The sequence below is a fragment of the Streptomyces sp. NPDC045956 genome (assembly GCF_056430705.1).
The window spans coordinates 229,698-341,042 of the sequence record NZ_JBWKKZ010000002.1 but is presented as its reverse complement, the minus strand read 5'-3'; the positions used below and the strand labels follow the sequence as shown (position 1 = coordinate 341,042).

The window sequence follows — 111,345 nt, the reverse complement described above, 5'->3', positions numbered from 1 at the left end:
CCGAGGGACCGGTGCTGGACCTGTGCGCGCGGCTGCTGTGCCTGATCGGCGACGCCTGCCGGACGGAGGCCGACCGGCTGCTGGGCGAGGCCGACCGGGTCCGTCCGGAGGAGGCGACGGAGGCGACCATGCGGGAGCTGCACCACCGGTTGCAGGAGGGGCTGCGGGAGCAGGCCGGGCAGGGCGCCGCTCACGCCGCGGTGCTCGGCACGCTGCTGCTCCAGGCCGAGAACCTGTGGGTGGAGATCGTCCCCGAGCCCCAGACGCAGTGACCCACATCACCGCATATCGCGACAGACGGTGGAACACCGGCGGGCCCTTCCCCGTTGAAGAAGGCGTGGGTACGGATGGGACAGTGTCCCCGGGCCTCACCTTCTGCCCACAGGGACGATCGTTCGGCTGAAGCCCTGTGGAGCGTCTCGCCGAGAGGCGACCGCCATCCGTACCCGCCATCGACCGCCCCGATCGTGATTCCCCCGTCGCGATCGGGGCTTCTCCTTGCCTGCCCCCTGCGTGCCCGTCCGGCGGGACGGGTACCCGGTGCACTTCGCGCGGGTACGCGGTGCCCCTTCACGCGGGTACGCGGCAGAGAGGAGCGCAAGGTGAGCAGCACAGCGGGCAGCAGGATCGTGGTCACGGGTGCCACCGGCAACGTGGGCACCAGCGTGGTCCGGCTTCTGTCGGAGGATCCGGAGGTCGGGTCCGTCCTGGGCCTGGCCCGGCGGGTCCCCGGGTGGTCACCGCCGAAGACGGAGTGGGCCGCCGTCGACCTGGCCTCGGACCGTGCCGACCTGGGCGCCCACTTCGCCGGTGCCGACGCCGTGGTGCATCTGGCCTGGGCGTTCCAGCCGACGCACGACCCGGCGACGACCTGGCGCACGAACGTCCTCGGTTCCCTCCGGGTCTTCGACGCGGTGGCCGCGGCCGGGGTGCCGGCGCTGGTGCACGCCTCGTCGGTCGGCGCGTACTCCCCCGGTCCCAAGGACCGCGCCGTGGACGAGTCGTGGCCGACGCACGGCTGGCCGGACGCCGCGTACTGCCGGGAGAAGGCCTATCTGGAGCGGGTGCTGGACACCTTCGAGCGCGACCACCCCGGGGTGCGGGTGGTGCGGATGCGTCCCGCCTTCCTCTTCAAGCGGGAGTCGGCCAGCGAGCAGCGCCGCATCTTCGGCGGCAAGTACCTTCCGGGGCCGCTGGCCCGTCCCGACCTGCTCCCCTTCCTGCCGGACGTCCCCGGTCTGCGGGTGCAGGCCCTGCACACCGACGACGCGGCCAACGCGTACCGGCTGGCGGTCCGGTCCGAGGACGCCCGGGGCCCGTTCAACCTGGCGGCCGAGCCGCCGGTCGACGCGGAGCTGCTCGGCGAGATGGTCGGCAAGCGCCCGGTCCGGCTTCCCCGCACCGCGGCGCGCTCGGCGGTGGCCGCCGCGTGGGGGCTGCGGCTGCTGCCCGCCTCCCCGCACCTGTTCGACGCGGTGCTGCGGCTGCCGCTCATGGACTGCACCCGGGCCCGTGCCGAGCTGGGCTGGCGGCCGGTGCGTACGGCCACCGAGGTGCTGGAGGAGTTCCTGGAGGGCTTCCAGCAGGGCGCGGGAGCCGCCACCGAGCCCCTGCGGGGGCGCAAGGTCGGCTGACCCCGCGCACACGGAGGGGGCCGGTGTCCGCACCGCCGCGGACACCGGCCCCTCACGCCCGGGGCGGGCGGGCGTCAGCCGGAGGACTCGTCGGGCACCGGGTGCTCGGGGTGGACGGTGCCCGCGTGCGGGGCGCCGCGCCGGCCCGTCCCCGCCTCGTCCGTGTCCGGAACGTCGTCGTCGACGTCGTTCGTGTCGTCCGCGTCGTCGGTGTCCTCGTCGGCGCCCTCGGGGCGCTGGCCCTGCTCGAGTTGCTCGCGGGTGGGGGCGGCGGCCTCCCACGGGTCGTCCCCGGGGCCGGCCTGCTGGTCCGGCATGTCCCGCGGGACGGGCTCACCGGTCTCGCCCGGTCCTTCGAGGCGGTGGTCGGTCACGGCGCACTTCCTTTCCGCGGTCCTCCGGGGGGTCCGAGCGGCATCGGGTACCTCCGCGCTGACCGGCGAAACATCAGTGCGGTGCCCGCTCCTCGAGTGCGGTGCGCCAGGCGGGGACCGGGTAGTCGGGGGCCGGTTCGGGGCGCCGGCCACCGCGTGCGAAGAAGTCGGCCAGCGGCAGGATCGCGGCGCCGACGGTCACCGCGTCCGGGCCGAGCCGCCCGAGGTCGATCGTCACCTTCTCGGCGGGGTGGCGCAGCGCGTAGGACACCGCGTGCCTGCGCACCGCGGGCAGGAAGCGGGTGCCGAGCTGGAGTCCGGCCCAGCCGCCGATGAGGATGCGCTCGGGCTGGAAGAGGTTGATCAGGTCGGACAGGCCGGCGCCCAGGTACTCGGCGGTCTCGTCCAGGACGGCGAGCGCTACCGGGTCGGGCTCCTGGTCGCCGGCCGGGTGGGCGGCGGCGAGCAGCGCCGTCAGGGCGGTCTCCTCATCGGTGCCCTCGGGTACCCGGCCGCCCTCCTCCCGCCAGCGGGCCAGCAGCGACTCGGCACCGGCGTACGCCTCCAGGCAGCCGAGCGCACCGCAGCGGCAGCGGCGTCCTCTGACCCGCACCGTCAGGTGGCCCCACTCGACCGCCCGGCCGTGCTCGGCCTCGGGGGTGACCAGGCTGGCGCCGACACCGGAGCCGAAGAGGACCACCACCGCGTTGCGGGCGCCGCGTCCGGCGCCGAACCACATCTCGGCCTGGCCGAGGGTCTTGGCGCCGTTGTCGATGAAGTAGGGGACGGTGTCGGGCAGCGGGGAGCCGGCGCGGAGCAGCGCCTCCAGCGGGACCGCGTCCCAGCCGATGGTCTGGCCGTGGACGACGGCGCCCCGGTCGGACGTGTGCTCGACGATGCCCGGGACGCCGATTCCGGCGCCGAGCAGCCGCTCGGGCGCGAGTCCGGCCGTCGCCAGCACCTCGGCGATGCCGTCGCGGATGTGACCGACGATCACCTCGACGTCGTAGCCCTGCTGGGTCAGCGGGCGCTCGGCGCGGGCCAGTTCGGTGAGGGTCAGGTCGAACAGCTCGACGCGCACCCGGGTCTCCCCGACGTCCACGCCGATCATGTGGCCGCTGCCGGGGGCCACGCGCAGCAGGGTGCGGGGCCTTCCGCCGTCGGAGTCGACGCTGCCGGCCTCCTCCACCAGGCCGTCGGCCACGAGGTCGGCGACGACGTTGCTGACGGAGCCGGAACTCAGTCCCGTCGCCGGACCCAGCTCGAAGCGGCTGAGCGGCCCCTCGAAGTAGAGCCGTTGCAGGACGGCCGTACGGTTGGCCCTTCTGAGGTCGCGCACCGTGCGCCCGTTCCGCCCCGCCATGTGGCGCCTCCCCTGATGTGCCCGGTCTGCAACATACCTCTGAGCGGCTGCGGCACGCGACTTCCCTCCCCACTTAATTCATGCTATGAACTCGCGCCCGCGGAAATGGGGTGGCTCCGCACCACCCTCCCTACGTACGGTAGGCAAGAACCTAGGGGCCCTAGGTTACCGTGCACCGTCGCCCTTCGGAGGGACTCCCGTGAAAGCACTGACCGAGCAGGACATCCGCGGTTCGTTCATCAACTGCACCAAGGGCGAGGCCAAGCGCCTGGCCGTCCCCCGCGATCTCGACGAACGGCCCTGGGACGCTCTCGACTTCCTGGGCTGGCGCGATCCCGGCGCCCCGGACCGCAGTTATCTGGTCACCGAGGACGACGGCCGGCTCACCGGCGTTGCCCTGCGCTTCCAGCAGGCCCGGGCGGGCTTCCTCCAGCGGAGCATGTGCGCCCTGTGCCTGACCACCCATCCCCGGGGCGGCGTGTCGCTGATGACGGCACGCAAGGCGGGCCCGGCCGGCCGGGAGGGCGATTCGGTCGGCCTGTACATGTGCACCGACCTCGCCTGTTCGCTGTACCTGCGCGGCAGGAAGGCCCCGCAGGGCGGCGCCCGCTTCGAGGAGAGCCTCACCCTGGAGGAACAGGTCGCGCGCACCCTCGGCAACCTGTCCGCGTTCCTCGGCAAGGTGGCCGCCTGAAGTTCTCGGACGCCCGGCGGCGCGCGGCGCGTGAGAACCCTCCCGACCCCCTTTGTCCGGTTACCGTCCTGTCCGGATACGTTCGATGCGCCCGGGGAAGGGAACAGCCCGAGGATGCGGGATGTACGTAAGAGTGCCGCGTCGGCTGTGCAGCCGGTGAAGTGGCTCAGGGACCCCTTGGTCGTACAGGCGCTGCGGTCGGCCGCCGCGGCGTCGATCGCCTACGTGATCGCGGTGCGGCTGACACCGGACAAGTCGGCCGCGCCGCTGACGGCGCCCCTGACCGCGCTGCTGGTCGTGCAGGTGACCCTGTACGCCACCCTCAAGATGAGCTTCCGCCGGGTGAACGCCGTCGTGGCCGGTGTCCTGGTCGCCATCGCCTTCAGCCAGCTGGTGGGGCTGAGCTGGTGGAGTCTGGCCCTGCTGATCGTGGCGGCGCTGGGCGTTGGGCACCTGGTGCGGGCGCACGAGTTCGTGGCCGAGGTGGCCATCAGCGCGATGCTCGTGCTCGGGGTGACCTCGCACGGGAGCCTGGCGTGGGCGCGGGTGGTGGAGACGCTGATCGGGGCGATCGTCGGACTGGCCTTCAACCTGGTCCTGGCCCCTCCGGTCTGGGTGGAGCAGGCGGGCGAGTCGATCGAGGGCCTGGCCCGGCGGGTGCGGCAGCTGATGCTGCGCATGGGCGAGGAGGCCGCCGACAGCACGCCCTGGCACGAGGCGGCGGCCCGGCTGCACGAGGCCCGCCGCCTCGACCACGACATCGGCGAGGTGGACGAGGACCTGCGGCAGGCCGAGGACAGCCTGCGGTTCAACCCCCGCGTCCGGGAGGGGCTGCTGCACCGGGTGGTGCTGCGGACGGGGCTGGACACCCTGGAGATCTGCACCGTGGTCATGCGGGTCCTCGCGCGCACCTTCACCGACCTGGCGAAGGTGCGCGAGCCGGAGCCGTTGTTCCCGCCCGAGACCGGCGCGACCATCCAGCAGCTGCTGTCCGAGATCGCCGACGCCGTGGTCAGCTTCGCGGTCCTGGTCACCACCAGCGCCAGCGACGACGCGGAGTCCGCGGAGGAGCGCCTCTCCGCCGAACTGAGGCAGGCCGCGGTCACCCGGGACAAACTGGCCCAGCTGCTCCTGGAGGACGTGCGGCGCGACGCCCGGCAGTGGCAGTTGCAGGGTGCGGTGCTGACCGAGGTCGACCGCATCATCGACGAGATGGACACCGAGCACCGCTCCCGCCGGCTTCTGGAGGAGCTGGACCGCCACACCCGCGAGCAGCGCGAACGCATGCCGCGGCTGACCCGGTTGCGGGACCGGGCACGCTCCCGGCTCCGGAAGCGGAACCGGAAGGCCGCCGGGCGTCGTTCTTGAGTCCTGAGTGAGGAACCGCGCTCGGGCGGGGCACGTGCCCGTGCTTGGGCACGGGACCCTGCTCGTGCTTGGGTGAGCCGGAGAAGGACGGCGGGAGACGGTGGAGACGCCGCGGCCCGCCACGGACGAGGGGGCGGACGGTATGACCGACACGAGCGTGCGGATCGACGGGAACAGGCTGTTGCTGCCGGGCGGTGCGGCGGTGCGATTCATCCGCACCCTGCGACTGCCCGAGACGGGCACCCACCCGCTGCCGCCCGGACTCGGCGAGTTCCCGGTCCGCCGGGTCGCCGACCACGCCGACACCGTGCCGGAGGCGTGGCGGGCGCGCGGCGGCGTGATGCTGCCGGTGTATCTGCGGGAGGCCATGTGGCTGAGCTTCGCCGGTACGAAGGAGCCCGCCGCTCTCCAGGTCGGGGTGGGCAAGGTGTGCGCGGTCTCGGGCAGGCCGTGGAGCGACCGGCTGGCCCGTGACCCGCAGAACTACGTGGTCCTCCCCCGCCAGCCCTGGCTGGACGGCATCAACTCCGGCACGGGCACGGTCCGCCAGTTCGTGGCGGTGCCGCTCGGCATGGGCGCGACCGTCGAGGGCCAGGTCACCGGCGAGGAGGTGTGGGGCGGCGTCCAGTTGCAGTCCTTCCCGCTGGGCGGGGCGGCGCTGGCCCGCTGGCGGGAGGACGAGCGGCGCCGGGCCGAGACCGCGCGCCGGGCGGCCCGTTCCGGCGGGGCGTACGGGGCGGCGATGCCGATGGCCGCTCCGCCGGCCCCGGGCGCGGCGCCGGCCACCTCGGGCGCGGCGCGGCCCCGGTCGGCGCCGGCCATGGGGCTGGGTGTCGGAGGCTCCATGCGGCAGGAGGTCTACCGCGACGAACGGCCCCTGGCGGACTGGGCCGAGCGGCCCGCGGGGCGGGTCTTCGTCCACCTGGTGACGCCGCCCGAGTGGCGGCGGATCACCGGTGAGGCCCCGCCGCCCTCACCCGTGGACCGGGCGGCGTACACACAGGCCGGTCTGCCCTGGTACGACTACTACGACCAGGGCGCCGACGACCTCGCGCCCACCGGCCCGCTCCAGGACGTCAAGCCGGTCGGCGACTGGATCGGGGACGACCACGCACCGTGGCAGGCTCCCTCGGGGCAGCAGGTGCTGCCGTTGAAGGACGCGCCGGGCGCGCCGGTGCAGGACGGCGACTGGTAGCCGCGGGCCAGGACGGGCGCCGGGGGCGGGGCCGGCCCCGGGACCGGTGGGGGCGGGCCCCAAGGCCCGCTCACAGCTCGGGGACGGGCCGCTCCGGCGTCCGGAACGTGCCCCCGGTGGGTCAGCCGTCCCCCTCAGCCGTCGCCGTCCGTGCGCTGTCGCTGCAGGGCCCGTGGGCAGGAGGCGGCGCTCGCCTGCGCCAGCAGCACGTGCACCCGCTCCGTGAGCTGTGCGACGTCGTCGGCGGGGGCGTGGAAGGGCAGTCGTACGTCACCGTGGGCGCGGGCGCGCTCCACGCGCAGCGTCAGCCCGTGCCGGTCGACGGCGAGGGGCCGCACCCGGACCGCCCCGTGCAGGCTGTCGGCGTCGACGAGCCGGGTCAGCCGCTCCACCGCGTCGCCGTGGCAGTCCGCGAGGTGGGTCAGCAGTCGCGCCTCCGCCAGGGCCAGCGGGTCGGGCCGGGCGGCGGCGAACTCGTCGAGGCCGACCACCACCGCACCGGACGGACGGCGCAGCACGACGCGCGTGGGCCGGAAGGCCAGGTGGCCGTCGTCCGGGGCGAACCAGCCCGCCAGCCAGAGCCGAGCCCTGATCCGCCCCCGTACCGGGACGGGCGCCACGTCGGCGAACTCCAGCACGGCGGACGGCTCGCCGCGCGGCGCGCAGATCGCCGCGGCGAGCAGCGCGCTGTCCTCGGGCACGTGCAGCAGCACCCGGCCGTCGTCGGACACGGTGTGCGCGCCCACGAACTCCTCACGGCCGCCCTCCGCGGTCACCGCGCAGGACCAGGCGGCGGCGAGCACGGAGCGGGCCTGCTCCGCCGCGGCGGGCGCGGCCGTCCAGGTGGTGTGGTGGTCACCCATCCCCAACCTCCGTCATCAGATCATCAAGCGTTAGCTCATTAGGTAAGGCTCACCTAACCTATCGGAGTTCGAGGCGTGGGCCAACCAGGACGCGTGATCTTCGCGAGACCTTTTCGGCGCGCCGGGCGGCGCACGTCAGCGATGCGCGGACGCGTCCGGCGGCGCGACGGGAGCGTTCACGGCGCGATGGCGCCCAGCAGGGCCCGCGCGCACAGGTCGCGCACCTGCTCCCTGGCCGGCTCCGACTCCCGCAGCCACTCCAGGCAGACCGCGGTGGTGAACGCCAGCCAGCCGCGCACCGCGAGCCGCACGTCGGCCCGCTCCCCGAGGACCGGGCCGAACTCCGGGTCGGCGGCGAGCGCCGCGAGGATCTGCCGCTCCTGCGCGGCCAGCGCCCTGCGGTAGACCCGGCGCACCGCCTGGTCCCCGGCCGCGTCGGCCCGGTGGAAGGCGCGGTACCCGTGGGCGTGGGCCCGGACGTACTCCAGGTACGCGTCCAGGCCGGCGGTGAGCTGCTCCCGGACGGGCATGCCGGGCACGGCCGCGGTCATCCGCAGCATGCGCTCGCTCTCGCGCTCGACGATCGCCGCGAAGAAGTCCCGCTTGTTCGGGAAGTAGTGGTACAGCAGCCCGCGGGAGACGCCGGCGATCTCGGCGACCTGCTCGATCCACACCTCGTCGTAACGGCTCTCCGAGAACAACCGCGCGCCCACCGACAGCAGCTGCTCCCGGCGCTCCCCCGTGCTGAGCCTGCGGCGGGTGCGCTCGCCCTGGTTCGCGGCCATGCCCGCACCTTACTTGACGCCGGTTCAACAACGGGACGAGACTGGGGCACGTTATTGAATCCATGTACAACACGCTTGCCTCTGCACGTGCAACACGCCGCTTGGTCAAGGGAGATCGCGTCATGGCGAGCACGACGAACGGACTGGCCGCGGACGGGCTGCCGAAGGGGTTCCGCAGCGCCGAGCTGGGCTGGCCCGAGCTGCACCGCATCCCGCGCCCGCCGTACCGGCTCCCCCTGCTCGGGGACGTGGTCGGGGCGAGCAGGCACACCCCGATGCAGGACTCGCTGCGCTACGCCCGGCGGCTGGGTCCCATATTCCGGCGCCGGGCCTTCGGCAACGAGTTCGTCTTCGTGTGGGGCGCTCGGCTCGCCGCCGACCTCGCGGACGAGGAGCGGTTCGCCAAGCACGTGGGTCTCGGTGTGGCCAACCTGCGGCCGGTCGCCGGGGACGGGCTGTTCACGGCGTACAACCACGAGTCCAACTGGCAGCTCGCGCACGACGTGCTGGCGCCCGGTTTCAGCCGGGAGGCCATGGCGGGCTACCACGTGATGATGCTGGACGTGGCGGCACGGCTCACGGACCACTGGGACCGGGCCCGTACGGCCGGCCGGACGGTGGACGTGCCGGGGGACATGACCAAGCTGACCCTGGAGACGATCGCGCGGACCGGGTTCGGGCACGACTTCGGGTCCTTCGAGCGGTCCCGCCCCCATCCCTTCGTCACCGCGATGGTGGGCACCCTCGGCTACGCGCAGCGCCTGAACACCGTGCCCGGCCCGCTGGCCCCCTGGCTGCTGCGCGGCGCGAGCCGCCGCAACACCGCTGACATCGCGTACCTCAACCACACGGTCGACGAGCTGGTCCGCGCCCGGCGCGCGGCGGGCGGGGCGGGCGGGGCGGGCGACCTGCTCGACCGGATGTTGGAGACGGCCCACCCCGGGACGGGCGAGCGGCTGTCACCGGAGAACGTCCGCCGGCAGGTCATCACCTTCCTGGTGGCCGGCCACGAGACCACCTCCGGGGCGCTCTCCTTCGCCCTGCACTACCTCGCCCAGCACCCCGAGGTCGCGGCCCGGGCGCGGGCGGAGGTGGACCGCGTGTGGGGCGACACCGAGGCGCCCGGCTACGAGCAGGTGGCGAAACTGCGGTACGTACGCCGGGTGCTGGACGAGTCGCTGCGGCTGTGGCCGACCGCGCCCGCCTTCGCGCGGGAGGCCCGCGCGGACACGGTCCTGGGCGGTACGCATCCGATGCGGCGCGGCGCCTGGGCGCTGGTGCTGGCGGGGATGCTGCACCGCGATCCGCAGGTGTGGGGGCCGGACGTCGAGGAGTTTGACCCGGACCGCTTCGACGCCAAGGCGGTGCGTGCGCGGGCCCCGCACACCTTCAAGCCGTTCGGGACGGGGGCGCGGGCGTGTATCGGGCGGCAGTTCGCGCTGCACGAGGCGACGCTGGTGCTCGGGCTGCTGCTGCGCCGGTACGAACTCCGGCCCGAGCCGGACTACCGGCTGCGGGTCACCGAGCGGCTGACCCTGATGCCGGAGGGACTGCGCCTGCGCCTGGAGCACCGGTCCGGAAACGGCCGGCCCTCCCCGGACCCGGCCCGCGCGGCCGTCGCCGAGGAGGCCCCCTCAGCGCCCCGCTGTCCCGTGCACCGGGCGGGTGACTGACCCCGGCCGTACGGTGCCGGCACCGCCCCAGGCAACGGTGAGCTGCGGCCCGGAGCGGCGCCTGCGCCTGGAGCACCGGGCCGGGACCGCCCGGGACCGCCGGGACCCGGCCAGCGCGGCCGTCGCGGAGGAGGCCGCCTCAGCGCCCCGCTGTCCCGTGCACCGGGTGGGTGACTGACCCCGCAGTACGGTGCCGGCACCGCCCCAGGCAACGGTGAGCCGCGACCGCGCTACCGCGCGAAGACCTCGAAGGTCACCGCCGGCCGCCCGCCGAACCGCTCACCGGCGGCCTCGGCGTAACCGGTGAGGAACCCGCGCACGTACGTCTCCGGGTCCTCGTCGGTGAGCACCTCGATGTAGGTGCGGTGTTCGAGCAGGGAGCGGACCGCGCGCTCCAGGCCGGGCCCGGCGTCCACGGCGTGCGTGGGCGAGGAGGAGCCGGCGACCGCGACCCAGCGCACGCCGTCCCAGGGTTCGAGGCCCTGCTCGGTCAGCTCCGGGAAGATCCAGCGGTTGCCGGCGTCGCCCGCCGCGTCCAGCGTGGCGCGGCCGACGGCGACGTGGTCCGGGGTGTTCCAGGCGACGCCGCCCCAGGTGTCGCGGTGGTTGAGGGTGATGACCAGCTCGGGGCGGTGCCGGCGGATCGCGGCGGCGATGTCGCGGCGCAGGGCGGTGCCGTACTCGACGACACCGTCCCGGTGGTCGAGGAACTCCACATCGCCCACCCCGACCACGGCCGCGCTCGCCCGCTGCTCCCGCTCCCGCACGGCCGCGCACGCACCGGGCTCCAGGGTGTCGATGCCGGCCTCGCCGCGGGTCGCGAGGACGTAGACGACCTCGCGGCCCTCGTCGGTCCAGGAGGCGATCGCCGCCGAGCAGCCGTACTCCAGGTCGTCGGGGTGGGCGACGACGGCGAGGGCGCGCCGCCAGTCGCCGGGCATGGGCTCCAGTTGCGTGGTCGTCGGCTCCGTCATGCCCGCACAGTAACCCGGGGCACCGGCGGCGCCCACCCGGGATCCGGAGGGCCGGCCGCGGCGCCGGTCAGCCCTCGTCGCGGGCGAGGGCGAGCAGCCGGTCCAGGACCCGGGGTCCGCCGGCCCGCACGCCGTCGTGCTCGAACTCGTCGGTGACCCAGGTGCGCAGGCCGCGGACGGTACGGGCGGTGGTCAGCGCGTGCGCGGTGTCGACGTACATGTCGTCGTGGTAGACGGCCGCCGCGGCCGGTACCTCGTTGACGGAGAGGCGGGCGGGGTCGTAGAGCGGGGTCCAGTCGGTGCGGGCGGCGAGGTGCTCGGCGGTCTCGCGCAGCGGGCGCAGCGCCGGGTCGCAGTCGAACATCCAGGGGTGGACGGACTCGCCGGTGAACAGGAGCGGCTCGTCGCCGGCCAGGGCCTTGGCGGCGTCGAAGCGCGGGAACTCGGCGCGGACCCGCTCGGCCGACCAGTCGGTGGGCCGCGTGTCCTGGCCGTAGATGGCCTCGTGGACGAGGGCGTAGAGCGGGTGGCCCGCGTACGAGAGCAGGTTCTGCGCCTGCTCCTGGAAGGCGTCGGACAGCTCGGGTCCGTTCGGGGTGCGGACGAAGGCGTCCTCCAGGAGGAAGTGCAGGCGGTGGCTGCCGTCGCCGGCACCCAGCATGGCGCCGAGGGACTGGAAGGCCTCGACGGTGAACCGGTAGCCGTTCGGCAGGACGACGTCGCGGGTGAGCAGGTGGTCGGCGATGCGGCGGGCGCGTTCGACGTCCTGCGGGTAGCGGTCGTAGTGCGCGAGGACCTTGCGTTCGATGCGGGGGTAGGCGGCCCGGTAGACGTCGTCGGCGTGGGCGTCCAGGGAGGGCAGGCCGCCGGTGATCAGGGCGGTGCTCAGCCCTTCGGGGGCCAGCGACAGGTACGCCACGGTGCAGAAGCCGCCGAAGCTCTGGCCGAGGACGGCCCACGGGGCGCCTCCGGTGACCCCGGGGCGGATGGCCTCGCAGTCCCGGACGATGGCGTCGGCGCGGAAGTGGGTGAGGTACTCGGCCTGCTCGGCCGGGCCGCCGCGCAGCGGGAGCGTCTGGCGGTTGGCGGGCGTGGAGGCGCCGGTGCCGCGCTGGTCCAGGAGCAGGACGCGGTACTCCTTCAGGGCGCGGCCGAGCCAGGAGGGCCGGCCGACGAAACGGTTCGCCCCGAAGCCGGGGCCGCCCTGGAGGTAGACGAGCCACGGCAGGTCCAGGTGCGCCTTGTCGCTCGCGACGGCCTCGCGGGCGTACAGCTCGATCGTCTCGCCGGCGGGGTCGGCGTGGTCGAGGGGCACGGTGAAACGGCGGTCGGTGAGGACGACGCCGGGCTGGCGGTAGCTGACGCTCAACGGGGCTCCCTGGGCGGACGGATCCGACGGTGAAGATTTCTCGGCCGTGCCCCAGTTCAGCACACGACCCTGCGGCCGCCGACCCCCGGGATCGTGAAATCGTGCTGACCGGCCGGTCAGCGGGCGACGAGGCTGGAGCGCCGCACCACCAGTTCGGGCTGGAGCACGACCCGCCGGTGCGCGTGGGTCCGCTCGGTTCCCTGGAGGTCCGTCTCCTCCAGGAGCAGCTCGGCGGCCAGGGCGCCCATCGTGACGGCGGGCTGGCGCACGGAGGTGAGCGGGACGGCCGCCGCGGCGGCGAACTCGATGTCGTCGTACCCGACGATCGCGAGGTCTTCCGGGACCCGCACGCCCGCCGCGTAGAGGGCCTGGAGGACGCCGAGCGCGAGCAGGTCGTTGGCGCAGAACACCGCGGTCGGCCGGTCGGCGAGCCCGAGCAGACGGGCGCCCGCGTCCCGTCCGGCGGCGACGTCGAGGCGTTCGGTGGGCAGCTCGCGCAGGGCGTCGGGGCCGAGTCCGGCCTCGGCCAGCGCGTGCAGGGCGCCGGTGCGCCGGTCGCGCACCTGGTGCAGGCCGGGCGGGCCGCTCACGTAGGCGACCGAGCGGTGGCCGGCGTCCACCAGGTGCCGTACCGCCAGCGCGCCGCCCGCGACGTCGTCGACGGAGACGGAGCACTCGGTGGTGCCCTCGGCGACCCGGTCGACCAGGACGAAGGGGATGTTGTGGCGCCGGAAGCCCTCGATGTTGCGGCCGGTGGCGTCGGCCGGGGTGAGCAGGACGCCGCGGACCCGCTGTTCGGCGAAGAGCGAGAGGTACTCGGCCTCCTCCCCCGGGTTCTGGGCGCTGTTGCAGACCATCACGCCGAGCCCGGCGTCGCGCGCGGCCCGCTCGGCGCCGCGGGCGACGTCGACGAAGAACGGGTTGCCCATGTCCAGGACGAGCAGCCCCATGATCCGGCTGCGGCCCGCGCGGAGCTGGCGCGCGGACTCGCTGCGGACGTACCCGAGCCGGTCGATGGCGGACAGCACCCGCGCCCGGGTCTCGGTGGCGACGGTGTCGGGGCGGTTGATGACGTTGGAGACCGTGCCCACGGACACTCCGGCGGCTCGGGCGACATCCTTGATACCCACCGAATGGGCCATCGGGCAGGGACCTCCAGGGTCGGGTCGGGGAGCGTGCGCCGGGGACGCGGGGCGGCCGGGAGACGTTCACATTACCCGCGGGGTTCTCCTCCCCCCGTCCCCGTATCCGGACTACCCTGCGTTTCGTCCGGTGATCAAGACGTCCCGTGCGGTCGACGGGACCGACCCCAGGAGCCGCGATGCGTGTCGCCCTGTTTCTGACCTGTGTCAACGACACGCTGTATCCGGACACCGGCCGTGCCGTGGTCGCGCTGCTGACCCGGCTGGGCGTCGAGGTCGACTTCCCGACGGCCCAGACCTGCTGCGGTCAGCCGCAGTACAACACGGGGTACCGGCACGAGGCGGAACCGCTCGCCCGGCGCTTCGCCGAGGTCTTCGGGGCCTACGACGCGATCGTGACGCCCTCCGGTTCGTGCGGGGCGATGGTGCGGGAGCTGTATCCGCGGATGGGCGAGCGGGCGCGGGCCGAGGGGCGCGGGGACACGCTCGCGGCCGCCCTGGCACCGGTGGTGCCGAAGACGTACGAGCTGACGGAGTTCCTCGTCGACGTGCTCGGGGTGACGGACGTGGGCGCGTACTTCCCGCACACCGTCACCTACCACCCCACCTGCCACGGGCTGCGGAGCCTGGGCCTGGCCGACCGGCCGCGGCGGCTGCTGGAGGCGGTCGAGGGGCTGGAGCTGGTCGAGCTGCCGGGGGCGGAGGAGTGCTGCGGCTTCGGCGGCACCTTCGCCGTGAAGAACGCCGACGTGTCGGCGGCGATGGGCGCGGACAAGGTGCGCAACGCCGCGTCGACCGGCGCGGAGGTGCTGTGCGCGGCCGACAACTCCTGTCTGATGCACCTCGGCGGGACCATGGCGCGGTTGCGTACGGACCTGCGCCCGGTGCACCTGGCGGAGATCCTGGCGAGCGTGAAGGAAGGGGCGGCCGTATGAGCGGGACGTATCTGGGGATGCCGTCCTTCCCCGAGGCGGCGCGGGAGGCCGTGCGGGACACGACGCTGCGGGGCAACCTGCGCCACGCCACGCACACCATCCGCGGCAAACGGGCCCGCGCGGTCGCCGAACTCGACGACTGGCCCGCTCTGCGGGAGGCCGGCAAACGCATCAAGGACCACACCCTGCGCCACCTGGACCACTACCTGGAACAGGCCGAGGCAGCCGTCACCGCGGCCGGCGGGACGGTGCACTGGGCCGCCGACGCCGCCGAGGCCAACGCCATCGTCACCCGCCTCGTCCAGGAGACCGGCGAGAGCGAGGTCGTCAAGGTCAAGTCCATGGCCACCCAGGAGACCGGCCTCAACGAAGCCCTGGAAGCCGCCGGCATCCGCGCCTACGAGACCGACCTGGCCGAACTGATCGTCCAGCTCGGCCGGGACCGGCCCTCACACATCCTGGTCCCCGCCATCCACCGCAACCGCGCCGAGATCCGGGACATCTTCCACACCGAGATGAGCGCCTGGGGCCGGCCCGCACCCGCCACCATGACCGACACCCCCGCCGACCTCGCCGAGGCCGCCCGCCTGCACCTGCGCGAGAAGTTCCTGCGGGCCGAGGTCGGCATCTCCGGCGCCAACTTCATGGTCGCCGAGACCGGCACCCTGGTCGTCGTCGAGTCCGAGGGCAACGGCCGGATGTGCCTGACCCTGCCCGAGACCCTCATCTCCGTGGTCGGCATCGAGAAGGTCATCCCCACCTTCCGCGACCTGGAGATCTTCCTCCAGCTCCTGCCCCGCTCCTCGACCGCCGAGCGCATGAACCCCTACACGTCGATGTGGACCGGCACCACCGACGGCGACGGCCCCCGAACCTTCCACCTGGTCCTGCTGGACAACGGCCGCACCGACACCCTCGCCGACGACATCGGCCGCCAGGCCCTGCGCTGTATCCGCTGCTCGGCCTGCCTGAACGTCTGCCCCGTCTACGAACGCGCCGGCGGCCACGCCTACGGCTCCGTCTACCCCGGCCCCATCGGCGCCATCCTCACCCCCCAGCTCCGCGGCACCACCAGCGACATCGACGCCTCCCTGCCCTACGCCTCCTCCCTGTGCGGCGCCTGCTACGAGGTCTGCCCCGTCGCCATCGACATCCCCGAAGTCCTCGTCCACCTCCGGGAGCGGGTGGTGCAGGGCGGTCCGGCCGTCCGGGGCGGCAACCGGGTCGTGCTGAAGCCCGCCAAGGGGCATGCCGCCGAGCGGGCGGCGATGCGCGCGGCGCGGTGGGCGTTCACGCGTCCCGGCGTGCTGCGGACCGGGCAGCGCCTGGCTTCGCGCACCCGCCGGCTGCACCCACGCTCGCTGCCCGGTCCCGGCCGGGCGTGGAGCGGCAGCCGGGATCTCCCGGCGGTGCCGGCGGAGCCGTTCCGGGACTGGTGGTCGCGCACGCACGGTGGAGAGGACGGGGCGAAGTGAGCAGCAGGGAGCGCGTCCTGGGCCGGGTACGGCGGGCGCTGGCGGATGTGCCGGACGACGCGAGGCCCCACGAGGAGTACGAGGAGGTTGTCGCCCGGAGCTGTCTGCGCGAGCACGGGCAGCGGTCCGTCCGGGAGACGGTGGACCTGCTCGCCGAGAACCTGGCGGACTACCGGGCGGTCGTGCACCGCGCGGACGAGGAGGAACTGCCGCTTCTCCTCATGCGGTTGCTCGCCCGGCGTGGCTCCCGGTACGTGCTGGTGCCGCCGGGCCTCCCGCCCGAGTGGATGTCGGCCGCCGATCCGACGCGCGTGCACGACCGGGCGGTGAGCACACCGCACGAGCTGGACCGCGTGGAGAGCGTCGTGACCGGCTGCGCCGTCGCCGTCGCCGAGACCGGCACGATCGTCCTGGACGGCTCCCCCGACCAGGGGCGGCGGCGCATCACCCTGATCCCCGACCACCACATCTGCGTCGTGCGGGTGCCCGAGCAGGTCGTGCCGTCGGTGCCCGAGGCCCTGGAACGCCTCCGCCCGGAGCGGCCGTTGACGTGGATCTCCGGGCCGTCCGCGACCAGCGACATCGAGCTGGACCGCGTCGAGGGGGTGCACGGCCCGCGCACCCTCGAGGTGGTGCTGCTCAGCGGCTCGTAGCGCCGCCGGGGTGTCGCTGAGTACACCCCCGATACGGGTTCTGCACCCAATGTGGTCCGGTCCCACCCTCCGTAGCGTCGTCCACGAGGCACCGCACCGGGCGTGCCACACGGAGGGTGATGACGATGTTCCGCACTGGCGCACGAGGCGACGACCCGGGCCCCGCCGCCCCGGAGGCACTCCGCCTGGTCAAGGTCACCAGGACCTACGGGACCGCCGAGAACGCCGTGACCGCGCTGGACGGGGTGACGCTGACCCTGGGGCGCGGCACGTTCACCGCGGTCATGGGACCGTCGGGCTCGGGCAAGTCCACGCTGCTTCAGTGCGCGGCGGGGCTCGACCGGCCGGACGGCGGCATCGTGTGCGTGGACGGCACGGAACTGACGGGGGGCAGCGAGGCGGAGCTGACCCGGTTCCGGCGCGGCCGGGTCGGCTTCGTGTTCCAGCAGTACAACCTGCTGGAGACGCTGACGGTCGCGCAGAACACGGTGCTGCCGCTCAAGCTCGCCGGCCGACGGGTGGACCGGAGGCGGGCCCGGGAGATCCTGACCACCGTCGGCCTCGGTGACCGGCTCGGCCACCGGCCCGACCAGCTCTCCGGCGGTCAGCGGCAGCGGGTGGCGATCGCCCGCGCGCTGGTCACCGAGCCCCGTGTGGTCTTCGCGGACGAACCCACCGGCGCGCTGGACACGCGCAGCGCGCGGCAGGTGATGCTGCTGCTCCAGCAGGCGGTGCGGGTGCACGGCCGGACCGTGGTGATGGTGACGCACGACCCGGTCGCCGCCTCGTACGCCGACTCGGTGCTCTTCCTCGCCGACGGACGGCTGGCGGGGCGGATGGACGCCCCGACCCCCGACGCGGTCGCGGAGCGGCTCGCGCACCTCGGCGACGACGTGCCGGCGGGGGTGTGACCGATGTTGGTGCTGGCCCTGCGGTCGATCCGGCGACGCCCCGGACGGTTCCTCGCGACGCTGCTGTCCGCCTTCCTGGGCGCGGCGATCGTCATGGCGTTCCAGTCGATGCACGACACGGCCGGTCAGGACGGCGTGGACCCGGTCAGCGCGGACACGCTGGGCACGGCGGCGGGGGTCGTGGGCGGCTACGGGACCCTGCTGGTCTTCTTCGCGGTCGCCTCGACGCTCACCGTCAACGTGCGTCAGCGCGCCGCCGAACTGGAGCTGCTGCGCTGCTCGGGAGCGACCCCGGCGCAGATCAAGCGGCTGGTCGTGGGTGAGGCGGTGGCGGTGGCCCTGGTGGGCGCGGCGGCGGCGACCGGCCCGGCGGTGCTCGGCGGGCGGGCCCTGCTGGGGATGTTCCAGGACGGCGGCCAGGTGGCACGGTCGGTCGAGTACTCCTTCGGCCCCCTCGCGCTGTCCAGCGGCGTGGCCGTCACCCTGCTCGCGTCGGCGGGCGCCGCTTTCCTGGCGGTGCGGCGGGTGACGAGGGGCGGCCGCGAGCGGGCCGGGGCCAAACGGTTCCTGGCCTACGGCGCACTGGTCACCGGTGCCGCGGGGGCGGGCTCCACCCTCCTGTTCTCCGCGACGGACGAGGCGCTGATGGCACCGCCGGCCTACGGGGCGATCCTGCTGTCGGTGGGCTTCGCGCTGCTGTCGCCGCGGCTGCTGAAGGGCGTGCTCGCCCGGCTGCCGCTGAACGGGGCGAGCGGCTGGCTGGCCGTGCGCAACCTGCGGGAGCGGGCCGATCATCTCGCCGGGATCCTGGTGTCGCTGATCATGTTCACGGCGGTGTCGACGGCGACGATCACCATGCAGGCGGTGGAGAGCGACGCGGTGCGGGCGTCCGGCCTGGTCAAGTCCGTCGATGCGAAGAACCTGGAGACGCTCAACCTCACGGTGGTCGGCATCGTCGCGGTCTTCGTCTGCGTGATGCTGGTCAACTCCCTGTACGCGGCGACGACCTACCGCTCCCGTGAGTTCGGGCAGCAGCGGCTGGCAGGGGCGACTCCCGGGCAGGTGCTGGGCGTGGTCGGCGCCGAGGGCGCGATCCTGACGCTGACCGGCGTGTTCTTCGGGACGGTCGCCGCGCTGGCCGGGGTGGTGCCCTTCACGGTGGTCCGGACCGACGCGGTGCTGCCGGATCAGTTCCCGGGCGTCTGGCTCGCGATGGTGGCGGTGTCGGCCGCGGTGACCCTGGGGACCAGCCTGGGGACGGCCCGGCGGACGCTGCGCACACCGGCGGTCGCGGCGGTGGCGTCGGCCGCGTGACGGGGGCGGCGAGGGGGGGGCAGCCACGTGGTGGCCGCCCCCCTCGTCCGCGATCCGGGCCGACGCCCTGGCCTGTCGTCCGGTTCTCGGATCCTCTGCCCGAGGTCACGAATCAGCGACGTGATCTTCACGGCGTCTCCATGCGCCTGGATCATGCACCTCACACCGTGAACCCCCAGGAGCCCCATGAGCCAGCCCGCGCCGCCGCCCCTGCCCGACCTGCCGTCGCCGGCGCAGGTTCCTGGAAAGCCGCGACGGAGGGCACTCGTCATCGGAGCAGCGGTCACCACCGTCGCCGCGGTCATCGCCACCGGTGCTCTCGTCACGCACCGTCCGGGCCACGCCGGTGCGCGGGCCACGACCACCCGGTCGAGCGCCCCGGCCGAGGCTCCCGTCTCCCCCGGCGCGGCGGAGCCGACCCCGAGAACGGTCCACGCCGAGCCCACCATCGACGATTTCCTCATCACGCTGCACACCACGGAGCGGCGGTGCTCCGCACACGCGGGCTGCACCGTGATCGTCGAGCCGGACTTCGCGTACATCGGTGCCGATGACACCGACCCCGTCGCGTCGTACGACGTCACCTACGAGATTCGAGGCGACAGGTCCGGTCCGATCATGGCGACCGCCGAGCTGTACCCGGAGAGCATGTCGTTCTCGCCCACGAGGGTCGAGACCGCCTCCTCGGACACTAAGGTGACCGTGAGGATGACCGACATCGTGCGCGGGGCGTTCTGACCCGCGGCCGCGCACGCGCGGCCCCGCCCCGTTCCGCAAGCGTCTAGTCCGCCTTGGCATACTCCTTCGCCATGGCGCCCGCGAAGTCGAACACCACGCACTGGTCGTCGCCCACGACCCAGGCGTCGTGGCCGGGTGAGCAGACGAAGACGTCCCCGGGCCCGACCTCGCTCTCCTCGCCGTCGTCCATGCGGACGCACATGCGGCCCTCGGACACGTAGCAGTTGTGGTGGATCATGCAGCTGTCGGTGCCCGCGATGGGCGCCACGGACTCCGACCAGCGCCAGCCCGGTTCGAAGGTGGCGACGGCGAAGTCGAGTCCCTCCATGTGCACGGCCTCGATGTGCCCGCGGGGGAAATCGCGCCGCTCGTCCGGCTTGTCGAGCGTCTTTGCCTCGAACATGACGCTCCTCCTTTCGCTGGCCCCACCACCCCATCGTCCGCCTGTCAACTCGGCGCCGCCATCCGGGGGACGCCCGGGGTCAGCGGGTGCCGCCGCAGAGACGGGCGAACCGGCCCGCGTCCACGTTGCCGCCGGACAGGATCACGCCGACCCGGCGGGGCAGGGGGCCCGCCCGGCCGGTGAGGAGGGCTGCCAGCGAGGTGGCGCCGCTCGGTTCGAGGACGGTCTTCAGCCGCTCGAAGGCGAAGCGCATCGCGTCCCGGATCTCGTCGTCGGAGACCAGCACGACCCCGTCGAGCAGCCGGCGGTTGAGGGAGAAGGTCAGCTCGCCCGGCGTGGGCAGGGCCTGGCCGTCGGCGATGGTGCGCGGGACCGGGACGGTGACGCGCCGACCGGCTTCGAGGGAACGCCTGGTGTCGTCACCGGCCTCCGGTTCGACGCCGATCACCCGGGTCCCGGTATGCAGGCCCTTGACGGCGGTGGCGCTCCCGGCGATCAGCCCGCCGCCGCCGACCGGTGCGATCAGCGCGTCCAGCTCCCCCGTCTCCTCGACGAGTTCGAGGGCTGCGGTGCCCTGTCCGGCGATGACGTGCGGGTGTTCGTAGGGCGGGATCAGGCTCAGCCCCCGTTCGGCGGCCAGGGCCTCGGCGACGGCGACGCGGTCGCCGGTGTAGCGGTCGTAGGTGACGATCTCGGCGCCGTAGCCGGCGGTGGCGGCACGCTTGGAGGGCGGCGCGTCCTCGGGCATGACGATGACGGCGGTCGTGCCCAGCTCGCGCGCGGCCAGCGCGACCGCCTGGGCGTGGTTGCCCGAGGAGTAGGCGGCGATGCCCCGGGACAGCTGCTCGGGTGTGAGGCGGGAGGCCGCGTTGTAGGCCCCGCGGAACTTGAAGGCGCCCACACGCTGGAGGTTCTCGCACTTGAGGAAGACCTCGGCGCCGGCCAGGGCGTCCAGGGTGCGCGAGCGCACCACCGGGGTGCGGTGCGCGACGCCGGCCAGGCGCGCGGCGGCGGAACGGACGTCGTCGAGGGTGACCGGCGGGGTCGTGGTCGTCACGCTTGTCCTCCAGCGGGGTCGGCGGCCGGGCCGGCCTCGGCGCGGGCCCGGGCGAGGTAGGTGTAGGCGGAGGCCCGGGAGATGCCGAGCCGGGCGGCGACCTGCTCGACCGAGCGGCGCACGGCGAACACGCCGCGTCCGTCCAGGTCGCGGAAGAGCTCCAGGCGCCGGTCGCGGTCCAGCGCGGCCCAGCTCCGGTCCCGGCGCAGCGGGTGGGCGTCCACGATGGCGTCGACCACCTTGTCGATGTCGTCGCCGAAGGTGGTCGCCGGTGGCTCGGCCAGGGCCCCCGCGGTTCCGGCGAGGGCCCCGAGCAGGGCCTGGGCGCGGTCGACGGCGGTGACGTCCAGGTTGACGCACAGGGCCCCGAAGACGGCGCCCGTGGAGTCGCGCAGGGCGATCGTGGAGGACTTCAGCAGGGTGCCGTCGGTCGTCCGCGTGACGTAGTTCAGCTCGTCCCGCGCCTCGTCGCCGCCGGCGAGCATCCGCATGCCGATCTCGCTCATCGCCCCGCCCACCGACCGCCCGGTCACGGAGCCGGCGACGGCCACGACCGACCGCTCGGGGCGCCGGTAGTCGTGCAGGACCACCTCGCAGACCGGGCCGAACGTGGCCGCGATGCCGTCGACGACGGGGCGCAGCGCGGCGAGGACGGCGTCCTGTTCGGCGCCGCGCACGGCGTCCTGTGCGGCCTCCCGCCCGACGCTCGCGGCGACCGTGCGTTCGGCGTCCCCGTGGGCGTCGTCCTCGACGTTCCGTCCGGTGTTCCGCTCGGCGTCCGGCGCCGGTTCCTTCACGAGGTGCCTCCCAGTCCGTACCTCCACCAGAGGCGAGACTATACGTCCAGGCTCTGGACGGAAAGTCCATGTGACCAGATCGCGTCGTCCGTCCACCGCGAAGACGTCCGGAACCGGCCCCCACCCGTCCGGCCGTGGGCCGAAGGAGTGCACGGCCCGGCGCGGCCATGTCGTCCGCTTCCGTGCGGCCGGTCCGGCCGGAGACTGACGGTCGTTGCCGTGGACCGGCACGGCTCTCCCCGGTGCCCTCCTCACCGCGGGACGCGCCGTCGCCGCGCCCTGCCGCCCTGCCGCCGGGTCCGAGTCCCCGGCACCCTCCTCACCGCCCAGCCCTCACCCGGAGGTCGATCCGCCCGTGCCCGAGGCAGCCGAGTCCCCGAAACTGCGCAGCAACCGCGCCGCGCTCCGCCACAAGGTCGGCTACGCGCTGCGTCACCCCGAGCGCGTCGGGCCGTACCTCCGGCGGGCCGGCCGGGACGCCTGGCTGCGGCTCAGGCAACCGGACCACGTGGGCTACTACCGGGCGGTGATGGCCTCCGACACCCGCCGCGACCCGGAGGCGGCGGTGGGCAGCCGGAACCACGACCGCTGGCTGGCGCTCGGGCGGATGCAGTTCGACTACCTGGTCGAGCACGGCCTGCGCCCCGAGCACCGCATGCTCGACATCGGCTGCGGCAACCTGCGCGGCGGCTGGCGGTTCATCGACCACCTGCACGCCGGCCACTACTACGGCATCGACATCTCGCCGGACATCCTGATCGCGGCGAAGGACACCGTGACCCAGCGAGGCCTCCAGGCGAAGCTGCCCCACCTGACCCTCACCCGGGACCTCCGTCTGGAGTTCCTGCCCGAGGACCACTTCGACGTCGTCCACGCGCACAGCGTCTTCTCGCACTCGCCGCCGGGCGTCATCGACGAATGCCTCGCGCACGTCGGGCGCGTCCTGACCGGTACCGGGTTCTTCGACTTCACCTTCGACCGCACGGAGGGCGCCGAGCACCAGGTGCTCCGGGAGGACTTCTACTACCGCACCGACACGCTGCTCACGCTGGCCGCCCGGCACCGCCTGCACGCCCGCTTCATGGAGGACTGGGAGAAGCGGCCGCACGGCCAGTCCAAGATCCGCGTCAGCCGCTCACCGCTCCCCTCGTAGGCGTTCCCCTCCCGCCGCGCCCGTGCGGTGCCGGGCCCCGGCCCCTACGGGCGCGGATTGACGCGTCGCCAGCCCGGGCGGGCGTCCGCTCCCCGGCGGCCGGCCGCCGCGGCGCAGCGGGGGCAGACCCGGCGGACCTCGTCGGCCGCACCGCCCGACTCGGGCAGCACGTCGGTCCAGGGGACCGCCGCGAAACGGGAGAGCCGCGAACGGTGGAGCGAGAGACCGCACACCGTCTGGTTCATGCCCCGCTCCCAGGCGTGCACCTCGCCGGACGGCAACCAGCGGTTGTCCTCCGGGTCCCACCAGCGGCCGGATGCGGCCACGCCGTAGCTCCGTGTCCTGGCCATCGGCTCCGCCACCCGCCTTCCTCGTACCGTTCCGTGCGCCCTCTCCCCGGACGGCCCGGGCGCCCCGGGCGGGAGGCGCCACACCGGCGTACCTCCTCCTGTGTGATCACTCAGCAAGTCCTGACGGTTTCGGCTGTTTTGTCTGCTTAGAGTGCGGGGTCCGAGCATCGCGGGTCGGCGCCACCGCGCGACGGGACCCCGGCACGGACGGCGCACGACACCGGACCGCCCCGACGGCGAGTACCCCGGGCCGGCGTGCGTCGGGCGACCGCCCGGAGCCACCCGGCTCCCGTGCCGCTCGTCCACGGACCGCCCGCCCCGTACGAGAGGACACCAGATGGCGCCCACGGGCCGTCACAGCCGACTGGCCGAGCACGCCTTCTCCCCGCACGACGCCGTGATGGGCGCCGCCGCACGCCACATCGGCCGCCGGCGCTTCCTCACCGTCACCGCGGCCGCCGCCGCGCTCGCCTTCTCCACCAACCTGCCGGCCCGCGGCGCCGTCGCCGCGCCCCTGCGCAAGGCCCGGATCACCAGCGACCCGTTCACCCTCGGCGTCGCGTCCGGCGACCCGCTGCCCGGCTCGGTGCTGCTGTGGACCCGGCTGGCGCCCGAGCCGTTCCTGGAGGACGGCGGGATGGGCACGGAGCGGGTCACGGTCGAGTGGGAGGTCGCCCTCGACGAGTACTTCGCGGCCGTCCTCTTCCGGGGCACCGCCGAGGCCCACGCCGAGTACGCCCACAGCGTGCACGTCGACGTCCAGGGCCTGACCCCGGGCACGGTGTACTACTACCGGTTCCGCACCGGTGTCTGGCTCAGTCCGACGGGCCGCACCCGCACCGCCCCGGCGGAGAGCAGCGCGGCTTCCTCCATGAAGCTGGCGGCCGTCGCCTGCCAGGCCTACCAGGACGGCTACTACACGGTCTACCGGCATGTCGCCCAGGACGACGTCGACGTCGTCCTCCACCTCGGCGACTACCTCTACGAGTACGCGGTCAACTCGGCGGGCGGGGAGCGCCGCTACACCGACATCGTGCTGCCCGACGTGTTCAACCGCGAGACGATGACCCTGGCGGACTACCGGCTGCGCTACTCGCTGTACAAGAGCGACGAGGACCTCAAGGCCGCCCACGCCATGCATCCCTTCGTGGTCACCTGGGACGACCACGAGACCGAGAACAACTACGCGGGCAGCATCCCGGAGAACGCCATCCCGCCGGAGGAGTTCCTGCTGCGGCGGGCGGCCGCCTACCGCGCCTTCTGGGAGAACCAGCCGCTGCGCGCGGCCCAGCTCCCCCAGGGCCCGGACGCCCAGCTGTACCGCCGGCTGCACTGGGGCACGCTCGCCCAGTTCGACCTCCTGGACACCCGTCAGTACCGCTCCGACCAGGCCTACGACGACCGGCCGCACGCGCCCGGCCCCGAGTCGGACGACCCGGCGCGCACCATCACCGGCGCCGCGCAGGAGCAGTGGCTGCTCAACGGCTGGCAGAGCTCGTCGGCGCTGTGGAACGTGATGCCCCAGCAGGTCTGCTTCTCGCAGCGCAAGTTCGACGTGACCGCCGACGCCGCGCTCTCCATGGACGCCTGGGACGGCTACCGCGCGTCCCGCGCCCGGGTCGTCGCCGGGGCGAAGGCGGCGGGGGTCGAGAACTGGCTGATCCTCACCGGCGACGTGCACGTGGGCTACGCCCTCGACGTCAAGGAGAACTTCGACGACCCGGCCTCCGCCACCGTCGGCACCGAGGTCACCTGCACCTCCGTGGCCAGTGGCCGGGACGGTGTCGAGAAGCCCGCGAACTGGGACCTGTACATGCAGGCCAACCCGCACATGAAGCACTACGACGCCAGACGCGGCTACGTCCGGGCCGAACTCGGGCGGCTGTCGACCCGCCTCGACTTCAGGACCGTCGCCGCCATCAGCACGCCCGGTGCCCCCGTCGCCACGACCGCGTCCTTCGTCACCGAGGCGGGCGCGCCCGGCCTGGAGCCGGCCTGAGCGCGGCCCGGCGCGCGCCCGCGTACTGCACATGGCACCCACCTCGTCCCCCATAGCGCGAAAGACGGCCGGGTCCGACATCCCGGCGCGTCCGCGCGGCAAGGACTGAGACGCCGCCGCAGTCACACCCCGACCGACGGTCCCCCACGATCCCGCTGTCTCGCACAGCCCCTGAAGGAGGCACATCGCATGGTCGCCGGACATGCCGCGCGCAGCCGCCGCGCAGCCCTGACCGCGCTCGGCACCCTGGTCCTGACCGCACTTCCCTCGGTCGCCTCGGCCGCGCCGCCACCTGCCCCGGGGCCGCGGCCCTCCGCCTCCCTGATCCTCGGCGCCGACCGGCCGTCGGCGCAGGTGCTGCACGCGATGGAGCGGGACCTGGAGCTGACGCCGGGCCAGGCGTCGGCCCGGCTGGTCAACGAGGCCGAGGCGGGCACCCGCGCGGGCATGCTGCGCAACACGCTGGGCGACCGCTTCGCCGGCGCCTGGGTGAGCGGCGCGACCTCCGCCGAGCTGACGGTCGCCACCACCGACGCCGCCGACACCGCCGCCATCGAGGCGCAGGGCGCCAAGGCCGCCGTCGTCGCCAGGGGGCTCGGTGAGCTGCGGACGGTCAAGCAGCGACTGGACGACGCCGCCGCGGCCGGTTCGCAGTCCCCCGAGACGCCGGTCTGGTACGTCGACGTGAAGGCCAACCGGGTCACGGTCCAGGCCACCAGCGAGCGGGCCGCGGCGGCCTTCGCCGAGGCCGCCGGAGTCGGGAGGCAGGACATCGGTGTCCGGGTCTCGGCCGACCGGCCCCGGGTGCTGGAGGACCTCGTCGGCGGCGACGCCTACTACATCGACGGACAGGCCCGCTGCTCCATCGGGTTCTCCGTGACCAAGGACCAGCAGCAGGGCTTCGCCACGGCGGGGCACTGCGGCAAGCCGGGCGCGACGACCACCGGCTTCAACGAGGCGGCCCAGGGCACCTTCCAGGCGTCGACGTTCCCGGGCAAGGACATGGCCTGGGTGGGCGTCAACGCGGACTGGACGGCCACTCCGGACGTCAAGGCGCAGGACGGCCAGAAGGTGCAGGTCGCCGGGTCGGTGGAGGCGCTGGTGGGGGCGTCGGTGTGCCGTTCGGGTTCCACCACCGGGTGGCACTGCGGCACGGTCCAGCAGCACGACACGAGCGTCAACTACGCGGAGGGCACCGTCGACGGGCTGACCGAGACGACGGTGTGCGCGGAACCCGGCGACTCGGGCGGCCCGTTCGTCGCGGGCGCCCAGGCGCAGGGCACCACGTCCGGCGGCTCCGGTGACTGCACGAACGGCGGGACCACCTTCTACCAGCCGATCAACCCGCTGCTCAGCGACTTCGGCCTGACCCTGAGGACCACCTCCGCCGAGGCGGGGACGCCCGCGCCGCAGGACAACGCGGCGGCCGACGCGTGGGCCGCGGGCCGGGTCTACGAGACCGGGGCCACGGTGTCCCACTCGGGCGTGCGGTACCGCTGCCTGCAGAACCACCAGGCGCAGGGCGTCTGGTCGCCCGAGAGCACGCCGGCCCTGTGGCAGCGTGTCTGACCGACGGTGAACCGCCGGGCGGCGGTCGGCGCGGGGTCGCTGCTGGACACGGCGGCCCCGCGCCCGCCTGTTCCGGTGGCCCCGTCACCCGTCCATGAGGAACGCGTACGCGGTGGCGATGAACGGGTCGCGGGCGCGGAACCGCCGGCTGCACAGCGCGGCGAGGGCCGTGCCGGTGCCGGGCCGGAAGCCCAGGAACGCCTGCTGGCCCAGGGTGGCTCCGCTGTGGAAGTACATCGGCCCGCCGTCGGCGGGGTGCCGGAACCAGGCCACGGTGTGCACGTGCCGGTGCCCGAGCCCGCGCCGGAGCACCGGCACCCGTACGGCGCGCAGCGCGTCCGCCGACGGTGAGCCCGCCGGGTCGAGGTGGGCCTCCAGGAAGGCGAGCAGGTCGTGCGGGGTGGAGCGGACGGCCCCGGCCGCCTGGAAGCCGCCGGCGTCCAGCGCGGGCACGGGCGTGCGGCCGTCCTTGCGGTGCCCGGTGGCGTCGGTCCCGGGGCCCTCGGCGTGCAGGGCCGTGCCGCTCAGGCCGAGCGGGCGCAGGACGTGCGCGGTGAGCAGGTCCTCCCACGCCGTACCGGTGGCCGCGGCGACTGCGTGGCCGAGGACGGAGACGCCGTAGTTGGAGTAGTGCCAGCGGGTGCCGGGGCGGTGCCTCGGGCGGTGGTATAGGAACGCGTCGGTCAACCGCTCGGCCGGGTAGCGGGCGTAGGGGTTGGTGCGCCAGGCGGGCAGGGCGCGGCGGACGAAGCCGGGGGGCAGCGCGGGCAGTCCCGAGGTGTGGGTGACGAGGTGGGCGAGCGTGACCGGGTCCGGGCCGGGCGGCCGGGTCGCGTCGAGGCAGACGGCCGCCGCTTCGCCCCCGGTGAGCACGCCGCTTCTGATCAGCCGGGCCAGCAGCAGTCCGGTGAACGTCTTGGAGGCCGAGCCGATCTCGTAGCGCAGGTCCTCGCGCGGGACGGCGGGCGGCGGGGCGGTGCCCCCGCTGTGCAGGGTGCGCCGGCCGTGCCGGGAGACGGCGAAGACGACGTCGGGTGCGTCGGCGGCGTCCACGGCCTCGGCCAGGCGCTCGCGCAGCGCCCGTTCGTCGCCGGGTCCCGGGGGGTCCGGGCGACGCACGGACGCTGCTGGTAGGTCCTCGTCGGCGGGGTCGCCGGGCCAGGGTGCGGCACGGCTCGTCATGAGGCGGTGTGCGCCAGCTCGGACAGGGCGCGGGAGGTGGCCAGCACCGAGGCGAAGGCGGCGACCAGCGTCGGGTGGTAGATCATGTCGAACACGCTGTCGCGGTCGCCCTCGGGCATCGTCCGTACGGCGGGCATGGCGCCGTCGGGCTGCTGGGCCGCGGCGAAACCCTGCCAGGCGGGCTCGTCGAGGGTGGGCCGGGGCAGGCAGGCGTCGACGACGAGGAGTTCTCCGAGCAGGTCCCAGCGCTCCAGGTCCAGCCAGTCGTCGATCCACACCGGGAGCCAGGTCGCGAGGTAGTCGGCGACCGGGCCGGACAGGCCCTCGGGGTGCTCGCCCCAGTCGGTGAGGTGGAAGACGGTGTGGGTGATGTCGTAGGCGGTGTGGCCCTCGACGGTCCACGGTTCGGGGGTGCCGGCCAGCCACGTGGTGCCCACCAGTTCGGCCTCGGGCGGCCGGGCCGCCAGGCCGAAGCGGCGCTGGAAGGCGGACAGGCCCAGGCGCCGGGTCGCCGTCACCGGGAACCGTGCCCAGCTGTCCAGCCGGTGGTTGAGCACCGCCGCCCGCTCCACGTCGGGCTGGCTGTACCCCAGTTCCTTGAACGGCAGGTACACCTCGAAGGGGACGGGCGAGAAGGGCTCGATGCGCTGCCCGCGCACCAGCATGCGGCCGCCGTCCAGGGTGTCCCGCCAGACGTGGTCGAGCAGTTGCCGGGCCAGTTGCGCCTGCCGGGACCCGGCGACGCCCTCACGGAAGAGCACCTTGCAGATGAGGGCGAGTTCACCGATCGGCTTGAAGCGTTCCAGGAAGCCGATCTCGGGGTCCACGTCCGGCTCCAGCCGGAAGCCGTCGCGGTGGGCCCAGAGCCACTCCAGGGCGTCGGCTCCGACGCGGTGGATCAGGCGGGTGTCCGTCATCCCGGCACTCCTTGTCCGGCGTGGTCCACGTCCCTGAGCCGTGCGGTGGTGAGGGCGGCCGCGAACACGGCCATCAGGGTGGAGTGGTAGCAGTCGGTGAAGGCGTAGGGGTCCTCGTGGCCGGCCCCGGACCCGGCCGCCGCGGCGTCCTGCGTCGCGCCCTCCTCGGGGAGCGCGCCGGACGCGTGCTGCGCCTCGGCGACGCGCTGCCAGGCGTCCTCCAGCACCGCCGGCCCGGGTGGCCGCGGCAGGCTCGCCGTCACGGCCAGCAGCTCGCAGCTCAGGTCCCACATCCGGGCCTCCAGGCAGGTGTCGAGCCAGGGGGGCAGCCAGTGCAGCAGGTAGTCCGCGAGGTCCGGTGGCATCCCCTGGGGGGTGCGGCCCCACTCGGTGAGGTGGAAGACGACGTGGGTCAGCGCGTAACCGCTCGCGCGTTCGAAGGTCCACGGTTCCGGCAGGCCGCCCAGCCAGGTGCGGCCCAGGGCCTGCGGCACCGCGCCGTGCGGGCGCAGGCCGCTGCGCCGCTCCGCCTCGACGACCCCCAGTCGCCGGGTGGGGTACTGCTCGGTCAGCCGCCAGCCGCGGGTCCGGGCCACCACGGCGGCGGACGCCTCGTAACCGGCGTGCCGGTGACCCGCCGAGGCGAAGGCCGCGTACACCTCCAGCGGGTAGGTGGCGAACGGCTCCAGCGACTGCATCAGCGGGAACAGTTCGCCGCGGCGGGTCTGCTGCCAGGCGAACTCCAGCAGGTCCGAGGCGCGGGCGTGGACCGGGTCCGACGGCACGGTGCACGCGGACACCGAGGCGCAGACCTGGGCCAGTTCGCCCAGCGGCTTCCAGGTGCGGTTGACCTGTCCGTCGGCGGCCAGCGCGTCCTCGCCGAGCACGAACCCGTCGCGGTGCGCGCTGACCCACTCCAGGGCATCCTCCTCCACCCGCCGGACGCTCACAGGAGCACTCCGGCGGGCATCAGCCGAGCCGCCTCGAGCTGAAGGGCCACCCGGGGGTCGCCGCCGCCCATCAGCCGTACGAAGTCAAGTCCGGTCTCCAGGCCGAGGGTGTCGGGCACCCCGTCCAGGAGGGAGAGCCAGCGGCCGGCTCCGGCCGCCTGCCGCCAGTCGCGGCGTCGGACCGCCCGGACGAAGCCGCGGGCGACGTCCACCGGCCGCTCGCGGGCCGCCCGGGTCACCGCGCACTCCTCACCGGGCAGCGCGAGCGGGGCGAGGACGGCGAGCTGATGGGTCAGGACCTGCCAGCTCGCGCCGTCGAGCCAGCGGGCGTCGGGCTCCGCGCCGGGATCGCCGGCGAGGGGGTCGTCCAGGGGCTGTTCGATCCGGCGCAGGGCTCGGGCCATGGCCCAGTGGCTCCACACCACGGCGGGGGCCGCGTCGTCGCGCGGCGGATGGGCCGCCACGGCGTCCTTGAACACGGCCAGTTGCCCCGGGTCGGGCGGAACGCGCAGCAGGGCGGTGGGCAGCAGTGTGTCGGCACCCAGCACGCGCATCGCCGCACGCGCCACGCCGCCACCCGCGCCGCCTGACGCCGAGGTGCCCCCCGCTCGCACGTGGTCTCCGCTCCGAAGAGCGGAGACCACGTCGGAAGCGAGGTCCAGCACCGTGCCCTCTATGAGGGCTGATGTGCTCGACTGCTCCATGTTGTCACTCCCGTCGATCCGTCAGCCCTTCTTCGGGCGCGGGGTCGGCGGCGAGAGCAGCAGGCTGGTTCCTCCGGACTGGAGGGCGAGCGCGGCGCACTCGCGGCTGTCACGGAAGACTCCGTCGGGCTCGGCGGGGTCGAGTGCCGCTTCGATGTCGATGTTCTCGGTGCGGGTCAGTTCCTCGAGCACCTTGTCCTTGGAGGTCATGTCTCCATCTCCCTCTGGTAGCCGAAGGGCCTTCACACCACAGGTGTCCGGTGAGTCACAAAGCATGCCTCTCTTCTCAAAATTCTCAGAAGATAACTTCTTCAACAAAACGGACATCAAGGAGGCGGTGGGGTCAGCCCCCGCCCCCGTCCTCCTCCGGTGCGGCGGTGAGGAGGTCCTCGCGGCCTGCCAGGGCCTCCAGGGACAGCGTGCGATAGCCGGCCCGGTCGAACAGGACGGTGATGCGGTCCCCGTCCTCGCTCAGCACCGTCCCCTCGCCCCACTCGGCGTGCCGCACCTGCGTACCCACCGGAAAGGCGCCGGCGGACGTCTTCGGCGCCTCGGCCTCCTGGGACCCGCTCTCCTGGGACCGGTTCTCCTGAGCCCCGTTCTCCCGTGCCTCGTTCTCCCGCGCCTCGCAGACGTCGCAGGCGCCGCACGGAGGCTCGTACTGCTCACCGAAGTAGCCGAGCAGGAACCGGCGTCTGCATCCGGTGGTCTCGGCGTACGCGCGGGCCATCGCGACCCGGGTCCGGTCGGTCCGGCGATGGGCGTCGGCCGCGTCCTCGGCCAGGTCGGCCGCCGCTTCGGGCGGCGTACCGGGGTCCGGCCGGACCCCGCCGTCGTCGCCGGTGGCCACGGCACCGGACTCCTCCAGCAGGTTCACGGCGGCGGTGACACGGTTGCGGGACATCCCGGTGTCCCGGCGCAGTTCGTCCAGGTCCGCCGGGTCGGGTCCGTGGTCGTGGACGGCGTCGGCGACCTCGGACAGCACGCCGCGGCCGGGGGTGCGGCCGGCGAAGTACGTCTGCATGCCGGTGTCCTCGGGCCGGTAGTGGAGTACGGCCAGTGCCGGATCGCCGTCCCGGCCGCAGCGGCCGATCTCCTGGTAGTACGCGTCCGGCGAACCCGGCAGCGAGGCGTGCAGCACGAACCGTACGTCCTCCTTGTCGATGCCCATCCCGAACGCCGAGGTGGCCACGACCACGTCGGCTTCCCCGGCGAGGAACGCGTCGTGGACACGGGTGCGTTCGGCCGCGCGCAGTCCCGCGTGGTAGGCCTCGGCGGTCAGTCCGAGGGCGGACAGCTCCTCGGCGAAGTACTCGGTGTCCTTGCGGGTGGCCGCGTAGACGATGCCGGGTTTCGGTTCGGCGGCGGCCCGTTCGACGAGCGCGCGGCGCCGGTCGTCCTCGTCGCGGAAGCGTCGGACCTCCAGCCGGATGTTCGGGCGGTCGAAGCTCGTCACCGTCACCCGGGGCCGGTCCATGCCGAGCCGTTCGGTGATCTCCCGGCGCACGGGCGGGGCCGCCGTCGCGGTGAGGGCGAGCACCGGGGGCCGGCCCACGCGCCGGGCGGCCTGACCGAGGCGGAGGTAGTCGGGGCGGAAGTCGTGGCCCCAGGAGGCGACGCACTGGGCCTCGTCCACCACGAAGAGGGCGGGCCGGGCGTCGGCCAGCCGTTCCAGCACCTCGTCCTTGGCCAGTTGCTCCGGCGACAGGTACAGGAACCGGGCCTCGCCCCGCCGCACCGCGTCCCAGGCGGCCTCGGTCCGGGCCGCGGTGAGGTCGGAGTTCACCGCCACGGCACCCGGGGCGCGGGCCCCCTCGGGCAGCCCGGCGATCTGGTCCCGCTGGAGGGCGAGCAGCGGGGAGACGACCACCACCGGTCCGGGCAGCAGGACGCCGGGGACCTGGTAGACCGCCGACTTGCCGGAGCCGGTCGGCATGACGACCAGGGCGTCCCGGCCTCCCAGCACCGCCTCCATGGCCTCCAGTTGCTCGGGCAGGAGGCTGTCCCAGCCGTACACCTCGGCGGCGGTACGGCGCAGGCGCGCCGCCCGCCCTTCGTCCGGCCGACTCTGCTCACCCATGGCCGCTCCCTCGCTCCCCGGTTCCGGTCCGGGCGCGCCGGTGCCGGTCGCGCCCGCGGCCTGGGTACCCGGGGCGGCCTGCGGGAACCGGCCGCGGACAGCGCTGCGCGGGGAGGACGGGGCGGCGGGCTCACACCCTCCGCAGACGCCAGACGTGGTCTTCGCGGTAGCCCTCGACGCCGTCGGGGGAGACGCTCGGCCGGCGGACGGTCTCCCGGGTCTCGACGGTCCACGCGCCGTCCGGCAGGGCGAGTTCGGCGAGGACGCCGTCCAGGGTGGGGAAGACCGCGTCGAAGGGCGGTTCGGTCTGCCAGGAGGGCCAGCCCGCGTGCAGGACCAGCAGCAGGGTGCCGCCGTCGGCCACGGCCCGTGCGGCGTGGCGCAGAACTGTCCGCTGGTCGAGCGGCACCGGGGACTGCAGGTAGTGGGCGCTCACCAGGTCGAAGGACCCGTCGGGGAAGGACCGGCCCAGTTCGTGTCGTTCCCAGGCGACCCGGTCGCCCACCCCGGCGTCGGCGGCGTGGCCGGCGGCGCGCTCCAACGCGGTGCCGGAGATGTCCACACCGGTGACCCGCCAGCCGCGTGCGGCCAGCCACACGGCGTCCGCGCCCTCGCCGCAGCCGAGGTCCAGCGCGGTGCCGGGGGTGAGGCCGCTCGCCTCACGGACCAGCAGGTCGTTGGGGCGGCCGCTCCAGACGCGGTCGGTGTCACGGTAGCGGGCCTCCCAGAACTCGGTGGCGGAAGCCTGCGCGGACGTGTCGGTCATGGTGCCTCCCGGAGACGGACGGAACGGTGCTCGGCGGACACGCGGCGGCCCGCGCGCCCTGCGTGCAGGCTGCCCCCGGCCGGGCCCGGACGACAAAGAACTTTGCCGTTCCGGCAAACCCGGACCCCGGGCCGGTGCACCCGCCCACCTCCACTCGCCGGCCTAGGCGTCGGCCTCCGCCGCGTCACCGCGCATCCACACCGCGCGTGCGAAGGGGATGTCGATGCCGGCCGCGTCGAGGGCGTCCTTGACGCGGCGCCGCAGTTCACGGGTGACGGCCCACTGCTGGAGCGGCACGGTCCGGACCGCGACGCGCACCGTGACCCCGTCGGCGTCCAGCGCCTGCACGCCCCACACCGAGACGTCCTCGAGCAGGAGGTCGGCGAAGTCGGGGTCCTCGCTCAGGGTGCGGCCGGTCTCCTCCAGCACGCGGTAGACCGTGTCCAGGTCGGCGTCGTAGGTCACCGCGACGTCCAGCACCGCGCGCGCCCACTCCTGGCTGTCGTTGCGGACCCGCATGATCTCGCCGTTGCGGATGTGCCACAGCCCTCCGTTGAGGTCGCGCACGTGGGTCAGACGCAGGCCCACCTGTTCGACCTCCCCGACGGCCTCGCCGAGGTCGACCGAGTCACCGACGCCGTACTGGTCCTCGATCATGATGAGCAGGCCGGACAGGTAGTCGGCGACCAGGCTCTGCGCGCCGAAGCCGATCGCCAGACCGACCACACCGGCGCTGGCCAGGAGCGGGCCGAGCGCGATGCCCACCTGGTCGAGCACCATGGCCACGCCGACCATGAACAGCACGATGGTCACGGCACTGCTGAGCACCGATCCGATGGTGCGGGCCCGTTGTTCGCGCCGCTGCCGCGCCCGGGACCGGTCGCGGTGCAGTACGGCGGCGCCGCGGCCGGAGCGCCGGGGGCGGCTGCGTTCGGGTTCGCCCGCCGGGGGTTCCAGCACCCGCTGGACGACCCGGGTGATGGCCCGCTTGGCCAGGGCCCGCACCACCAGCAGGATGACGACGATGAGCGCGATGCGCAGGGGTATCCCGATCAGTGCCGCCGTGTGGTCGCCGAACCAGTGCGACCACGAGGCCGCCGACTGCGCGTTCTCGGTCGTGCCGGTGGACGGTGAGGTGTGCGACATCGACTCAGGTGCTCCGTTCCTCGGGGATGACGTGTCTGCCGTCGGCCCCGCCTACCCAGGGACGGCGCGAGCATGACGCCTGACCATATTCGTCCCGGTCGGTCAGATGACTTCCGCTTTGCCGTTTTTGCGGGTGTTCAGTGCGTTTGCCTGACGGTTGCGGCATCTTCACTCGCGACCGGCCATCACCGGCGCCGGGCCGGGCAGCCGGGAGGAGTCGTCCACCGGAGGGGGCCCCGGCGTGGTTGTCGTCGCCGTCCTGCTGCTGCCCGGCCTGGGGCTGCTGCTGTACACCATGACCTGCCTGGAGGACCGGCTCTTCGGCGGTCCGGACTCGACCGCCCGGCACGCCCGGCGCCGCCATCTGCGACTGCTCCCCGGGGGCGGGGCCGGCGGCCCGGCGGCCCGGCGCTCCGGGTCGGCCGGGCAGCGGGCCGCCACGCACCGTTCAGCCGGACACCGATCGACCGGCCACAGGCCGGCCGGAAACCGGTCGGCCGACCGCGACGCCGCCTGAGCCGGGACCGCCGAGCACCGATCCGGGGACCGGTCGCTCGCGGCGGCGCCCGCGCTCGGGCCGCCAGGTGGCCACCAGTGCCGCTGCCAGCAGGAGTTCGGCGAGGTCGCCCGCGTAGTACATGATCTCCGCGGCCTGCCGCACCTGGTCGACAGGTGCGTGGACGTGGACGAAGAACCCGCCGTACATCGCCTGGGCGATGAGGGCGTGGGCGGCGATCGCGACGCCCAGGTACACCAGTCGGGCCGGTACGCCGGGTCGGCCGGGGGCCGGGTCGGGGCCGGCGACGGCGTGCGCGAAGAGGCAACCGGAGGCCAGGAAGTGGGCGTTCATCAGCCAGTGCCCCGCGGGGTGGCCCATCGCCGCGTCGTACAGCGGGGTGAAGTACAGCAGGCCGAGGGTGCCGGTGCTCAGCGCGAGCGCCACGGCGGGGTGGGCGACCAGGCGTGCGGGGCGGCTGTGCAGCAGTGCGGTGATCCGGCGGGCACCGGCCGGTGAGAGGGCGCGGAGCGCCAGGGTGACCGGGGCGGCGAGCACCAGGGCCGGCGGGGCGTACATGCCGATGAGCATGTGCTGGGCCATGTGCCCGCGGAAGTCGGTGTGTGCGGCCGGCCCCAGCGGGGGCAGCAGGGCGACGGCCACCACCGCCAGCCCGCCGAGGAACGACGCCGTCCGCCAGGCGCTCCAGCCCCGGGCGGGGTTGCGGCGCCGGGCCCGGCGGACGGCCAGCAGGTACCCGGCGGCCGCGATCAGGAGCAGGGTGAGGACGAACACGGTCGGCGCCGCCTCCAGGAGGCCGCCCGCACCGCCCGGGTCGTCGTGGTGCGCGGGGTGCGCGGGGTGCGCGGGGTGGGCGCCGTCGTGCGAGGCGGGGTGCGCGTCCCGGTGCGGGGCGAGGGGCGAGCCGAGGGGTGAGTCGAAGGGCGAGTCGTCCATCAGGCGCGGCCCTCCGTGCGGTGCGGAACCTCGGGGTCGAAGGGCCGTCCGCCGCGCTGGAGCAGATGGCCGCCGGCCACGAGCAGGGCGCCGAGGACCAGGAACCCGGCGTCCCACCATGCCTGGTGGGGGCCGCCGTGGACGTGGTGGATGCCCAGGACGTGGTGGTCCAGCACGCCCTCGACCAGGTTGAAAAGGCCCCATCCGACGAGGATCCAGCCCCACAGGACCCGGGAGGCCCAGACCGCCCGCCGGTGGTGGGTGACCCGGGAGTACAGGAGGGCCAGTCCCAGCAGGACCGAGAGCCAGCACACCGTGTGGAAGACGCCGTCCCACACGGTGTTCATCTCCAGCCCGGAGACGGTGTGCGGGTTGTAGTACTTCACTCCGATGCGGTCGTGGTTGGTGCTGGTGAGCATGTGGTGCCACTGGAGGAGCTGGTGGAGCAGGATGCCGTCGACGAAGCCCCCGAGTCCGACCCCGAGGACGATGCCGGGCAGCCTGATGCTGTTCGGCGCCGTCGCGGCCGCCCGGGTCTCCCCTGTCGTGCTGGCCATCGCCTGTACTCCGTCCCGTCGGCGTGCGTGGATGTCGGGACACGGCTTCCCTCCGGGCGGCCCCCCGTCACGCATCGGCCGGATCCTTCCGCCCTTTCCCGTCAGATGTGCCGGTGGCTCACCCGGCCCTTGCGCGGGCCGGTCACCCCGGCCGCCGGGGGGCGCGCCGCCGGGGCCGCCCCGGTCGCGCACACTGGTCGGGGCCGGCCCCGGCGACACCAGCTCCGGGCGCCGCGGCGCCCCACGTGAGGAGACGCGATGGACACCGAGGAACGGCACGAGGCGGACGCGGAGTTCGTGGAGTTCTGGCAGGAGCGCCGGGTGTGCTTCCTGTCGACGCCGCGTGCCGACGGGAGCCCGCACCTGGTCCCGGTCGGGGTGACGTACGACCACGCCACCCGTACCGCGCGGGTCATCACGAGCCGGGGCACCACGAAGGTCCGCAACGTCGAGCGGGCGGGGCGTCCCGTCGTCGCCGTGGGCCAGGTGGACGGCAGGCGCTGGTCCACGCTGGAGGGCGTCGCCACCGTGCGGGACGACGCCGAGTCGGTCCGCGACGCGGAGGCCCGGTACGCGGACCGCTACCGGCAGCCCCGGGCGAACCCGGAGCGGGTCGTCATCGAGATCGCCGTACGACGCTGCCTCGGCACGGTGCGCCCCCTCGCACCGGCCGGGGCGGACGCCCGACGCGGCTGAGTCCGGGTCAGCCGCCGTCGGCGGGGCGGTCGGCCGGCGTTCCGGGCCGTCCGCCCGGCTCCTCCCGGGAGAGGCGGCCGGGCCACCAGGCGACGGCGCCGATGTCCCGGGCGAGCGCCGGGACCAGCAGCGAACGCACCACCAGCGTGTCCAGCAGGACGCCGAAGGCCACGATGAAGGCGATCTGCACGAGGAACGCCAGCGGGATCACCCCGAGCGCGGCGAAGGTGGCGGCGAGGACGACACCGGCCGAGGTGATCACTCCCCCGGTGGCGGTCAGGCCCCGCAGGATGCCCTCCCGCACGCCGTGCTGGAGCGACTCCTGGCGCACCCGGGACATCAGGAAGATGTTGTAGTCCACGCCGAGGGCGACCAGGAACACGAAGCCGTACAGGGGCACGGAGGCGTCGGTGCCGCTGAAGCCGAACACATGGGTGAAGACGAGTGCCGAGACGCCCAGGGTGGCGAGGAAGTTCAGCGCCACCGTGGCCACCAGCAGCACCGGCATCAGCAGGGAGCGCAGCAGGGCGATCAGGATGACCAGGATGATGGCGAGGACCACGGGCACGATGAGCGTGCGGTCGTGTGCGGCGGTGCGCTGGGTGTCGTACTGCTGGGCGGTGTAGCCGCCGACCAGGGCGTCGGCCCCGGGCACGTCGTGGACGGCGGACCTGAGCCGGGCCACCGTGTCCTTGGCGGCGTCGCTGTCCGCCGGTGCCTGGAGCGTGGCGTCGATCCGCACCCGCCCGTCGACCACCTTGGGGTCGCCTCCGCCGGGCCGGCCGGAGGCGGTCACCGCGTCCGCGGAGGCGACGCCGCGGGTGTCGCGGGCCGCCGCGAGGACGGGATCGAGCCGGTCGGCGTCCGCGATGACGACGGCGGGGTTGCCGGAACCGCCCGGGAAGTGCCGGGCCAGGGTCTGCTGGGCGGCGACGGAGGGCGTGTCGTTGACGAAGATCTCGTCCAGCGGGACGCCCTTGGACGAGAGGCCCGGCGCGAAGGCGGCGCAGGCGATCAGGGCGGCCAGGGAGACGGCCCACACCCGTCGGGGTGCCCGGTCGACCAGGGCGGCGATGCGGTGCCACAGGCGGTGCCCGGCCTTCGGGTCACCGGCCCGGACGGGCTTGGCCGGCCAGTAGGCGGCCCGGCCGAGCAGCACCAGGACGGCGGGGAGGAAGGTGAGGGTGCTCAGCACGGCGCAGACGATGCCGATGGCGCCGACGGGCCCGAGCGCACGGTTGTTGGTCAGGTCGCTGAGCAGCAGCGCCAGCAGACCCAGGGCGACGGTCCCCGCGCTGGCGACGACGGCCCCCCAGGAGGCGCGCAGGGCGGCTCGCACCGCGCTGAAGCGGTCCGGGTGCCGGGCCAGTTCCTCGCGGAAGCGGGCGGTGACCAGCAGCGCGTAGTCGGTGGCGGCGCCGATGACCAGGATGGAGAGGATGCCCTGGACCTGCCCGTCGACGCGTACGACGCCCCGGTCGGCGAGCGCGTAGACGATGGCGCAGGCCAGCCCCAGCGCGAAGACGGCGCCCAGGATGATGACCAGGGGCAGCAGGACACTGCGGTAGACGAGCAGCAGGATCACCAGCACCGTGATCAGCGCGACGCCGAGCAGCAGTCCGTCGATGCCCGAGAAGGCGTCGGAGAGGTCGGCCTGGGAGGCCGCCGGGCCGGCCAGCTGCGCCCGGGTGTCCGGTACCCGGTCGGCGGCCGCGCCGATGCGCTCCAGCACGTCGGGCAGGCGGTCGCCGAGGTCGGGCTCGACCTGGACGACGGCCTGGAGTGCCTCGCCGTCCTCGGACGGCAGGGCGGGTGTCACGGGGCCGGCGACGCCGGGCTCCCCCTCCAGGCCGGCCACCGACCGGGTGGCTTCGGCCCGGTGGGCGGTGACGTCGCCGCCGCCGTCCGCGGTCCACACCACGATCACGGGCAGGGTCTCGTCCTGCTGGAAGGCCTCCTGCTCTTCGATCACCCGGGTGGACTCGGCGCTGCGGGGCAGGAAGGCGGCCTGGTCGTTGGTGGCGACCTCGCCGAGCTTCCCCGCGTACGGTCCGAGCGCACCTCCGATGCCGAGCCAGGCCAGGAGCAGGACGACGGGGACGAGCCAGCGGGCGCGTCGGGAGGGGATGGACATCGGTGTTCAGGTCTCCTGGAGCTCAGGGGCGCGGAAGAGCGACTCGATCGAGCAGCTCGATCAAGTGACTCGATCATAAACAATCTCAATGATTGAATTACTTGGGGTCCTCGTGACACGCCTACTACTGCCCGCGCCCCTCCCCCGGATGCACCACGCGTACGGGAATCAGCGCTCGTCCGTCCGGACGAGCCCCAGCTCCTCGTTCATCGCCGCCATGAAACGGAGCACGACCGCCAGCTCCCCCTCGTCGAAGCGGGTGCAGGCGGCGGCGGCCGCGCCGGCCAGCGGACGGAAGTAGCTCCGGGCCGCCGCGCGCGCCTCGGGCACGTAGTGCAGGTGGACCACGCGGCGGTCGGCGGCCTCCCGGACCCGGCGCACGTGCCCCGCGCGCTCCAGCCGGTCCACGCAGGCCGTCACCGCTCCCGAGGTGAGGCCGAGGTGCTCGCGCAGCCGGCCCGGCGTCATGGGCTCCTCGGCGTCCAGGATCGCCGCAAGCGCCTGCACGTCGGTGGCGTGCAGGCCGTGGGTGCCGGCGAAACCGTGCACGAGGCGGTTGATCTCGCCGTTCATCCGCCGCATCCGCGCGGCGAGCTCCTGGAGGTCACCCGCATCGGGCCCGGTCCGGGTCCCCCGTTCGTGCGCGTGCTCTCCACGCTGGTTCGCTGTCGACACGTGATCAGCGTATAGAAGGCCCGCCGCGTGCGGCCGCGCGTCCACCGCCGGGGCCCGGAGCCCGTCGCCGTCAGGTGAAGGGGGCGTTCGGCCGCCGGGTGCCGAGACTGTCGGGGCGAGCCGTGTGGTCCGGGTGGCCCCGGGTCCGGCGGGCCTCCTTCATCTCCGCCTCGAACAGGTGGTCGCGGCCGTCCGCGAGCCGCTCCACCGCCTCGCGCTCCAGGTCCTTGAACGCCTGGTAGTACGTCCGGTCGTAGGCCTCGACGATCTGGAACGTCCAGTGGCCCGGGATGACGTTGCGCCCCAGGATCTCCCGCTCGACCCGCTCCGCCCACTCCGGGTGGCCCGCCTTGCGCAGCAGTTCCACCGCGCGGTCCAGTTCGAGGTCCGCCGTGCCGGTGAGCTGGTGGAAGGAGAACAGGTGCCCGCGGGCACGCTCGGTCGTCTCCAGGGCCTTGGACAGTGATCCGAGGGCCGCCACCGTGTCGTCGTCGAGACCTTCCGGGCGCCGGTGCGCGTCCTGTTCGTCCATGTGCCGCCGGTTCCTTCCGTCGATGCGCCGGTGCTGTGCGGGGTTGGTTGTGCGGGTTCGGCTGTGCGGGTCGGTGCTGTGCGGGGTCTCGAAGGGGGAGGCGAGGCGCACAGGGGCCCGCCGTCACGCCAGTGGGTCGTGGCCCCAGTTCATGAGCGAGTACCGCCACTTGGTGTCCTGGACGTCGCCGGAGGGCCGCTGGGCCAGGTGCCGACGGATGTAGCCGACGACCTTGCGCATGTGGCGGTAGTCGTCGTCCGTGAGGTCGCCCTTCTTCGTCCGCTGGATCTCCACGATCCGGCGGCCGGACGCGTGACCGGTGGACTCTCCCCCGTCCTGCTGCTGTCCCACGTCCTTGGACCGGTCGGACTCCAGCCACTTCTCCAGGTCGGCCGGCTTCATGTTCACCAGCTCCTGGAAGCCGTCCCAGGTCTCCTTCTGCTCCTCGTCGTCCACGGCCGCCTCACTTCTTCTTCAGCGAGGACGGCTTGTGCACCGCGGACTTCCCGGACTTGTCACTGCGGACCTCGTACTGCGGGTCGTCGGGGGACGCGTCCACCGTGCGGCCCGCGGCCTCGGTCCGCTTGGTGATCTTCTTCTCGACCTCGCCCTCGGTCGTGGTGCCGTGGGTGCTCCAGCTGACCTTGTCGCCCTTCTTCAGGTGGTCGCCCTTGTCGCGGTTCTTCGCCATGTCGTGCTCCTTCGTACGTCGGTCGACCCGGACGAGGAGGGCTCGCCGGTCGTGTCCGGCGAGTGGCTCGCCGGTCGTCGCAGGGACACAGGGCGGGTCACGGCGGTACGCCGTCCCTGCCGGTGTTCGGGTGGAGCGCGTCCGTCGGATGCGGTCGCGCCCACAGGTCCGCCAGGACGTCCCGCGCCGCCCGGCTGCCGGAGGCCAGGGCGCCCTGGACCGAGCCGGTGGCGCGGTGGTCGCCGCAGACGTAGCGGCCCTCGGACCAGCGTGTGGTACGGCTCAACGGCCACGGGGGACGCATGACGGGGAGCGCGCCCTCGACGGTGTACGTGGCGACCGACCGCCAGTCGGCCGTGTCCGTCTCGTACAGCTGTGCCAGCCGCCGCCGGACGCCGTCCTCCCGGCCCGGTGCGTCCGCGCCCAGGACCGACGTGGACACCAGGGCGGTGCCCGGCGGCGCGTAGGTGGGGCTGACCTCGCTCGGCACGCAGGTGTTCAGGACGGCCAGCGTGCTGTCGACCACGAGGATCGGCTCGGCCAGCGGTGAGCGGTCGGTGGCGTGGTAGTAGGTGGTGACGGTCCGGCCGGGCGGTACGTCGAGTCCCGGCAGCAGCCGGGCCGCCGTCGCCGCGTCGGTGGCCACGACCACGGCGCCGGCCCGGAGCTCGGTGCCGTCCTGGAGGACCACGCCCCGGTCGGTGAGGCTCCGCACGGGAGCCTCCCGTCGCACGGTGCCCTCGGGGAGCCGGGCGGCCAGCAGCCGCGGCACGCTGCCGATGCCGCGGGCCGGCAGGCAGAGCGTGCCGCGGGCCGTGCTGCGCCACACGAGGTGGAAGAAGCGGGCCGACGTCTCCAGTTCCGGCTCCAGGAACACCCCGGCCAGGAAGGGGCGCAGCAGGTGGTCCACCGCCGCGCGGGACAGCCCGCTGCGCGCCAGGGCCTCGGCGGTGGTGCGGTCGCGGCCGCGCTTCAGCAGGGCGGCCGGGGCCACCACGTCCCTGGCGGTGAGGCCGGTCAGGGCGGCCAGGTCCCGGGCCCCCAGGGCCCGGCCCGGCAGCAGCCCGCCGGCCTCGCGCGGGCGGCGGGTCGGGTCGGTGAGGCGGACGACGCCGGAGGGCGTGTGGGCCAGCACCCCCGGGGTGAAGGGCCGCAGTCCGAGTCTGCGCAGCGGTAGGCGGCGCCGTACCTGCGGATAGGCGGTGTTGAAGACCTGGAAGCCGCGGTCCAGGAGGAAGCCGTCCCGGCGGTCCGTGCGCATCCGTCCGCCGACCTCGTCGGAGGCCTCGAGGACCGTCACGTGCAGGTTCGCGCGGCTGAGGTCGAAGGCGCAGGCCAGCCCGGCGAGACCGCCCCCGACCACGAGGACGTCCGGTTCCCGGCCGTGCCCGTTGCTCTTCATGCGCGCTCCTTAGGCTGTGCACCAGCGTGGACCCGGTGCCGGGGTTCCACCACTCGGCCACGGACCGCCGGCCGCCGTGCGAGGCCCCGGCGAAGCTCCGGGTCCCCCGTTCGAGGACGTCGATCCCGCCGTCCGCCGCGGATCTGCTCCGCGCGCGGCCCGGTCGCCGGGGTCCCCGTTCCGGGACCAGCCCGTCGAACGTCGGCACAGCGGCCCCGGACAGCCCCTACGAGCGGCTCGACGGGCACCGCTGACGGACCGGGAACGCCGCCCGCGGAGCGATCAGGCGGGGGTGAGGAGCAGACGGCCCCGGACCTCGCCCGCCTCCAGCCTGCGGTGGGCCTCCGCCGTCATCGACAACGGCAGCCGACCGCTGATGCGCGGACGCCACGGCGTGTCCCGCAGGAGGCCCACGACGCCCTGCGCCGCGTCGGCGAGGTCCGCCGTGGTGGCGTTGCTGATGGCGAAGCCCACGATGGCGGCGTCCTTGGTGTAGAGCCGGCCCAGCGGCAGCGCGGCGGCGTCCCCGCCCAGTCCGACCATCGCGACCAGGCGCCCGCCCCGGGCCAGCACGTCCACGGCGTCGGCGAGCACCCCGTGCCCGGACGTGTCCAGGTGCACGTCGTACCCGTCGGGAGCGGCTCGGCGCACCTTTTCGCCCAGGTCGGGCGCCCGGTGGTCGAGGACCTCGGCGGCACCGAGGCCCAGCACCGCCTCGGCGTCCTCGGCGCGGGCGGTGGCGATCACACGGGCCCCGGCGCGGGCCGCCAGCGCCACGGCGGCGCTCCCCACGTTCCCGGCGCCGCCCCCGACGTAGACGGTCTCCCCCGCCCTCAGTCGGCCGTGCCGGAACAGGGCGAGATGGGCCGACGCCGCGGGGTGCGCCGCGGCCACGAGGTCCTCCCCGGCGAGGTCGGACGGCGCCGCGTAGAGCCGTTCGGCGGCGACCGTCGCGTACTGGGCGCAGGCTCCCTGCCGTCCCTCGTGCCCCAGGCTGTTGCACCACACCCGCTGCCCGGGGGCGAAACCCCCGGCGCCGGGTCCCGCCAGGGCGACCTCGCCCACCAGGTCCCGGCCGACGACGAAGGGGAACGGGAGCGGTGTGGCGTACGCGCCGGAGCGCACGAAGGTGTCCACGGGGTTCACCGCCACGGACTCGACGCGCACGAGCACGTCCGTCGGCCCTGTGGGCGGCACGGGAAGCTCTCCGTGACGGATGTGGTCCGGCGGACCGACGGAGTCGATGTACGCCGCCCGCATCACGTCGGGGACGGGGCCGGTCATGACCTCATGCTACGAACCGGTCGTGCACCTCGCAGCGGTGCGGGGCCGGCGTCGGTGGCGCCTCGGTGTCGCTTCGGTGGCGGTTCACCCGCTCCCCTCCGGCCGATTCGGGCGGTGAGTGACCGGTCGGAAAACGGCGCCTTGCCCCTGCATTAACGAGGTCCTGCGTGATTCAGAATTAACGTCTGTTCCGTACGGTCTTCGTCGGACAACCGACAGATTCGTTCCGAGAAGCACGTCGGCGTCACTATGCTGTGATCGCTTCGCCGAGTCGGCGCAGCGGCTGCCCAGGAGCCCGGGGAGGGGCGCCGAAGCAGTTTCGGGGGGTGCGGAGAAATTCGGGGGATCTCGTCGCCGTGGGCTGAATTCATTTCGTGTGCAGTGGCCGTTTCCGTCCCTGCCGCGAAAGCCCCGAGCCGGCGGCCGTGAATCCGTCGTGGGCCTTTTGCCCGCCGCCCCGGTATCCGTTCTGACGAAAGCTGAGGAAATACTGTGAGACGCATGACCTCCGTCCTGCTGTCCCTGAGCGCCGTGCTGGCGACCTCCGCACTGGTGGCTCCCGCGGCCGGGGCGGCCCCGGGAGCCGACCGGCCGGTCGCCGCGCCCGCCGGCTGGGAGGCGGTGGACGCCGTCGGTCTGGCGCGGATCACCGAGGAGACGGCCGCCCGGAAGGCCCCGCTCGCCGGTGAACTCGCCGCGGACGCGGCCGCGGAGCCCGAGCTGCTGGCGATGCAGTCCGTCCGCAACGGCCGGTTCGTGGCCACCGAGGCGAACTACGCGGCCCCGAACACCGGCGTGCTGCGCGCCCGTTCGGCCGAGTTCGGCGGCTCCTGGGAGGGCTTCTCCTTCGAGTGGGACGAGGCCACCCAGACCTACGCCCTGAAGTCCCTGGCGAACGACCGCTACGTGGCGGTGGAGAAGAACTACACCGGCAGCGCGCAGAACGTGCTGCGGGCCCGCTCCACCAGCGTCGGCGGCTGGGAGCGGTTCATCGTGTACTACAACGAGACCCTGGACCGCTGGGCCCTCCAGTCCACGCTGAACGGCCTGTTCGTCACCATGGAGAACGGCTACACCGGCTCGCTCCAGTACGCGCTGCGCGCCCGCTCCGCCGAGCCCACCGGCTCCTGGGAGGAGTTCGTCCTCTACGACATCGGCGCCTGACACCCGCAGGACCGCCCTTCAGCACCGCCCCGCCGGCGCCCTGGCAGAACCGGGCGCCGGCGGGTCCGGTGGCGGTGGCGGCACGCCGGCCCCGCCACCGACGGCCGACGCCGGGCTCGCCACACCGGTGAGCGACCCGGGCGTTTTGCCGTTTTCCTCCTGGTAACCCGGTGCGGGAGCCCACCCCTCATGCGACGAGGTGAGAACCATGCTGGTGCTGGGACTCCTGCTCATGGCGGGCGCCGCCGCTTTCGCGGGACTACTGATCGCGTACAACCTGTCCGGCGGTCCGGACTACACGGTGACGCTGCTGGGGAGCCAGCCGTTCACTGTCAGCACACTCGGGGCCTTCCTCGGCGGCATCGCCCTGACCCTGATCTTCGGCCTGGGCATGTGGATGCTGCTCGCCGGGACGGTGCTGGCGCGCCACCGCGGCAAGAAGCGCCGCCGGGAGAGGGAGACCGCCCGGCGGGCCACCGCCGAGCGCGACGAACTGGCCGGCCGCATGGACGGCGAGGGCGGCTCCCGGACGGGGGACGGTGCTCCGGACCGGAGCGGCCCCGCTCTGCACCGACCGAACTGGCTCCGACCGCACAGCCACTGAGGCGGTCGGGAGCGCCGACTCGGCGAGGGTGCCCCGTACGGTCTGTCGTGGAGCCGGAACCGGCCCCCTCCCCCGCACCCCGCACTCGCCCGCGTGACGGCCGGCGGCGGCGCCGTCCGCGCCCTCTGCCGGTGGCGGTGAAGGACACTCGGCCGGGGCGCCGGACGCCCCGGCCGAGTGCCGTGCCGCCGGTCAGCGGGTCCCGTTCGGCCTGCCGTAGCCCTTCTCCGCCAGAAACTCGGCCTGGCCCATGGGAGTGGCGTTCTCGAAGAGACGGTTGAGGAGTTCTCCCTCCCATTCCACCGACTCCACTTCGCCCACCCCGTACTCCGTCAGGATCCTGCCTATGGCTTGGAGGGCGAGCAGCGAGTATCCGCCGAGTTCGAAGAAGTCACCGCGGTGTACGTCGATCGACTCCACGTCCGCTTCCAGCACCTCCGCCCAGATCCCGCGCACCACCTCCGCCGCCGCTTCCGCGTCACCCGTCAGGTGCCGGTCTGCCTGTCGGTCCGTCAGGGTGGCGGAGACGTGGGTCTTCGCGTTGTCCGCATTGTCCGTCACAGTTCCTCCATGGGTCGCCGTAGGGGGCCGGTCGTCGGGGCAGGGGCTCATCGGTTCCTCATAGCTCGGCCTCGGGCTGCTCGGCCAGCGCGGCGAGCAGCGGGGGGAACGCCGCGGTGAGACGGCCGGCGGTCGCCTCGTCGTAGCGGGCCAGGTCGTACTCGAGGACGCCCGCGAAGCCGCCGTCCGCGTCCTCCTCGAGCATCACGGTGACGTCGAACTTCGCCGAGCCGGTGTCGACCCGCACGGGCTTTGCGACCAGACCGGGGAGCTCGGGAGCGCCCACCGAGAGGCCGCCGTAGGAGAACATCAGCTGGAACAGCGGGCTGCGCTGCCGGTCGCGGGCGGGCCGGAGCTCCCGCACAACGCGGTCGAAGGGGACGTCCTGGTGCTCCAGCGCCCCGTACACCACCTCCCTGGTCCGGCGCAGCAACTGCCGGAACGTGATGCGCGAGGTGAGGCGCACCCGCAGGGCCACCGTGTTGGTGAACAGCCCGATCATCCCCGCGGACTCCGGTCGGCCACGGCCCGACACGAGGGAGCCCACGACCAGGTCACGGGCCCCGCTCTCCCGGTGGACGAACGCCAGGAAGCCGGCGAGCAGCACCGTGTAGGGAGTGGCGCGCTCACTCGCGGCCAGCTCCCGCAGGCGTGCCGCGACGCCGGAGCCGACGGAGAACGGGCAGGCCAGTCCCGCCGAGGGCGGTCCTGCCGCGTCACGTGTGGGCGGCAGGACCGTCCGGGCCGGAGCGCCGTCCAGCACGGCTTTCCAGTAGTCGAGTTGCGAGCCCGTCGCGGCCGGGTCCGGCGCGGCCTGCCGGGACGCGTACGCGGCGTAGGAGACCGGCAGGGACGGCAGCCGCGCCGGCACTCCGGTCAGGGCCTCCCGGTAGAGCTCCGGCAGTTCCCGGAAGAGGACATCGATCGACCAGCCGTCGAAGACGATGTGGTGGAACACCAGCGCCAGGACGTGGTCGGTCGGGCCGGTGCGCAGCAGGTCCGCTCGCACCAGGGGCCCACGGGCCAGGTCGAAGGGCGCGGTGGCACGTTCGGTGAGGATCCGGCCCGCCTCCTGCCCCGGAGCGTCGGACAGGTCGGTGATCCGCAGCGGGAGTACGGCGGCGCCGGGCGGGGCCACGCGCTGCACGGGGTGTCCGTCCTCCGTTTCGATGGTGACGCGCAGCGCCCCGTGCCGCCGGACGACCCGCTGGAGCGCGTGCTCCAGAGCTGACGGCACGAGCTCGCCCGCGAGGCGCAGGACCACCGGCTCGTTGTAGGCGGCGCTCGTCGGCGCCATCCGGTACTGGAGCCACATGCGCAGCTGGGAGGAGGTGAGGGGCACGCTCTCCGGTTCCGTGTCCGCGCCGCCCTCCGCGCCCGGGTCCGCCGTGGCCTCGGCATCGCCCGCGCGACGCAGGTCCGCGGCGACGCGCGCCAGCGCCCGCGCCGTCGGCGCGTCGAACACCGTGCGCTGGCGTACGTCCAGGGCAAGCGCCTCCCGCAGACCGGCCGCGATACGGGTGGCCGTGAGGGAATCGCCGCCGAGGGCGAAGAAGTCGTCGTCGGGGCCGACCAGGGGAAGGCCGAGGGCCATCGCGCACACCCCGGCGACGGCCGCCTCCAGCGCGGTGTGTGGCACGGCGCCGTTCGGCGGCTCCGGTCGCTCGTCGAGGGGGAGGTGCGGCAGGGCGCGGCGGTCGACCTTGCCGTTGGGGTTGAGCGGGAGGTCCGCGACCGCGAAGAGGCGCGCCGGCACCGACGTCCGGGGCAGGACGGCCGCGAGGTGGGCGCGCAGGCCCGCCGGGTCGCCGCCGTCCTCCCAGACCACGCACGCGCACAGCTGGTCCGTGCCGGCCGCCGTCGTGCGCACGAACACGGCGCTCGCGAAGACGCCCGGGTACGTGCCGATCGCCGACTCCACCTCGCCGGGTTCGATGCGCACGCCGTGCAGTTTGATCTGGTGGTCGGCACGTCCGAGGAACTCCAGCACACCGTCGTCCCGGCGGCGTACGAGATCGCCGGTGCGGTACATCCGGGCGCCCGGCCGGTCGGCGTACGGGTCGGGCAGGAAGCGCTGCGCGGTCGCGTCCGGCCGTCCCAGGTATCCGCGCGCCAGGCAGTCACCGGCGAGGTACAGCTCGCCGGTCCGGCCGTCCGGGACCGGGCGCAGACGCTCGTCGAGCAGCCGCACCCGCACGCCGGCCAGCGGGGTGCCGATGGGCAGCCGGGGCCAGTTCCCCACCTGCTCGGCGTCGCAAGGCGCCTCGTACAGGAGCTGGGAGACGGTGGCCTCCGTCGCGCCGTACTCCTGCACCAGGCGCACCCCCGTGGGCAGCCAGTCCGCGACGCGGTGGACGGAGACCTGCTCGCTGCCCACGACGAGCAGCCGCAGCGAGGCGGGTGGGCGTGGCGTGCCGTCGTCGTCGAGTTCCCGCAGCCACTCGTACCAGTACGCGGGAGTGAGCTGCAGGACGGTGATGCCGTACCGCTCCACGGCGGCGGTCAGCCGGGCGCTGTCCGCGAGCGCCTCGTCCGGATCCATCACCAGACAGGCTCCGGCGGCCCAGGTGGCGAGCATCTCCTCGGCGGCCACCGAGAAGCCGATGGAGGCGAACTGCAGGACGCGGTCGCCCGGCCCCAGGTCCAGGCGCAGCGCGATCTGCCGGGCCAGGTTGGCGAGCGGGCCGTGTTCGAGCGCGACGCCCTTGGGCGTCCCGGTCGACCCGGAGGTGTAGGCGATCCACGCCAGGTTCCGGGGATGGGGCACGGTGGTGCCCTCCTGGCCGCTCCGGTCCGCTTCGTCACCCTCCCCCGTACCGTCCAGGCACAGGACGGTGCCCGGGTACGCCGTGGCGTCGAAGGCCGGCCGCCGCTGGGCCAGGACGACCGGGGCGCTGCTGTCCTCCAGGGCGAGCCTCAGCCGCTCGCGCGGATGGGTGGGGTCCAGGAGCAGGCACGCCCCGCCTGCCTTGAGCACGGCGAGTACCGCCACGGCCAGTTCGACGGAACGGGTCAGGTGCAGGCCCACGGGCACGTCGGGGCCGACGCCGAGGCGGCGCAGGCGCGAGGCCAGCCGGGCGGCACGGCGGTCGAGTTCCGCATAGCTGAGCCGCCGGTCGCCGCAGAGCAGGGCGAAGGCGTCCGGTGTGTCGCGGGCGTGCCGCTCCATCTGCTCGTGCGCGCAACGGTCCCGGGAACGGTCCGTGCCCCCGGCCACCCCGGGGACGGTGGTGGAGGTGCTCACGGGATCAGCACCACCTTGCCGACCGCCCCGGAGTCGAACAACCGGAACGCCTCCGGGGCCTCGGCCAGCGGCATCCGGTGCGAGACGACGAAGGTGGGATCGATCCGGCCGCCCCGCACCAGGTTCATCAGCGGCTCACGGTCGCTGATCGGGTCGCCGACGGCGAAGCGCAGCGTGACCTCCTTGGCGAACGCGAGTCGTGTCGGCAGGGGCATGGCGTCGGAGGCGTGGGCACCCACGGCGCACACCACCCCGCGGGGCCGGACCGCGTTCAGCGCGGTCAGCAGCGCGTCGTCCGTGCCGACGGCCTCCAGTACGGCGTCCGCGCCCCGCCCGTCGGTCAGGTCGGTGATCTCCCGGGCGGCGTCGGACCCGCCGGGCACCGGGTGGGCGCCGCGTTCGGCGGCCCGTCCGCGCCGGCTCTCCAGCGGGTCGACGGCGAGCACCCGGGCCGCGCCCAGCGTCCAGGCGGCCTCCAGTGCGAGCAGGCCCACGGGACCGCAGCCCACCACGGCGACCGTGTCCCCCGGCCGCACCCCGGCGCCCACGGCGCACGCGTAGCCGGTGGCGAGGACGTCGCCGATGAACAGCGCGGGTTCGTCACCGACGTCGTCGGGGATCGGGAACAGGACCACGTCGGCGAAGGGCACCCGCACGTACTCGGCGTGCCCTCCGGCGTATGCCCGGGCGCCCACCACGGTGTCGTAGCCGAAGAGGCCGACCCGGTCGCACTGGTAGTGCCAGCCGTCGTGGCAGGACCGGCACCGGCCGCACGCGATGATGTCCGACGCGACGACCCGGTCACCGGTCCGCAGGCCGTGCACCTCGGGTCCCACGGTCTCGATCACGCCGGTGAACTCGTGGCCGGTGACCGTGCCCGGCGTGAAGCCGGCGATCTCGCCGCGGTACGGGTGGAGGTCGGTGCCGCAGATCGCACTGCGAACGACACGGACGACGGCGTCCCTGGGGTCCTCGATCCGGGGCACGGGCAGGTCGTCGGCAACGGCCACCCGCCGGGTGCCGTGCCACTGCAGCGCTCTCATGTGTCCTCCGGTTCGCGGCAGGCGGCGTCGAGCACGTGGATCAGGTCGTCGAGCAGACGTCCGGCGGCGGTGTCGTCGTACTGGTCGGGGTGATGGGTCAGCAGGGCGCGCAGCGTGCCTGCGTCCTCGTAGAAGCCCAAATCCAGGGGGTAGGGCGAGAAGGGATCGTGGTCGACGAGTGTCACGTCGAGCCCTTCCAGCACGGGCGGCACCTCCGGCGTGGTCTGGAAGGAGACGCACACGCTGATCACCGGCCGGAACCCGGGCCGCCACAGCCCCAGGTCGGCGGTGAGCCGCTCGAAGGGCACGTCGCGGTGGGCATACACACCGAGCAGGTTGCGCCGGACCTGGCGCAGCAGGTCCGGGAACGCTCCGTCCTCCGTCACCCTGGTCCGCACGGGCAACATGTTCACGAAGAAGCCGACGGCCTTCTCGAACTCGGCCCGGGTACGGAACCCGCCCCGGGTGGCGACGAGGATGTCGTCCGTGTCCACGTACCGGCGCAGCACCCGGGTGAACGCGGCGAGCAGCAGCATGAACACGGTGGCGCGTTCACGGCGGGCGGTGGCCCGCAGCCGGTCGTACAGGGGCTGCGGGAAGGTCATCCACCTCGTCCGCGGAGGCCGTGGGCCCCCCGACGGCGCGGTACGGGCCAGACTGAGCGGCGGCAAGGGGGTCACGTCCGCCAGCGCCTGTCGCCAGTAGGCGAGGTGCACGGGATAGGCCGGTCCCGTGAGCCAGGCGTGCTGCCGGCGCGCGAAGTCCGCGTACTGGGTGGGCACGGGCGGCAGGGGGGAGGGCTGCCCGGCCACCCGTGCCGCGTAGAGCCGTTCCAGTTCCCTCAGGAGCACCGCCCACCAGGACCAGGCGTCGGAGACCAGATGGTGCAGGGTGATCCGCACGATGTGCTCACGCGGTGCCAGCCTGAGCAGCACCGCCCGCACCAGGGGCCCGTGGGCCAGGTCGAACCCGCAGCGCAGGTCCTCGGCCAAGAACCGGACGGCGGCGTCCTCGCGTTCCGCCGCGGGAAGCGCGGTGAGGTCGGTCAGGGGCAGCGGCACAGGGAGGTCCGGAACCACTGCCTGGACGGGCCTGCCGTCGACGACGGGAAAACACGTGCGCAGCGCCTCGTGGCGGCGGACGAGTTCTTCGATGCTCTCCCGCAGCGCCGTCACGTCCAGTCCGCCGGTGAAGCGGAACGTCATGGGGTCGGCGTACCGGGTCGTGCCGGCGCGCCGCTCCAGGAACCACATGCCCTGCTGGGCGTACGACAGGGGGTGGCCGGCGCCGTCCCGTGACGCGGCGCGCCCGGGCGTCCCGCTCCTGCTTTTCATGCGCACCTCCCCCTCGTCCCGGGTTACTTGACGCCCCATGCGAAGAGCCAGCGGCGGGGCACCTCGGTCAGCTCCAGCCGCTCGAAGGTGGTCCGCAGGCCCTGGACCAGCGCCGCGGAACCGAGGGCCAGATCGTCGATCCCGGTCGCGCCCTCGATGAACACCGAGTACCGGCACAGGGCCTCCCAGTCCTGGAGCGTCCAGGCGTACACGGCCTCCTCCGATTTGACCCGGGAGAATCCCGCGGCGGCGAACAGCTCCTCGTGCTGCTGCGGGGTGAGCGTCTGCATGGCCACCGGTCCGGTCCGGGTGACCACGAGGTCGCTGCCCGCCGCACGCAGGGCCTCCCGCGTGGCACGCAGCCAGTGGGCGTAGAAGGGCCGGGTCCCGGGCAGCACGGCCCCCTCGTAGAACAGGGTGTTCAGGGCGCATCGCCCACCCGGTGCGAGCAGCCGGTGACAGCCCTCGACGACTGCGCCGCGCTCCGCCGCCGGTATCTGGTGCATCACGTTGCTGAGCACGGCGACGTCCACGGGTCCGGTCAGGGACTCGACGTCCTGGGCACGTCCCTGTACGAAGCGCACCTTGGGGTCGCGCAGTCGTGCGCGGGCGATGGCGAGTTCGTGCTCCGAGGGATCGATACCGATGACGGCGCCGACGTGGGCGGCGCGGGCGAGGAACAGTTCGGTGGCGAGGCCGGAGCCGCAGCCGACGTCGGCGACGACGCCATCGGCGGGTGCCTCACAGATGTCGACGAGACGCTGGGTCACGTCGCCGTACAGGGGGCGACGCGACATGGCGTCGAACTCGTAACCGTGGACGAAGGACATCGCACCTCAACTCGTCGGTTCGGTCGGGAGGTCGGATTGGTTCGGCCGGGGGGTGCCGGCGAGCAGTCGCTCGGCCGTGCCGCCCATGAGGGCGTGGTACTCCGGCGGTGAGAGCGGGGCGCTGCCCGGTGGCCACAACCCGTGGTCGTGGGCCAACTGCGCCATCCCGGCCACGGATCCGGTCATGGAGGCGAACGGGAAGTCGGTCCCCCACAGCAGGCGGTCCAGGACGCCGCTGTCACGGGCGTACGCCAGTGCCGAGGCCACGGTCGCGGGCGGCTGGTACGAGCCGAAGATGGACAGGTCCGCGTAGAGGCGGGGACGGCGGGCGAGCAGGTCGACGCACTGCCGGGTCCAGGGGGTGCCGAGGTGGGCGAGGATCACCGTGAGGCCGGGGAAGTCCTTGGCCACCTGCTCCACGAGCAGCGGGGAGAAGTAGCGGGGGTCGGCGTTCCGGGAGGGTGTGTACCCGGTGTGCATCAGGACCGGGATGCCGAGGTCCTGGGCTGTCTCGTAGACGTCGTACCACCGGCGGTCCGCCGGGGACATGCGCAGGTAACAGGGGGCTGTCTTCAGCCCGCTCAGACCCAGGGCGGTCACGGCGTGCCGCAGGCGTGCGGCCGCGCCCGGGGTGCCCGCGTCCACGGAGGCGAAGCCGGTGAACCGGTCGGGGTGGCGGGCGCACAGCTCGGCGACGAACTCGTTGGGTACCGAGAAGCCCTCGACACGCCGCACGTCGAAGGCGAGCAGCACGACCCGGTCGACGCCCGCCGCGTCCATCTCGGCGAGCAGCTTCGCCTCCGGCGCGGACAGCGCCTCGGGCGGCATGCCGGTGGTGGCGGTCATCTGCGCGGCGAACCGGGCCGAGTAGTGGCGGTAGTACTCCCCCGCGTGCACATGCGCGTCGATGATCACGAGCGCCGCTCCTCGGACCGTGCCCGGTCGCCCGGGTGGCCCGGGGCCGGCTCCGTGGCCCCGTCGCGCCAGAACAGCAGGCGGACGCCCTTGGGCTCCAGCCACAGCTGCTCCGTGGCCTGCGGGTCGCCGTCCGCGGAGGGACGCCGCGCGGTCGTCCGCACCGGCTCCGGCGAGTGGTTGATCACCACACCGCAGCGCTCGGCGCCGCGGCCGAGCACGGTCGTCTCGACGACCGGGTCGTCGACGGTCAGCGGCGCGCGTACGCCCGCCGCCTCGGCGAGCGCCGCGTACAGCCGGTGCCAGGACGCCTCCTGAAGGCGATAGGGGGCGTTGAGCTGGGCCTCCAGCGGCGCGTTGAGGTAATGGGCGGTCCCCTCGCCCAGCCGGTGGCGGGTCAGCGCGGGTGAGCCGTCGGCGAACGCGGCGAGCACCTCGGCGCCCACCGCGTCGATCACCGGAACGGGACCGGGCTCCCAGTGCAGCGGGTAGTGCTCGCCCGCCCAGGTGAAGCCGGCGTGGGCGCCTGCGGCCAGGGTGAAGTCGCGGACCCGGATGCCGAACAGCCCCTCGTCGCCAGCGCCGTCCAGCAGGCTGCCGGTGGAGTAGAGCAGTACGCCGCCGGAGGTGACGTACCGCTCCAGTCGGCGGCGGTCGGGCAGCGAGAGCTGCCGGACCGAAGGGCAGATCAGCAGGGCGTGGCGCTCCAGTTCCGCGTCGCGGTGGGTGAATTCGTACGGCAGATGCGCCTGCTGGAGGAGCAGATGGGCGTAGAAGGGGGCGGGGGCGTCGCTGCCCGACGGGGTCAGATAGCCGGCGCCGTCCTCGGGCTCGTGCCCGGGAACGAAGACGCCCACCGGGGCCGGCAGGGGCCGGAATCCGGCCAGCTCGCCCGTGACGCGCCGGGCGAACGCCCGGTACTCGGCCAGGGCGGGCTTCTCGCGGCCGTCCGCGGCCAGCAGGCCGACGCGCCGCTCGTTGGGCCGCAGGGCGTACGGCCTGCGGTCGGTGGTGAAGTCCTGCCAGCACCACACGGCCGTGCCGACGGCTCCGGCCGCGAAGGCGGAGTGGGCCGCGGCCCGCAGGTAGCCCGCGGCCGTCGCCTCGTCGCAGCCGTAGCTGCCCAGCTCGTCGACGTACACGGGCCGGTGGGCGCTGCCGCGCCGCACGAGGTAGGGCACGAACGCCGTGGCCTTGTGGGCGGCGACCGACTCGATGTGGAACGGCGTCCACACCGGGAAGCCGTGCAGTCCCAGCAGGTCCAGCGGCCGGGCGTGCTCCGGGCGGAAGGCGTGGCCGCCGAGGACCGCGGACGCCTCGTTGGCCTGGAGGACCAGGGCGGCGGGGTCGGCGGCGCGGATCGCGTCCGCGAGCTTCCCCCACCACGCACGGACCTCGTCCGCGTCCAGCGCCGCGGACGACGCGGAGTCCGCGTGGATGATCTCGTCCCCGAGGTCGTACGCCAGGACGTTCGGCGCGTCCCGCAGCGCGGTGGCGATGTGGTGGACGAAGGCCCGCTGACGCTCGACCAGGTCCGCGTCACGCCACAGGTCCCGGCCCTCCCGCCACGGCGGGTCGAAGCGCTGGCCGTTCATCCAGATGGTGAGCAGGGAGGGAAGGCAGGACAGGCCGTGCCGGTCGGCGGTCGCGGCCAGTTCCCGCACCCGGTCCGTCATCCCCGGGTCGTAGACGCCCTCCTCGGGCTCGAAGTCGGCCCAGAAGACGAAGAACCGCACGGTGTCGACGCCCACCGCGGCCATGCGGCGGAAGTCGTCGTCGACGCGGGCGCCGTCCCACTCCCGCCAGTAGTCGCATCCGGTGGTCGAGGGGTGGTAGTTGACGCCGACGCTGACGAAGGGCCGCCCGTCGCGGTGCGGGACACCGTCGACGAGGGTGACGCGGCCGCCGCTCACCGGCGCCATGCGGAGCTCACCGCCTCCGCGACCCGCCCGACCCCGGCCTCGCCCAGGTCCGGGTACAGCGGCAGGGAGAGCTGACGGGCCATCACGTCCTCCGTGACCGGCAGCAGACCCGGTCCGAGGCCGTAGCGTTCCCGGTAGGCGGTGAACAGGTGAGTGGGCGGATAGTGCACCCCGCTCTGCACCCGCGCCTCGCGCAGCCGGTCCTGCAGCCCCTCACGGTCGGTGCCGGCGGGCAGCAGCACCGCGAAGAGGTGGTGGGCGCCCTCCTCCACCGGCCGGGCGGCGAACGGCACGGTGAGTCCGGGCAGCCCGGCCAGCTGCTCACGGTATCCGAGGACCGCTTCCCGGCGGCGGGCCTGCGCGGCGGGCAGGGCGTCGAGCTGGACACGTCCGATGGCGCAGGCGATCTCCGTGGACCGGTAGTTGAGGCCGAGGCCGTCGACGTCGTAACCGGAGGGCCCACCGCGGTGGCGCTGCTTGGCGCTGACGGTGAGGGCGTGCGAGCGCAGCCGCCTGATCCGCTCGCGCAGGGCGGGGTCGCGGGCGACCACCATGCCGCCCTCGCCCATGGCCAGGTTCTTGGTGGCGAAGAAGCTGTAGCAGCCGATGTCGCCGACCGTGCCGAGCATGCCGTGGACCGAGTCGGTGACGGGAGCGTGGGCGCAGTCCTCGATCAGGGCCAGTCCATGGGCGCGGGCCAGCCGGGAGAGAGCCGTGAGGTCGGCGGAGTGCCCTCCGTAGTGCATGGCGACGATCGCCCGGGTGCGCGGGGTGATGCGGCCGGCGGCGTCCTCGGGGGCGAGGCACAGGTCGTGCGGGCCCTCGATGTCGGCGAACACGGGGGTCGCACCGGACAGGGCGACGGTCGCGGCGGCCGACACGAAGTTCAGCGAGGGCAGCACCACCTCGTCGCCCGGTCCGATGTCCAGGGCCAGCATCGCCAGGTGCAGGGCGGCGGTGCCACTGCTGACGGCGATCGCGGACTCGACGCCGAGGGCGGCGGCGTACTTGCCCTCGAAATCCTCCGTGACGGGTCCGGCCGACAGCCATCCGGAGCGCAGGACCTCCGTGACCGCCTCGACCTCGGCGGGACCGAACCCGGGGCGGTACAGCGGGATGTCGAAGGCCGTCATCCGGTCACCGCCCTCGAGAACGCGCCGGTGCGCGCGCACGGTTCGGCCACGCCCCGCCGGCCCAGGTAGCGGGCCCGGTCGGCGCGGAAGGCCGCGGTGGCGAGGTCGAGTTGCTCGGGTGTGCCGATGTCGCGCCAGTCGCCGTCGATGACGTAGCCCTCGACGCGCTCGCCCTGTGCGCGGGCACGGTCGAGCAGGGCGGGCATGTCGTGCCGTCCCCGGGGCGGCAGGAAGCGCAACAGGGAGGGTTCGAGGACGTAGATGCCGCCACTGACCAGGAAGTTGAGCCGCGGCTTCTCGCGGAAGTCGGTCACGCGCCGTTCCTCGTCGAGTTCCACCACACCGTGCGCGATGTCGACGTCCTGAGGGCTGAGTGCCATCGTGGCGGCGGCCTGCGACTTCTTGTGGTGGGACCACAGGTCGGCGAAGTCGACGTCGGTGAGCAGGTCCGCGTTCATCACGAGGGTGGACTCCTCGAAGGGCGGCAGCAGGGCGAGCGGACCGGCGGTACCCAGCGGCTCCTCCTCCAGCGAGAATTCCAGTTCCAGTCCGGCCCAGCGGTTCCCGCCGAAACTGGCCCGGATCATGTGGGCCCGGTAGCCGAGGGAGAGCGTGACACGGGTGAAGCCCGCGTTCTTCAGCTGCGTCAGGATGATGTGCAGGATCGGTATGCCGTCGATCGGTATGAGGGGTTTGGGGACGGTCAGGGTGGCGGGCCGCAGTCGGCGTCCTTCGCCTCCGGCCAGTACCACTGCTCTCATCGGGCCTTCTCCGTTTGCTTCCGGGCGGCGATCAGCGTGCGGTAGACGGTGTGGACCCGGTCGGCGACCGCGTCCCAGCCGAGTTCCCGGCGCACCCTGTCGTGGCCGTGCCGCCCCATGGCGCGGCGTTCCGAGGGCCGCGCGAGGAGCCGGCCGACCGCCTCGGCGACGGGCCCGGCGGCGGGCCGGGCGAGCAGGCCGTCCCGTCCGTGGGTGACGACCTCCCCGCTGCCGAGGAAGGTGGAGGCGACGACGGGCTTGCGGCAGGCCCACGCCTCCACGTAGACGAGGGGGAAGAGGTCGACGGTGGAGGGCACGCACACCAGCTCGCAGGCGGCGAGCGCGCTGTGCTTGGCGTCCTCGTCGGCCAGGTCGAGTTCGATGACGCGGGGGTCGGCGTACTCCGCGAACCGCTGAGTGCAGTCGTCGTCCCAACGGGGTCCCATGAACACGAAGGAGGTGTCCGGGTGGTCCTCCCAGATGAGCCGGGTCGCCTCCAGGAGCGTGACATAGCCCTTCGAGCGCATCTTGCGGCCGAGGAAGAGCACCATGGGCCCGTCGATGCCGTGTTCGCGGCGGAACCGGGCGGGGTCGGGGGTGCCGGGCAGGTGCGGTCCCTGGCCGATGATGTGCAGGGCCGAATCGCGGACCCCGGCGTCGCGCAGCGTGTCCCGCTCCGCCGCGGAGAGCGCGAAGACGGCGTCCGCGCGCCGGCACGCGTCGAGTACGGCCGCCCGGTCCGGCCAGACTTCGGGCGCGGAGGCCGGGGTGACGGCGAACGGCACGTCCCAGGCCCGTGCCAGGCGCAGGCCGACCGCGATGTCCTGCGGGTGGTAGGCGTCGAAGGCGTGGACCAGGTCCGCCGGGTCGGCGTCGTCGGGGGTGGCCGGGAACGGCTGGACCTTCACGCCGGTCTCCTGCATGAACCGCGCGGTGTCCTGGTCGACGTGGCCCGAGTACACGCCGGCGTCCCATCCGCGCCGGCTCATCGTCGCGGCGAGGTACTGCGTCATCAGCTCGGCGCCGGCCCGTGCCGGGAAGTAGCCGCGGTGGACGTATCGCACGCGCAAGCCGCTCACGCCCCGGTTCCGCGGGCCGCGATGTCCTGTGCGTACCAGGCGCAGGTGCGGCGCAGTCCTTCGTCCAGACCGACCTTGGAGCGGTGGCCGGTCAGTTCGCGCAGCCGGGCGATGTCGGGCAGGCGCCGGGCCGGTGACAGCGGGGGCGCGGGGTGGACGTCGACGGCCGGGTGACGGTCCAGGGTGTCGAAGACCTTTCGGGCCAGGTCCCTGATGCGGATCTCCTCCTCGTCGTTGCCGACGTTGACGAGCAGGGGTTCTTTGGTCGGCAGGGCGGTCAGCGCGATGATCGCGTCGACGGCGTCGTCGACGTGGCAGAAGGCGCGGGTCTGGTCGGCGCCGTGGATCTCGAAGGGGTCGGCACCACTGAGCAGCCGCTCGACGAACTGCGGGATCACGTGGTCGTAGCCCATGCGCGGGCCGTAGACGTTGTGGAACCGCACCATGCGCAGGGGGAAACCGTGGGCGCGTGCGTAGGTGCGGCACAGCACCTCCCCCGCGATCTTGCTGAAGCCGTAGGACGAGCGGGCCACGGTGGGGTCGGGCAGCATCAGCGGAACGTCCTCGGCGGTGGGCACGGCGGCGAGGCCGGCCTCCACGCTGCCCGCGTACGCCTCGCTGGACGAGGCGAAGCAGAGGGTCGCGCCGGTCAGCCCCGAGAGCCAGTCGAGGAGGTGGACGGTGGTGAGCAGGTTGGTCCGCAGCACCCGTCGGGGGTTGTCGTTGGACTCGGCGACTCCCACCACGGCGGCCAGGTGGTAGACCTCGGTGAAGTCGTCGGCGAGCAGCCCGTCGGGCACGGGGGTGGTCAGATCGTGTTCGACCAGCTCGACGTGGCCGAGCAGATCGGACAGCGCGGTGTCGGACCGGCCCCTGCTGAAGTCGTCGAGCAAGGTGACGTCGCAGGTGGCGGACAGTCGGCGGGCCAGGTGCAGGCCGATGAAGCCGGCCCCTCCGGTGATCAGGGTCTTCTTACGCACGGCCGAGCCTCATCGCCTTCGTCGAGGGCGGGAGCACCCGCCAGGTGTCGTAGACCACGGCCGGCTCCGCCATCCGCGCCACCAGGTCCGCGGCGTCGATGTCGCCGTAGCGGGGGTGGTCGTTGAGGAGGATGGCCGCGTGGGCCCCGGTGAAGCCCTCGGTCAGGTCGACCGCGCGGACGCCCAGCGCCTCGATGCGGGCCGACGGCACCACGAAGTCGTGGCCGACGATCTCCTTGACGTGCTCCCTGAGGAACGGCAGCAGGCGCTCGTAGGGGGCGCCGCGCAGGTCGTCGGTCTCGGGACGGCCCTTGTAGGCGAAACCCGAGAGCAGGATCCGGGCGTCGGCCGGGTCCTGGCCCTGCTCCCGAAGCGCGGCCAGGACGCGTTCACCGACCTTGCGCGGCATGGACTCGTTGAGGCTGCGGGCTGCCGTGATCATCTGCGGCGTGTGGCCGTACGCGGCGACCGAGTGGGCGAGGAGGTAGGGATCCTTGGTCAAGCAGCTGCCGCCGACGAAGCCCGGCTTGTGGAGGGTGGGCCTCGGGTAGCCGAGGTTGGCGGAGTCGATGACCTCCCGCGCGTCCAGACCGAGTTTCTCGGTGAGGAGAGCGACCTCGTTGCCGAAGCCGTAGATCAGGTCGGTGTGGCAGTTGCAGACCAGCTTGACCAGTTCGGCGGCCTCCAGTGAGGAGACGGGCACCACCTGGTCGGTGAGGGTGGCGAAGAACTCCGCCGCCCGCTTGCCGGCCTCGTCGGTCAGACCGCCGACGATCTGCGGCAGCGACAGCACTTCCGCGAGCGCCTGCCCCTGGATGGTGCGCTCGGGACAGTAGGCGAGCAGCGGTTCGGCGGTCCTGCGGCGCAGGACGGGCAGCACCAGGTCACGCGAGGTGCGTACCGGGACGGTGCTGCGCACGATGACCAGGGTGTCGTCGTCGGTGCCCGCCGCGATCGCCTCGGTGGCGGCCCGCAGGTGGCTCAGGTCGGGCGTGGCGCCGCCGGCCTGGATGGGTGTGCCGACGCAGATGATCACGACGGGGGGCAGTCTCCGCTCGCCGAGGTCGCCGGTGACGGCGAAGGCGCCGGACTCGACGCCGTCCCGGACGGCCTCCTCGACGCCCGGCTCGGCCACCTGGAGCCGCCCCTGGGCGAGTTCCTCCGCCACCACCGGATTGTTCTCGTAGCCGAGGACGCTTCTGCCCGTGCTGAGCAGCGCGGCGGCGAGTGTGACGCCGACGTAGCCCAGCCCGACGACGCACACGTCGAATTCCTCGTACGGCCTGTTCGCTGGCATTGACATGACTCCCTGGAAGTGGCGCGTGGGAAGGTGGAGCGGCGGTGGGTCAACCGACGACCCAGTGGGTCTTCTCGGCTCGGCCGCCGAGCTGCCGTTTCTGGTCGTCCAGGCCCTTCACCTCGGAACCGCCCGCGTCGACCTCGCGAATGCCGTGCCGCCACATCTTCTGGAACACGGTCAGCCAGACGTACTGGGGAATGGCGGTGAAGCCGGTGGGGTCCTTCAGGACGCCGGTCAGCCGCTCGGGAAAGCGCATGGTCATCGTGCAGTAGAGCGAGGCCCTGAGCGGGGCGGTGCGCTCGCCCGCGAAGAACAGCACGGGGATCTCCTCGCCGTCCGGCAGGAAGAGGCCGCCGAGATAGGCGAAGTAGTCCCGTTCGTTCTGCCCGCCAGGGCGCTGGGTGATCAGCGCGCGGTAGTCCTCGGGGGTGGAACCGACCAGGGTGCCCTGCTCCCGGCGGGCGTCGAAGTAGCCCTCGACGATGGCGCGGGCCTTGCGCGTCTCCGGCTCGGTGTAGCCGTACGGGCGGACACGGAACTGCAGGTGGTCGTTGCGCCGGAGGAAGTTCTCGAACCGGCGGAAGGCGAGACGGCTCTTGCTCTTGTACCTGCGGTGCTCCTCGCTCGGCAGGTTGCGCACGCGGAGGCTGCCGTCCGGCTGCTCGTCGAAGAGCGTGTCGAGGTAGTAGACGCGGTTGGGGTGGGTCTCGTCCTCCTCGGGCGCCACCGGATGCCACGGGTCCTTGGTCACCGGGGCGAAGCCGGCGTCCAGGAAGGCGGCGTGGTCCTCCGGCGCCAGGTGGCGGACGTAGACCGAGGTCAGGGCGAGCCCGGCCTCGCGGACGGCGGCGATGAAGGACGTGACGGCCGCCACCTTCTCCGGGCCCTTCGGCGCGACGATGTGCAGGTGCTTCGCCGGGCCGTCCTCCTTGCTGAAGTAGCCGACGCCGAAGAGGTTCTCGCCGTCGTGGTACACCAGGCCGTTGGGATGGCGGGTGCTGGTGCCGCGCAGGTTGTAGCCGTTGGTGTACAGCATCAGCCCCAGGTGCCCCATCGCGAACGACCCGTCCTTGAATCGCTGGATGGCGTCGAAGGACTCCTCCACAGGGCGCAGCTTGTCCCCGAAGAGGCTCTCCAGGCGGGCTTCGAACTCATCGCGTTCATGGGGAGGCAGGCGCATGGGTTCTCCTCTGGTCGAAGGCGCGCGGTGCACGAGTACGGTCGTGCTCACGGGGACGCGGCGACGTGCCCGGGGCCGGTGGACGCGGCGGGCCGGCCGGCGGCGTCCCGGGCGGGCTTGCCCAGCAGTTCGACGATGCCGTCGACCAGGTGCCAGAACAGGCGCTCCCCCAGCTCCGCCGAGGCGCCGGTGGCGGAGGACAGCACGCCCTGGTTGGAGATCTCCTCGACGTCGACGGGGTGCCGGTAGACCCCCGCGGGCGGTGGCGAGGCGTGGCTGGGCCGCTCCGCGCGCACGACGTCGGGGCGCAGGTACATCATCAGGCTCGTCTCGGTCAGCCCCGCGTGCTCCGCGTGCCAGCCGGGGAACCGCGGGATGTGCTCGCCGAGCCAGTCCTCGGTGACCAGGCTCCACCAGCTGAAGGCGACCACCTCGGTGTCGGGGAACACGGTGCCCGGCGCACACCCGTCGATCGCCTCGAAGAGCAGACCCTCGTTCTCGTAGTGCCCGTTGATCACGACGAGCCGGCCGAGGCCGAGGCGGGACAGGGCCGTCAGGCAGTCGGTGAGGTACGCGATGAAGGTGGCGCCGCCGAGATGCACGGTGCCGGGGAAGTGGAGCCCGCCACCACTCTGGGGCAGCGACCTCGCCGAGACCGGCTGGCCGGGCAGCAGCAACCCGCCGACCTCCGCGGCCACCTGCCGGGCCAGCGCGTCGGGGATGTCCATGTCGACGGAGAGCGGAAGGTGGGGGCCGTGCTGCTCCAGCCCTCCCACCGGCCACACCAGGGTGGCGCCGCGCATGGCGGTCGGCACCTCCGGACTGGTCAGGTCTCCGTAACGGGGTACGTTCGTGTCGCGTTGCCGCATCGCCCTCACCTCATGACCTCTTGACACTGCGCCCGACCAGGTCCGCCACCGTGCCGCCGTGCGTGCCCAGCCAGTCGTCGAAGCCCTCGCGGATGGCCCGGAGCGTGGCGTGCATGTCCCGGTGCAGTGCGGTGTAGACCTGGACGGCGTCGGCACCCACGCTCAGGTACTCCGCCACGTCCTTGCCGTTCTCCACACCGCCGCTGGCCATCACCGGCACCGTGAGCCCGGCGCGGCGCAGGCCGAAGATCTCGGCGAGCACGAGCGGTTTGATCCCGGGCCCCGAGTAACCGAACGCTCCTCCGAGGCGCACTTCACCCGTGTCCGCGTCGACGGCCAGTCCGGCGAGGGTGTCGCTCAGCGTGATGGCGTCCGCACCGCAGGCCAGGGCCGCCTCGACTCGCTCCCGCAGCCGCTCGCCGGCCGCCAGCTTGACGCTGAACGGCACCGGCGTGCGGCGGCGCACCGCATCGGTGTACGCGGCGACGCGTTCCGGGGTGTCGTCCAGCCCGCCCTCCTCGTTCAGGCAGGAGATGCCCAGTTCCAGGGCGGGGCTGCCCGCCTGTCGCACGCGGTCGGCCAGCTCGGCGAGTTCGTCCGGGGACTCCGCGTGCACGGAGGCGATCACCGGCAGCCCGTCGTCGGCGAACCGGCGGAGCATCGCACACCAGTCGCCGACCGGCCGACGGGAGTACGTGGTGCTGTTCAGCAGGCCGGTGGGCAGGCGCAGCAGACGTTCGTCGCCGGCGGGGCCGGGGTCGGGGTGGATGGTCTTGGTGACCACGGCCGACGCCCCGTCGTCGAAGAGGCGGCGGATGTTGCGCTCCTGGTCGGTGAGCAGCCCGGAGCCCACCACGACGGGGGACGACAGCCGCAGCCCCAGAATCCGCGCGGTGCCGTTCACTCGGACATCACGGCCTCCCGGCCCAGCTTGTCGAGCAGCCGGAGCAGTTCGGCGGGATGGGCACGGGCCTCGGCCAGGTCGAAGACCGTCACGTCGCCGACGGAGGGCAGTCCGCGCAGCAGGTGGCTCGCGTTGGGCGCCATGGGCGTCGGCGTGACCACGACGATGGGCCTGCCGAGCGCGGAGGCCCAGCCGAGTTCGACGTGGGTGCCGTCGGTGCGCATCAGCTCGCCCGCGGCGTCCACCGGGAGCACCGGTACGAAGACGTCGCAGCGGCGCATCCAGTCGTAGTCCCGGACACTGACCTGGTCCGGGGTGAACAGGGCGGTGTCCACGCCGAACTTCTCGGCGACATGGGCGGAGAAGACCGTGCCGTTCGCGGCCGTGACGGCGTCGATGATGTCCCGGATCGCGTGCCGCAGCGGCTGGTGGAAGCCTTCGTCGCGGAGGGCGTGCTGGATGGGCCCGCCGACGAAGACACTGACTCCGGTCATGTCGAGGCCCTCCGTCCTGTCGACGCCGGCCACCGTGGTGTCCCTCATGACATCTCCCGATCTGCTTGGCGAAGCGCGATGTGGTGCACCTTGAGCTGCGTGTACTCGTGAAGGCCCCAGGGGCCGTACTCCACGCCGATCCCCGAGTCCCGATGGCCGCCGAAGGGCACGTCGTGCCGCAGGACGCCGTGGGTGTTGATCCACACCGTGCCGCACCGCGGCCGGTCGGCCAGGGCCCGGGCCCGGTCCTCGTCGCCCCACAGGGAGCACCCCAGCCCGTACGGCGAGGCGTCGGCACGGTCGATCGCCTCCTCCGGGTCGTCGTACGGGACGACCGGGACGACCGGGCCGAACTGCTCCTCCTCCTCGAGGCGGGTGCCCGCCGGGAGGTCGGTGACGACGGTGGGAGGATAGAAGTGGCCGGGCCGGTCGGGGACGAGGCCGCCGGCCAGGACCCGGGCGCCGGAGCGGACGGCCTCGTCCACCATGCCCGCGACGCGGTCCCGCTGGGCGCGGCTGACGAGCGGGCCGTACTCGGTGGCCGGGTCGAGGCCGTCACCCACGACGGCGGCGCTCGCCAGGTCGGCCATGGCCGCGGCGAGACGGTGGTACTGCGTGCGGTGCGCGTAGACGCGTTTGACCGCGGCGCAGAACTGCCCGCTGTTCGTCATGGCCCGGGTGAACAGATCCCCCGCGACGGCGTCGACGTCTGCGCCGGGCAGGACGACGGCGGCGTCGTTGCCGCCGAGTTCCAGCACGATCCGCTTGAGGCCGGCGGCGGCCTGCCGGGCGATGGCGCGTCCGGTGTCGACCGAACCGGTGAAGGACACCAGCCGGACCGCGGGGTGGACGGTGAGCCGGGCACCCGACTCCGTGCCGCCGCCCACGACCGCGAAGGTGCCGGCGGGCAACACCTCCCGGAGGGTGTCGCCCATCATGAGGCTGGACAGCGGCGTGTCCGGGGAGGGCTTGAGGACCACGGTGTTGCCGGCCAGCAGCGCGGGCGCGATCTTGCACACGGCCAGCAGGACGGGGTAGTTGGAGGGCGCGATCGCCACGACGACGCCGTGGGGAACACGCTCCAGATCCACGCGGACGGACGGCTCGTCGACCAACCGTTGCGGGCTCAGGTCCAGCCGGGCGGTATGGGCGAACCAGTCGGCCGCCAGGCGCACTTCGGCCCGGGCGTGCCTCAGGGGTTTGCCCTGTTCCCGGGTGAGCAGGTCCGCCATCGGCTCCACGACGGCCAGGAGGGCGCGGTGGCAGGCCAGAAGGCGCTCGCGACGGACGTCGAGCGGTGTCGCCGCCCAGCCGGGGTGGGCGCGGAGCGCGTCGTCCAGGACCGCGTCGACCTGATGGGGCGTGCACCCCGGGGTGTGGGCGAACACCTCTCCGAGGGCGGGATTCTCGACCGGTGCCGGTCCGTACCGCTCGGCCCCGGCGCCTTCGGCAGGGAGTGTGCGGGTGACCGGCCCGGCGGCGCGGGCGTTCACCCGCAGCACCCCGTTCGCCGCGGCACGCGGTCGAGGCGGAACTGGTTCGATCGGTGGGCGAGTCGGACTTCGAGTACGGGCATATGCTCCCGCCAGGAGGAGGTCGCGTCGGGACGGTGGCCGAGGAGGGGAGGCGGACGGGTACGGGTTGCCGGGGCATCCCGCGAGCCGGTCCGGCCGGCGGTGGAGGGTCAGCGGTGGGCGGCTTCGCCGGGCATGCGCGCAGTGGCCGCCAGGACGGCGGGCCCAGGGCACTGGACGGCGTCCGGTTGCGGGACCGCCGCGCTGTTGCCCGGCCTGCCCTGTTCCGGGTGGCTCGGAGAACAGTCTTGCCAGGGCACGGTGAGGGTGCCACCCCCACTTTGGGCTATGGTCATCCGGCTACGCCGAACGCCCGGCCGGATGCGCCTGGTGGGCGTGGGCGGGTGCGGGGACCATGAGGAACGCGGATGCCCCCCGGCCACGCGCGCCTCAGCCGGCGCGAGGACCCGCGAGGGGGCTCTCCGCTCCCCGGACTCCTCGCGGCCTCCGGAGACGTGCGCCGCACGTGTGCGCCGGAGTTGCCCATCGCTTGTCTTCCGGGGCGGGGCCCTGCGGTGCACCGCCTCAGCGCGAGCCCGGGCGACGGGTTGTTCCGGGCCGGCCGCGCGAGCCACCGCACCGGCACCACGGGCCGCGGCAGGGGGTCGGCGCAAGCGGCGCCCCGGGCGCGATGGCACCGGCAAGGGGCCATGCCGCCGGAGCCCGCGGCCACAGCCCATGCGATGCGGTCCGGTGCCCTGGGCCGTGTCAGCCCGCCCGGGGGCGAGGCCCGTCAGAGCCCGTCCGCCACCGCGTGTTCGGCGTGCTCGACGAGCGCGCGTTCGACGTCGTACAGGAAACCGCGGACCTCGGACGGCGTGAGCGCCCTGGTGTCGGCGTTGAGTACCAGCCGGACCCAGCCCGGTTCCTCGTCGTCGATCACCAGGAAGAAGGTTTCGCCCTCCTCGAACTCGTGGGACGCGACCACAGTGTCCGCCATCGCCGTCCGCAGGGCAGCGCCGGACACCCGGCATGTCCGGTCCCCCGCCGCCTCCGGCAACCCGTGGCCCGCCCTGATGTCGTTGAAGCAATATGACAGGTCGACGGGGACACCCCGCTCACGGGTGGTGGCCTCGAACAGGTCCGACACCTCGTCCGGGTCGTAGAGACCGTTGGCGTAGGCGGCGGTGCAGGCGGCGAAGGCGCGGCGGGCGATGTCCTCGACGCGATCCCCCTCCAGGTCGACCGTCACGGCGACCTCGGCATGCAGGTTGGCGACGGTGCCGCGCAGCTCGGGGTCCGACCGGTTGGCCGTGAGCAGGCGCAGGGTGCACGAGGACGATCCGGCCCGGCGTCCGAGGAACCGGGCGACGACGGTCAGCAGCACCGCGGAGGTGCTCACCCGCCAGTGCCGCGCCAGCACCGGCAGCGCGAGGGCCACCGCCCGGGAGTCCAGAGCGGCGCTGTAGCGCGCGGCCGCCGTGGTCTCGCCGTCGGTGCCGGCCGGCCGCCCTCCGGTCCCGCCGCGCACGGGGAACAAGGTGGTGGGCGCGCCCGCGAGTTGACGGCGCCAGTACGCATGGGCGCGACGCAGCAGGGCCCGGCCGCGCGGGGAGCGCTCGAACCACGCCTGTTCGACGGGCTGCCGGGACGGCACGGCGGGCGGGAAGGGACGCCCGACGGAGGCGGCGTCGAGCAGCCGGGGCGCCTCGTCGGCCAGCAGACGCAGTGACATCAGGTCCGCCGCCAGATGGGACACGCAGAAGCCGGCGAGCACCGGTGCTCCGTCGGCGACGGTGACCATGAACCGGATCAGCGGGGCGCGAGCCGGCTCGAAGGGGGAGTGCCGCATGCGAAGCCGCCAGGCTTGCAGCACGCTCTCCTTGTCCTCACCGTGGCCGATGGTCCACACCTCGGCCTCGAACTGCCCTGATCCGGCGATCCGTTGGACGAGGGCGCCGTCGGGGGCGCGGCTGAAACCGGTACGCAGCGACTCGTGGCGGCCGAGCAGTTCGGCGAAGACCGCGAGCAGGTCCTGTGCGGTGCCGCGACCGGGCAGGTCGACCCAGTGGCACACGTTGTAGAAGGCGGCATCCGGCAGTTGACGCTCCATCAGGTTCCACATGTGCCGCTGGGCGCAGGTGGCCGGCGCGACGGCGGTCCGTCGCCCGCGGAACGGAACACGGTGCGTAACGGGCAGCGCCACGGCTCGCTCCTCTCCGGGGCTGTCACGCCCCGCTCACCGTAGCGACCGCCCGGCGCGGGCGGCACCGGTACATGTGGCCCTGCCCGTTCGGGTACACCGGTCGCGCGCCCGCTTGAGACTTCCCCACGGAACGCCAGTCCCTGGAACATCGCCCCATGAGACGTTGCCCGACGCGCCACGACGCATGGTGGCCCGGTCACCGGGGCGGCGACCGGGCCGACGCCCCGTCCGCCACCCGCGACCGCCGGACGGAACCACCAGCGCCCGGTCACCGAGCCGCGAGACGGACGGCACGGTGACCGGGCGCGTGACGGGGACGCCGCCCGCCGCTGAGGCCTGTCAGCAGCTGATGAGACCGTTCTGTATGGCCGTCACCACGGCGGCGGTCCGATTGGGTGCCCCCAGTTTCAGCAACAGGCTGGCGACGATGCGCTTGACGCCATGGCTGGATATGCCGAGGCGCCGGGCGATCTGCTTGTTGCTCATGCCCTCGGCGAGCAGGAGCAGCACCTCGTTCTCCCGGGTGGTCAAGGAGACCTCGCGCTGCCGGTGGTGTCCCGACTCGCGGAGGCGGTGCAGCAGTCCTCTGGTAACGGAAGTGGGCATGGGCACCTCCCCCGCCAGCGTCCGCCGCAGTGCCTCCTCGACCGCGGAGGCGGTCAACCCGTCCTCCACCAGGAACCCGTCGGGCGCCGGGGGTCCGGCGAGTATCTCCTCGCGCACGTCGTCACTGCTGAGCAACAGCATTAACTTGGGCCGTCGGCGCCGGACTCCGGCGAGCACTCCGCGATCGCGGACGTAATCGTCCTCGTGCAGCAGCAGGACGTCGACTCGACCCGCGCCCAAGGCATCCTCCACTTCCCTCCAGTCACCGCAGTGCCTGACCTCGCCCACGGAAGGGGCGTCCGACAGCACGGCTCGCAGCCCGAACCGCGGGGTTCCGTTGCGCACAAGAGTGGTCACCACGAGCTGGTCTCCTTGACAGGGGGGGTGGCACAGCGTCTGGCTCACTCGTACTCCTCCTCACTGCCGCCCTGCGCCTCTGGCCCCCGGAGAACGCGACTGCCCCGTACCGGCGCGCCGGTACGGCCGAGTTGCCATGAACACGCAATAGCGACTCACGCTCAACAATGACGTTCACGGTACCCAGACGAATGGTTCCGGATCAACCATTCCCATGGTTTCGCGCGAGCGGCCGGCACACCCCCGCAATGCCCACCATGCACGCGATCCGCCCGCTGTTTAATTTTCACCTACTTGCTGCATTTCACACCTCAGAGTCAGGCTTTCGTTTTTCTCGAAAAACAAGTAGCTTCCATGCCGAGGGAAGCCCGCACCCCATGCACCGCCGCGGGAAAACTCGACGACGCAGCCCGAACCTCGATCCACCACACCACAGAAATACCATCTGAGCAGGGACGACATCCGTCCGTCCCGGCGCGCCGCCATCCCGGCCACGCCGCCTCGTCACGCGCCGGACGAACACTCGCCTGCTTCGGCCCGCGGGTGGGCGCCTTGCTCGGATCTCCTGTACGCGGCCCTCCGCGGAACACATCGGAGAGCAGCGACCACTTCCCACGGCGCCCGGCGACGCCCCGGTGCCATTTTTGAGCCAGGCTGGAAAATCCCGCGCGGCCGGGAGCCGCGAAATTCGGGAAGCAATGGCCGAAACCATGGGCCGATCATTTTTTCCGGGACCCGCCGGTTCGCATGTGACCCAGCCACCGACCCCTGAGAAGGAGTGCCGATGACCGCCGAGACCGTCCCCACGGGGAAGGATCCGGCCGACACAGCGGGCCCGGACGGTGCCGCTCACGGTGCCGAGGCGCCGGCCGGCGTGCCCCGCTGGCTGCTGGCGCAGATGCGGCCGTTCCGGCCGTACATCGCCCTCCATCTGCTGGGCAGCCTCGTCTGGCAGTCGTTGAACGCGGCGATCCCCCTGGTCGTCGGCCTGGCCTTCGACGCGGTCCTCGACCACGACGGATCCGCACCCGACTTCGGCGCCTTCCACGCCATCGTCGGCGTTCTGCTGGCGCTCGTGGTCGTCCGGGCGGCGGGCGGCATCGTGGCCACCTACTGCCTGGAGTCCTTCGCCAGCGGGCTGGAGCGCGAGGCGCGCGCCCAGGTCTTCGCCAGTCTGCTCCGCAAGAGCCAGGGCTACTTCAACCGGCGCCGGATCGGCGACCTGTCCGCCCGTGCCACCGGCGACACCGAGTCTCTGAACCTGATGGTGTCGCCCGGCTTCGACATGGCGGTCGACCTGGCCCTCAACGTCCTGATGCCGATCGTCTTCATCGCCCTGGTGGACCCGCGGCTGCTGCTGTCACCGGTCGTCTTCGTCCTGCTGTTCGCGGTGGCCCTCGCCGAGCAGGGGCGGCGTCTGGAGCCCGTGTCGGACCTGGCCCGGGAGCGCTTCGGCGACATGACGGCCCAGGCCACCGAGAGCGTCGCCGGGGTCGAGGTGGTCGAGTCGACGGGCGGCGTCGACCAGGAGCGTGGCCGGTTCGCCGACCTGGCCACGGCCTACCGCGACGCCTCCGTGCGCCAGATCCGCACTCAGGCGCTGTCCCTTCCCCCACTGCTGCTGACCCTGGCCACCGCGGGCGCCCTGGTGCACGCCGTGGTCCTGCTGCGTGGGGGTTCCCTGAGCATCGGCGAACTCGTCGCCGTACTCGGCCTGATGGGCACCCTGCGCGCGCCCACCCAGCTCGCCTCCTTCAGCCTCGGGCTCATCCACCTCGGCATGGCCGGGGCCCAGCGGATCAAAGAGGTCGTCGACGACCCGGACGGCGAGGACGAGCAGGGCGGCCCGCATGCCGCGCCGCTCACCGGTGAGGTCGCCATGGAGCACGTCACCTTCGGTTACGAACCCGGCGAGCCGGTGCTGTCCGACGTGTCGTTCCGGGTGGCTCCCGGCAGCACCGTGGCCGTCGTCGGCGCCACCGGCAGCGGCAAGTCCACGCTGCTGCACCTGCTGAACCGCACCTACTCCCCCGACGCGGGGCGCGTGCTGATGGACGGGGTCGCCACCACGGAATGGGACACCGGGTCGCTGCGCTCGCAGATCGCGGTCGTCGAACAGGACGTGGTGCTGTTCTCCCGGACCATCGCCGAGAACCTCGCGCTCGGCGCGGAGAGCGGCGTCGGCCGCGCCGAACTGGAGGCCGCGGCCCGTACCGCCCAGGCCCACGACTTCATCACGGCGACCGAGCATGGCTACGACACCGTCCTCGGCGAACGCGGGGTCACCCTGTCCGGCGGGCAGCGTCAGCGCCTGGCCATCGCCCGCGCGCTGGTGGCCGATCCCCGCGTCCTCGCCGTGGACGACGCGACCAGCGCCGTCGACGCCGTCACCGAGCACGAGCTGCAACGCGCCATGCGGCAGGCCTCGGCCGGGCGGACCACGTTCCTCGTCACACCCAGACTGTCCCGTATCCGTGCCGCGGACCACATCCTCGTCCTGGACGCCGGCCGGATCGTCAGCCAGGGCAGCCACGAACAGCTCCTGCGGGACTGCCCGTTCTACCGACGGATCTTCGCGCCCTACCTGGACGAGCCGGCTCCCTCCGGCCCGCGCACCGTGGGCGACGGGAAGGAGAGCCACTGATGGCGCACTTGCTGGAGGGCATCGAGCAGGACGGCTACGACCGCCGCTACCGCGACCGCGAGCTGGCCCGCCGTATCGCCCCCTACTTCCGCAACAGGGGCGGCACGGTGGCGTTCGTGGCCATCGCCGTGGTCGTCGCCGCCGCGGCGGGCAGCGCCGTACCCCTGCTGCTGGCCAGAACCGTCGACTCCGCCCTGAGTGACGACCGCGACGGCCGGGTGGCCTGGCTGGTGACGGCCGTCCTCGCCGCGGGCACGATCGCCTGGCTGTTCACCTACCTCCAGGAGCGGATGGCCGGGACCCTGGTCAGCGACGTCGTCCTCAGCCTGCGCCGACGCGTGTTCGAGGCGGCCGTGCGACAGGACATGACGTTCCACGACACCCACGCCACCGGTGTGGTGGTCAGCCGGGTCACCAATGACACACAGGCGTTCGCGACGCTGATCAGCCTCGTACTCAGCCTGCTCGGCCAAGTACTGATGATCGTCATCCTGCTGACCGCGCTGTTCCTGATCAACGTGCCGCTCGCCCTGGTGACGACGCTCGTCGCCGCGGTCGTCGTCGCCGTCAGCCTCGCCTTCCGGCGCGCCGCGCGCAGCGCCTCCCTGCGGCAGCAGGAGGCACTGGCCGAGGTCAACGGCTATGTGCAGGAGACCCTGCGCGGCATCGCCGTGACGCGCAACCACAGCCATCAGCGGACCGCGCAGGCCGGACTCGACGAGGTCAACCACCGCTGGTTCCGGGCGAGCGTGCGGTTGAACCGCATGTTCAGCGGCATCTTCCCGCTGTTGATCTCGCTGACCGGGCTGGGCACGGTCGCCGTGGTCCTGCTGGGCGGCCACGGCGTGGACTCCGGCAGTGTGACGGCGGGTCAGTGGGTGCTGTTCCTGGAGGCCCTGGTCCTGTTCTGGTCGCCGCTCACCAGCATCGCCTCCTTCTGGAGCCAGCTCCAGCAGGGCCTGGCCGCCGGGGAACGGGTCTTCGCGCTCGTCGACCGCGAGCCCGCGGTGCGTCAGCGCGACAGCCTCCCCGTCCCGCGCCTGCGCGGCGAGATCACACTGCGCGACGTCCGCTTCGGCTACGACGCCCGGCACCCCGTCCTCAAGGGCGTGAGCCTGACCGTCCCGGCGGGACGCACCGTGGCGCTCGTCGGACACACCGGGGCCGGCAAGTCCAGTCTGGTGCGGCTGATCACGCGCGCGTACGAGTTCCAGGAGGGAGGCATCGAGGTAGACGGACAGGACGTGCGCACCCTGGACCTCGACCAGTACCGGCGCTGCCTCGGTGTGGTGACGCAGACCCCGTTCCTCTTCTCTGGGACGGTCGCCGACAACATCGCCCGCGGGCGACCGGGCGCCACCCGCGACGACGTCGAGACCGCCGCACGTGCGGTGGCGGACGGCGACTGGCTGGCCCAGCTCCCGCAGGGCCTGGACACCCCCACCGACGAGGGCGGACGCAATCTGTCCACCGGTCAGCGGCAGATCGTCGCCCTCGCCCGGGTCTTCCTCCAGGACGCTCCGGTGTTGATCCTCGACGAGGCCACGGCCAGCATCGACCCCCTGACGGAGGCACAGGTGCAGGAGGGTCTGGACGCCCTCGCCAAGGAGCGCACCACCATCGTCGTCGCCCATCGGCTGCCCACCGTCCGCAAGGCCGACACGATCGTCGTCGTCGACGACGGACGGATCACCGAGGAGGGGGACCACACCTCCCTGCTGGCCCGCGGCGGTGCCTACCACCGCCTGTACGACCGGTACTTCCGCCACCAGCTGCCCGACGACGACCCCGCCGACGACCCGCGACCGCTGTCCGCCGTCGAGAGGAAGGCGTGAGCGATGGCCCCCGAGTCCGGCGCCGGTGAGGCGCTTCCTCCCGCGACCCTCGACGACCTGCTCGACAGCGCTTCCCGGGCCCGTCCGGGCGCCGTCGCGGTGCGCTGCGGGGGCCAGGTCCTCGCGTACGGGGAACTGCACGCGAGGGTGCGGGCCACCGCGCGCCGATGGGACTCCCTCGGCCTCGCTTCGCACGGCACGGCGGCGCTGCTCCTGGAGAACACCCCGGAATGCGTCATCGCCTTCCTCGCCGCCGCGCGCCTCGGGGTGCGTCTGGTCCCCCTCGAACCCGGCACGACCCGGCCCCAACTGGTCGCCCTGCGGGCCGCGACGGGCCCCCTGTTCGTCGCGGCACACGAGGCGAGACTCCGCGCCCTCGGCGGCGGCGAGGCGGAGAATCCGCTCGACGACTGCGTCCTCGTCGCCGTGGACGAGCCGGCCGGCGTCGCGGACGAACCCGGACGGCGAGGCCCCGCCCGTGGCCCCGACGACGAGCCACGGGCCGCCGCGGCCGACGCCCCCTTCCTGTACCAGTACACGTCCGGCTCGACCGGGGAACCCAAGGCCGTCGTCCACACACAGCGCAACCTCGTCAACGGCGGCGAGACCTACGCGCGCGCCTACGACGTCAGCGGGGACGACCGCGTCCTGGTCGCCGTCCCACTGCTGCACTCCTTCGGCATGGTCGCCGGGCTGGTCACCGCTCTGCGGACCGGGGCGCAGCTCGTTCTCCTCGGCCGCTTCACCCCCGCACGGCTCCTGAGTGCCCTGGACGAGCACGCCTGCACGGTGCTGGTCGCCGCCCCCATGGCCTACGACCTGACGACACGTGCGGCCGCCACCTCTCGCCCCCCGCGGCCACCGCGCGCGCTGCGGCTGTGCCTCTCCTCGGGGGCCGCCCTGCCGCCGGCCGTGGCACAGCGGGCCCGGGAGCGGCTCGGCATGGACGTCCAACAGGTCTACGGCTGCACGGAGGCCGGGGTCATCGCCGCGCACCGGCCCGAGGACGGCCCCGGCGCCGGCCGCGGCGTGGGCCGTCCCCTGCCCGGCGTACAGGTCCGTGTCGTCGACGAGCACGGGCAGGAGGTGCCGAGGGGCGAGGAGGGGGCGCTACTGGTCCGCACACCGGCGATGTTCACGCACTACCTCGGCCATCCCGAGGCCACCCGGCGGGCCTTGCGCGACGGCTGGTACGCCACCGGCGACGTGGCCCGCATCGACCCGGAGGGCCACCTGCACCTGGTAGGCCGCAAGGACTCCTTCATCAACGTGGGCGGCAAGAAGGTGAATCCCCTCGAGGTGGAACGGGCCCTCCTCACCCACCCGTCGGTCGCCGAGGCGGTGGTGTGGGGTGAGGAGACGGGCGACACCGGCGAACGCGTCCGGGCCACCGTCGTCGCCCTGACTCCGTTGCCCGCGGCGGAACTGACGTCCCACTGCCGTGCCCGTCTCCTCCCCCACCAGGTGCCCACCGCGGTCGACTTCGTCCCAGCCCTGCCGAAGAACTCCATGGGCAAGGTACGGCGTGCGGCGGTACGCGCCGCCCCGGGCGCCGACGGCAGCGGCGGGTAGGAGCGCCGTGCCGACAAGATCAGTCGATCCGCAGGTCAACGAACCCTTCCCCGCGGCTTGAGCGGCACCGCCGGCAGCCCGGGGGCGGCCAGCCGGGCACCGTCGTATCCCTTGACCTCCCCGAACCGCGTCCCCTCCATCCAGTCCCGGCGGGCCTGGGCGATCTCTTCCTGGGACCGTCCGATCCAGTTCCAGAACATGATCAACTCCTCGTCGAACGGCTCGCCGCCCAGGAGCATCAGGGCCGCGTCGGAGTCGGCGCGCAGGGGGAGTTCGTCGCGGCCGCAGCCGAGGTAGAGCATCGATCCCGGTACCAGCGGCACGCCGTCGACGTGGGCCTCGCCGGTCATGGAGAGGACGGCGTACTCGAAGTCCCGTTCCAGGGGGAGGCGGGCGTCCGCGCCGGCGGCGAGGGTCAGGTCGGCGCCGACGAGCGGGGTGTAGGTCGTCCCCGGGGAGGCGGTGCCGTCGAGGCTGCCGAGGAGCAGGGTGGCGGTGAGGCCGGGCGCCGTGACCCGGGGCAGTTCGGCGTGGAACTCGAAGTGCGGGTCGGTGTGGCGGTGGGCGTCCGGGAGGGCGACCCACAGTTGTGCGCCGTGCAGGTGGCGGGCGTGCGGCCGGGGGCTCTCCTCGGAGTGGCTGATCCCGCGCCCCGAGGTCATCAGGCCCAGCTGGCGCGGGCGGATGGTCTGCAGGCTGCCGGTCGAGTCACGGTGCAGCACCTCGCCCTCGTGCAGCCAGCTGACCGTCTGCAGGCCCATGTGCGGGTGCGGGGGCACCTGCATGCCCGGCTCGTCGGCGATGTCGTCGGGGCCGTAGTGGTCGACGAAGCACCAGGCTCCGACCATGCGCCGGCCCAGGTTGGGCAGCAGCCGGCGGACCTCGGTGGACTCGCCGAGCCGCACCTGCCGGGGGCTGAGGAGTTCGCGCACGGGTTCCGCCACCACGAAGCCGCGGCCGCCGCACAGGGAGGGAACCGCCTCGCGATCGAGATTGCTCATGGCGCCCAACCTAGCTCCGGACGGCCGTCCGCGTCAGACGGTCCCACGGCCGTCCCCACGGTCGGCGGAGCCCTCGAACCGATGGTGGAATGTTCAACGACCTGGCGTGGTTGCAGCACACCGAAGGAGGTCACCAGTGGACACGACGTACTACGACCACGGAACGCCGACGGAGCGCTGGGAGCGCGGACGGATGTTCTTCGACGCCAAGGACTACGCCGCCGCGGCGCGCGTCCTCAGCGGGCTGGTCGAGGAGGTGCCCGAGCAGTCCGGGCCGCGGCTGCTGCTGGCGCGTTCCTACTACCACTCGGCCCAGCTCCGGCGCGCGGAGGCGGAGCTGCGTCACGTCGTCGAGCACGACCCCGTCGAGCAGTACGCCCGGCTGATGCTGGGACGCACCCTCGAACGGCAGGGGCGGCAGGAGGAGGCCGACGCGCAGCTGCGGATCGCCGCGGCCCTCGCGGGCGACTTCACCGACCGCTGAGCGGCGGGCCGGCGGCGGGCCGGGAGTGCGGTTCCGTGCTCCCGGCGCGCCGCCCTTCTCACCGTTTCGCCGTCGTGGCGCCCGCGTACGTCACGTCCGCCGCCCCCGCCGGTGGGCCAGCTCGCCGAGCACCACGTCGACGGCGACGAACGCGGCCAGCGGGATGCCCAGCAGCGGTACGAAGTAGCCGAGGACGGCGACGGCCGCCAGCAGCGGGACGAGGACCGTCGGTGGCACCTGCTGCCAGGCGCCGCGCGGGACCGGACGGCCGAAGACGGAGCCCCGGCCGCGCTGCCACCACATGCGGTAACCGAGGACGATGAGCAGGATCAGACAGACGGCGAGCGCCATCAGGCCGATCTGGTTGGCCAGGCCGAACAGGCTGCCCGTGTGCAGGTCGATGCCCCAGCGGCTGAGCTTGGCCAGGACCGGGTAGTCGGCGAAACGCAGCACGTCCGTGACCTCGCCCGTCGCCGGGTCGACGGCGACGGAGTCCTGCTTCTCGGGCCAGCTGCGCTGCACCTGCTTGACGACGTAGGCCGAGGAGGCGTCGGCGGGCGGGACCACCTCCACGGGGTCCCCGAGGCCTTCGGCCCGCGCGGCGGCCAGGACCTTGTCCAGCCCCACCCCGTGCGCGGCGTCACCGCCGGTGCCCGCCGCCGCGCCGTGGCCCGCGTGCTCGCCGCCGCCGGCGGCCGACGCCGACACGGACGGGGTGGTCTGCCCGAGGGAGACGCGCAGGTCCTCGATGTTCGCTCCGGCGTACGTCGACCAGGTCAGGCCGGTCGCCGACAGGAAGACGAACCCGGCCGCGACCCAGGCGCCGACCGTGCCGTGCAGGCCCAGGGTGCGGCGCCGGCCCCCGGTGCCGCGCAGCCTGCGCCGGGACCGTCGGCGGGAGAACCACAGCACGAGGCCGCCGCCCGCGATCACCCAGAGCCAGCTCGCGGCGAACTCGCTGTACAGCCGGCCGGGTTCGCCGAGGTGAAGGTCCCGGTGGAACTCGTCGATCCAGGTGCGCAGCGGCAGCGCGCCGCTCGACCCGTACTGCTCGAGGGCACCGCGCACCTTCGCGGTGTAAGGGTCGACGAAGACCGCGAGCGTGTGGTTCGGGTCGACGCCCTCGACCCCGGAGAGCAGCACCCTGGTGGTGGCGTCCGCGTCGGGTGAGGGGCGTACGGCCGACACCGTGCCGTCGGGGTGGGCCCGGCGGGCGGCGGCGACCTGCTCGGAGAGGGGCAGCTTGCGCTCACCGGCGTCGGGGACGGTCAGTTCGTGCGCGTAGAGCAGCTTCTCCGCCTGGAACGAGGCGGCGTAGAGGAAGCCGGTGGCCGCCGCGACCAGCAGGAAGGGGGCCACGAACAGCCCCGCGTAGAAGTGCAGGCGCAGAACGAGCGGGCGCAGCGGGGCCCAGGTGCCGGGTCCGGGCGGCGTCGCCCGGCCCGGTGCCTCGTCCGTGGGGGGTGGGGAGGTGGTGGCGGTCATCGGTGTGTGCTCCGGGGACGTCGTGGGGAAGGGGTGGTACCAGTGGTCGGAGCGAGGGCGGGTCCGGTTCCCCGCCGCGGAAGTGGCGTGGGTCACGTTCGCGGGCCGGGTGGGTGCGCGGGCCGTGGCATCCTGAGGGCCATGGGAACTCCGAGTGATCGCGCCCCCCTTGCCGAGCGGGTCGAGGAACTGCTCGCCGGTGACGGGCCGTTGCCGATCGTCGCGGCCGGCGATCCGGTGCTGCGCCGCCCCGCCGAGCCCTTCGACGGGCAGCTGGAACCCGCGCTGCTGGCACGCTTCGTGGAGGCGCTGCGCCTCACCATGCGCGCGGCGCCGGGGGTGGGCCTCGCCGCGCCGCAGGTGGGGGTGGGGCTCAGGATCGCGGTGATCGAGGACCCGGCGCCGGTCCCGGACGAGGTGCGGGTGGCCCGCGGCCGGGTGCCGCAGCCGTTCCGGGTGCTGGTCGATCCGTCGTACGAGCCCGTCGGTCCGGGCCGGGCCGCGTTCTTCGAGGGCTGTCTGAGCGTGCCGGGCTGGCAGGCGGTGGTGGCGCGCCACGCCGAGGTGCGGTTGGTGGCGCACGACGAGCACGGGCGTGCGGTGGACGAGGTGTTCGAAGGCTGGCCGGCCCGGATCGTGCAGCACGAGACGGACCATCTCGACGGCGTGCTGTACCTGGACCGGGCCGAACTGCGGTCGTTGGCGTCGAACGGCGCGATGGCCGAGCGGTGGGCGCAGCCGACGCCGCACCGGGCGGCGGCGGCACTGGGGTTCGAGCTGCCCTGACGAGGCGGGAGGGGCCGGCGCGTGGCGGCAGGGGGGACGGGCGCGTTCCAGGGGAGGGGTGTTCCTCCGGAGACCGCCGTCCCCGCCCGCCGGCCCGGTCAGTTGTCCCGGTACGCCTCCAGCAGCCTCAGCCACACCTCGCTGATCGTCGGGTACGACGGGACCGCGTGCCACAGGCGGCTGACCGGCACCCGCCCGGCGACGGCGACGGTCGCGGAGTGGATCAGTTCGCCCACGCCGGGGCCGACGAAGGTGACCCCGCGGACGATCTCCTCCTCCAGGTCGACGACCATGCGGGCGCGGCCCTTGTAGCCGTCGCCGTACAGGCTCGAACCCGCCACCGCGATGTCGACGTCGACGGCGCGGACGCGGTGGCCGGCCTGCTCGGCCTCGGCCAGGGTGAGGCCGGCGGACGCGGCCTCGGGGTCGGTGAACACCACCTGGGGCACGGCGTCGTGGTCGGCGGTCGCGGCGTGCGCGCCCCAGGGGCCGGAGTCCACGTCCGAACTCCCGGAGGCGCGGGCGGCGATGGCGGCTCCCGCGATGCGCGCCTGGTACTTGCCCTGGTGGGTGAGGAGGGCACGGTGGTTGACGTCACCGACGGCGTACAGCCAGTCGTGCCCCTCGACACGCAGGCTCTCGTCGACGGGGAGCCACGAGCCGGGTTCCAGTCCGACGGTCTCCAGGCCGATGTCTCCGGTGCGGGGCACGCGGCCGGTCGCGAACAGGATCTCGTCGGCCTCGAGACGGTCACCGGCGTCGGTGACCGCGACGACGGTGCCGTCCTCCCGGGTGACGGACGCGACGGAGGTGCCCGTGCGGATGTCGACGCCGGCCTCGGTGAGCGCCTCGGCGACCAGTTCCCCGGCGAACGGTTCCATCCGGCCGAGCAGGCCCTCGGTGCCGCGCACCAGGAGGGTGACCCGGGAGCCCAGTGCCTGCCAGGCGGTGGCCATCTCCACGGCGACGACCCCGCCGCCGACCACGATCAGCCTGCCGGGCGCCGCCTGGGCGCTGGTGGCCTCACGGCTGGTCCAGGGGCGCACGTCGGCCAGTCCGGGCAGGGCGGGCAGGGCGGCGGCGCTGCCGGTGCAGACGGCGACCGCGTGGCGGGCGGTCAGGACCCGCCGGGTGCCGTCGGGCGCGGTCACCTCCACCGTGCGCGGTCCCGCCAGCCGGCCCAGGCCGCGGTACAGGTCGGCCCCGATGCCCTCCACCCATTGGACCTGGCCGTCGTCCTTCCAGTGGGAGGTGAACTCGTCGCGGCGGGCGAGCACCGCGGCGGCGTCGAGGGGTTCTCGCACCGACCGGCTGAGACCGGGCAGGCGGCGGGCGTCCGCGCGGGCGAGGACGGGGCGCAGCAGGGCCTTGCTGGGCATGCACGCCCAGTAGGAGCATTCGCCGCCGACCAGTTCGCTCTCCACGATCGCGGTCGCCAGGCCGGCCGCACGGGTGCGGTCGGCCACGTTCTCGCCCACGGGGCCCGCGCCGATCACGACGACGTCGTAAGCGATGGAATCCGATTGCTTCATGGGGCCAGTCTGGTAGGTGGTGTGCCACGTGGCCACATGGGTACGTGCGCGGAATACGCACCAGGTCGGCAGTGTTGTGCCGACGGCTTTGCCCCGAACCCAGGAAGAGGGTCACACCATGAGCAGCACCGTGGAGCTCACCAAGGAGAACTTCGACCAGACGGTCACGGACAACGGGTTCGTCCTGATCGACTTCTGGGCGTCGTGGTGCGGTCCGTGCCGTCAGTTCGCCCCGGTCTACGAGAAGGCGGCCGAGGCCAATCCCGACCTGGTGTTCGGCAAGGTGGACACCGAGGCACAGCCGGAGCTGGCCCAGGCCTTCGGTATCCAGTCGATCCCGACGCTGATGATCGTCCGGGACCAGGTGGCCGTGTTCGCCCAGCCCGGCGCGCTGCCCGAGGAGGCGCTCACCGACGTCATCGGTCAGGCCCGGAATCTGGACATGGACGAGGTCCGCAAGGCGGTCGCCGAGCAGCAGGCGCAGGCCGAGGGCCAGGCCGGGCAGGACGGCCGGTAGCCGGACCCCGCGGACCCCGCCCGAGGTCAGGTCGACTCGCGGTGCACGACCGCCGCGCCCAGCACCTCGTGCCGCTCGGGCGCGGCGCCCGGGTCGTGCACCGCACGGTCGACCAGTGCGGCCAGGTCGCGGCCGGAGGGCAGTTCCAGGTGGACGGTGCTCAGCCGGGGCCTCAGCAGCCGTCCCAGCATCAGGTCGTCGGAGCCGATCACGGCGGTGTCCGCGGGCACGTCGAGGCCCGCGTCCTGAAGGGCGCGCATCAGCAGCATCGCGTACTCGTCGTTGTAGGCGAACACGGCGTCCAGACCGAGCGATCCCCAGCGGGCGGCCAGCCGTGCCGCGTCCCGCTCCTCGTAGGCGAGCGGCAGCGCGGTGACGGTGGCGTCGGTACCGCGGACGGCGCGCCGGGCACCCTCCAGACGCGGCGCCGAGAAGAGCTCCAGGCCGTCCTCCTCGGGGACGACCACGCCGATCGCGCGCCGGCCCCGGTCGTGCAGGTGCCGGGCCGCGCGGTGGCCGACGATCTCGTGGTCCATGAGCAGCGCGTGCGCCCCCTCGACGGTCTCCGGGCCCAGGGTGACGACCGCGCGGGCGCCTGAGCGCTTGAGGATCTCCACGCCCTGCGGGCCGAGGCCCGAGCCGGGTACGAGGACCGCGACCGGGCGCAGTTCGGCCCAGGCGCGGGCGGCCTCGTCGCCGTGCGTGCCCGCGGTGCCGTACTGGACGACGGTGTAGTCCAGGCGGCCGAGGGCCCCCTGTAATTCGGTGAGGAAGCGGCTGAAGAGGGGTCCGGCGGGGAAGGACGGCGCGGGCATCAGGACCGTACGGCTGCGCCCGGCGCGCAGCGAGCGGGCCGCGGCGTGCGGGACGTACCCGAGCTCCCTGGCGGCCTCGCGGACACGGCGGCGGGTGGGTTCGCTGATGCGGACGGCGTCGGCGTTGTTGAGGACGTAGGAGACGGTCGCGCGCGAGACGCCGGCCAGACGGGCCACGTCGGCGCTCGTGGGGACGGAACCCGGTGCGAGGGGCTCGTCGGCGGGGGGGTTCGGTATCTGCACCATGAGGTACGGCATCTTGGCAGAGCCCGGGGACCGCGCGGCGGCCGGGGCGGCGCGTCCCGGACGCACGGGGCGGCCTGTCCGCCGGCGCCGCGGCCCGCGTGGCGGACGTGGCGGCGGTGCGGCGGGCGCGGTGAACCGCACCGCGGGTGCGGTGACCCCGCCCGACGGGGCGCGGCGACGGCCCGGCCGGGGCGTGCTGACTGCCCGGCGGGACATCGAGATCCGCCCGGCAGGACACAGCACCTCTCCCGGCAGGACACACAGATTCGCCCGGCCGGACGCAGGAGTCCGTCAGCCCGGGCGCCGTGATCGCGTGCTCGGGTCGGGTCAGGCCGGGGGGTCGGTACGGGTCACGCGCGCGACCAGGTCGACCCAGCCCTTCTCCAGCCGCGCCGGAGGCATCCCGCACTGCTCGGTGAGGTGGTGCACCAGCGCGGGGTCCAGGGACGCCATCAGCGTGTGCGAGAGCAGCTCGCTGTCCGCCTCCGGGACCGCCTGGCGCAGCAGCAGGGCGACGTGTCCGCGCAGGAAGCGGCGCGGCGCGGAGGTGTAGCGGCGTTCGGCGCTGGGCTCGGCGGCCAGTTGCAGTTCCAGCTCGTCGACGCAGCGGCGCAGCGTCGCGAGGCCGAAGGCGCGCAGCCGCTCGACGGGCGGGGCCCCGGGCCCCAGCGGCGGGGGGCCGCTGAGCAGCGCGGCCTGGAAGTTCTTCTCGGAGTGGTCCAGCAGCGCCGCGAGCAGACCGGTGCGGTCACCGAAGCGCCGGAAGACCGTGCCCTTGCCGACGGAGGCCGCGGCGGCGACCGCCTCCATCGTCAGACCCGCCGCGCCGTGCTCGGCGACCAGCCGGGCGGCGGCCTCCAGCAGCCGGGCCCGGTTGCGGGCGGCGTCGGCGCGCAGGCAGGGCTCGTCCGCCTCGGTCCACGGCCCGAGCTGTAGCAGCTCGGACGGACCGGCGGTCTTCTCGGGCTCCGGGAAGGGCGGCAGGGCGGCGGGCATGTCGCCAGCGTAAAGCATCGGGAAGAAAACTGGACCGCGGTCCGGTTAAGGTGTTACAAATCAAACGGACCCCGGTCCGGATCGTAACGGCAGTGTTTCAGCGGCGTCTGTCCCCCAGCGTCCGCGTCATCAGTGGGAGTACTCATGTCTGTCCGCATCCTTGCGCTCGTCGGCAGCCTTCGCGCCGGTTCGCACAACCGCCAGCTCGCCGAGGCGGCCGCCCGGTTCGCCCCGGAGGGCGCCGAGGTGCAGCTGTTCGAGGGGCTCGCCGACATCCCCTTCTACAACGAGGACATCGACGTCGAGGGCAGCGTCCCGGCCGCCGCCGCGAAGCTGCGTGAGGCCGCCCAGGCGTCCGACGCCTTCCTGCTCTTCTCGCCGGAGTACAACGGCACCATCCCGGCCGTCCTGAAGAACGCCATCGACTGGCTGTCCCGTCCGTTCGGCGCGGGCGCCTTCGCCGGCAAGCCCGCCGCCGTGGTCGGCACCGCCTTCGGCCAGTACGGCGGCGTGTGGGCGCAGGACGACACCCGCAAGGCCGTGGGCATCGCCGGCGGCAAGGTGATCGAGGACATCAAGCTCTCCATCCCCGGTTCGGTGACCCGCTTCGCCGAGGTGCACCCGGCCGACGACGCCGAGGTCGCCGCCCAGCTGACCGAGGTCGTCGCCCGGCTGCACGGCCACGCCGACGAGGTCATCGCCGCCTGACCCGCCGCACGACGCCGCACGGGACCGACAGCTCGCCGAGCTGCCGGTCCCGTGGTGTGTCCCGGGGGCGGGTGCGCCGGACCCTGACATGTGCGAGGTACCGGCACGAGCCGTCTTCTCCTTGACTGGTCCCGCAAGCGAAACGCGCGACCTCATGGGGGTACACATGAACCGCAGGAAGAACGTCGTCGCCGCCGGGCTGGCCGCCACCGTCTCGGCCCTGGCGCTCACGCTGGCCGGTTCCGCCGTTCCGGCGCAGGCCGCCCCGTCCGCGGCGGCGGCCGGCGTGGACTGCGACGGCTGGGTGCACAACAACAACCCGGACCACGGCATCGCCGGTTGCAGCAACAACACGGACCGCACCGTCACCTTCCGCGCCGAGATCGTCTGCGGCTGGGCGCCGGACGTGTCGGGACAGTGGGTGACGCTGGCGCCCGGCCAGTACGGCGAGTCCTCGGGCGTCTGCGCGATCTACAGCTCCGGCGTCGGCAGCGTGGGCTGGACCATCCAGTAGGCCCTCGTCAGGCGCCCGGTCCCGGCGGCCGCTCCTCCTCCCGCCCCCGGTCCCGGACCCCGTCCCGCTCCCGGTCCTGCTTCCTCGCGGCCCACAGGCTCGTCGCCGTGGTGACCGCGAGGACCAGCACGATGAAGGCGAGCGAGAAGGGGATGCCGATCTCGGGGACGTGCACCCCGGACTCGTGCAGGGCGTGCAGGACCAGCTTGACGCCGATGAAGCCCAGGATGACCGACAGGCCGTACGAGAGGTGCACGAGTCTCTTCAGCAGGCCGCCGATGAGGAAGTACAGCTGGCGCAGGCCCATCAGGGCGAACGCGTTGGCCGTGAACACGATGTACGGGTCCTGGGTCAGGCCGTAGATGGCGGGGATCGAGTCCAGGGCGAACAGGACGTCGGTCATGCCGATCGCGAGCATCACCACCAGCATCGGGGTCATCACCCGCCGGCCGTTCTCCTCGATCCACAGCTTGGTGCCGTGGTATCGGTCGGCGACGCCGAAGCGGCGCTCGATCGACTTCAGCAGCTTGTTCTCCTCGTACTCCTCGTCGTGCCCTCCCTTGCGGGCGTCCTGGATGAGCTTCCAGGCCGTCCAGATCAGGAAGGCTCCGAAGACGTAGAACACCCAGGAGAAGGTGGAGATGATCGCCGCGCCGGCCGCGATGAAGCCGGCGCGCAGGACCAGGGCCACGAGGACGCCGACCATCAGCACGCGCTGCTGGTACTGGGAGGGCACTGCGAACTTCGCCATGATCAGGACGAAGACGAAGAGGTTGTCGACGCTCAGCGACTTCTCGGTGATGTATCCGGCGAAGAACTCGCCGCCCGGACCGCCACCGCCGAGCACGAGCAGCCCCACGCCGAACAGGGCGGCCAGGACCACCCAGACGGCCGTCCAGATGCCGGCCTCCTTGATCGAGACGTCGTGCGGCTTGCGGCCGATGAGGAAGTCGACGGCGATGAGGACGCACAGGCCCGCGACGGTCAGCAACCAGACCGTGGGGGAAACGTTCACCGGGGCTCCTGACACTGGGGGACCGCGTACGGCTTCCTGGTCAGGGTGTTTCCGGTGAGCGGCGCGGGCAACCCGGCGCGGCCTCCGTACGGCCCGGCGGTCCGCGCCGGTGCACCGCTGCGCGGCGGCCGGATCAGCCCAGGTCGATCAGGGCCAGGCCGATGTCGGGGCGGTGCTTCTTGGCCAGTTCGGCGGGGCTGTCCCGCACGACGACCTCCAGCGTCGGCCAGACCCGGCCGGACAGCAGGTGGCCGCGGGTGGAACCGTCGGAGAGGCCCAGTACGGCGTGCAGGTGCGGGGTCGGCCCGTCGTCCGCGACGGCGATGTCGCCGAGCAGCGACAGCACCTCGCACTGCTCCTCGACGGGGATGCGCCGGTAGTCCCCGGCCTCCCGGTCGAACCAGCCGACCACCGCCTCCGAGAAGGCGCCCACGGCGGTCACCTGGGACGCCCCCAGCCTCCGGTCTCGGGCGAAGGCGGTGAGCTGGGCGACGGCGTCCTCGCCGGGGTCGAGCACCACCACGTACACCGCCGACGGGCCCTCCTGCACCTGCTGCCACTTCATGCCCGCGCGGGTACCCGAGCCGGGCCGCGGCAACCGCCGGGCCGGGGCCCTCGCGGACGGTGTGCGCGGCGACCGGTGCGGCTCAGGTGCCGAGTGCCCGACGGATCTCGGCGAGCCATCCGTCGACCGGTCCGAAGGTGACCGCCCCGCTGCCCGCCCCGGCGAGTTGACCGGAGGCGGGCAGCAGCCGCCGGTACGTCCGCTCCAGGGCCGGGCGGGCGCCGAGCCGGAGGGCGAGCGCGGCCTCGGCGCAGCACAGCGCCTCGTAGAGCAGGTCGGGGGGCGGCTCCGCCAGGGCGTCCAGGGCGGCCCGGGCCTCGGCGTCACGCCCCTCGTCCAGCAGGGCGAAGGGCGCGGCCCAGGGCCGGTACGGTCCCCAGTCCGCGTGCGGGTCCACCTCCGGCGGCCTGCCGTGGGCCAGTCGCAGGCCGAGCAGCGCGAGGGGCTCCAGCCCGCGGGTCAGGCCCGGCATCCCGGCGCCGTCGAGCCGTGCGGCGGCCGACCGGTAGGCGGCCACCGCGCTGTCGTACGGGCTGCCGGTGGCCGCCCGGCGCAGGGCCCGGTACCACTCGGTGAAGACGCCCACGAGCGGCCGTTCGTGCCGTGCTGCCAGGTGGTCCGCGGCGGCGGCGTGCTCGTCGGCGGCGGTGAAGTCGGCGAGGGCGGAGCGGGCCTGGAGCCGGATCAGCCGACCGAGCACCTCGTGGTTGACCATGCCGTGCCGGGCGGCGAGTGCGACGAGTTCGGCGCCGATCGCGTCCCGGCGCGGGGCCAGTCCGGCGGTGGTGCAGGACTGCATGAAGACCCCGTTGAGGGCGAAGGCGAGCAGCGCGGGGTCGTCCAGGCGGCGGGCGATCCGCTCCGCCTCGCCCGCCGCCCGGGGGCCGCGCGGTGAGCGGACTCCCCGGGACTCCAGGGCGACGGTGGCGAGCAGCCGGCAGCGCGCCGCGTCGGCGGTGGTGTCGTCCGGCAGGGCGGCGAGGGTGCGTTCGGCGGCCGCGACGATCCGCCGCGCCGGTTCAGGGTCGTCGCTGCGGGTCCAGTTGGCGGGCACGTCGTAGGCGCCGATCACCCGGGCGGTCAGTTCCGCGTCGCCGGTCTCCTCCGCGGCGGCGACCGCGGCCGACCGGTGCTCGCGGGCCGCCTCCAGACCGCCGCCGCCGGTCACGGCGAGGTGGCGCAGCAGGCCGACGGTGGACTCCAGGCGGGCGCGGGCACCGGCGGCGACCGTGCGGTCGTACGCCTCGGTCGCGCGGGCCCACAGGCGGGCCGCGGCCTCCGCCGGTTCGCCGGGCGGGTCGAGGCCGGGGTCCTGGGCGAGGATGCCGGCCTCCAGGCGGCGCAGCCGCGGACCGGGGTCGACGCCCAGGTGTCCGGCCAGCAGGTCGCGGGCCCGGCGCAGCACCGCGAGGGCGTCCCCCTGGCGTCCGGTCCGGTAGAGGGCGAGGGCGAGCAGCCGCCAGGCCTCCTCGCGCCAGGGGTGCTCGGCCAGGTGGGCCTCCAGGTCGGGGACCGCTTCGGCGGATCGCCCCAGGCCCACCAGCAGCTCCGCACGGCGTTCGACGGCGCGCAGCCGCAGCTCGGTGAGGCGCAGGCGCTCGCCGCGGGTCCACTCCGCCGCGCCGAACTCGGCGTAGGCGGGGCCCCGCCACTCCCCCAGCGCCGCCCGCAGCAGGTCCGGGGCGCGAGCGGCGGGCGTCCGGTCCGCCTCCGCGACGGCCTCCTCGAAGCGCCACGCGTCCACCGCGTGCGGCGCCGCGCGCAGCATGTACCCGGGGCCCTCGGTGGCGAGCAGCCGGGCCGGGGCGCGCGGTGGACGGCCGGGTTCCAGGGCGCGGCGCAGATCGCCGACGAAGGTGCGCACGGAGCCGACGGCCCGCGGCGGCGGTTCGTCCCACAGGTCCGCCACCAGGCGGTCGAGCGGGACCACCCGCCGCCGGGCGACGAGCAGGCGGGCCAGCACGGCACGGTGCCGAGGGCCCCGGAGGGCGAGGGCGTCACCGGCACGCTCGGCCGTGACCGGTCCGAGCACGGTGAAGGTGACCGCTTCCATGTTCCGTCCGCTCCGCTCCGCCACCACCCGCCGGACCTCCACGGTACGCGTGCTGATCCGTTGCTGATTCGCGCCCGGCAGGGTCGACATCACCGGCACGCCGCGGAACCGCCCCGGCGTGGAACAGAGAGGCCCGGCCCAGCCATGGCACCGACCATCCCCGGCTTCACCCACAACCGCGTCGCGGTCGCCGACGGCGTCACCCTGAGGGTGGCCGTCGGCGGCTCCGGCAGCCCGGTCGTGCTGCTGCACGGCTTCCCGCAGACCCATCTGATGTGGCGGCACGTGACCGCCGACCTCGCGGCCGACCACACGGTCATCTGCCCCGACCTGCGCGGCTACGGCGACAGCGACAAGCCCGCCGACCCGGACGGCACCGCCTACGCCAAGCGGACCATGGCCGCCGACGTCGTCGCCCTCGCCCGGGCGCTCGGACACGAGCGGTTCGCGCTGGCCGGGCACGACCGGGGCGCGCTCGTCGCGGTGCGGGCCGGCCTCGACCATCCGGACGCGGTGACCCACCTGGCGGCGCTGGACGTGCTGCCGACCCTCGACATGTGGGACGTCCTGCGCGGCACCTCCGCGGCCGTGGGCTTCCACCTGTTCCTGATGGCCCAGCCGCCCGGGCTGCCGGAGCAGTTGATCGGCGCCGCACCGGACGCGTTCTTCGGCCACTTCCTCGACGGCTGGACGCGGGACCCGGACGCCCTGCCCGCCGACGTCCGCGCCGCCTACCTGAGGGCGTCCCGGGAGGCGGTGCCGTCCATCGTGGCGGACTACCGGGCCTCGGCCGGCATCGACGTCGTCCACGACCGGGCGGACCGCGAGGACGGCAACCGGCTGGGCATGCCGGTCACCGTCCTCCAGCAGGACTGGGGTGCCGCCCTCGGCTACGACGCCGCCGCGCTGTGGCGGGCCTGGGCCCCGGACCTGCGGCACGAGACCGTCGACTGCGGGCACTTCATGGCGGAGGAGGCGCCCGGCGAGGTCACCGGGGCGCTGCGGGAGTTGCTGACGCGGTAGTCCGGCCGGGCGGCGGCGGACGCCGTCACCGGGCGGCCACCGGGCGGGCAGGGTGGCGATAGTGGTCGCGGTCCGGACGGGCCGGTGAAACCCCGTGGAACGTCGCGGCCGCCCCGTGCTTGCATGGAGCCATGGTGTCCCCCGACCGTCTGCTCGCCTTCGCGGCGCTCTCGTTGCTCCTGATCGTGATCCCGGGCCCCAGCGTGCTGTTCGTGGTCGGCAGGGCGTTGGCGCGGGGACGCCGCGCCGCGCTGACCACGGTGGCCGGGAACACCCTGGGCGCCTACGTGCTCGTCGTCGCCGTCGCCCTGGGCGTCGGGGCGGTCGTCGAACGGTCGGCGCTCGTCTTCACCGTGCTCAAACTGGCGGGCGCCGCCTACCTGGTGCACCTCGGCGTCCGGGCGTGGCGCGAACGCCGGCGTCCCCTGGCCGTGCTCGCGGGGGACGCGCCGGGCGACGAGGGCCTGCGGCGCACCTTCTGGGAGGGGTTCGCCGTCGGCGTGACCAATCCCAAGACCATCGTGTTCTTCGCCGCCGTGCTGCCGCAGTTCGTCGACCGGGACCGGGGCGGGGCCGCCGTGCAGATGCTGCTGCTCGGCCTGGTCTTCAACGCCATCGCGCTGGCCTGCGACAGTCTGTGGGGGCTGCTGGCGGCCACCGCGCGCGACTGGTTCGCGCGGTCACCGCGCAGGCTGTCCGCCGTCGGTGGGGCGGGCGGCCTGGCGATGATCGGTCTCGGTGTCACCGTGGCCACGACCGGTCACGGGGACTGAGCGGCGCCCGCGGGCCAGGACGTGCTCAGCCGGACTGGTCGCTGTCCTTCATCGCACCCCAGCCGTGCCAGCGCTCGACCTCGACCCAGGCGCTGACCCGGGCCCGGACGCGGTCCGGGTAGGCGTTGCCCGTGTAGTGCCGGGAGAGGCGGTCGATGCCGGTCAGGCCCTCGTCGTCGCGCATCTCCGCGACCCGGCCGATCAGGGTGACGTGCGTGTACCAGTCGTCGCCCGCGAGGACGGTGAGGGTGACGCGCGGGTCGCGGCGCACGTGCTTCAGCCGCACCCGGCCCTCGTCGAAGTTGACCAGGACCCGGCCATCGTCCTCCCACAGGTACCAGGTGGGCGTGGAGACGGGCGACCCGTCCGAGCGGAGGGTGGCCATCACGCACGGGTTGGGACGACGCAGCAGCTCGACGGCCTCGGGCGGCAGGGGCGGCTTGGACATACGGACTCCTCTGATCTCGATGTGCGCCGAGGCTACGTCGGCGTTCCGGTCGTTCCGCTCACCCGGTACCCCGGGCGCGCTCAGTCGGACATCTGCTCCACCGTCCCCGGCGTCTTCTCCGCCGTCCCCGACGGCATCTCCGCCGATTCGGGCGCCTTCGCCGCCGTCCCGGACGCCGTCTCCGCCGTCCCGGACGCCTTCTCCGCCGTCTCGGGCGCCGTCTCGTCGAAGCTGGCGAAGTACGCCGCCGCCATGTCCTCGTCGCCGTGCCCCTGCGCCGCGGCCCGCGCCAGGCGTTCCGCGCCGGCGGCGGCAACGTCCAGGCGGACGCCGTTCGCCTCGGCGGCCTCCACGATGAGCCGGGCGTCCTTCGCGGCGGTGGTGACCGCGAACTGGGCGGGTGTCAGGGCGCCGTCGCGGATCAGGCCGGCCTTGGCCCGCAGGTAGCCCATGTCGAGCGGGCCGCCGGCGATGGCGTCGAAGAAGCCGTCCGGGTCAACGCCGAGTGCCTTGGCGAGCGCGAGCGCCTCACCGGCCGCGTTGGTGGCGGCCAGTACCCAGCTGTTGGCCACCAGCTTCAGCCGGGTGGCGCTGCCGGCCGCCCCGTCCTCGCCGGTCCACACGGTGCGGGAGCCCACGGCGTCGAGGACGGGGGTCACCGCGTCGCGCGCGCCGGCCGGTCCGGCGGCCAGCACCAGCAGCCGGCCGGCCTCGGCGGGCTGCCGGGTGCCCAGCACGGGGGCGTCGAAGAAGACGAGGCCGTGCTCGTGGGCGAGGGCGGCAAGGTCGGCGACCGCGTCGACGCCCGCGGTGGTCGACTGCACCCACATGGTGCCGCGCCGCAGTCCCGGGGCGGCCTGCCGCATGACGTCGAGGGCGGCCGGACCGTCGTACAGCATGGTGAGGACGGCGTCGGCCCCGCGCACCGCCTCCTGCGGACTGCCGGCGACGTGCGCGCCGTCGGCGGCCAGCGGCTCGGCCTTGTCGCGGCTGCGGTTCCAGACCCGGACGGTGTGTCCGGCGCGGGCGAGGTTGCGGGCCATGGCGGCACCCATGATGCCGGTGCCCAGGACACTCACGGTGAGCTGGTCGGTCATGACGTCGGCTTTCTGTGGTCGTGCGGTGGCCGGCCGGGGCCCCGGGCGGCGCGAGGTCCGGTGATCAGCCTGCCACCCGGCCGCGACGGGCGCGCATCGACCCGACCCCAGGTGCGGCGCGCGCATCGACCCGACCCCAGGTGCGGCGCGCGCATCGACCCGGTCGGTCCGCCCGCGTCACCGGCCCGCCCCGCCCACGGACCGGCCGCCGGACCGCCCGCGCACGTCCCGTACGGTACGGCCGTGAGCGCCTTCAGCAACGACACCGTCCCCGGCCGCCACGGCCCCTCCGCCACCACCGAGGCCGACCCGCGGAACGTGGGCCGGGTGCGGACGGAGTACTCCCCCGCGCACGACGGGGACCCCGATCCCGGCGAGATCGTCTGGACGTGGGTGCCCTACGAGGAGAACGACGGGCGGGGCAAGGACCGGCCGGTGCTCGTCGTCGCCCGCGAGACCGCCGGCACCCTGCTGGCCGTCCGGCTCTCCAGCAGACGGCACGTCGGGGACCGCGACTGGGTGCCGATCGGGAGCGGGCCGTGGGACCGGTCGGGGCGGGACTCCTGGGTGGCCGTGGACCGGGTGCTGCGGCTGCACGACGCCGGTATGCGCCGCGAGGCCTGTGCCCTGGACCGGATGCGGTTCAACCTCGTGCGGCAGCGGCTGCGGGAGCGCTACGGCTGGAGCTGACGCCCCGGAGCCGCTCTACCGCCCCTCGGGGAAGGCGCGCGCGAACGCCTCCCGGACCGTGCCGCCCGGCGTGCGGTCCAGGATGCCGAACGTGACCCGTCCGAAGGCGCCCGCGAAGCGTCCGCCGGGCCCGAGCAGCGTCCGGAAGGCGCCGGCGACCTGAGCGGGGTCGTTGCGGAACACCCCGCAGCCCCAGGCACCGAGCACGAGCGTCCGGTACCCGTGGGCCGCCGCCGTCTCCAGCACCCGCTCGGCGCGCACGGCCAGGGCGCCGGGCAGTCCCGCGGCGCGCTCCGGGGCGGTGCGCAGCACCACGCCCGCGTTCGGCGCGGGGGAGGTGAGGAAGCCGGCGGTGTACGGCTCGTCCAGCAGGCGGCCGCGGTCGTCGCGGAAGACGGGGACGGCGGGCGAGTGGATGACCCGGTCCGTGTAGAACGGGTCGCGGTGGGCGCGGTGGTGGTCGTAGAACGCGCGGGCCCGCAGCAGGCAGGTGTGGAGCGCGGAGGACCGGCACAGCGCCTCCTCCTGTGCCTGGGCGCCGTTGAGGTAGCCGCCGCCTGGGTTCCGGGCGGAGGCGAAGTTCAGGACGGCGACCTCGCCGCCGAGGCGGTGCGCGGCCTCCAGGCTGCTCTCGCCGGTGACCTCGAAGACCGTCCGCACCGACGCGAGCGCGGGCACCTCCACGGGCTCCGGCCCGTACGTCCGCGTGCCGGCCCGGGCCGCCTCGACCGCCGCCCCGATCGACACCTCGCGTCCGCCGGGCGCGCGGTAGGCGCCCGCCGTGACGATCTGTTCGGTCTCCTGTGCGATGCCCCGCAGGCGCGCGCTCATGGCGTCACCCCCGTGGACGCCATGACCGCGCGCCGCGCGGTCTCCCCCGTCGTGCTCATGAGCAGATCCTGGGTGATGCTGGGGAGGCGGTGCAACGGAGTTTCCCGGCCGGGTAACGCCGGGGGTATCCCCCGGAAACGGACGGGTCACGGAGTTTGTCGATCCGAAACGCCCTGATATGCACCCTTGTGCGGAGCGTCGCGAGGGTCTTGGGTGGGACGAGTGTGCCGACCCGGCCCACCGCGCACGGGTCGGTGGCATGGATGGACCTCAGGAGGATCCCGACATGTCCGATACCACCAGTGGCTGTACCCGGCCACGCACCACCGCCACCGAAGCGGAGGTCGAGGCGCTGGTCCACGGCATCTGCTTCAAGACCGGCCCGCCGAAGCGCCTCGGCGTCGAGGTGGAATGGCTCGTCCACGAGCTGCGCGCCCCGCGGCTCCCCGTCTCACCCGAACGGCTCGACGCGGTCTACGCCGCACTGCGGGCCGTGCCCCTGCGGTCCGCGCTGACCGTGGAACCCGGCGGCCAGCTGGAGCTGAGCTCGCTTCCCGCCGCTTCCCTGACGGAGTGCGTCGACACCGTCTCCGCCGACCTGGCCGCCGTCCGCGCCGTCCTGCGCGAGGACGGTCTCGGCCTCGTCGGCCTCGGCCACGACCCCTGGCAGGCGCCGCGCCGCTACCTGCGGCAGCCGCGCTACGACGCCATGGAAGCCTGCCTCGACCGCGACGGCCCGGCCGGCCGCTCCATGATGTGCACCTCCGCCTCCGTGCAGGTGTGCCTGGACGCCGGACACGAGGAGCCCGGCCCGCTCGGCCATGTGCGCCGCTGGTGGCTGGCCCACCAGCTCGGCGCGGTCCTGCTGGCCGCGTTCGCCAACAGCCCGCTGGCCGACGGCCGACCCACCGGCTGGCGGTCCACCCGGCAGCTGCGGTGGGCCCAGATCGGCACCGGCCGGGCGGGCGGCCCCGCCCTGGACACCGACCCGCGCGGCACCTGGACCCGGCACGTCCTGGACGCGCCGGTGATGTGCGTACGCGGGGAGGGCGGGCCCTGGGACGTACCGGAGCGCCTGACCTTCCGGCAGTGGATCAGGAACGGGCGGCCCAGGCCGCCGACCCTGGAGGATCTCGACTACCACCTCACCACGCTGTTCCCGCCGGTCAGGCCGCGCGGCCACCTGGAACTGCGCATGATCGACGCGCAGCCCGGGGACGACGGCTGGAAGGTGCCGCTCGCGGTGACGGCGGCGCTGTTCGACGACCCCGAGGCCACCGAGACCGCCTACCGGGCCGTGAAGCCCCTCGCCGAACGCACCCTGGGCCGGCCGGCCCCGCACAACCCGCTGTACGAGGACGCGGCCCGTGACGCCCTCACCGATCCGGAGCTGCGCGAGGCGGCCGTCACCTGCTTCGGCGCGGCGCTCGCCGCCCTGCCCCGGCTCGGCGCCACCACCGAGGTCACGGACGCCGTCGCCGGGTACCTGGAGCGCTATGTGCGCAGGGGCCGCTGCCCCGCCGACGACCTGCTGGAGATGCCGGACGGCGCGAGCCGTGGCCCGCACGGGAGGGAGACCCGCCCATGACCGACCCCGCCATGGAGACCGCCACCGACACCGCCGCCGTGGGGCCCGTCGACGCCGAGACCCTGCGCGAGCGGGCCCTGGCCACGCTCGTCACCGCCCGCGACCGCACCACCCTGCTGACCAGCTGCGTGGAGGGCCCCGACCTGACCGGCCAGGTGTCGCCGCTGATGTCCCCGCTGGTGTGGGACCTGGCGCACATCGGCAACCAGGAGGAGCAGTGGCTGCTGCGCGCCGTCGCCGGGCAGGAGGCGATACGGCCCGAGATAGACAACCTGTACGACGCCTTCGAGCACCCTCGCGCCGAGCGGCCCCGGCTGCCCCTGCTGTCCCCCGCGGAGGCCCGCCGGTACGCGGCCGACGTCCGCGGCCGCGCGCTGGACGTGCTGGAGGGCGCCGCGTTCCACGGGACGCGGCTGACCGAGGCGGGCTTCGCCTTCGGGATGATCGCCCAGCACGAGCAGCAGCACGACGAGACCATGCTCATCACCCACCAGCTCCGCAAGGGCCCCCAGGCCCTGACCGCCCCCGATCCGGAGCCCGTGCCGCTGTTCACCGGCCCGGCGGAGGTCCTGGTGCCGGGCGGCCCGTTCACGATGGGCACGTCGACCGAGCCCTGGGCGCTGGACAACGAACGGCCCGCGCACCGCCGCGAGGTGGCGGCGTTCCACCTCGACACCACGCCGGTGACCAACGGCGCCTACCAGGCGTTCATCGACGACGGCGGCTACGAGGACCCGCGCTGGTGGGCGCCGGCCGGCTGGGACCACGTCCGCCGGCACGCGATCACGGCCCCGCTGTTCTGGCGCCGCGACGGCGGGCAGTGGCTGCGGCGCCGCTTCGGCGTCACCGAGGTCGTGCCCGCCGACGAGCCGGTGGTGCACGTGTGCTGGTACGAGGCGGACGCCTACGCCCGCTGGGCCGGGCGGCGGCTGCCCACCGAGGCCGAGTGGGAGAAGGCCGCCCGGCACGACCCGGCCGGTGACCGCACGGCCCGCTACCCGTGGGGCGACGCGGAACCGGGCCCGGAGCACGCCAACCTCGGCCAGCGGCACCTGCGCCCGGCGCCCGCCGGCAGCTACCCCGCGGGCGAGTCGCCCCTCGGCGTACGGCAGTTGATCGGCGACGTCTGGGAGTGGACGTCGAGCGACTTCGCCCCGTACCCGGGGTTCGAGGCGTTCCCGTACAAGGAGTACTCGGAGGTGTTCTTCGGGCCGGAGTACAAGGTGCTGCGCGGCGGCTCGTTCGCCGTGGACGCGGTGGCCTGCCGGGGCACGTTCCGCAACTGGGACTATCCGATCCGGCGGCAGATCTTCTCGGGCTTCCGCACCGCCCGTTCCGCGGAGGCCTCCTGATGTGCCGTCACCTGGCGTACACGGGCCCCGCGGAACCGCTCGGCCGGCTGCTCGTCACCCCGCCGCACGGCCTGTACCGCCAGTCCTGGGCGCCTCGGCACCAGCGGTACGGCACGGTCAACGCCGACGGGTTCGGCGTCGGCTGGTACGCCGAGGGCGACCCGGTGCCGGCCCGGTACCGCCGGGCCGGGCCCATCTGGGCGGACCGGTCCTTCGCCGACCTGGCCCGGGTGGTCCGCGCCGGGGCGCTGCTCGCCGCCGTGCGGGACGCCACGCTGTCCGGTGCGGACGCGGAGGCCGCGGCGGCGCCGTTCGCCGCGGACACCTGGTTGTTCAGCCACAACGGAGCCGTGGCCCAGTGGCCCGGGTCGCTGGCGCGGGTGGCCGGGACGCTGCCCCCGGAGGATCTGCTGGCGCTGGAGGCCCGCAACGACTCGGCGCTCGTGTGGGCGCTGGTGCTGGCCCGGCTGCGCGCCGGGGACGACCCGGGCCGGGCCCTGGCCGAGACGGTGCTGGAGGTCGCCGCGGCGGCCCCCGCCTCCCGGCTCAACCTGCTGCTCACCAGCGGGGACACCGTCACGGCCACCACCTGGGGCGACACCCTGTGGTACCTCACCCGTCCCGGCGGCGGCACCGTCGTCGCCTCGGAGCCGTACGACGACGATCCGCACTGGCGGGAGGTCCCCGACCGCACCCTGCTCTCGGCGAGCCGCACGGACGTGCAGCTCACTCCGCTGAAGGACCCGGGCGGCAACGCCCTCGCAGACGCTTTCGTCCCCCCGAAGGAGCCCCGCACGTGAGCCCGTTCCGCCTCACCCGCACGCTGCCCGAGGACGCCACGGGCGCCGCCCTGCGCGCCGACGTCCTGGCGGGCCTGACGAGCACGCCCAAGTGGCTGCCGCCCAAGTGGTTCTACGACGCGCGGGGCAGCGAGCTGTTCGAGGAGATCACCGCACTGCCCGAGTACTACCCGACCCGGGCCGAGCGGGAGATCCTCGTCGACCGGGCCGGCGAGATCGCCGCGGCGACCGGTGCCCGCGCCCTGGTGGAACTGGGCTCCGGTTCCTCGGAGAAGACCCGGTTCCTGCTCGACGCGCTGACCGGTCTGCGCGCCTACGTACCGGTCGACGTCAGCGGGAGCGCGCTGACCCGGGCCGGGGAGGCGCTCGTCGCCGAACGGCCGGACCTCCAGGTGCACGCGCTGATCGCCGACTTCACGGGAGGGCTGACGCTGCCCGGGACGCCGGGTCCGCGGCTGGTGGCGTTCCTCGGCGGCACGCTCGGCAACCTGCTGCCGGGCGAGCGCGCCGCGTTCCTGGCCTCCGTCCGCGCCCTGCTCTCCCCCGGCGACGCCCTGCTGCTGGGCACCGACCTCGTCAAGGACGAGCGGGTGCTGGTCCGGGCGTACGACGACGCGGCCGGGGTGACCGCCGCCTTCAACCGGAACGTGCTGTCCGTGATCAACCGGGAGCTGGAAGCGGACTTCGCGCCCGCCGCCTTCGAGCACGTGGCGCTGTGGAACGCCGAACAGGAGTGGATCGAGATGCGGTTGCGCTCGCGCGCCGCGCAGACGGTCAAGGTCCAGGCGCTCGACCTGGCCGTGGACTTCGCGGACGGGGAGGAGCTGCGTACCGAGGTGTCCGCGAAGTTCCGGCGGGAGGGCGTACGGGACGAACTGGCCGCGGCGGGCCTGGAACTGACCCACTGGTGGACGGACGGCGAGGACCGTTTCGCGCTGTCCCTGAGCACAGTGCGCTGAGCACAGTGCGCTGAGCGCGCTGACCTGAGCACGGTGACCTGAGCACAGTGCGCCGAGCGCCGGGGCCCGCGCGCCGGGCGTCAGCCCGCGTCGAGGTCCAGCAGTGCGGTGATGCGGTCGGAGGCCCGCCCGGCCTCCGACTCCGCGTCGGCCCCGGTGAGCACCTTCGTCATGTAGTCCTTGATCGGGTTGTCCGCCTCGACCGCACCCCACCGGGGCGTGCCGGGGGTCGCCCGCCCCTGCGCGGCACCCGCCGCCATGGCGGCGACCCCCTCCTCGCCCGCGACGGCCTTGGCGAGGGACTTCTTGTTCGGCACGTAGTTCATGGTGCGGGCCAGCTCGGTGTTCCACTTGGTGCCCACGAGCGCCTCCACCACGGCGAGGGCGCCGTCCCGCTGGTCGGTGTTCTTCGGGACGACGAGGTCGGAGCCGCCGGTGAAGACGGCGCCGGGCTTGTCGGCGGTCTTCCCCGGCACCGGGAAGAAGCCCAGCTCGTCCTCGAGGTCGGGGTTCTCGCGCACGATGGACCGGGCGAGCCCGGGCACCGCGACGATCTGCGCCACCCGCCCCTTCGCGAACACCCCGGCCTGCGGGGGGTGTTCCTCGTCGGCGTCGACGGGTCCGTCACCCAGAGCCTGCAACGCGCGGTAGAAGTCCATGCCGCGCAGGGCGGCCTCGGAGTCGAGGGCGCCCGCCCAGACGCCGCCGTTCTGCGTGGCCAGCTCACCGCCCTCGTCCCAGATGAACCCGGACAGGGTGTACCAGTCCTGGCCGGCCAGATAGATGCCCTGGTCGGCGACGGAGTCCAGCGCTTCGGTCGCGGTGAGCCATTCCTCGCGGGTGCGGGGCGGCTCGGTGATGCCGGCCTGCTCGAAGAGGTCCTTGCGGTAGATGACCACGCGGTTGGCGGCGTACCAGGGGATGCCGAACTGCTGGGACAGCCACTGCCCCGGTTCGGCGAGGCCGGGCAGCCAGTCGCGGATGCCCCAGTCCCGCATCGACTCCAGCGTCAGGTCCTGGAGCCGGCCGCCCTCCGCGTACTCCGGGACCTGGGTGTTGCCGACCTCGATGACGTCGGGCCCGTCCGTGCCGTCGGCTTCGAGGGCGGTCTGCACCTTGTCGCCGATCCCGGTCCACTCCTGGATCCGGATGTCGAGGTCGAGGCCGGTGTGCTCCCGCTCGAACTCCTCGGTGAACCGGTGCAGGAAGTCCTGCGAGGCGCTGTCCTTCATCAGCCACACGGTGACGGTGCGCCGCTCGCCGCCGCCTTCCTGCGACGCCAGGCCGCAGCCGCTGAGCAGGGAGGCGGACACACAGACGAGGGCGAGCAGGCGACGTCTCACGAAGGGGTCCTTCTGTCTGACGGACAGGGCGGAGCGGACAGGAAGGTCCTGCGCACGCGAAGGGAGGCCCGACGTGGGGGGACGAGCCCGAGGCTCGAACGGGTGTCTGAGATTTTGGTATGGACCAATGCGGAGGTCAAGGGGGTGGCGGGGCCCGGTCCCCGACGTCTCGCGCTCCGCCGCCGCTTGGGGCACGGTGGAGTGACGCACGGCACACCGCTGCCCTGCGGAAGGGAGCACCCGCATGTCGAACCACACCTACCGGGTCACCGAGATCGTCGGCACCTCGCCCGACGGCGTCGACCAGGCCGTCCGCAACGGCATCACCCGCGCCTCGCAGACGCTGCGCAACCTGGACTGGTTCGAGGTGACGCAGGTGCGCGGCCAGATCGAGGAGGGGGTCGTCGCGCACTGGCAGGTCGGCCTGAAGCTCGGCTTCCGCCTGGAGGAGTCGGACTGACAGCTCGGGGCTTCGAGGCCCTCCCCCTGCGTGGGAGGGCGTCCCGCTCCCGGCCGTCCGGAGGATCAGGTGCGGCCCTCGCGCTCCTGGGCCGCCCGCAGCTCGGCCGACCGGGCAGCCCAGCGCGCCCGGACGACGCGGAAGCCGGCGCGCTCGGCGTCGTCGCAGACCAGCTCGTCGTCGTCCACGAGCACCCGGACCTCGCGGCCGCGCGCGAGCCGCCGCAGGATCTCCAGCTTGGTGCGCCGGGCGGGCCGGCGGTCCGCGTCGCCCCGCATGTGCAGGGGCCCTGCCGGCAGCCCGTGCGCGGCCAGCCAGTCGAGCGTGTCCCGCCGGCAGCGCTCGGGCCGACCGGTCAGGTAGACGATCTCGCACTCCTCGGCGTGCTCCCGCACCAGCGCGACGCCCTCCGCGAGCGGCGGGTCGTGCGGCGCGGCGGCGAAGAAGGCGTCCCAGGCGCGCGGCCGGCGCTCCAGGAACCGCTGCCGGTGCGCGGTGTCGGCGAGGGTGTTGTCCAGGTCGAACACGGCCACCGGAGGCCTCTTGGTGTCGCTCACCGCTCCACCCTAGAACGCGGCACCGGGAATCCTGGCGCCCCGCGGACGTTGAACCCGGTGTGAGCTCAGTGATCGCGACCACCCGCTTCTCCGTCCTGGACCGCTCCCGCATCCGCGAGGGCCGCACCGCCCAGGAGGCGCTGCGCGACACCGTGGAGCTGGCGCGGGAGGCCGAGCGGCTCGGCTACCACCGGTTCTGGGTGTCGGAGCACCACGGTGTGCCGGGGGTGGCCGGCTCCGCGCCGACCGTGCTGGCCGCCGCCGTGGCCGGTGCCACCCGGACGGTCCGGGTCGGCACGGGCGGCGTGATGCTGCCCAACCACCGGCCGCTGGTCGTCGCCGAGCAGTTCGGCGTGCTGGAGTCGCTCTTCCCCGGCCGGATCGACATGGGCCTGGGCCGCTCGGTGGGCTTCACCGACGGGGTGCGCAGGGCGCTGGGCCGGGACAAGGACGACGCCGAGGACTTCGGCGCCCAACTGGCCGAGCTGCTGGGGTGGTTCCGGGGCACCTCACCTACCGGCGCGCACGCCCGGCCAGCGGAGGGACTGACCGTCCCGCCCTTCGTGCTGGCCATGGGCGAGGGCGCGGCGGTGGCGGCCCGGGCCGGCCTGCCGATGGTCATCGGTGACCTGCGCGACCGCGACAGGATGCGGCGCGGCATCGACCGCTACCGGGCCGGCTTCCGCCCCTCCGAGTGGAGCGCCGAGCCGTACGTCGTCGTCTCCGGCACGGTCGCGGTGGCCGCCACGCCCGGAGCGGCCCGGCGGCTCCTGGTGCCGGAGGCCTGGTCGATGGCGCACGCCCGCACCCGCGGCACCTTCCCGCCCCTGCCCCCGGCCGAGGAGGTCGAGGCGCGGACGATGACCGCGAAGGAACGCGAGCTGTACGAGGCCGGGCTCGACGGCCACCTCGCGGGCACCGAGGAACAGGTCGCCGAGGAGCTGGAGGCGCTGGTGGAGGAGACGGGAGCGCAGGAGGTCCTCGTCACCACCAGTACGTACGACCGCGCGGCGCTGCTGGACTCCTACCGGCGGCTCGCCCGCGTCACCGGCACGGGAACGGCCGCCGCACCGGCGTAGGATCGCGTGGTTTGTCCCACCCGCAGCGACCCCCGCCGCGCCCACCAGCCGCCGGCCCCGGCCGAGACCCCGGCGGCCGCGGCCGAAGACCGTACGGAGTTCCCGCGATGCACAGCCCCCACGACCCGTACGTCCGGGTCCGCGACGCCCGTGAGCACAACCTCAAGGGCGTGGACGTGGACGTCCCCCGGGACGTGGTGGCGGTGTTCACCGGCGTGTCGGGCTCGGGGAAGTCGTCGCTGGCGTTCGGGACGGTCTACGCGGAGGCGCAGCGGCGCTACTTCGAGTCGGTCGCGCCGTACGCCCGCCGGCTGATCCAGCAGGTCGGCGCCCCGAAGGTCGGCGAGATCACCGGGCTGCCACCCGCCGTGTCGCTGGAGCAGCGCCGCGCGGCGCCGACGTCCCGTTCCTCGGTCGGTACGGTCACCAACCTGTCCAACTCCCTGCGGATGCTGTTCTCCCGCGCCGGCGCCTACCCGCCCGGCGCCGAGCGGCTCGACTCCGACGCCTTCTCGCCCAACACGGCGGCGGGGGCGTGCCCGGAGTGCCACGGGCTCGGCCGGGTGCACCGGACCACCGAGGAGCTGCTGGTCCCGGATCCGTCGCTGTCGATCAGGGAGGGGGCGATCGCCGCGTGGCCGGGCGCCTGGCAGGGCAAGAACCTGCGGGACGTCCTGGAGGCGCTCGGTCACGACGTGGACCGGCCGTGGCGCGAGCTGCCCGCCGACGAGCGCGAGTGGATCCTGTTCACCGACGAGCAGCCGGTGGTCACCGTGCACCCGGTGCGGGACGCGGACCGCATCCAGCGGCCGTACCAGGGCACGTACATGAGCGCCCGGCGGTACGTGATGAAGACCTTCTCCGACTCCAGGAGCGCCACCCTGCGGGCGAAGGCGGAGCGCTTCCTGAGCAGCGCGCCCTGTCCCCTGTGCGGCGGCGGCCGGCTGCGGCCCGAGGCGCTCGCGGTCACGGTCGCCGGGCGCTCCGTCGCCGAGCTGGCCGCGCTGCCGCTGGGGGACCTCGCCGGGCTGCTGCCGACGGACGGCGAGACGGCGAAGGTGCTCACCGCGGACCTCACCGCGCGGATCGCGCCCGTCGTCGAGCTGGGTCTCGGGTATCTGAGCCTCGACCGCCCCACGCCCACGCTGTCGGCGGGCGAGTTGCAGCGCCTGCGGCTGGCGACGCAGCTGCGTTCGGGGCTGTTCGGGGTGGTGTACGTGCTGGACGAGCCGTCCGCCGGACTGCACCCGGCGGACACGGAGGCGCTGCTGACGGTGCTGGACCGGCTGAAGGCGGCGGGCAACTCGGTCTTCGTGGTGGAGCACCACCTGGCCGTGATGCGGGATGCCGACTGGATCGTGGACGTCGGCCCGCGGGCGGGCGAACACGGCGGACGGGTGCTGTACAGCGGTCCGGTCGACGGGCTGGCCGGCGTCGCGGAGTCCGCCACGGCCCGGTATCTCTTCGGCCGCTCGCCCGCGCCCGTCCGCGAGCCGCGGGTCCCGCGGGGCACGGTGACGGTCGGGCCGGTCACCCGGCACAACCTGCGCGGGGTGACCGCCGGTTTCCCGCTCGGCGCGCTGACCGCGGTCACGGGCGTCTCCGGCTCCGGCAAGTCGACGCTCATCGGCGAGATCTCGCAGGAGCTGCCCGGCGTGGGGCGGCTGGTCTCCGTCGACCAGCGTCCGATCGGCCGCACCCCGCGCTCCAACCTGGCCACGTACACGGGGCTGTTCGACGTCGTACGCAAGGTCTTCGCCGGCACCGGCCAGGCCCGGGAGCGGGGTTACGGGGTGGGCCGGTTCTCCTTCAACGTCCCCGAGGGGCGCTGCGGGACCTGCCAGGGAGAGGGCTTCGTCAGCGTGGAGCTGCTGTTCCTGCCCAGTACGTACACGCCGTGCCCGGACTGCGGCGGGGCGCGGTACAACCCGGGGACGCTCGAAGTGGCGTACCGGGGGCGGAACATCGCCGAGGTGCTCGACCTGACCGTGGAGGGCGCCGCGGAGTTCTTCGCGGACACCCCGGCGGTGGCCCGCAGCCTGGCCGCGCTGCTCGACGTGGGACTGGGCTATCTGCGGCTGGGCCAGCCGGCCACCGAACTGTCCGGCGGGGAGGCGCAGCGCATCAAGCTGGCGAGCGAGTTGCAGCGGGGGCGGCGCGGGCACACCCTGTACCTCCTCGACGAGCCGACGACCGGTCTGCATCCGGCCGACGTCGAGGTGCTGATGCGCCAGTTGCACGGTCTCGTGGACGCCGGGCACACCGTGGTGGTCGTCGAACACGACATGACGGTGGTGGCGGGCGCGGACCACGTGATCGACATGGGTCCGGGCGGGGGTGAGGCGGGCGGCCGGATCGTCGCCGTGGGGCCGCCGGCCGAGGTGGCGCGGGCGGCCGGCAGTGCGACGGCACCGTATCTGGCCCGGGTCCTGGAGGGGGGCGGGGAGCGCCGGTGAGGTCCGGTCACCGGCGCTCACGCCCGCGACGGCGGGGCGGCTACTCGCGGCCCCGGCGGGGTTCGTCGTCGGGGAAGGACTCGGTCTCGGCCTCGATCCGCTCCTTGCGGACCTGCCCGCGCACCGTCTGGTCCTCGACGTGCTCCTCCGTGGTCATCCGGACGCGCTCCACCGGCACCGTCTCGGTCTCGACCACGGGCCGCTCCTCGTGCAGCGTGACCTCGTGCTCGGCCTCGCCGATCTCCGGTCCGGAGAGCGCCTCGTCACGGTTGGCGTCCGTGATCGGCTCGCGCTCCACGCGCACCTCCTCGTGGCTCACCGGAACGGTCTGCTGGACCTCCTCGGTGACCACGTACTTGCGCAGCCTGGCGCGGCCGGACTCGCGCCGTTCGACGCCGACGTGCATCCGCTCCTCGGAGCGGGTCATCGCGTCGTCGCGCAGGCCCGTGCGGTCGGTGTCCTCCTCGTACTCGGCCGTGCCGCCCGCCGTGCCGGCCAGACCGGCCGCTCCCATGCCGGTGCCGAGGTGGGTGCCGGCGGTGCCCATGTCCGTGCCGGTCCCGGTGCCGGTGCCCATGTCCGTGCCGGTGTCCATGTCCGCGCTCCGGCCGGGGCCCGCGGCCCAGCGGCCGTCGTCGGTGCGCTCGGCCTCGGACAGGACGCTGTCCCAGTTGATGCCGTAGTAGTCGTAGAGCCGGTGTTCCTCGGTCTCCGACAGATGCCCGCCCGCGTCGACGTCGACGTTGGGCGCGCCCTTGACCTGGTCCTTGGCGTACGGGACCTCGAGGTGGTCCTGCACCAGCGCGGCGTCGCGGATGGGCACGAAGGACTCGTTGGAGCCGAACATGCCCGTCTTGACGCTCACCCACTCGGGGCGGCCGGTCATGTCGTCGAAGAAGACGTGCTTGGCCTCGCCGATCTTGTTGCCGTCCCCGTCGTAGACCGGGTGGTCCAGGACGTTGGCGATCTCTTCACGGGTGATCATCTGGCATCACCCTCCTTCCGGAGTGCCTGCCTTCCGGATGTCCTGATCAGCCCTACGAAAACGGTACACAGGTAACAAAGGGCGCATACTTTTCGAAGGTGCTTTCCGAGGGTGACCGTGCCGTCCCGTCGACGGCCGGCGGTACGGCGGCTGCGCGGCGTGGGCCAGGGCGCGGCGATCGTGGTGGCGGCCGGGTGGCACGACGGGACGGACCTCCACCTCGGCGGTGATGGCTCCGCGCGCCGACGCCACCCGCCACAGGGAGGCGAGCAGGGTGTCGTCGCCGACGAACGCGGGCGCCGTGCTCACCGTCCGCCCTCCGGTCCGGTACTGGATGCGGACCGGCTGGACCGGGACCCGGGCGTCCAGGGCGGCCTGGAAGACGGCCCGGCGGAAGCGGCCGTGCGCGCGTCCGCACCAGGTGCTGCCCTCGGGGAAGGCGGCGACGGCCGCACCCGCGCGCAGGGTCCGCGCGATCGCGGCCACCGTGTCGGGCAGGGCCCGCAACCGGTCCCGCTCGATGAAGAGCACGCCCGCGCGGGCGGCGACCGCTCCCGCCACCGGCCAGCGCCGGATCTCGCTCTTGGCCAGCATCCTGGCCGGGCGCAGGGCGGCGAGCAGGGGGATGTCGAGCCAGGAGACGTGGTTGGCGACGAGGAGCAGCCCGCCGGAGGGCACGGCGGCGCCCGAGACCCGCACCCGGACACCGGCGGCCCGTACGATCCCCCGGCACCAGCACCGCACCACGGCGGCGGGCACCAGCCTGCCGAGCGGCGTGAGCACGGTCGCGATCCCGGCGAGGAGCAGCACGGCGACCACGGTCAGCCGCAGCACGGCCCGCGGCACGGCGGTCGCGGGCCGGGACGGCTCCACGCACGCCGCGGGGGTGCAGGGCGCGCCGGGCAGCCAGGCGCTCATCAGGCGGGGACGAGGGAGAGGAAGTGCCGCAGGTAGCGGGGGTCGACCCGGCTCATCGGCAGCAGCACGTAGAGGTCGGCGACGCCGAAGTCCGCGTCGTGCGCGGGCTCCCCGCAGACCCAGGCACCGAGGCGGAGGTACCCGCGCAGCAGGGCCGGCAGTTCGGTGCGGCCGGCCGGCGCGGGGGTGCGCGGGACCCACGGGAGCAGGGGCCGGACCCGGTACTCCTCCGGCGCCAGGTGCTTGGCCCGCACCCGGTTCCAGGTGCCGGCGGCCAGGGCTCCGCCGTCGGCGAGGGGGAGGGAGCAGCAGCCCCCCAGCCACGCGTGGCCGCGGTCGGTCATGTAGCGGGCTATGCCGGCCCAGATCAGGCCGATGACGGCCCCGTCCCGGTGGTCGGGGTGCACGCAGGAGCGGCCGACCTCGACCAGCCCGGGGCGGATGGCGTCCAGGGCCGCGAGGTCGAACTCGCTCTCCGCGTACAGCCGTCCGGCGACCGCCGCGCGCTCCGGGGGCAGCAGCCGGTAGGTGCCGACCACCTGCCCGGTCGTCTCCTCCCGCACCAGCAGGTGGTCGCAGTACGCGTCGAACGGGTCGATGTCGTGGCCCGGCTGGGGGCTTGAGAGCAGTGCGCCCAGCTCCCCGGCGAAGACCTCGTGCCGCAGGCGTTGCGCGGCCCGCACGTCCGCCTCGTCGCGGGCGAGGGTGACGGTGTAGCGGTGGGGCGCGGCGGGCTTGGACGGACGGTCTGCGGTCAGTACGCCGGTCATGGCACTCTCCTGGTCACGGGCCGGGGCGGCGACGGCGGACCGAGGGTGTGCGGTCCGCCGCACCTGTTCTTCCGCTGCCGGTTGGCCGGTGCGTGACCTGGGCCGGGAGAGTGGATGTGCGGCTGCTGAATGCCCGGGGCGCGTGGAGACGGGGCCGGGAGGAGCACCTCTCCCGGCCCCGTCCGTCCGCACCTGTCGGCGAACGTTCCCGGGGCTAGCGCTTCGCCGCCTTGCGCGTGGCGCGCAGCCACTCCTTGTTCATGCTGGTGATGGACATCAGCGGGATGCCCTTGGGGCACGCCGTCGCGCACTCGCCGGCCAGCGTGCAGCCGCCGAAGCCCTCGTCGTCCATCTGCGCCACCATGTCCAGCACCCGGGTCTCCCGCTCGGGCGCGCCCTGCGGCAGGACGTTCAGATGGTTCACCTTCGCGGAGGTGAACAGCATCGCCGCCCCGTTCGGGCAGGCCGCGACGCACGCCCCGCAGCCGATGCACTCCGCGTGCTCGAAGGCGAAGTCGGCGTCCGGCTTCGGAACCGGTGCGGCGTGGGCCTCCGGCGCGGCGCCGGTCGGGGCGGTGATGTACCCGCCGGCCTGGATGATGCGGTCGAAGGCCGAGCGGTCGACGACCAGGTCCTTCACGACCGGGAAGGCCGCGGCCCGCCAGGGCTCGATGTCGATGGTGTCGCCGTCCCGGAAGGACCGCATGTGCAGCTGGCAGGTCGTGGTGCGCTCGGGCCCGTGGGCGTCGCCGTTGATGACCAGCGAGCAGGCGCCGCAGATGCCCTCGCGGCAGTCGTGGTCGAAGGCGACGGGGTCCTCGCCCCTGAGGATGAGGTCCTCGTTGAGGGTGTCGAGCATCTCCAGGAAGGACATGTCCCGGCTGATGCCGTCCACCTCGTACGTGGACATCGCGCCGTCGGCGCCGGCGTTCTTCTGCCGCCAGACGCGCAGGGTGAGCTTCATGCGTAGCTCCGCTGGGTGGGGTGGACGTACTCGAAGACCAGGTCTTCCTTGTGCAGGGTGGGAGCCTCGCCGGTGCCGGTGAACTCCCAGGCGGCGGCGTAGCCGAACTCCTCGTCCCGGCGGGCCGCCTCGCCGTCGGGGGTCTGGGACTCCTCGCGGAAGTGGCCGCCGCAGGACTCGGCGCGGTGCAGCGCGTCGAGGCACATCAGCTCGGCGAGTTCCAGGTAGTCGACGATGCGGTTGGCCTTCTCCAGCGACTGGTTGAACTCCTCGCCGGTGCCGGGGACCTTGATGCGCCGCCAGAACTCGTCGCGGATCTGCGGAATGCGCTCCAGGGCCTTGCGCAGGCCGGAGTCGGTGCGGGCCATGCCGCAGAACTCCCACATCAGCTCGCCGAGTTCGCGGTGGAAGGAGTCCGGGGTGCGGTCGCCGTCGACGGAGAGCAGCAGGTGCAGCCGGTCCTCGGTCTCGGCCAGCACCTCCTGGACCACGGGGTGGGTGTCGTCGACCTCGTCGCGGTGCGGGTTGCGGGCGAGGTAGTCGTTGATGGTGGCGGGGAGGACGAAGTAGCCGTCGGCCAGGCCCTGCATCAGCGCGGAGGCGCCGAGCCGGTTGGCCCCGTGGTCGGAGAAGTTCGCCTCCCCGACGGCGAAGAGGCCGGGGACGGTGGTCTGGAGGTCGTAGTCGACCCACAGTCCGCCCATCGTGTAGTGCACGGCGGGGTAGATCCGCATCGGCACCCGGTACGGGTCCTCGTCGGTGATCCGCTGGTACATGTCGAAGAGGTTGCCGTACTTGGCCTCGACCGCCTCGCGGCCCATGCGCTTGATCGCGTCCGCGAAGTCCAGGTACACGCCCTGGCCGCCGGGGCCCACTCCCCTGCCCTCGTCGCAGACGTTCTTCGCGGCGCGGGAGGCGATGTCGCGGGGTACCAGGTTGCCGAAGGACGGGTAGATGCGCTCCAGGTAGTAGTCGCGCTCGGCCTCGGGGATCTCGTTCGGCGGCCGGTCGTCGCCCTTGGCAAGGGGTACCCAGATCCGGCCGTCGTTGCGCAGCGACTCGCTCATCAGGGTCAGCTTGGACTGGTGGTCGCCGGTGCGCGGGATGCAGGTCGGGTGGATCTGCGTGAAGCAGGGGTTGGCGAAGTACGCGCCGCGCCGGTGCGCCCGCCACACGGCGGTCGCGTTGGAGTTCATGGCGTTGGTGGAGAGGTAGAAGACGTTGCCGTAGCCGCCGCTCGCCAGAACCACGGCGTCCGCGAAGTACGTGTCGATCTTCCCGGTGATCAGGTCGCGGGCGACGATGCCGCGGGCCCGGCCGTCCACGACGATCAGGTCGAGCATCTCGGTGCGCGGGTGCATCTCGACGTTGCCGGCCGCGATCTGCCGGCTGAGCGCCTGGTAGGCCCCGAGCAGCAGCTGCTGGCCCGTCTGCCCGCGGGCGTAGAAGGTGCGGGAGACCTGGACGCCGCCGAAGGAGCGGGTGTCGAGGAGGCCGCCGTACTCGCGGGCGAAGGGCACGCCCTGCGCCACGCACTGGTCGATGATCTCCACGGAGATCTGCGCGAGGCGGTGCACGTTGGACTCGCGGGAGCGGAAGTCGCCGCCCTTGACGGTGTCGTAGAACAGCCGGTGGACGGAGTCGCCGTCGTTGCGGTAGTTCTTCGCGGCGTTGATGCCGCCCTGCGCCGCGATGGAGTGGGCGCGGCGCGGCGAGTCCTGGTAGCAGAACTGGACGACGCGGTAGCCCTGTTCGGCGAGGGTCGCGCCGGCCGAGCCGCCCGCCAGCCCGGTGCCGACGACGATGACCGTCTGCTTGCGCCGGTTGGCGGGGTTGACCAGCTTGGCCTCGAAGCGGCGGGTGTCCCAGCGTTCGTTGACGGGTCCGGCCGGGGCCTTGGTGTCGGCGACCGGCTCACCGGTCGTGTAGTCGGCGTAGGTCGTCATTTCAGCTCACCACTCCGGTCATGACGCCCACGGGGACGGCGACGAAGCCGACCGTGAGCAGCAGCGCGAGGACGTTCGCGGTCGTCTTCAGGACCCGGTCGCGGGTGCGGCTGCCGGCGCCGAGGGTCTGGGCGGCGCTCCAGAAGCCGTGCCGGACGTGCAGGCCGACGGCGAGCACCGCGACGATGTAGACGAGGTTGCCGTACCAGGTGGAGAAGGTGTCCACGACGTTCTGGTAGGGCTTGCCGGTCTCGAAGCCGCCGGGGTGCACGGTGCCGGTGGTCAGGTCCAGGATGTGCCAGACGATGAACAGGGCGAGGATGATCCCGCCCCAGCGCATGGTGCGCGTCGCGTAGCTCGCCCGCTTCTTCCTGTGCACGTACTTGCTCGGCCGCGCCTTGATGTCGCGGCGGCTGAGCTGGTACGCGGAGACGGCGTGGGCCACGACGGCGACGACCAGCACGACGCGGACCAGCCAGAGCGTCCACTCGTAGTGCATGAACGGCTCGCCGACCGTGCGCAGCCAGTGGGCGTAGTGGTTGAACTCCTCGGCCCCGAAGAAGATCTTCAGGTTTCCGATCATGTGGACGACCAGGTAGAGCAGCATGACGAGACCGCTGACCGCCATCACTGTCTTCTTGCCGACGGTCGAGTCCCACACGGTGCGCGCCATGGACGGCCGTCGGTCCGTCCGCGTTGCCAGAGCCATGTCACGGGACGCTACGGGGCCGGAGGGCCATCGGTCCAAGACATGGTCCGCCTTGTTTCCATAGCCTTTCTCTATGAGCGCTCTATGCTTGCGATATGCAGCTGCAACAGCTCCAGTACTTCGTGGCGGTCGCCGAGACCCGGCACTTCACCCGGGCCGCGGAGGTCGTCCACGTGGCCCAGCCCTCGCTGTCCCAGCAGATCAAGGCGCTGGAGCGGGAGCTGGGCGCCGACCTGTTCCTGCGGGCGCGGGGCAACATCACGCTGACCGACGCAGGGGAGGCGCTGCTGCCGCTGGCCCGGCGCATCCTGGCCGACGCGGACACCGCCCGGCACGAGGTGCTGGAACTGGTGCAGCTGCGGCGCGGCCGGGTGCGGCTGGGCGCCACCCCGAGCCTGTGCACCGGGCTGCTGCCGGACGTGCTGCGCGCTTTCCACGACCGGTATCCCGGCATCCGGCTGATGATCGAGGAGGGCGGCTCGCACGACCTGGTCCGGCAGCTCGCGCGCGGCGCGCTCGACCTGGCCCTGGTGGTGCTCCCGCTGCCTACCGCGTCGCCGTCGCTGACCACGGTGGAACTGCTCCGGGAGGACCTGGTGGTGGTGTCGTCCCCGGAGTCGCCCCGTCCGGGCGGCGGGCGACGGGCGGTGCGCGTCGCCGACCTGGAGGGCGAGCGCCTGGTGATGTTCCGGCACGGCTACGACCTGCGGGAGCTGACCGTGGCGGCGTGCCGCGCCGAGGGCTTCGAGCCGGACTTCGCGGTCGAGGGCGGGGAGATGGACGCGGTGCTGGGGTTCGTGCGGGCGGGCCTCGGGATGGCGGTGGTCCCGCGGATGGTGGCGGCGCGGTCCGGGCGCGGGCTGCGGGTGACCCCGCTGGTCCGTCCCGGTCTGCACCGGACCATCGCCCTGGCCCACCGCAGCGACGTGGCTCCACCGAGGGCGGCGCGGGAGTTGCAGCGGATGCTGCTGGAGCGGTGAGCCGCGTCGCGCGGACCGGCCGGGCACGGCCGGCGGGGTGCCGCTCCGCGGCGGCCGCGGCCCTGGTCCGCACGGCGGCGGTCGCGGCGGCCACCCGGGACGGAGCGCGGGACGGCGCCCGGGCCCGTCCCGGAGCCGGACTCCGTCAGCCCGTGGCGTCCACCAGGGCCAGTTCGTGCAGGCGCTCCGGAGGGCCCGGACGGGCGTAGTACCAGCCCTGGGCCGTGTCGCAGCCGAGTATGCGCAGCTGCTCGGCCTGGGCGCCGGTCTCCACACCCTCCACGGTGACCGCGAGGTCCAGGCTGTGGGCCAGGGCGACGATGCCCTCGACGATCTTGAGGTCGACGGGGTCGGCCGGGAAGCGCTGCATGCTCTGGGTGAAGGAGCGGTCCAGCTTGAGCACGCTCACCGGCAGCCGGCGCAGGTTGGCGAGGTTGGAGTAGCCGGTGCCGAAGTCGTCCAGGGCGATGTCCACGCCCATCTCGGCCAGCCTGCGCAGCGGCTTGAGAAGGTCGTCGTCCGCGCCGATCAGCGCCGACTCGGTCACCTCCAGGCAGAGCGCGTCGGGCGCGACCCCGGCCCGCTCCAGGATGTCCACGGTGTCCTGCACCAGCCGGGGGTGGGTGAGCTGGCAGGGCGAGAGGTTGACGTTGATACGCAGCGGGCCGGCGGCGGTGCTCTCGCCGTACCGCTCCCGCCAGACGCGGGCCTGCCGCACGGACTGCTCCAGCACCCAGCGGCCCAGCGGCACGATCAGCCCGGTGTGCTCGGCGAGCGGGATGAAGCGGTCCGGGCCGAGGACTCCGTGCTGCGGGTGCAGCCACCGCACCAGCGCCTCGGCGCCGTGCACACTCCCGTCGCCGAGGTGCACCAGGGGCTGGTACTCGATGAA

At 73.7% G+C, this 111,345-nt stretch carries 105 protein-coding genes (2 of these 105 running past the window's edge); 38 read left to right on the top strand and 67 right to left on the bottom strand.

What is annotated here, in order from left to right:
- Window positions 1–272: the 3' portion of an FUSC family protein gene (locus AC07FV_RS07225; RefSeq protein WP_479085325.1), read on the top strand. It extends 919 nt beyond the left edge of the window; the window shows 272 of its 1,191 coding nt (coding positions 920–1,191); its start codon lies beyond the left edge, outside the window; it ends in the stop codon at window positions 270–272.
- A 330-nt stretch (window positions 273–602) separates the two neighbouring features.
- Complete coding sequence (locus AC07FV_RS07220) at window positions 603–1,634, top strand: SDR family oxidoreductase (RefSeq protein WP_479085324.1); 1,032 nt, start codon at window positions 603–605, stop codon at window positions 1,632–1,634.
- Between the two features lie 74 nt (window positions 1,635–1,708).
- Here AC07FV_RS07220 and AC07FV_RS07215 read toward each other — a convergent pair whose 3' ends face one another.
- Entirely contained in the window at window positions 1,709–2,008 is a 300-nt protein-coding gene (locus tag AC07FV_RS07215) for a hypothetical protein (RefSeq protein ID WP_479085323.1), read from the bottom strand.
- Window positions 2,009–2,081: 73 nt separating this feature from the next.
- The gene (locus AC07FV_RS07210; RefSeq protein ID WP_479085321.1) at window positions 2,082–3,371 is read right to left on the bottom strand and encodes an ROK family protein; all 1,290 of its coding nucleotides are present in this window, start codon (window positions 3,369–3,371) and stop codon (window positions 2,082–2,084) included.
- Between the two features lie 199 nt (window positions 3,372–3,570).
- Here AC07FV_RS07210 and AC07FV_RS07205 point away from each other — a divergent pair, with 199 nt between their 5' ends.
- The 3 genes from AC07FV_RS07205 (at window position 3,571) to AC07FV_RS07195 (ending at window position 6,628) form a co-directional block, all read left to right on the top strand.
- The gene (locus AC07FV_RS07205) at window positions 3,571–4,065 is read left to right on the top strand and encodes an FBP domain-containing protein (protein ID WP_479085319.1); all 495 of its coding nucleotides are present in this window, start codon (window positions 3,571–3,573) and stop codon (window positions 4,063–4,065) included.
- Between the two features lie 114 nt (window positions 4,066–4,179).
- The gene (locus tag AC07FV_RS07200; protein ID WP_479085318.1) at window positions 4,180–5,433 is read left to right on the top strand and encodes an FUSC family protein; all 1,254 of its coding nucleotides are present in this window, start codon (window positions 4,180–4,182) and stop codon (window positions 5,431–5,433) included.
- A 142-nt stretch (window positions 5,434–5,575) separates the two neighbouring features.
- Window positions 5,576–6,628, top strand: a complete 1,053-nt coding sequence (locus tag AC07FV_RS07195; protein ID WP_479085317.1) for a hypothetical protein — start codon at window positions 5,576–5,578, stop codon at window positions 6,626–6,628.
- Between the two features lie 134 nt (window positions 6,629–6,762).
- On the opposite strand, the gene AC07FV_RS07190 is transcribed toward AC07FV_RS07195, so the two are convergent.
- Both AC07FV_RS07190 and AC07FV_RS07185 read right to left on the bottom strand, forming a co-directional pair.
- The gene (locus AC07FV_RS07190) at window positions 6,763–7,491 is read right to left on the bottom strand and encodes a DUF2470 domain-containing protein (RefSeq protein WP_479085316.1); all 729 of its coding nucleotides are present in this window, start codon (window positions 7,489–7,491) and stop codon (window positions 6,763–6,765) included.
- A gap of 176 nt (window positions 7,492–7,667) precedes the next feature.
- Entirely contained in the window at window positions 7,668–8,276 is a 609-nt protein-coding gene (locus tag AC07FV_RS07185; RefSeq protein WP_479085315.1) for a TetR/AcrR family transcriptional regulator, read from the bottom strand.
- A 122-nt stretch (window positions 8,277–8,398) separates the two neighbouring features.
- Here AC07FV_RS07185 and AC07FV_RS07180 point away from each other — a divergent pair, with 122 nt between their 5' ends.
- Window positions 8,399–9,949, top strand: coding sequence for a cytochrome P450 (locus tag AC07FV_RS07180; RefSeq protein ID WP_479085313.1), 1,551 nt, complete (start codon window positions 8,399–8,401; stop codon window positions 9,947–9,949).
- A 230-nt stretch (window positions 9,950–10,179) separates the two neighbouring features.
- Here AC07FV_RS07180 and AC07FV_RS07175 read toward each other — a convergent pair whose 3' ends face one another.
- The 3 genes from AC07FV_RS07175 to AC07FV_RS07165 all read right to left on the bottom strand — a co-directional run bounded on the left by AC07FV_RS07175 (window position 10,180) and on the right by AC07FV_RS07165 (window position 13,434).
- A complete protein-coding gene (locus AC07FV_RS07175) occupies window positions 10,180–10,923 on the bottom strand; it encodes a PIG-L deacetylase family protein (protein ID WP_479085312.1) in 744 nt (247 codons plus the stop codon).
- Between the two features lie 67 nt (window positions 10,924–10,990).
- Window positions 10,991–12,292, bottom strand: a complete 1,302-nt coding sequence (locus tag AC07FV_RS07170; RefSeq protein ID WP_479085311.1) for an alpha/beta fold hydrolase — start codon at window positions 12,290–12,292, stop codon at window positions 10,991–10,993.
- A 116-nt stretch (window positions 12,293–12,408) separates the two neighbouring features.
- Window positions 12,409–13,434, bottom strand: coding sequence for a LacI family DNA-binding transcriptional regulator (locus AC07FV_RS07165; RefSeq protein ID WP_479085309.1), 1,026 nt, complete (start codon window positions 13,432–13,434; stop codon window positions 12,409–12,411).
- A 179-nt stretch (window positions 13,435–13,613) separates the two neighbouring features.
- Between AC07FV_RS07165 and AC07FV_RS07160 the strand changes: the two genes are divergently transcribed.
- From AC07FV_RS07160 to AC07FV_RS07135, 6 genes are all read left to right on the top strand, one after another.
- On the top strand, window positions 13,614–14,369 hold the full coding sequence (locus tag AC07FV_RS07160) for a (Fe-S)-binding protein (protein WP_479085308.1): 756 nt from the start codon (window positions 13,614–13,616) through the stop codon (window positions 14,367–14,369).
- Window positions 14,366–15,844, top strand: coding sequence for a lactate utilization protein B (locus tag AC07FV_RS07155; protein WP_479085306.1), 1,479 nt, complete (start codon window positions 14,366–14,368; stop codon window positions 15,842–15,844). Before AC07FV_RS07160 ends, AC07FV_RS07155 begins: the two co-directional genes overlap by 4 nt.
- Window positions 15,841–16,497 (top strand): LutC/YkgG family protein, encoded by a 657-nt coding sequence (locus AC07FV_RS07150; protein WP_479085304.1) that lies wholly within the window; start codon window positions 15,841–15,843, stop codon window positions 16,495–16,497. The genes AC07FV_RS07155 and AC07FV_RS07150 overlap by 4 nt, the downstream gene beginning before the upstream one ends.
- A gap of 119 nt (window positions 16,498–16,616) precedes the next feature.
- A complete protein-coding gene (locus tag AC07FV_RS07145; protein ID WP_479085303.1) occupies window positions 16,617–17,408 on the top strand; it encodes an ABC transporter ATP-binding protein in 792 nt (263 codons plus the stop codon).
- 3 nt (window positions 17,409–17,411) lie between these two features.
- The gene (locus AC07FV_RS07140) at window positions 17,412–18,722 is read left to right on the top strand and encodes an FtsX-like permease family protein (protein WP_479085301.1); all 1,311 of its coding nucleotides are present in this window, start codon (window positions 17,412–17,414) and stop codon (window positions 18,720–18,722) included.
- A 186-nt stretch (window positions 18,723–18,908) separates the two neighbouring features.
- Window positions 18,909–19,460, top strand: coding sequence for a hypothetical protein (locus AC07FV_RS07135; protein ID WP_479085300.1), 552 nt, complete (start codon window positions 18,909–18,911; stop codon window positions 19,458–19,460).
- Window positions 19,461–19,503: 43 nt separating this feature from the next.
- On the opposite strand, the gene AC07FV_RS07130 is transcribed toward AC07FV_RS07135, so the two are convergent.
- The 3 genes from AC07FV_RS07130 to AC07FV_RS07120 all read right to left on the bottom strand — a co-directional run bounded on the left by AC07FV_RS07130 (window position 19,504) and on the right by AC07FV_RS07120 (window position 21,597).
- Window positions 19,504–19,863 carry a cupin domain-containing protein gene (locus AC07FV_RS07130; protein ID WP_479085299.1) on the bottom strand — a complete coding sequence of 120 codons (360 nt, stop codon included), beginning with the start codon at window positions 19,861–19,863 and terminating at the stop codon, window positions 19,504–19,506.
- Window positions 19,864–19,942: 79 nt separating this feature from the next.
- The gene (locus tag AC07FV_RS07125) at window positions 19,943–20,920 is read right to left on the bottom strand and encodes a pyridoxal-phosphate dependent enzyme (RefSeq protein ID WP_479085297.1); all 978 of its coding nucleotides are present in this window, start codon (window positions 20,918–20,920) and stop codon (window positions 19,943–19,945) included.
- On the bottom strand, window positions 20,917–21,597 hold the full coding sequence (locus tag AC07FV_RS07120; protein WP_479085776.1) for a helix-turn-helix transcriptional regulator: 681 nt from the start codon (window positions 21,595–21,597) through the stop codon (window positions 20,917–20,919). The genes AC07FV_RS07125 and AC07FV_RS07120 overlap by 4 nt, the downstream gene beginning before the upstream one ends.
- A gap of 475 nt (window positions 21,598–22,072) precedes the next feature.
- Here AC07FV_RS07120 and AC07FV_RS07115 point away from each other — a divergent pair, with 475 nt between their 5' ends.
- Window positions 22,073–22,870: a class I SAM-dependent methyltransferase gene (locus AC07FV_RS07115; RefSeq protein ID WP_479085295.1), complete on the top strand. Its 798-nt coding sequence runs from the start codon at window positions 22,073–22,075 to the stop codon at window positions 22,868–22,870.
- A gap of 44 nt (window positions 22,871–22,914) precedes the next feature.
- Here the strand turns inward: AC07FV_RS07115 and AC07FV_RS07110 are convergent, their stop codons facing one another.
- On the bottom strand, window positions 22,915–23,220 hold the full coding sequence (locus tag AC07FV_RS07110; RefSeq protein ID WP_479085293.1) for a hypothetical protein: 306 nt from the start codon (window positions 23,218–23,220) through the stop codon (window positions 22,915–22,917).
- A 337-nt stretch (window positions 23,221–23,557) separates the two neighbouring features.
- Here AC07FV_RS07110 and AC07FV_RS07105 point away from each other — a divergent pair, with 337 nt between their 5' ends.
- Both AC07FV_RS07105 and AC07FV_RS07100 read left to right on the top strand, forming a co-directional pair.
- Window positions 23,558–25,219 (top strand): alkaline phosphatase D family protein, encoded by a 1,662-nt coding sequence (locus AC07FV_RS07105; RefSeq protein WP_479085292.1) that lies wholly within the window; start codon window positions 23,558–23,560, stop codon window positions 25,217–25,219.
- A 189-nt stretch (window positions 25,220–25,408) separates the two neighbouring features.
- Window positions 25,409–26,788 carry a trypsin-like serine protease gene (locus tag AC07FV_RS07100; protein ID WP_479085290.1) on the top strand — a complete coding sequence of 460 codons (1,380 nt, stop codon included), beginning with the start codon at window positions 25,409–25,411 and terminating at the stop codon, window positions 26,786–26,788.
- A gap of 84 nt (window positions 26,789–26,872) precedes the next feature.
- On the opposite strand, the gene AC07FV_RS07095 is transcribed toward AC07FV_RS07100, so the two are convergent.
- The 8 genes from AC07FV_RS07095 to AC07FV_RS07060 all read right to left on the bottom strand — a co-directional run bounded on the left by AC07FV_RS07095 (window position 26,873) and on the right by AC07FV_RS07060 (window position 34,533).
- Window positions 26,873–27,970: a serine hydrolase domain-containing protein gene (locus tag AC07FV_RS07095; protein WP_479085288.1), complete on the bottom strand. Its 1,098-nt coding sequence runs from the start codon at window positions 27,968–27,970 to the stop codon at window positions 26,873–26,875.
- Window positions 27,967–28,887: a DUF6895 family protein gene (locus AC07FV_RS07090; protein ID WP_479085286.1), complete on the bottom strand. Its 921-nt coding sequence runs from the start codon at window positions 28,885–28,887 to the stop codon at window positions 27,967–27,969. The genes AC07FV_RS07095 and AC07FV_RS07090 overlap by 4 nt, the downstream gene beginning before the upstream one ends.
- The gene (locus tag AC07FV_RS07085; RefSeq protein WP_479085285.1) at window positions 28,884–29,837 is read right to left on the bottom strand and encodes a DUF6895 family protein; all 954 of its coding nucleotides are present in this window, start codon (window positions 29,835–29,837) and stop codon (window positions 28,884–28,886) included. Before AC07FV_RS07085 ends, AC07FV_RS07090 begins: the two co-directional genes overlap by 4 nt.
- On the bottom strand, window positions 29,834–30,541 hold the full coding sequence (locus AC07FV_RS07080) for a hypothetical protein (protein ID WP_479085284.1): 708 nt from the start codon (window positions 30,539–30,541) through the stop codon (window positions 29,834–29,836). The genes AC07FV_RS07085 and AC07FV_RS07080 overlap by 4 nt, the downstream gene beginning before the upstream one ends.
- Before the next feature lie 21 nt (window positions 30,542–30,562).
- Window positions 30,563–30,751 (bottom strand): hypothetical protein, encoded by a 189-nt coding sequence (locus AC07FV_RS07075; RefSeq protein ID WP_383638070.1) that lies wholly within the window; start codon window positions 30,749–30,751, stop codon window positions 30,563–30,565.
- A 133-nt stretch (window positions 30,752–30,884) separates the two neighbouring features.
- Entirely contained in the window at window positions 30,885–32,621 is a 1,737-nt protein-coding gene (locus AC07FV_RS07070; RefSeq protein ID WP_479085283.1) for a RecQ family ATP-dependent DNA helicase, read from the bottom strand.
- Window positions 32,622–32,751: 130 nt separating this feature from the next.
- Window positions 32,752–33,387 carry a class I SAM-dependent methyltransferase gene (locus AC07FV_RS07065; protein WP_479085282.1) on the bottom strand — a complete coding sequence of 212 codons (636 nt, stop codon included), beginning with the start codon at window positions 33,385–33,387 and terminating at the stop codon, window positions 32,752–32,754.
- Between the two features lie 162 nt (window positions 33,388–33,549).
- Window positions 33,550–34,533, bottom strand: a complete 984-nt coding sequence (locus AC07FV_RS07060; protein WP_479085280.1) for a mechanosensitive ion channel family protein — start codon at window positions 34,531–34,533, stop codon at window positions 33,550–33,552.
- 241 nt (window positions 34,534–34,774) lie between these two features.
- Here AC07FV_RS07060 and AC07FV_RS07055 point away from each other — a divergent pair, with 241 nt between their 5' ends.
- On the top strand, window positions 34,775–35,050 hold the full coding sequence (locus AC07FV_RS07055) for a hypothetical protein (RefSeq protein WP_479085279.1): 276 nt from the start codon (window positions 34,775–34,777) through the stop codon (window positions 35,048–35,050).
- Here the strand turns inward: AC07FV_RS07055 and AC07FV_RS07050 are convergent.
- Together AC07FV_RS07050 and AC07FV_RS07045 are read right to left on the bottom strand one after the other, a co-directional pair.
- Window positions 34,982–35,986 carry a cytochrome c oxidase assembly protein gene (locus AC07FV_RS07050; RefSeq protein ID WP_479085277.1) on the bottom strand — a complete coding sequence of 335 codons (1,005 nt, stop codon included), beginning with the start codon at window positions 35,984–35,986 and terminating at the stop codon, window positions 34,982–34,984. The two genes, AC07FV_RS07055 and AC07FV_RS07050, sit on opposite strands and share 69 nt — an antisense overlap.
- Entirely contained in the window at window positions 35,986–36,543 is a 558-nt protein-coding gene (locus AC07FV_RS07045; protein WP_479085276.1) for a DUF2243 domain-containing protein, read from the bottom strand. Before AC07FV_RS07045 ends, AC07FV_RS07050 begins: the two co-directional genes overlap by 1 nt.
- Window positions 36,544–36,801: 258 nt before the next feature.
- On the opposite strand from AC07FV_RS07045, the gene AC07FV_RS07040 reads away from it, so the two are divergent.
- Entirely contained in the window at window positions 36,802–37,239 is a 438-nt protein-coding gene (locus tag AC07FV_RS07040; protein WP_479085275.1) for a pyridoxamine 5'-phosphate oxidase family protein, read from the top strand.
- 7 nt (window positions 37,240–37,246) lie between these two features.
- Here the strand turns inward: AC07FV_RS07040 and AC07FV_RS07035 are convergent, their stop codons facing one another.
- From AC07FV_RS07035 to AC07FV_RS07005, 7 genes are all read right to left on the bottom strand, one after another.
- A complete protein-coding gene (locus AC07FV_RS07035) occupies window positions 37,247–39,373 on the bottom strand; it encodes an MMPL family transporter (protein ID WP_479085273.1) in 2,127 nt (708 codons plus the stop codon).
- A gap of 168 nt (window positions 39,374–39,541) precedes the next feature.
- Complete coding sequence (locus AC07FV_RS07030; RefSeq protein ID WP_479085271.1) at window positions 39,542–40,048, bottom strand: MarR family winged helix-turn-helix transcriptional regulator; 507 nt, start codon at window positions 40,046–40,048, stop codon at window positions 39,542–39,544.
- Between the two features lie 70 nt (window positions 40,049–40,118).
- The gene (locus AC07FV_RS07025) at window positions 40,119–40,580 is read right to left on the bottom strand and encodes a hypothetical protein (protein ID WP_479085269.1); all 462 of its coding nucleotides are present in this window, start codon (window positions 40,578–40,580) and stop codon (window positions 40,119–40,121) included.
- Between the two features lie 123 nt (window positions 40,581–40,703).
- Window positions 40,704–41,036, bottom strand: a complete 333-nt coding sequence (locus AC07FV_RS07020) for a DUF3140 domain-containing protein (protein WP_479085267.1) — start codon at window positions 41,034–41,036, stop codon at window positions 40,704–40,706.
- A 7-nt stretch (window positions 41,037–41,043) separates the two neighbouring features.
- Entirely contained in the window at window positions 41,044–41,271 is a 228-nt protein-coding gene (locus AC07FV_RS07015; protein WP_479085266.1) for a hypervirulence associated TUDOR domain-containing protein, read from the bottom strand.
- A 97-nt stretch (window positions 41,272–41,368) separates the two neighbouring features.
- Window positions 41,369–42,673: an NAD(P)/FAD-dependent oxidoreductase gene (locus tag AC07FV_RS07010; RefSeq protein WP_479085265.1), complete on the bottom strand. Its 1,305-nt coding sequence runs from the start codon at window positions 42,671–42,673 to the stop codon at window positions 41,369–41,371.
- Window positions 42,674–42,955: 282 nt separating this feature from the next.
- Window positions 42,956–43,957 (bottom strand): NADPH:quinone reductase, encoded by a 1,002-nt coding sequence (locus AC07FV_RS07005; protein ID WP_479085263.1) that lies wholly within the window; start codon window positions 43,955–43,957, stop codon window positions 42,956–42,958.
- A 501-nt stretch (window positions 43,958–44,458) separates the two neighbouring features.
- Between AC07FV_RS07005 and AC07FV_RS07000 the strand changes: the two genes are divergently transcribed.
- Window positions 44,459–45,121, top strand: a complete 663-nt coding sequence (locus AC07FV_RS07000) for a fascin domain-containing protein (protein ID WP_479085261.1) — start codon at window positions 44,459–44,461, stop codon at window positions 45,119–45,121.
- Window positions 45,122–45,329: 208 nt separating this feature from the next.
- Complete coding sequence (locus AC07FV_RS06995) at window positions 45,330–45,725, top strand: hypothetical protein (RefSeq protein WP_479085259.1); 396 nt, start codon at window positions 45,330–45,332, stop codon at window positions 45,723–45,725.
- Between the two features lie 192 nt (window positions 45,726–45,917).
- Here the strand turns inward: AC07FV_RS06995 and AC07FV_RS06990 are convergent, their stop codons facing one another.
- The 19 genes from AC07FV_RS06990 to AC07FV_RS06900 form a co-directional block, all read right to left on the bottom strand.
- Entirely contained in the window at window positions 45,918–46,286 is a 369-nt protein-coding gene (locus AC07FV_RS06990; RefSeq protein ID WP_479085257.1) for an acyl carrier protein, read from the bottom strand.
- A gap of 58 nt (window positions 46,287–46,344) precedes the next feature.
- Window positions 46,345–49,530, bottom strand: a complete 3,186-nt coding sequence (locus AC07FV_RS06985) for an amino acid adenylation domain-containing protein (RefSeq protein ID WP_479085256.1) — start codon at window positions 49,528–49,530, stop codon at window positions 46,345–46,347.
- A complete protein-coding gene (locus AC07FV_RS06980) occupies window positions 49,527–50,573 on the bottom strand; it encodes an alcohol dehydrogenase family protein (RefSeq protein WP_479085254.1) in 1,047 nt (348 codons plus the stop codon). Before AC07FV_RS06980 ends, AC07FV_RS06985 begins: the two co-directional genes overlap by 4 nt.
- Window positions 50,570–51,907, bottom strand: coding sequence for a condensation domain-containing protein (locus AC07FV_RS06975; RefSeq protein WP_479085253.1), 1,338 nt, complete (start codon window positions 51,905–51,907; stop codon window positions 50,570–50,572). The genes AC07FV_RS06980 and AC07FV_RS06975 overlap by 4 nt, the downstream gene beginning before the upstream one ends.
- A 23-nt stretch (window positions 51,908–51,930) precedes the next feature.
- Window positions 51,931–52,737 carry a class I SAM-dependent methyltransferase gene (locus AC07FV_RS06970; protein WP_479085252.1) on the bottom strand — a complete coding sequence of 269 codons (807 nt, stop codon included), beginning with the start codon at window positions 52,735–52,737 and terminating at the stop codon, window positions 51,931–51,933.
- A 6-nt stretch (window positions 52,738–52,743) separates the two neighbouring features.
- Complete coding sequence (locus AC07FV_RS06965) at window positions 52,744–53,652, bottom strand: amidohydrolase family protein (RefSeq protein ID WP_479085251.1); 909 nt, start codon at window positions 53,650–53,652, stop codon at window positions 52,744–52,746.
- Entirely contained in the window at window positions 53,649–55,574 is a 1,926-nt protein-coding gene (locus AC07FV_RS06960) for a beta-galactosidase trimerization domain-containing protein (protein ID WP_479085249.1), read from the bottom strand. The genes AC07FV_RS06965 and AC07FV_RS06960 overlap by 4 nt, the downstream gene beginning before the upstream one ends.
- Window positions 55,562–56,707: a DegT/DnrJ/EryC1/StrS family aminotransferase gene (locus tag AC07FV_RS06955; RefSeq protein WP_479085247.1), complete on the bottom strand. Its 1,146-nt coding sequence runs from the start codon at window positions 56,705–56,707 to the stop codon at window positions 55,562–55,564. Before AC07FV_RS06955 ends, AC07FV_RS06960 begins: the two co-directional genes overlap by 13 nt.
- Window positions 56,704–57,468: a nucleotidyltransferase family protein gene (locus AC07FV_RS06950; RefSeq protein WP_479085246.1), complete on the bottom strand. Its 765-nt coding sequence runs from the start codon at window positions 57,466–57,468 to the stop codon at window positions 56,704–56,706. Before AC07FV_RS06950 ends, AC07FV_RS06955 begins: the two co-directional genes overlap by 4 nt.
- A complete protein-coding gene (locus tag AC07FV_RS06945; RefSeq protein ID WP_479085245.1) occupies window positions 57,465–58,547 on the bottom strand; it encodes a glycosyltransferase family 4 protein in 1,083 nt (360 codons plus the stop codon). The genes AC07FV_RS06950 and AC07FV_RS06945 overlap by 4 nt, the downstream gene beginning before the upstream one ends.
- Window positions 58,544–59,527 carry an NAD-dependent epimerase/dehydratase family protein gene (locus AC07FV_RS06940; RefSeq protein ID WP_479085243.1) on the bottom strand — a complete coding sequence of 328 codons (984 nt, stop codon included), beginning with the start codon at window positions 59,525–59,527 and terminating at the stop codon, window positions 58,544–58,546. Before AC07FV_RS06940 ends, AC07FV_RS06945 begins: the two co-directional genes overlap by 4 nt.
- Entirely contained in the window at window positions 59,520–60,824 is a 1,305-nt protein-coding gene (locus tag AC07FV_RS06935) for a nucleotide sugar dehydrogenase (protein WP_479085242.1), read from the bottom strand. The genes AC07FV_RS06940 and AC07FV_RS06935 overlap by 8 nt, the downstream gene beginning before the upstream one ends.
- Before the next feature lie 49 nt (window positions 60,825–60,873).
- Window positions 60,874–62,007 carry a hypothetical protein gene (locus tag AC07FV_RS06930; protein WP_479085240.1) on the bottom strand — a complete coding sequence of 378 codons (1,134 nt, stop codon included), beginning with the start codon at window positions 62,005–62,007 and terminating at the stop codon, window positions 60,874–60,876.
- Window positions 62,008–62,054: 47 nt separating this feature from the next.
- Window positions 62,055–62,876, bottom strand: coding sequence for a creatininase family protein (locus tag AC07FV_RS06925; protein ID WP_479085238.1), 822 nt, complete (start codon window positions 62,874–62,876; stop codon window positions 62,055–62,057).
- Between the two features lie 10 nt (window positions 62,877–62,886).
- Window positions 62,887–63,780, bottom strand: coding sequence for a beta/alpha barrel domain-containing protein (locus AC07FV_RS06920; RefSeq protein WP_479085237.1), 894 nt, complete (start codon window positions 63,778–63,780; stop codon window positions 62,887–62,889).
- Complete coding sequence (locus tag AC07FV_RS06915; protein ID WP_479085235.1) at window positions 63,777–64,322, bottom strand: nucleoside 2-deoxyribosyltransferase; 546 nt, start codon at window positions 64,320–64,322, stop codon at window positions 63,777–63,779. The genes AC07FV_RS06920 and AC07FV_RS06915 overlap by 4 nt, the downstream gene beginning before the upstream one ends.
- Entirely contained in the window at window positions 64,319–65,767 is a 1,449-nt protein-coding gene (locus tag AC07FV_RS06910) for an aldehyde dehydrogenase family protein (protein ID WP_479085234.1), read from the bottom strand. The genes AC07FV_RS06915 and AC07FV_RS06910 overlap by 4 nt, the downstream gene beginning before the upstream one ends.
- 814 nt (window positions 65,768–66,581) lie before the next feature.
- Complete coding sequence (locus AC07FV_RS06905; RefSeq protein WP_479085233.1) at window positions 66,582–67,994, bottom strand: condensation domain-containing protein; 1,413 nt, start codon at window positions 67,992–67,994, stop codon at window positions 66,582–66,584.
- A gap of 339 nt (window positions 67,995–68,333) precedes the next feature.
- Window positions 68,334–68,960: a response regulator transcription factor gene (locus tag AC07FV_RS06900; protein WP_479085232.1), complete on the bottom strand. Its 627-nt coding sequence runs from the start codon at window positions 68,958–68,960 to the stop codon at window positions 68,334–68,336.
- Between the two features lie 781 nt (window positions 68,961–69,741).
- Between AC07FV_RS06900 and AC07FV_RS06895 the strand changes: the two genes are divergently transcribed.
- The 3 genes from AC07FV_RS06895 to AC07FV_RS06885 are packed head-to-tail and all read left to right on the top strand — an operon-like array spanning window position 69,742 to window position 75,008.
- On the top strand, window positions 69,742–71,601 hold the full coding sequence (locus tag AC07FV_RS06895; protein WP_479085231.1) for an ABC transporter ATP-binding protein: 1,860 nt from the start codon (window positions 69,742–69,744) through the stop codon (window positions 71,599–71,601).
- Complete coding sequence (locus AC07FV_RS06890; RefSeq protein ID WP_479085230.1) at window positions 71,601–73,436, top strand: ABC transporter ATP-binding protein; 1,836 nt, start codon at window positions 71,601–71,603, stop codon at window positions 73,434–73,436. Before AC07FV_RS06895 ends, AC07FV_RS06890 begins: the two co-directional genes overlap by 1 nt.
- A gap of 3 nt (window positions 73,437–73,439) precedes the next feature.
- Window positions 73,440–75,008, top strand: a complete 1,569-nt coding sequence (locus tag AC07FV_RS06885; RefSeq protein WP_479085228.1) for a class I adenylate-forming enzyme family protein — start codon at window positions 73,440–73,442, stop codon at window positions 75,006–75,008.
- Between the two features lie 35 nt (window positions 75,009–75,043).
- On the opposite strand, the gene AC07FV_RS06880 is transcribed toward AC07FV_RS06885, so the two are convergent.
- Window positions 75,044–76,009, bottom strand: a complete 966-nt coding sequence (locus tag AC07FV_RS06880) for a pirin family protein (RefSeq protein ID WP_479085227.1) — start codon at window positions 76,007–76,009, stop codon at window positions 75,044–75,046.
- A gap of 136 nt (window positions 76,010–76,145) precedes the next feature.
- Here AC07FV_RS06880 and AC07FV_RS06875 point away from each other — a divergent pair, with 136 nt between their 5' ends.
- Window positions 76,146–76,493: a tetratricopeptide repeat protein gene (locus tag AC07FV_RS06875; protein WP_479085225.1), complete on the top strand. Its 348-nt coding sequence runs from the start codon at window positions 76,146–76,148 to the stop codon at window positions 76,491–76,493.
- Between the two features lie 90 nt (window positions 76,494–76,583).
- Here AC07FV_RS06875 and AC07FV_RS06870 read toward each other — a convergent pair whose 3' ends face one another.
- On the bottom strand, window positions 76,584–77,978 hold the full coding sequence (locus AC07FV_RS06870; RefSeq protein WP_479085224.1) for a PepSY-associated TM helix domain-containing protein: 1,395 nt from the start codon (window positions 77,976–77,978) through the stop codon (window positions 76,584–76,586).
- Window positions 77,979–78,119: 141 nt separating this feature from the next.
- Between AC07FV_RS06870 and AC07FV_RS06865 the strand changes: the two genes are divergently transcribed.
- Window positions 78,120–78,764, top strand: a complete 645-nt coding sequence (locus tag AC07FV_RS06865; protein ID WP_479085222.1) for a peptide deformylase — start codon at window positions 78,120–78,122, stop codon at window positions 78,762–78,764.
- A 98-nt stretch (window positions 78,765–78,862) separates the two neighbouring features.
- On the opposite strand, the gene AC07FV_RS06860 is transcribed toward AC07FV_RS06865, so the two are convergent.
- Complete coding sequence (locus AC07FV_RS06860; protein ID WP_479085220.1) at window positions 78,863–80,296, bottom strand: dihydrolipoyl dehydrogenase family protein; 1,434 nt, start codon at window positions 80,294–80,296, stop codon at window positions 78,863–78,865.
- 118 nt (window positions 80,297–80,414) lie between these two features.
- Between AC07FV_RS06860 and trxA the strand changes: the two genes are divergently transcribed.
- The gene (gene trxA, locus AC07FV_RS06855; RefSeq protein WP_479085219.1) at window positions 80,415–80,813 is read left to right on the top strand and encodes a thioredoxin; all 399 of its coding nucleotides are present in this window, start codon (window positions 80,415–80,417) and stop codon (window positions 80,811–80,813) included.
- Window positions 80,814–80,839: 26 nt separating this feature from the next.
- Here trxA and AC07FV_RS06850 read toward each other — a convergent pair whose 3' ends face one another.
- Window positions 80,840–81,874: a LacI family DNA-binding transcriptional regulator gene (locus AC07FV_RS06850; RefSeq protein ID WP_479085218.1), complete on the bottom strand. Its 1,035-nt coding sequence runs from the start codon at window positions 81,872–81,874 to the stop codon at window positions 80,840–80,842.
- Between the two features lie 327 nt (window positions 81,875–82,201).
- The gene (locus tag AC07FV_RS06845) at window positions 82,202–82,870 is read right to left on the bottom strand and encodes a TetR/AcrR family transcriptional regulator (protein WP_479085217.1); all 669 of its coding nucleotides are present in this window, start codon (window positions 82,868–82,870) and stop codon (window positions 82,202–82,204) included.
- Between the two features lie 144 nt (window positions 82,871–83,014).
- Between AC07FV_RS06845 and AC07FV_RS06840 the strand changes: the two genes are divergently transcribed.
- Together AC07FV_RS06840 and AC07FV_RS06835 are read left to right on the top strand one after the other, a co-directional pair.
- Window positions 83,015–83,578, top strand: coding sequence for an NAD(P)H-dependent oxidoreductase (locus AC07FV_RS06840; RefSeq protein WP_356605253.1), 564 nt, complete (start codon window positions 83,015–83,017; stop codon window positions 83,576–83,578).
- A 166-nt stretch (window positions 83,579–83,744) separates the two neighbouring features.
- Window positions 83,745–84,092, top strand: a complete 348-nt coding sequence (locus AC07FV_RS06835; protein ID WP_384699995.1) for a hypothetical protein — start codon at window positions 83,745–83,747, stop codon at window positions 84,090–84,092.
- A gap of 7 nt (window positions 84,093–84,099) precedes the next feature.
- On the opposite strand, the gene AC07FV_RS06830 is transcribed toward AC07FV_RS06835, so the two are convergent.
- From AC07FV_RS06830 to AC07FV_RS06820, 3 genes are all read right to left on the bottom strand, one after another.
- Window positions 84,100–85,107, bottom strand: coding sequence for a TerC family protein (locus tag AC07FV_RS06830; protein WP_479085216.1), 1,008 nt, complete (start codon window positions 85,105–85,107; stop codon window positions 84,100–84,102).
- A 133-nt stretch (window positions 85,108–85,240) separates the two neighbouring features.
- Window positions 85,241–85,672, bottom strand: coding sequence for a PPC domain-containing DNA-binding protein (locus tag AC07FV_RS06825; RefSeq protein ID WP_479085214.1), 432 nt, complete (start codon window positions 85,670–85,672; stop codon window positions 85,241–85,243).
- A gap of 82 nt (window positions 85,673–85,754) precedes the next feature.
- On the bottom strand, window positions 85,755–87,725 hold the full coding sequence (locus tag AC07FV_RS06820; protein WP_479085213.1) for an AfsR/SARP family transcriptional regulator: 1,971 nt from the start codon (window positions 87,723–87,725) through the stop codon (window positions 85,755–85,757).
- A gap of 144 nt (window positions 87,726–87,869) precedes the next feature.
- Between AC07FV_RS06820 and AC07FV_RS06815 the strand changes: the two genes are divergently transcribed.
- Together AC07FV_RS06815 and AC07FV_RS06810 are read left to right on the top strand one after the other, a co-directional pair.
- Window positions 87,870–88,748 (top strand): alpha/beta fold hydrolase, encoded by an 879-nt coding sequence (locus tag AC07FV_RS06815; protein ID WP_479085212.1) that lies wholly within the window; start codon window positions 87,870–87,872, stop codon window positions 88,746–88,748.
- 131 nt (window positions 88,749–88,879) lie between these two features.
- Window positions 88,880–89,521: a LysE family translocator gene (locus tag AC07FV_RS06810; RefSeq protein WP_479085211.1), complete on the top strand. Its 642-nt coding sequence runs from the start codon at window positions 88,880–88,882 to the stop codon at window positions 89,519–89,521.
- 25 nt (window positions 89,522–89,546) lie between these two features.
- Here the strand turns inward: AC07FV_RS06810 and AC07FV_RS06805 are convergent, their stop codons facing one another.
- Both AC07FV_RS06805 and AC07FV_RS06800 read right to left on the bottom strand, forming a co-directional pair.
- Entirely contained in the window at window positions 89,547–89,969 is a 423-nt protein-coding gene (locus AC07FV_RS06805) for a PPOX class F420-dependent oxidoreductase (protein ID WP_479085210.1), read from the bottom strand.
- A gap of 80 nt (window positions 89,970–90,049) precedes the next feature.
- Complete coding sequence (locus tag AC07FV_RS06800; protein WP_479085208.1) at window positions 90,050–91,066, bottom strand: NAD(P)-dependent oxidoreductase; 1,017 nt, start codon at window positions 91,064–91,066, stop codon at window positions 90,050–90,052.
- Between the two features lie 243 nt (window positions 91,067–91,309).
- On the opposite strand from AC07FV_RS06800, the gene AC07FV_RS06795 reads away from it, so the two are divergent.
- The gene (locus AC07FV_RS06795) at window positions 91,310–91,756 is read left to right on the top strand and encodes a type II toxin-antitoxin system PemK/MazF family toxin (protein WP_479085206.1); all 447 of its coding nucleotides are present in this window, start codon (window positions 91,310–91,312) and stop codon (window positions 91,754–91,756) included.
- Between the two features lie 15 nt (window positions 91,757–91,771).
- On the opposite strand, the gene AC07FV_RS06790 is transcribed toward AC07FV_RS06795, so the two are convergent.
- On the bottom strand, window positions 91,772–92,587 hold the full coding sequence (locus AC07FV_RS06790) for a TIGR02452 family protein (RefSeq protein ID WP_479085204.1): 816 nt from the start codon (window positions 92,585–92,587) through the stop codon (window positions 91,772–91,774).
- Window positions 92,588–92,873: 286 nt separating this feature from the next.
- On the opposite strand from AC07FV_RS06790, the gene egtA reads away from it, so the two are divergent.
- Genes egtA through egtD form a run of 4 tightly spaced genes read left to right on the top strand, consistent with a single transcriptional unit; the run spans window position 92,874 to window position 97,286 of the window.
- Window positions 92,874–94,175 (top strand): ergothioneine biosynthesis glutamate--cysteine ligase EgtA, encoded by a 1,302-nt coding sequence (gene egtA / locus AC07FV_RS06785; protein WP_479085202.1) that lies wholly within the window; start codon window positions 92,874–92,876, stop codon window positions 94,173–94,175.
- Window positions 94,172–95,527, top strand: coding sequence for an ergothioneine biosynthesis protein EgtB (egtB, locus tag AC07FV_RS06780; RefSeq protein WP_479085200.1), 1,356 nt, complete (start codon window positions 94,172–94,174; stop codon window positions 95,525–95,527). Before egtA ends, egtB begins: the two co-directional genes overlap by 4 nt.
- Complete coding sequence (egtC, locus tag AC07FV_RS06775) at window positions 95,527–96,327, top strand: ergothioneine biosynthesis protein EgtC (RefSeq protein ID WP_479085198.1); 801 nt, start codon at window positions 95,527–95,529, stop codon at window positions 96,325–96,327. Before egtB ends, egtC begins: the two co-directional genes overlap by 1 nt.
- Window positions 96,324–97,286: an L-histidine N(alpha)-methyltransferase gene (gene egtD, locus AC07FV_RS06770; RefSeq protein WP_479085196.1), complete on the top strand. Its 963-nt coding sequence runs from the start codon at window positions 96,324–96,326 to the stop codon at window positions 97,284–97,286. Before egtC ends, egtD begins: the two co-directional genes overlap by 4 nt.
- Window positions 97,287–97,366: 80 nt before the next feature.
- On the opposite strand, the gene AC07FV_RS06765 is transcribed toward egtD, so the two are convergent.
- Entirely contained in the window at window positions 97,367–98,629 is a 1,263-nt protein-coding gene (locus AC07FV_RS06765; protein ID WP_479085194.1) for an extracellular solute-binding protein, read from the bottom strand.
- A 244-nt stretch (window positions 98,630–98,873) separates the two neighbouring features.
- On the opposite strand from AC07FV_RS06765, the gene AC07FV_RS06760 reads away from it, so the two are divergent.
- Window positions 98,874–99,089 carry a dodecin gene (locus AC07FV_RS06760; protein WP_053140456.1) on the top strand — a complete coding sequence of 72 codons (216 nt, stop codon included), beginning with the start codon at window positions 98,874–98,876 and terminating at the stop codon, window positions 99,087–99,089.
- Window positions 99,090–99,154: 65 nt separating this feature from the next.
- On the opposite strand, the gene AC07FV_RS06755 is transcribed toward AC07FV_RS06760, so the two are convergent.
- Window positions 99,155–99,646, bottom strand: coding sequence for a phosphatase domain-containing protein (locus AC07FV_RS06755; protein ID WP_479085192.1), 492 nt, complete (start codon window positions 99,644–99,646; stop codon window positions 99,155–99,157).
- 59 nt (window positions 99,647–99,705) lie between these two features.
- Here AC07FV_RS06755 and AC07FV_RS06750 point away from each other — a divergent pair, with 59 nt between their 5' ends.
- Both AC07FV_RS06750 and AC07FV_RS06745 read left to right on the top strand, forming a co-directional pair.
- Window positions 99,706–100,725, top strand: a complete 1,020-nt coding sequence (locus AC07FV_RS06750; protein ID WP_479085190.1) for an LLM class flavin-dependent oxidoreductase — start codon at window positions 99,706–99,708, stop codon at window positions 100,723–100,725.
- A 107-nt stretch (window positions 100,726–100,832) separates the two neighbouring features.
- A complete protein-coding gene (locus tag AC07FV_RS06745; protein ID WP_479085188.1) occupies window positions 100,833–103,181 on the top strand; it encodes an ATP-binding cassette domain-containing protein in 2,349 nt (782 codons plus the stop codon).
- A gap of 40 nt (window positions 103,182–103,221) precedes the next feature.
- On the opposite strand, the gene AC07FV_RS06740 is transcribed toward AC07FV_RS06745, so the two are convergent.
- The 6 genes from AC07FV_RS06740 to AC07FV_RS06715 all read right to left on the bottom strand — a co-directional run bounded on the left by AC07FV_RS06740 (window position 103,222) and on the right by AC07FV_RS06715 (window position 109,437).
- On the bottom strand, window positions 103,222–104,166 hold the full coding sequence (locus tag AC07FV_RS06740) for a DUF2382 domain-containing protein (RefSeq protein WP_479085186.1): 945 nt from the start codon (window positions 104,164–104,166) through the stop codon (window positions 103,222–103,224).
- 6 nt (window positions 104,167–104,172) lie between these two features.
- The gene (locus tag AC07FV_RS06735; protein WP_479085184.1) at window positions 104,173–105,084 is read right to left on the bottom strand and encodes a lysophospholipid acyltransferase family protein; all 912 of its coding nucleotides are present in this window, start codon (window positions 105,082–105,084) and stop codon (window positions 104,173–104,175) included.
- Window positions 105,084–105,854, bottom strand: a complete 771-nt coding sequence (locus AC07FV_RS06730; protein WP_479085182.1) for a GNAT family N-acetyltransferase — start codon at window positions 105,852–105,854, stop codon at window positions 105,084–105,086. Before AC07FV_RS06730 ends, AC07FV_RS06735 begins: the two co-directional genes overlap by 1 nt.
- A 214-nt stretch (window positions 105,855–106,068) precedes the next feature.
- Entirely contained in the window at window positions 106,069–106,818 is a 750-nt protein-coding gene (locus tag AC07FV_RS06725; protein ID WP_479085180.1) for a succinate dehydrogenase/fumarate reductase iron-sulfur subunit, read from the bottom strand.
- Window positions 106,815–108,764 carry a fumarate reductase/succinate dehydrogenase flavoprotein subunit gene (locus AC07FV_RS06720; protein ID WP_479085178.1) on the bottom strand — a complete coding sequence of 650 codons (1,950 nt, stop codon included), beginning with the start codon at window positions 108,762–108,764 and terminating at the stop codon, window positions 106,815–106,817. The genes AC07FV_RS06725 and AC07FV_RS06720 overlap by 4 nt, the downstream gene beginning before the upstream one ends.
- Window position 108,765: 1 nt before the next feature.
- Window positions 108,766–109,437, bottom strand: coding sequence for a succinate dehydrogenase (locus tag AC07FV_RS06715; RefSeq protein WP_479085774.1), 672 nt, complete (start codon window positions 109,435–109,437; stop codon window positions 108,766–108,768).
- A 131-nt stretch (window positions 109,438–109,568) separates the two neighbouring features.
- Between AC07FV_RS06715 and AC07FV_RS06710 the strand changes: the two genes are divergently transcribed.
- Window positions 109,569–110,453, top strand: coding sequence for a LysR family transcriptional regulator (locus AC07FV_RS06710; protein ID WP_479085176.1), 885 nt, complete (start codon window positions 109,569–109,571; stop codon window positions 110,451–110,453).
- Window positions 110,454–110,598: 145 nt separating this feature from the next.
- Here AC07FV_RS06710 and rmdA read toward each other — a convergent pair whose 3' ends face one another.
- On the bottom strand, window positions 110,599–111,345 hold the 3' portion of the coding sequence (rmdA, locus tag AC07FV_RS06705) for a cyclic Di-GMP phosphodiesterase RmdA (RefSeq protein WP_479085174.1). 1,398 nt of this gene lie beyond the right edge of the window; 747 of the gene's 2,145 nt are visible here — the last part of the coding sequence; its start codon lies off the right edge, out of view; the stop codon is at window positions 110,599–110,601.

Excerpts from the sequence above, each read along its gene's own strand:
- AC07FV_RS07210 (WP_479085321.1), bottom strand. The coding sequence starts at position 3,371 with ATGGCGGGGCGGAACGGGCGCACGGTGCGCGACCTCAGAAGGGCCAAC.
- AC07FV_RS07200 (WP_479085318.1), top strand. The coding sequence starts at position 4,180 with ATGCGGGATGTACGTAAGAGTGCCGCGTCGGCTGTGCAGCCGGTGAAG.
- AC07FV_RS07195 (WP_479085317.1), top strand. The coding sequence starts at position 5,576 with ATGACCGACACGAGCGTGCGGATCGACGGGAACAGGCTGTTGCTGCCG.
- AC07FV_RS07190 (WP_479085316.1), bottom strand. The coding sequence starts at position 7,491 with ATGGGTGACCACCACACCACCTGGACGGCCGCGCCCGCCGCGGCGGAG.
- AC07FV_RS07185 (WP_479085315.1), bottom strand. The coding sequence starts at position 8,276 with ATGGCCGCGAACCAGGGCGAGCGCACCCGCCGCAGGCTCAGCACGGGG.
- AC07FV_RS07180 (WP_479085313.1), top strand. The coding sequence starts at position 8,399 with ATGGCGAGCACGACGAACGGACTGGCCGCGGACGGGCTGCCGAAGGGG.
- AC07FV_RS07175 (WP_479085312.1), bottom strand. The coding sequence starts at position 10,923 with ATGACGGAGCCGACGACCACGCAACTGGAGCCCATGCCCGGCGACTGG.
- AC07FV_RS07165 (WP_479085309.1), bottom strand. The coding sequence starts at position 13,434 with ATGGCCCATTCGGTGGGTATCAAGGATGTCGCCCGAGCCGCCGGAGTG.
- AC07FV_RS07160 (WP_479085308.1), top strand. The coding sequence starts at position 13,614 with ATGCGTGTCGCCCTGTTTCTGACCTGTGTCAACGACACGCTGTATCCG.
- AC07FV_RS07155 (WP_479085306.1), top strand. The coding sequence starts at position 14,366 with ATGAGCGGGACGTATCTGGGGATGCCGTCCTTCCCCGAGGCGGCGCGG.
- AC07FV_RS07145 (WP_479085303.1), top strand. The coding sequence starts at position 16,617 with ATGACGATGTTCCGCACTGGCGCACGAGGCGACGACCCGGGCCCCGCC.
- AC07FV_RS07140 (WP_479085301.1), top strand. The coding sequence starts at position 17,412 with ATGTTGGTGCTGGCCCTGCGGTCGATCCGGCGACGCCCCGGACGGTTC.
- AC07FV_RS07135 (WP_479085300.1), top strand. The coding sequence starts at position 18,909 with ATGAGCCAGCCCGCGCCGCCGCCCCTGCCCGACCTGCCGTCGCCGGCG.
- AC07FV_RS07130 (WP_479085299.1), bottom strand. The coding sequence starts at position 19,863 with ATGTTCGAGGCAAAGACGCTCGACAAGCCGGACGAGCGGCGCGATTTC.
- AC07FV_RS07110 (WP_479085293.1), bottom strand. The coding sequence starts at position 23,220 with ATGGCCAGGACACGGAGCTACGGCGTGGCCGCATCCGGCCGCTGGTGG.
- AC07FV_RS07105 (WP_479085292.1), top strand. The coding sequence starts at position 23,558 with ATGGCGCCCACGGGCCGTCACAGCCGACTGGCCGAGCACGCCTTCTCC.
- AC07FV_RS07100 (WP_479085290.1), top strand. The coding sequence starts at position 25,409 with ATGGTCGCCGGACATGCCGCGCGCAGCCGCCGCGCAGCCCTGACCGCG.
- AC07FV_RS07095 (WP_479085288.1), bottom strand. The coding sequence starts at position 27,970 with ATGACGAGCCGTGCCGCACCCTGGCCCGGCGACCCCGCCGACGAGGAC.
- AC07FV_RS07090 (WP_479085286.1), bottom strand. The coding sequence starts at position 28,887 with ATGACGGACACCCGCCTGATCCACCGCGTCGGAGCCGACGCCCTGGAG.
- AC07FV_RS07080 (WP_479085284.1), bottom strand. The coding sequence starts at position 30,541 with ATGGAGCAGTCGAGCACATCAGCCCTCATAGAGGGCACGGTGCTGGAC.
- AC07FV_RS07075 (WP_383638070.1), bottom strand. The coding sequence starts at position 30,751 with ATGACCTCCAAGGACAAGGTGCTCGAGGAACTGACCCGCACCGAGAAC.
- AC07FV_RS07070 (WP_479085283.1), bottom strand. The coding sequence starts at position 32,621 with ATGGGTGAGCAGAGTCGGCCGGACGAAGGGCGGGCGGCGCGCCTGCGC.
- AC07FV_RS07065 (WP_479085282.1), bottom strand. The coding sequence starts at position 33,387 with ATGACCGACACGTCCGCGCAGGCTTCCGCCACCGAGTTCTGGGAGGCC.
- AC07FV_RS07060 (WP_479085280.1), bottom strand. The coding sequence starts at position 34,533 with ATGTCGCACACCTCACCGTCCACCGGCACGACCGAGAACGCGCAGTCG.
- AC07FV_RS07050 (WP_479085277.1), bottom strand. The coding sequence starts at position 35,986 with ATGGACGACTCGCCCTTCGACTCACCCCTCGGCTCGCCCCTCGCCCCG.
- AC07FV_RS07045 (WP_479085276.1), bottom strand. The coding sequence starts at position 36,543 with ATGGCCAGCACGACAGGGGAGACCCGGGCGGCCGCGACGGCGCCGAAC.
- AC07FV_RS07040 (WP_479085275.1), top strand. The coding sequence starts at position 36,802 with ATGGACACCGAGGAACGGCACGAGGCGGACGCGGAGTTCGTGGAGTTC.
- AC07FV_RS07035 (WP_479085273.1), bottom strand. The coding sequence starts at position 39,373 with ATGTCCATCCCCTCCCGACGCGCCCGCTGGCTCGTCCCCGTCGTCCTG.
- AC07FV_RS07025 (WP_479085269.1), bottom strand. The coding sequence starts at position 40,580 with ATGGACGAACAGGACGCGCACCGGCGCCCGGAAGGTCTCGACGACGAC.
- AC07FV_RS07015 (WP_479085266.1), bottom strand. The coding sequence starts at position 41,271 with ATGGCGAAGAACCGCGACAAGGGCGACCACCTGAAGAAGGGCGACAAG.
- AC07FV_RS07010 (WP_479085265.1), bottom strand. The coding sequence starts at position 42,673 with ATGAAGAGCAACGGGCACGGCCGGGAACCGGACGTCCTCGTGGTCGGG.
- AC07FV_RS07005 (WP_479085263.1), bottom strand. The coding sequence starts at position 43,957 with ATGACCGGCCCCGTCCCCGACGTGATGCGGGCGGCGTACATCGACTCC.
- AC07FV_RS07000 (WP_479085261.1), top strand. The coding sequence starts at position 44,459 with ATGACCTCCGTCCTGCTGTCCCTGAGCGCCGTGCTGGCGACCTCCGCA.
- AC07FV_RS06995 (WP_479085259.1), top strand. The coding sequence starts at position 45,330 with ATGCTGGTGCTGGGACTCCTGCTCATGGCGGGCGCCGCCGCTTTCGCG.
- AC07FV_RS06980 (WP_479085254.1), bottom strand. The coding sequence starts at position 50,573 with ATGAGAGCGCTGCAGTGGCACGGCACCCGGCGGGTGGCCGTTGCCGAC.
- AC07FV_RS06975 (WP_479085253.1), bottom strand. The coding sequence starts at position 51,907 with ATGAAAAGCAGGAGCGGGACGCCCGGGCGCGCCGCGTCACGGGACGGC.
- AC07FV_RS06970 (WP_479085252.1), bottom strand. The coding sequence starts at position 52,737 with ATGTCCTTCGTCCACGGTTACGAGTTCGACGCCATGTCGCGTCGCCCC.
- AC07FV_RS06960 (WP_479085249.1), bottom strand. The coding sequence starts at position 55,574 with ATGGCGCCGGTGAGCGGCGGCCGCGTCACCCTCGTCGACGGTGTCCCG.
- AC07FV_RS06955 (WP_479085247.1), bottom strand. The coding sequence starts at position 56,707 with ATGACGGCCTTCGACATCCCGCTGTACCGCCCCGGGTTCGGTCCCGCC.
- AC07FV_RS06950 (WP_479085246.1), bottom strand. The coding sequence starts at position 57,468 with ATGAGAGCAGTGGTACTGGCCGGAGGCGAAGGACGCCGACTGCGGCCC.
- AC07FV_RS06935 (WP_479085242.1), bottom strand. The coding sequence starts at position 60,824 with ATGCCAGCGAACAGGCCGTACGAGGAATTCGACGTGTGCGTCGTCGGG.
- AC07FV_RS06930 (WP_479085240.1), bottom strand. The coding sequence starts at position 62,007 with ATGCGCCTGCCTCCCCATGAACGCGATGAGTTCGAAGCCCGCCTGGAG.
- AC07FV_RS06925 (WP_479085238.1), bottom strand. The coding sequence starts at position 62,876 with ATGCGGCAACGCGACACGAACGTACCCCGTTACGGAGACCTGACCAGT.
- AC07FV_RS06915 (WP_479085235.1), bottom strand. The coding sequence starts at position 64,322 with ATGAGGGACACCACGGTGGCCGGCGTCGACAGGACGGAGGGCCTCGAC.
- AC07FV_RS06895 (WP_479085231.1), top strand. The coding sequence starts at position 69,742 with ATGACCGCCGAGACCGTCCCCACGGGGAAGGATCCGGCCGACACAGCG.
- AC07FV_RS06890 (WP_479085230.1), top strand. The coding sequence starts at position 71,601 with ATGGCGCACTTGCTGGAGGGCATCGAGCAGGACGGCTACGACCGCCGC.
- AC07FV_RS06885 (WP_479085228.1), top strand. The coding sequence starts at position 73,440 with ATGGCCCCCGAGTCCGGCGCCGGTGAGGCGCTTCCTCCCGCGACCCTC.
- AC07FV_RS06880 (WP_479085227.1), bottom strand. The coding sequence starts at position 76,009 with ATGAGCAATCTCGATCGCGAGGCGGTTCCCTCCCTGTGCGGCGGCCGC.
- AC07FV_RS06870 (WP_479085224.1), bottom strand. The coding sequence starts at position 77,978 with ATGACCGCCACCACCTCCCCACCCCCCACGGACGAGGCACCGGGCCGG.
- AC07FV_RS06865 (WP_479085222.1), top strand. The coding sequence starts at position 78,120 with ATGGGAACTCCGAGTGATCGCGCCCCCCTTGCCGAGCGGGTCGAGGAA.
- AC07FV_RS06860 (WP_479085220.1), bottom strand. The coding sequence starts at position 80,296 with ATGAAGCAATCGGATTCCATCGCTTACGACGTCGTCGTGATCGGCGCG.
- trxA (WP_479085219.1), top strand. The coding sequence starts at position 80,415 with ATGAGCAGCACCGTGGAGCTCACCAAGGAGAACTTCGACCAGACGGTC.
- AC07FV_RS06850 (WP_479085218.1), bottom strand. The coding sequence starts at position 81,874 with ATGGTGCAGATACCGAACCCCCCCGCCGACGAGCCCCTCGCACCGGGT.
- AC07FV_RS06845 (WP_479085217.1), bottom strand. The coding sequence starts at position 82,870 with ATGCCCGCCGCCCTGCCGCCCTTCCCGGAGCCCGAGAAGACCGCCGGT.
- AC07FV_RS06840 (WP_356605253.1), top strand. The coding sequence starts at position 83,015 with ATGTCTGTCCGCATCCTTGCGCTCGTCGGCAGCCTTCGCGCCGGTTCG.
- AC07FV_RS06835 (WP_384699995.1), top strand. The coding sequence starts at position 83,745 with ATGAACCGCAGGAAGAACGTCGTCGCCGCCGGGCTGGCCGCCACCGTC.
- AC07FV_RS06825 (WP_479085214.1), bottom strand. The coding sequence starts at position 85,672 with ATGAAGTGGCAGCAGGTGCAGGAGGGCCCGTCGGCGGTGTACGTGGTG.
- AC07FV_RS06820 (WP_479085213.1), bottom strand. The coding sequence starts at position 87,725 with ATGGAAGCGGTCACCTTCACCGTGCTCGGACCGGTCACGGCCGAGCGT.
- AC07FV_RS06815 (WP_479085212.1), top strand. The coding sequence starts at position 87,870 with ATGGCACCGACCATCCCCGGCTTCACCCACAACCGCGTCGCGGTCGCC.
- AC07FV_RS06810 (WP_479085211.1), top strand. The coding sequence starts at position 88,880 with ATGGTGTCCCCCGACCGTCTGCTCGCCTTCGCGGCGCTCTCGTTGCTC.
- AC07FV_RS06805 (WP_479085210.1), bottom strand. The coding sequence starts at position 89,969 with ATGTCCAAGCCGCCCCTGCCGCCCGAGGCCGTCGAGCTGCTGCGTCGT.
- AC07FV_RS06800 (WP_479085208.1), bottom strand. The coding sequence starts at position 91,066 with ATGACCGACCAGCTCACCGTGAGTGTCCTGGGCACCGGCATCATGGGT.
- AC07FV_RS06790 (WP_479085204.1), bottom strand. The coding sequence starts at position 92,587 with ATGAGCGCGCGCCTGCGGGGCATCGCACAGGAGACCGAACAGATCGTC.
- egtA (WP_479085202.1), top strand. The coding sequence starts at position 92,874 with ATGTCCGATACCACCAGTGGCTGTACCCGGCCACGCACCACCGCCACC.
- egtB (WP_479085200.1), top strand. The coding sequence starts at position 94,172 with ATGACCGACCCCGCCATGGAGACCGCCACCGACACCGCCGCCGTGGGG.
- egtC (WP_479085198.1), top strand. The coding sequence starts at position 95,527 with ATGTGCCGTCACCTGGCGTACACGGGCCCCGCGGAACCGCTCGGCCGG.
- AC07FV_RS06760 (WP_053140456.1), top strand. The coding sequence starts at position 98,874 with ATGTCGAACCACACCTACCGGGTCACCGAGATCGTCGGCACCTCGCCC.
- AC07FV_RS06745 (WP_479085188.1), top strand. The coding sequence starts at position 100,833 with ATGCACAGCCCCCACGACCCGTACGTCCGGGTCCGCGACGCCCGTGAG.
- AC07FV_RS06740 (WP_479085186.1), bottom strand. The coding sequence starts at position 104,166 with ATGATCACCCGTGAAGAGATCGCCAACGTCCTGGACCACCCGGTCTAC.
- AC07FV_RS06735 (WP_479085184.1), bottom strand. The coding sequence starts at position 105,084 with ATGAGCGCCTGGCTGCCCGGCGCGCCCTGCACCCCCGCGGCGTGCGTG.
- AC07FV_RS06730 (WP_479085182.1), bottom strand. The coding sequence starts at position 105,854 with ATGACCGGCGTACTGACCGCAGACCGTCCGTCCAAGCCCGCCGCGCCC.
- AC07FV_RS06725 (WP_479085180.1), bottom strand. The coding sequence starts at position 106,818 with ATGAAGCTCACCCTGCGCGTCTGGCGGCAGAAGAACGCCGGCGCCGAC.
- AC07FV_RS06720 (WP_479085178.1), bottom strand. The coding sequence starts at position 108,764 with ATGACGACCTACGCCGACTACACGACCGGTGAGCCGGTCGCCGACACC.
- AC07FV_RS06715 (WP_479085774.1), bottom strand. The coding sequence starts at position 109,437 with ATGGCGCGCACCGTGTGGGACTCGACCGTCGGCAAGAAGACAGTGATG.
- AC07FV_RS06710 (WP_479085176.1), top strand. The coding sequence starts at position 109,569 with ATGCAGCTGCAACAGCTCCAGTACTTCGTGGCGGTCGCCGAGACCCGG.